The organism is Sulfitobacter sp. PM12, assembly GCF_045586035.1.
GTDB lineage: Bacteria > Pseudomonadota > Alphaproteobacteria > Rhodobacterales > Rhodobacteraceae > Sulfitobacter > Sulfitobacter pontiacus.
In genome coordinates, this window is the sequence record NZ_CP151529.1 from 2,360,563 (window position 1) to 2,475,905 (window position 115,343).

Sequence of the window (115,343 nt, forward strand, 5' to 3'; positions counted from 1 at the left end):
AGCGTCGGTGCCGTAATAGGCGTCATACAGGCTGCCCCACCGCGCATTGGCGGCGTTCAGGGCAAAGCGGGCGTTAGTGATCGGCACCACCAGCTGCGGGCCAGGCACCTGAGCGATTTCAGGGTCGACGCCTTTCGTGTCAATCTCGAACGCGGGGCCTTCGGGCACCAGATACCCGATCTCGCGCAGAAAGCTTGTGTAGGCGTCCGCATCATGAGGCTGGCCGGCCCGTTCCTTGTGCCAGCTGTCGATCTTGGCCTGCATGTCTGCGCGGGTCTGCAACAGCGCGCGGTTCTTGGGGCCAAGGTCATGTACCAGATCGCTGAGCCCCGCCCAGAACGTTCCCGCATCGATGCCGGTGCCGGGCAGTGCTGCACCCTCGATAAAATCAACCAGTTCGGCGGCAACCTGAAGGCCGTTCTTGTCGGTACGCTGTGTCATCTCATAGCTCCTGTCGCTCGCGTGGAATTTGCTTTGCGACAAGACTTAGAAGGTATCCCCCCGTGGAGCAACATGTATTGGTAAAAACATCTTACCAATGCAGCCCCTACTGAGCGCTAGCGGCCCCCCGCGCCCTGCGGCATCGGTCAGAGCAGTATTTCACCGCCTCCCAATCGCGCGCCCACTTGCGCCGCCAGCTAAAGGGCAGCCCGCAGCTTTGGCATATCTTGGTCGGAATATCTGATTTCTTGCGCATTTTCGCCATTGCGCCTTTCCCCCCGGATAATCCCTATCATCATAAAAAACGGCAGACCTTGTCGCCAAGGTCTGCCGTCCAAATCATTAAATCTTCAATCGTTAAAAGCGCTTATAAAACTCAGTTGCTTTCGTTTGTCCCCGGTGCGACGGGATCCACAGGCGCTGCGTTGGTATCACCCGCCTGTGTTGCGCCGCTTGTGTCTTCCTCGGTCACCGCGGGGACGGTGCTGTCAGTGGTAATGGCCTGCGTGCCTTCTTCGGCAGCGGGCTGACGGTCTTCGCGACCGTTGTCGATCAGGATGAAGCCAAGAATGGCCGTAATCACGATGCCGAAGATCATCGCGCCTTTAACGCCAAGCAGCGCGGGTTTGTGCTGTTTCTCTTGTTTGTCGATATTTGTGTCGGGTGCAGACATGATGCCCTCCGATGGGTTCGGTGAAAGTTGATCTTCTCGGGTGGCGACCTTGCAGGTGCCGTGTTGCAAGACTAACTTGAGCGCTGGACATCTGGTTCCAAACAGAAGGAAAAAACATGCGCGACGCTGCCCCCCAGACGATATATCTGGCCGACTACACGCCTTATGGCTTTATCATCGACGATGTCGCGCTGCACTTCGATCTGGACCCGCGCAAGACCCGCGTCAAAAGCCGTATCTCCTTTCGCCCCAACCCCGATGCAAGCGACAAGACGTTCTTTCTGCACGGGGAGAACCTATCGCTCGTCTCGGCCACGATTGATGGCACGCCCGTCTCGCCCGAGGTGACGCCCCTGGGGCTGACCTGCGCTGTGCCAAACGCGCCCTTCGTCTGGGAAGCCGAGGTAGAGATCGACCCGATGGGCAACACCGCTCTTGAGGGGCTTTATATGTCGAACGGCATGTATTGCACCCAATGCGAGGCGGAAGGCTTTCGCAAGATCACCTATTACCCCGACCGCCCCGATGTGATGGCAGTGTTTACCGTGACCATCAACGGACCACATCCGGTATTGCTGTCCAACGGCAACCCCGTCAGCAGCGGCAAGGATACCGCCGAATGGCATGATCCCTGGCCCAAGCCTGCCTACCTGTTTGCTCTGGTCGCGGGCGATCTGGTCGCACACCCCGGCAGCTTCACCACGAAATCCGGCCGCAAGGTTGACCTGAACCTCTATGTGCGCCCCGGTGACGAAGGCAAATGCGCTTTTGGGATGCAGGCGCTGAAAGACAGTATGAAATGGGACGAGGACGTTTATGGTCGTGAATACGATCTTGATCTGTTCAACATCGTCGCCGTGGATGACTTCAACATGGGCGCGATGGAGAATAAGGGGCTGAACATCTTCAACTCCTCCGCCGTTCTCGCGTCGCCCGAAACCTCGACCGATATGAACTTTGAACGGATCGAGGCCATTATCGCGCATGAGTATTTCCACAACTGGACCGGCAACCGCATCACCTGCCGTGATTGGTTTCAGCTGTGCCTGAAGGAAGGGCTGACGGTCTATCGCGACAGCCAGTTTACCTCTGACATGCGCTCTGCCGCGGTGAAGCGGATCGGTGATGTGATCGACCTGCGCGCCCGCCAATTCCCCGAGGACCAAGGCCCGCTGGCGCATCCCGTGCGCCCCGAGAGCTTTCAGGAAATCAACAACTTCTACACCGCCACGGTCTATGAAAAAGGGGCCGAGGTGATTGGCATGCTCAAGCTGCTGGTCGGGGACGCGGCGTATTCAAAAGCGCTTGACCTCTATTTCGATCGCCACGACGGGCAGGCTTGTACCATCGAAGACTGGCTACAGGTGTTCGAGGATACAACAGGCCGCGATCTGGGGCAGTTCAAGCGCTGGTATTCCCAGGCGGGCACGCCGCAGCTGTCGGTCACCGAAAGCTGGGACCACGGCACATTGACGTTGCATTTCAAGCAGCACACCCCCGCCAGAGCGGCCACCGACGACCCGCAGCCCTATGTGCTGCCGATCGCTGTCGGGCTGATCGGTCAGGACGGGGACGAGGTGCACGAGACCACGGTGCTGGAAATGACGCAGGCCGAACAAAGCTTTGTCTTTGACGATCTGGGGACGCGCCCTGTGGCATCCGTGCTGCGCGGCTTTTCCGCGCCGGTGGTGCTGTCCCAAGACCTATCGGACGCAGACCGCGCGCATCTGCTGGCCCATGACACCGATCCGTTCAACCGTTGGGAACAGGGGCGCATGCTGGCTTATGGGTCGCTGCTTGGGATGATCCGCGAGGGCAAGGCCCCGAACAAGGATTGGCTGGCCGGTATCCGCGCGGTGATCGGGGATGAAACCCTTGATCCGGCGTATCGCGCGCTGATGCTGGGGCTGCCGTCGCAATCCGATCTGGCGCGCGCGCTGTCAGAGGCAGGCGACACCCCCGACCCCGACATCATCTATGCCGCGACCGAGGCGACCCGCGCCGCGATGGCCGACGCCTTTGCCGATCTGTTGCCGACGCTTTATCGCCGTCACACCGTCGACGCCCCGTTCGAGCCAAACGCGAAACAGGCGGGCAAGCGCGCCTTGTCCAATGCCGCCCTGTCCCTGCTGACGCGCAATGACGACGGCGTGCTCGCGCAAGAGCAATATGACGCGGCCGACAATATGACCCAGCAGCTTTCCGCGCTGGCCAATCTGGTCCGCGCCGGTCGCGGCAACAAGGCTGTGGAGGCCTTCGAGGCACAGTGGAAAGCGGACCGTCTGGTCATGGACAAGTGGTTCGGCCTGCAGGTGATGGAAGCCGACCCCGAAGACGCCCACGAGGTGGTCGAGACGCTGACCAAACACCCTGACTTCAACTGGAAGAACCCCAACCGCTTCCGCGCTGTGCTGGGGGCCTTTGCTGCGCATCACGCGGGCTTCCACCATGCTTCGGGGGCGGGCTATCGTCTGCTTGCCGATTGGCTGATCCAGCTTGATCCGGTGAACCCGCAGACCACTGCGCGGATGTGTTCGGCCTTCCAGACATGGAAACGCTATGACACTGACCGTCAGGACATGATCAAGGCAGAGCTGGACCGCATCCTGTCGCAACCCGGCCTGTCGCGTGACACGACCGAAATGCTGACACGTATCCGCGGTGCATGATGCCGCCGAAGGTGTCCCGCCGCGGGGCACCTTCCGCTACCGGCGTGCGGGGCGCAGCCTTTGGACGGCTTTGGTGGTCGCGGCTGTCTGGCTGGCGCTGGTCACTGCCTATGTCGTGATTGAGGCGTCCCCGGTGATACTGGCGATCGTCGCCCTCTTCACCCTGCCCGCGCTATGGGAACTTGCGACGAACCCCATCGCCAGCCTGAGCCTCTCCCCGCAGGCGCTGGTCTGGCAGCGGGGCAAGGATAAGGTCACGATCCCGCTCGACACAATCGACCACATCCGCCTTGATACGCGGCTGGACCTCTCTGTCCGCGCGACGGTGGTGCTGCGGTCGGGGCAGCGGTTGCGTGTTCCCCCCGATACCATGCCCCCGCACCGCCCGTTCGAGCACGCGCTGCACGCCGCTGGCGTCCCCACGCAGCGGCACCACTTTAGCCTGCGCGGCTAGGCCGGCCACGGGCGGCGCGTTCAGGGTCGCGGCTTGGGGCGCGTCGCACCCAGTGGTTTGCAATAGGCTTGCTGCTTCAGCCAGCGCGACATGTCCCGACGTTTCGCAGGGCTGCGCAATGGGCCCCAGTCCGCCGCGACACCACGCCCGCCGCGGCCATAGATCACCCCGTCACGGGGCACGGTGACCGCCATGATCCGCACCGCACAGCTCAGGTTCGCGGCCCCGTTCTGCAACCCCGCGCCCGTGCCGACGTTGCAGCCATAGCCGCGCGCGGTGGCAGGCAGGATCTGCAGCAGCCCGTACCACAGACCGCCGCCCCCGACCGCGCGGGCCTTATACGTACTCTCATGTTTCGCCAGCGCCGACATGAACCCGACCCAGAACGCCCTGCGGTCCGCGTCCGAGGCGGTGGGATAGGCCGGGCACCAGTCGTCGATGTCGGCAGGCACCATATCAACCAGGGGCTTACCGTGGGACTTGAGCGCGGACAGCGCCGTGCGCGTCCAGACCGCATGCCCGCGCCGGTGCTGCCACCTTGTGCGCGGGATTACGCCGTTGCGCGCAGGCGGCGAGACCTCGTAAAGATTGATCGGCGCGGCGGTCGCAAGGTCGGGGCCCGCTGTGGCCCCCTCTCCGGGCACGGCGGGCGCGGGTTCAATCGGCGCGGCGGCGGTCGGCGGCGTGGTGTCAGGATCAGGGACCGCGCTGCGGGCCACAGGGCGCAGGACATTCACCGTCTCGGCCGCCAACGGCAGTGCCACGCCACCGGACAGTAGCGCGACCATCACCGGCGCGAGAATCACCCGCCCCAGACCACCGCGCCGCATGCCGCTGCGGCGTGCTGTTATCTTTGCTGACATTCCTACTCCCCCAGTCGTATTCGCGCACAACATAGCGTGTTCCGCGCCATCGTCGCCGGTCTTTGAACAATCAGGCATTATTCAGCCTTAAAGCCGCGTTCAGACGCTTGGCAAATCCCAGACTAACCATCGCGATGCCATCTTGGTGCCTAATTATCCCGCCATTTTCAGTGGCAGAAGACGGGTTCATATAGGACTGGACAAACGATGCGGCACCTCAAGAATTTATTCAAACGCAAAAGCGTTCCGACGCTGCTGTTGGATTCTGACGATCTTGGCCAAACGCCGCGCAAGCAAGAACCCCGCCCGCAGCCTCAGAAAACCGCGCAAACCGCCGTGCCGCGCCCTGATGCTGTGCCGCCTTCGCCCCATGAAATGCTCAGCATCGACTGCCCTGATCCCACCGCCGAGGACCGTCTTTGCGATGAAAACCACCAGTTGGGCCAAGGCTTGGTGCGGCAGGAGAACTGGGCGGCCCTGTCAAAGGTGATCCGCGCGGCAGATGCTGATAGCAGGCTCACCCCCGGGTCCATGCCTGTGGCCGAGCTGATCGCCTATGGTGCCCGTGCCGATGTGGTGATGGCGACAGAGCACGCGATCGAGGACGTGGACAGCGGCTTTGCCAAAGCCTTGCTGAGCGGGATCGAGGATTTCGAACATGTGCTGGAGGAGCACCAAGACGATTACGTCGTCGCCTGCGTCGTGGCACAGGCGCATATCGACATCGGCTGGGCGTGGCGCGGCAAAGGCGAAAGCAACGTGCTGCCGCAACGCAACCGCGACGCCTGCATCGCCCACTTCGAGCGCGCCGGAGAGATCATCGCTCCCTTCATTGCCCAGCATCCCACCAGCGCGCTTGTCGCGGCCACCTGCTGCGCCCATGCGAGTGGGCCGTTCAACCACCAAGGCGGGCTGCGCGAAAGCTATGAAAAGCTGATTATGCTCAACCCGCTCAACCCGCGCCCCATGCGCGCCTTGGGCAACCACCTGCTGCCGCGCCATCACGGCGGCTATTCAGAGCTTGAGCTTGAAGCCAGACGCACCGCCGCGCGGGTGCAGAATGTCTGGGGGGCCGGTGGCTATACCTGGGTGATGTTTGACGCGATCTGCTCTGATGATACGGCCTGTGTCAATCTGGACGTTGACTATTTCATCGACGGCTTGCGCGACATCCTTGCGCATCACTCCACCGCCTATTTCGCGAACCTGCTGGCGGCCTATTGCGCCAATATGACCAGCTTTGGCGGCGGCGGAAACGAACGCGCCGACAGCATTCGCGCCCGTATCGGTGCCTGCACCGAATGGATCATCCGTGCACATCTGACAGAATTGCATCCGATGATTTGGGCCCATGCCGCCCACGGCTTTGACAACAACCTGCGCATCCGGTCGCCGCATAAATTCGCCGCGTCCGGCCGCGAGGATGCGATGCAGGTGATGACCAGCCTGTTCCGGTCCGAGCTCGCCTCGGGGCAGCGGATCGTGTTCACCAGCAAGGGGCCACAGGCCACGCCTGCCTAAGATCGCCTTTGGGCAGCACCTCTTGGCCAGTCCGGCGCGCATTGGCGCGGCCTGCCTCTTGCAGCACCCCGCCCCCTGTCTTATGACCAAGGCGTTCTGTTTCTGACGCCAAAGGTGCCCCCATGCTTGACCTGACCTATGACACCCCCAAAGTGCGCACCATAGCGGGTGCCAAACATGACTGGGAACTGGTCATCGGGATGGAGGTGCACGCGCAGGTTCTGTCGAACGCAAAGCTCTTTTCCGCCGCCTCGACCAAATTCGGGGCCGAGCCGAACAATAACGTCGCTTTCGTTGACGCGGCCATGCCCGGCATGCTGCCCACCATCAACGAATACTGTGTCGAACAGGCCGTGCGCACGGGTCTGGGCCTGAAGGCCGAGATCAACCTGCACAGCGCCTTTGACCGCAAGAACTATTTCTACCCCGACCTGCCACAGGGCTATCAGATCTCGCAGCTTTACCACCCCATTGTGGGCGAAGGTGAAGTGCTGGTGGAACTCGGCGACGGCACCGCGCGGCTGGTGCGCGTTGAACGCATCCACCTTGAACAGGATGCGGGCAAATCGATCCACGACATGGACCCGAACATGTCCTTCGTCGACCTGAACCGCACCGGTGTTGCGCTGATGGAAATCGTGAGCCGCCCCGACATCCGCGGCCCCGAAGAGGCAGCCGCCTATCTGACCAAACTGCGCCAGATCCTGCGCTATCTGGGGACGTGCAACGGCGACATGCAATCCGGTGCCATGCGCGCCGATGTGAACGTGTCGATCTGTCTGCCCGGTCAGTACGAAAAATATCAGGAAACGCAGGATTTCAGCCATCTGGGCACGCGCTGCGAGATCAAGAACATGAACTCCATGCGGTTCATCCAGCAAGCGATCGAGGTCGAGGCGAAGCGCCAGATTGCCATCGTCGAGGCCGGTGGCGAAGTGGTGCAGGAAACCCGCCTGTTCGATCCGGACAAGCAGGAAACCCGCTCCATGCGCTCCAAGGAAGAGGCGCATGACTATCGCTATTTCCCCGACCCCGATCTGTTGCCTTTGGTGATCGAACAGGCGTGGGTGGACGACATCGGTGCCAACCTGCCCGAATTGCCTGACGCCAAGAAAGCGCGTTTCATCAACGACTTCGGCCTAAGCGACTATGACGCTTCGGTGCTGACCTCGGATCTGGACAGCGCAGGCTATTTCGAGGCGACCGCACAGGGTCGCGACGGCAAGATGGCGGCGAACTGGGTGATTAACGAACTGTTTGGCCGTCTCAAGAAAGACGAGAAAGCCATCACCGACAGCCCCGTCAGCCCTGCTCAGCTTGGTGGTGTGATTGATCTGATCGCCTCTGACGCTATTTCGGGCAAGATCGCCAAGGATCTGTTTGAAATCGTCTATACCGAAGGCGGTGATCCTGCGGTGATCGTTGAAGAGCGCGGGATGAAGCAGGTCACAGACACCAGCGCGATCGAGGCCGCCGTGGACGAGATCATCGCCGCGAACCCCGATCAGGTCGCCAAGGCGCGCGAGAACCCAAAGCTCGCCGGCTGGTTCGTCGGTCAGACGATGAAGGCCACGGGCGGCAAGGCGAACCCCAAAGCGGTCAACCAGATCGTCGCGCAAAAACTGAACGGCTAAGACATCGGGCCGGGGTTTACCAAAACCCCGGCCCTTTTCTTGCCACGCTCCCCTCTCCGACATCCTGTGAAAGGTCATTTATGGACACGCCCTTCCGGTCATCGCCGCGCATCGTTCAGCCCGAATGGATCGACTTTAACGGTCACCTGAACATGGCCTATTATTCGGTACTTATGGATAACGCCGTCGATGATGCCTATCACCAGATCGGGTTCGGACCAGAGTATCAGAAGACAGGCCACACCACCTATGTCGCTGAATTCCACATCTGCTATCTGCGCGAGCTGCACGAAGGGGCGTCGACCTATTGCACCTTCCAACTGCTCGACTTTGATGAAAAACGTTTCCATTCCTTCACGCAGCTTTGGCACGAAGACGGATGGCTTGCCGCCACGGGCGAGGCGCTGACGCTGCACATTGACCAGTCCGGCCCCCGTGTGGCCCCCATACCCGCCGACCTCATGGCGCGGCTTGAGGCGATGAAAACGGACCATGCCAGCTTGCCCTATCCTGAACAGGCGGGCCGCAAAATTGGTCTGAAACGCTGAGTGTATCCCGTTGCCCACCCCCGTATTGATTTGAAAGCCAGCCGTCATGCCACGCTATGAATACAAAGTTGTGCCCGCCCCGACCAAAGGGTTGAAAGCCAAGAACGTCAAAGGGGCCGAAGCGCGTTTTTCTCATGCATTGCAAGAGCTTATGAACGGTCTTTCAGGGTATGGATGGGAATATCAACGCGCCGAGACCCTGCCGTCGATCGAACGCGCGGGCCTGACCGGCAGCACGACAGAGTGGCGCAATGTGCTGGTGTTTCGCCGCCTCCGCGAGGCCGAGCCCGAGGACGAAGCCGTCACTACAGAGCTGCTTCCCCCGCCGCAGCCCGACACGCACGACACGCCCGAGCCCGAAGCTGAAACCGCCCAAGCAGAGGTCACAGACGACGCGCCCTATTTCGAGGATGAGCATGGCGAAACGAAAGACGACGGCAAGACCGCCGTGGTGGCCCCATCCCTGCTGAACGCGCTGGCGTCGCGCCGCAAATCAACCACCGTGAAAACGCCTGCCAAGCCAAGCGCCACAGCCGCAGAGACCGCCCCGAAGACCGAGGCAGACACCACGGCCCCCGAAACGAAAACGGCAAAGACGGATAAGACGGCGGACTAGCCGCGAACTGTAACGCAGCGCTTAAACGTCGAGATCCAGCGCAAGCGCGTGAATGCGGCCAATCAGATCGGGGCCAAGCGCGCCATGCACGGCACGATGCCGCGCAACACGGTTTAGCCCCTTGAAATGGGCCGACCGGATTTTCACATTAAAATGACTTTCGCCGCCCTCGCGATAGCCCCCGTGGCCGCGATGGCTTTCACTATCGTCAACGACGCTTAATTCCGACGGGGCAAACGCCTCTTCCAGCCGGTCGGCAATTTCTTGTGTCACTGACATTTTTTAGCTCAGCCCCCCTTCAATCTCACAGCCCAAGGTCTAAACTGACCGGCCTGAGTCGGAAAGGTCCATATCATGCCCAAAAGTGATCCCTTTGGATTCGACATGTCCGTGTCGTCTTCGAAAAAGAAAAATCCCCGTGGCCGTCGCGGGATGTCCGGTGCGTCCGAGACATCGCAACGCGTCTGTTCGCACGAAGGCTGCGAAGAACCGGGCAAGTACCGTGCGCCCAAAGCACCGGACGTGCTGGATGATTATTTCTGGTTCTGCCAGAAACACGTGCGCGAATATAACCTCAAGTGGAACTTCTTTGACGGCACCACAGAAGCCGAATTGAACGCCCAGCAGTCCAAGGACAAAGTCTGGGAGCGTACGACCAAGCCCCTTGGCGACCCCGAAGCACGGGCCTGGGCGCGTTTGGGCATCGAGGACCCGCATCAGGTTCTGGGCAAGAACGCGACGCAGAACCCCGGCAAAGGGCCTGCCGCAGGTCGCCGCCTGCCCCCCACGGAACGCCGCGCGCTCGAAATTCTGGAAGCCAAGGACACCTGGACCAAACCCGAAGTGCGCAAGGCCTATAAGGCGCTCATCAAGGTGCTCCACCCCGATATGAACGGCGGGGACCGCAGCCAAGAAGAGCAGCTGCAGCTCGTCGTCTGGGCCTGGGACCAGCTGAAGGGCAGCCGCAACTTCAAGGACTGACGCCGCGGCATTGCGGCGGGCCGAGGGCATCGGCAACCGCCTGTGATGGGGCAGAAAAGCCATAGGGATGGGGCGGTGCAGACAAATGCGCCGCCCCTTTTCCATGTGTCCCGGGGATTCGCGGTTTTGCCGCAGGTGCGAATTGCCCCTTTCCCTCGCGCTCAGGAAAGATATGTTGCCGTGGACGCCACCCTTGATCCGCAAGCGGTGCGCAAGACAGAAGCATGAAGGACGTACAGAATATGGCCGAGACCTCATTGGACCTCACAACCAAACCCACCAAAGAGATCTCCGTTCGCGAAGTCTTTGGCATCGACACCGACATGGTGGTGCATGGCTTTGAAGAACGTACAAGCCGCGTTCCCGATCTGGACAGCACCTATAAATTCGATCCCGACACCACGATGGCGATCCTTGCGGGGTTCAACCATAACCGCCGCGTGATGGTTCAGGGCTACCACGGGACGGGCAAGTCCACCCACATCGAACAGGTGGCAAGCCTGCTGAACTGGCCCTGTGTCCGCGTCAACCTTGATAGCCACATCAGCCGGATCGACCTGATCGGCAAGGATGCGATCAAGCTGAAAGACGGCAAGCAGGTCACGGATTTTCAGGAAGGCATCCTGCCTTGGGCCCTGCGCAACCCCACAGCGATCGTGTTTGATGAATATGACGCTGGCCGCGCCGATGTGATGTTCGTGATCCAGCGTGTGCTGGAAGTCGACGGCAAGCTGACGCTGCTGGACCAGAACCAGGTGATCGAACCTCACCCCTATTTCCGCATCTTCGCGACCGCGAACACGGTGGGTCTGGGCGACACCACGGGTCTTTACCACGGCACACAGCAGATCAACCAGGGCCAGATGGACCGTTGGTCGCTGGTGGCGACGTTGAACTATCTGAGCATCGACGCCGAAACCCAGATCGTTCTGTCGAAGAACCCGCATTACAACACCGAAAAAGGCCGCAAGACGATCAAACAGATGGTTACCGTCGCCGACCTGACGCGCACCGCCTTCATGAATGGCGAACTCTCGACCGTTATGTCGCCGCGGACCGTGATTGCCTGGGCTCAGAACGCCGAGATTTTCCGCGACGTGGGCTATGCCTTCCGCCTGTCGTTCCTCAACAAATGTGACGAGCTGGAACGCCAGACCGTGGCCGAATTCTATCAGCGTCTGTTCGACGAAGAGCTACCGGAATCCGCCGCCAGCCTGAGCCTTGGCTAAGCTACGATCCACCCCGTGCCCGCGTTGGCAGGGATGAAGAACAAGACGTCCACCGGCAGCTTGATCGGTGGACGACAGTCTGACCGCAGCGCCCCGTTTCGTGTGGCCGCGGTGACCAAAGCCGCAGGTCGGCCGCACTCGGATGGGAGAATGACATGAGCAAACAATCAGATAACCCCGCCGACGCGTTCAAAAAGGCTTTGGCCGAAGCGACCAAGGTCATGTCGAACGATCCTGACCTCACAGTCAGTTATTCCGTTGATCCGTCGGGGCTGAGCGGGGATTCCATGCGCCTGCCTCAGGTCAGCCGTCGCATGACCCGCGAAGAAGTCCTGCTGGCCCGCGGCACCGCCGACGCGCTGGCGCTGAACCGGCGCTATCACAACGGCCAGACCCACGCGAAATACATGCCCGCCGGTGACATGGCCCGCGATCTTTATGAAGCGATGGAAACCGCCCGCTGCGAAGCCGTAGGTGCCCGCGACATGCCCGGCACCGCGGGCAATATCGACGCGAAGATCAAATACGACTCCCTGCGCAAGGGCTATGATCAGGCCAAGCAGCCCTCGGACGTGCCTTTGGCGACGGCGGCAGGCTATCTGGTGCGCCATCTGGCGACGGGGCGTGACATGCCCGCCGGTGCCGCCAACGCAATGGAACTGTGGCGCGGCTATATCGAGGATCAGGCCGGTGGCACGCTCGAGACGTTGAACGACACGCTGGATGATCAGGCCGCATTTGCCCGCTTTGCGCGCAAGATGATCGTTGATCTGGGCTATGGCGATCAGCTGGGCGATGACCCCGACCAAGGCGACGACGACCAAGACAGCGCCGAGGAAGAAGGCACCGAAGAAGAGCAAGAGCCCGATAGCACCGGTCAGGACGATCAAGACGACGACGAGGCAGAAGCCTCGCCCGAGCAATCGCAAGAGCAGCAGCAGGATGAATCTCAGGCGCAGGTGTCGATGGATGACACCGCCGATCAGGAGCTTGGCGAAGAGGCCGAGATGCCCGATGGCGACGCCCCGATGGAGCCGCCCGCCCCGCCGCAAGCCTCGGACGCGGACCCGAATTATCTGGTGTACCAGACCGATCATGACGAGGTGATCGGGGCCGAAGACCTTGCCGAACCGGCAGAGCTTGAACGCCTGCGCGCCTATCTGGACCAACAGCTTGAACCGCTGAAAGGCGCGGTCAGCCGTCTGGCCAACAAGCTGCAACGTCGCTTGCAGGCGCAGCAGAACCGGTCGTGGGAATTCGACCTAGAGGAAGGCACACTGGATGCCGGCCGTCTGGCCCGTGTCGTGGCCAACCCCACAACCCCGCTGTCGTTCAAGGTCGAACAGGACACCGAATTCCGCGACACCTGTGTGACCTTGCTGCTGGATAACTCCGGCTCGATGCGCGGGCGTCCGATTTCCATCGCCGCGATCTGCGCCGATGTTCTGGCCCGCACGCTGGAACGTTGCAACGTCAAGGTCGAGATCCTGGGCTTTACCACCCGCGCCTGGAAAGGCGGCCAAGCCCGCGAGGCCTGGTTGAACGACGGCCGCCCGGTCCAGCCGGGCCGTCTGAATGACCTGCGCCACATCATTTATAAATCCGCCGACGCCCCCTGGCGGCGTACGCGGCCCAATCTGGGTCTGATGATGAAGGAAGGCTTGCTGAAAGAGAACATCGACGGGGAGGCGCTGGAATGGGCGCACCGCCGGATGATCGCCCGCCACGAGGCGCGCAAGATCCTGATGGTGATCAGCGACGGTGCGCCTGTGGATGACAGCACCCTGTCGGTGAACCCAGCGAATTATCTGGAGAAACACCTGCGCGACGTGATCGCCATGGTCGAGAAACGCAAAGCGGTGGAACTGCTGGCCATCGGCATCGGCCACGACGTCACCCGCTATTATGACCGCGCCGTTACGATCACCGATGTCGACCAGCTGGCCGGTGCGATGACCGAACAGCTGGCGGCGCTGTTTGATACCGATCCCCGCGCGCGGGCCCGTGTCATGGGCATGCGCCGCGCAAGCTGAGGGTCAGGGACGCTCCGCGGGGAGTTTTAAGAGCAAAATGAAGAATGGGGTGGGGATATGTTTCAATCGTTCGAGGTAACCTCGCGGCCGGAACAAGGGCCGCCACGGCTGGCGGCGCTGCGCAAAGAGCTGCAGGCAGCGGCGCTTGACGGGTTTCTGGTGCCCCGCGCTGACGCGCATCAGGGCGAATATGTTGCCCCCCGTGACGACCGCTTGAAATGGCTCACAGGGTTCACCGGATCGGCCGGTTTCTGTGCCGCTTTGCGCGATGTGGCGGGCGTGTTCATCGACGGGCGCTACCGCACGCAGGTCAAGGCGCAGGTAGCGGATGTCTATACGCCCGTGGCCTGGCCCGAAGTCTCGTTGGCCGAATGGCTGCGCGCACAGCTGCCTCAGGGTGGCGTGATCGGCTTTGATCCGTGGTTGCATGCCGCCGGGCAGATCGTCCAGCTTGAGGACGCCTTGGACGGCAGCGGCATCACGCTGCGCCGCACCGATAATCTGGTCGACCGCATCTGGGAGGACCAGCCCGCCCCGCCCATGAACCCCGCCAAGGTCCACCCGATCGACTATGCGGGCGAGTCCCATGGCGATAAGATCGCGCGGCTGGCCGAAGGGCTGCGCGACAAGGGCCGTGGGGCGGCGGTGATCACCCTGCCCGACAGCCTGTGTTGGCTGCTGAACATCCGCGGGTCCGATATTGCGCGCAATCCGGTCGTGCATGGCTTTGCCGTGCTGCACAGCGAGGGTCACGTGGACGCGTTCGTCGCCCCATCCAAGCTGGAGGGGCTTGAGGCGCATTTGGGCGCGCATGTGACCCTTCATGCGCCAGAGGCGTTTTTGGAAGCTCTTGGCGACCTGTCCGGCCCCGTGCTGGTCGAGAAGGCCACCGTGCCTGTGGCAGTCTCGGACGCTTTGGGCGACAGGGTCGTCTGGGGCGACGACCCCTGCGCCCTGCCCAAAGCCTGCAAGAACGCGGCGGAGATCGAAGGCTCTGTCGCGGCGCATTTGCGCGACGGGGCGGCCTTGGTCGAGGTGCTGGCCTGGCTGGACGCGCAGCCTGCGGGCAGCGTGACGGAGACGCAAGTGGTGACCCAGCTGGAGACCGCGCGCCGCCGTGATCCGGCCTTGCAAGAGATCAGCTTTGAAACCATTGCCGGCACCGGCCCCAATGGTGCGATCATGCATTACCGCGTGACCGAGGACACCGATAGCATTTTGCAAGACGGGCATCTGCTGGTGCTGGATTCGGGCGGGCAATATCTGGATGGCACCACCGACATCACCCGCACCATCGCCATCGGCACGCCGCCGGTCGAGGCGAAAGAGGCGTTTACCCGTGTGCTGAATGGTTTGATCGCCATGAGCCGTCTGCGCTGGCCCCAAGGGCTGGCCGGGCGCGATATCGAGGCTGTGGGGCGTTTGCCGCTCTGGATGGCGGGGCAGGATTTCGATCACGGGCTTGGCCATGGCGTCGGGGCCTATCTTAGCGTGCACGAAGGGCCGCAACGTCTGAGCAAGCTCAGCACGGTGCCCCTGTCCGAAGGCATGATCCTGAGCATCGAGCCCGGCTATTACCGCGAGGGGGCCTTTGGCATCCGGCTGGAAAACCTTGCCGTGGTGCGGTCTGCGCCTGATCTTCCGGGCGGGGACGCGCATCGCGCCATGCTGTCGTGGGAGACGCTGAGCTTTGCGCCCATCGACACGCGGCTGATTGTGCCGGAGATGCTGACCCAAGATGCGCGAGACTGGCTGAACGCCTATCATCGCGACGTTGCGGAAAAGATCGGGCCGCGGCTATCACCGGTTGCAAAACTGTGGTTGGATGCGGCAACAGCGCCGGTTTGAGCGCGATATATTTCAGTTCATTCAGGGAGGACGGTCAGCAATGGCAGACCATATCAAGATATTGAAGTCGAACGGAACATGGACAGTGCGCGCAGGGGGCGCGGTACTGGCCGAAACACGTAACGCGCTTGAGCTGCGCGAAGGCGACCACGACGCGGTAATCTATATCCCCCGTTCGGATATCGCCATGGCGTTTCTGGACAAGACCGACAAGACCACCCACTGCCCGCACAAAGGCGATGCGCATTATTTCTCGGTCGTGACCAAAAGCCGGACGTTGGAAAACGTGGCATGGTCCTACGAGGACCCCAGCGAGGATGTCGCCGAGATCAAGGGCCATCTGGCCTTCTACCAATTGCCCGAGGTTGCGGTAGAACAAATCTAGGGCCCCGAAAGGGCCCTGGAAATTCACGATTGAAGCAAAGGGGGGCTGCGGCCCCTCTTATGCGTTCAGCAGCCAGCTTGTGTCCGCGCTGAGATCGGCGGCGCTGGTGTTTTGCACGATCACCACGACATTGCCATTGACGACAAGTTCACTGTCGGTGCCATTGGCCGCGGCGCGGATTTCGAACATCCCGTCACCGGGGGCAAATTGCGCGGGTGAGCCTTGGGTCTCCTGCAGGTACAGCCCGTCTTCGGCGAGATTAAAGTCGGTCACGATGACCGGGGCCTTGCCCACTTGATCATAGCCGATGGCATTGATCACATCGGCCCCTTCGCCCCCTGTCACGGTATCGCCGTCGTTGGCGCTGATGGTGTCACTGCCATCGCCCCCCAGCACGACGTCTGCCATCGTATCGGTATCACCCGACACATTGCCGTTGAGGTTGAAGTCGAACGCGCGGATCACATCGTCACCGGCACCGCCGTCAATACTGTCGGTCCCCAGCCCCGAGATCAGGAAGTCATTCCCCGCCCCGCCGTTCAACGTGTCGTCGCCCATGCCGCCGAATAGCGCGTCATTGCCAGCGTCGCCATCAATCAGGTCGTCGCCCCTGTTGCCCGCCAGCTTGTCCGGCCCCTCGCCGCCTGACAGCGTGTCATTGCCGGGGCCCGCGTTGATCGTATCGGCACCTGCGTCGCCAGACAGCGCATCATTGCCACTGCCGCCGTTGATCAGATCGCTTTGGGTGCCGCCGCTGATCACATCGTCGCCGCCATTGCCATTCAGCGTGTCGTTCAACCCGCCTCCCATCAACGTGTCGTTCCCGGTGTTGCCGTTCAGCAGGTCGTTGCCGCCCTGCCCGTCAAGCATATCATCGCCCGCCAACCCGCTCAGCGTATCGTTGCCAACCCCGCCCATCAGGGTGTCATTGCCCTGCCCGCCGCTGAGCCCGTCGTTGCCTTCGTTGCCCATCAGGATGTCGTCGCCGTCGTTCCCTTCGATGTAGTCAAAGCCTTCGCCACCGCTTAGCGTGTCATTGCCGCGCCCTCCCAGCACGGTATCCGCGCCAAAGTTGCCCATGGCGTCGTCATCGCCGGACCCGCCGTTGACCAGATCGTTGTTGGTGCCACCGCGCAGCACGTCGTCGCCGGAACCGCCAAAGAGCGTGTCCATCAGCCCGCCGCCCAGAAGCGTATCATTATCGGCCCCGCCATCCAGATTGTCGGACCCGAGCCCGCCCACGAGGGAATCCGCGCCGCCAAAGCCGCCAAGGCTATCGTCGCCGCTACCGCCGATCAGGGTGTCATTATCGGCACCGCCATCAAGCGTATCGCTGCCGTTGTTCCCCTTGAGCAGATCATCACCCAGACCACCGCGCAGCATATCGCTGCCCTGCCCGCCAGAGAGATCATCGGTGCCCCCGAAGCCTGAAAGACTGTCGGCACCGTTCCCGCCCAGCAGTGTGTCGGCACCCGGCCCGCCGTTGACGGTATCGCGCCCCTCTTCGCCATTGCCAAGATTGTCGCCACCGCCAAGGTTCAGCAGGTCATTGCCCGCGCCGCCCTGCACCGTGTCATCGCCGCCAAAGCCGTTTACCGTGTCGTCACCGCCAAACGCGTCGATGTCGTCATCCGCGCCCGTGCCCGTGACCAGATCAGGGCCGTTGGTGCCCTGCTGCGTGGCGATCTGCGGGTCTGTCACCTCGGGCTCTGCCACGTCTTGCATGTCGTCGTTGGTATCGTCGTCATCGCTGTCGCTGCCAATCAATCCCGCAAATCCCAAAAGCGCGAGCGCTGGTAGTAAAGTCAATCCAAGCATGTTCAAATCCCCCTAAGCTATACCCAGAGTGTAGCTTACGCCGAGGAACGCAAGAAAGACAAATTACCGCCGCATTTCAGACACATTTCAATATTTAGGACAGTTCATCCCTGCCGCACCTACTGTCGCGAATACAGCGACAATCAAGAATGTTCCTCGGCCGCTGTCTCGGCCAGGGCGCGGTTATAGGCCTTAAGCGCATCCACATGGAACAGCGCGCCCAGCAGTTCGGGCGGCGATTCGGGCTTGAGCGTGACCACGGGAATAAACGCCGCACCGGTCTGCTCGAAAATCGGCATCGCGGCCTCTAGCGTGGCGGTGCCGTCGATATAGGTACCCTCGCCGATCAGATCCCAGCAGGTTTCTTCGTTCGCAGCGCGCAGGTCGTCGGGGCGGCGCATGATGCGGCCCACCATGAACATGCCCAGCAGATAGGCCTGAGGACCGGCGGCAAGGTGGATACCACGGCGTTCCATCTGCGTCAGGAAAAAGCTGCGGTGCACCAGACGCGAGGCAAGCGCGGTCGACATGCTAACAGCAACCATCACCGCCAGACCTGTCTGCCAGTCTCCGGTCAGTTCGAATACAATCAAGGTGGTAGAGATCGGCGCCCCCAGAACGGCAGCTGCCACCGCGCCCATGCCCGCCAGCGCATAAAGCGACGTGGCCCCCGACATCGTGGGAAAAACGCCCGTGGCGATCAACCCGAAGGCCAGCCCCGTCAGCGCCCCCAACATCAGCGAGGGCGAAAACACCCCACCGCCCATCCGCCCGCCAAGGGTGATCGACACCGCGATGATCTTGAGCACGGCAAAGACAACGGCTTCGTGCAGGATCATATCACCGCTTAGCGCGCGGGTCGTCGTCTCGTATCCGACGCCGATGATATGCGGGAACCACAGCGCGATCACGCCAAGGATTGCCCCTGCCACGGCAGGGCGCAGGTAGCGCGGCAGCTTGCTGCGGGCCTGTATGAAGTTACCGAAATCCTCGGCCCAGAAAATACCGCGCATCAGAAAGACCGCCACCACACCGCAGGTCAGCCCCAGCAGCAGGAAGGCGGGCAGCTCGGCATAGAAGGACATATCGCCCACGGTGGGCAGGGCAAATTCGGTCAGGCCGCCGAATTCCAACCGGTTGATCACAGTGCCCGCGGCCGACGCGATCACGATGGGCGCAAAGGCGTGCACGGCAAAGTGGCGCAACACGATCTCGAGCGCGAAAAGCGCCCCTGCGATCGGGGCATTAAAGCTGGCAGAGACGGCCGCCGCAACGGCGCAGCCCAACAGGTCACGACCGGTAATACCGCTGGCATTGATCCGGCGGCTCACGAGGGTCGAGATCACGCCCGCAAGGTGGACCACCGGCCCTTCTCGCCCTGACGATCCGCCAGTGCTCAGCGTGATCAGCGAGGCCAGCGCCGACGCAATACCGGCTCGTGTTTCCACCCGACCTTCGTGCAATGCCGCGCCAAGGATCACATCGCCGACGCTGCGCACACGGGCGTCTCGGGTGAAATTATGCAAGATCAGCCCCACGGTCAGCCCGCCGATGGTGGGGATCAGAACGACCCAATACCAATCAAGGCTGCCGATAAAACTATGCAGGTGCTGCACATCTTCGGTGCCGTAAAGAAACGCCTGTAGTGCGTTGATTCCTTTACGAAAAAATAGCGCGGCAAAGCCTGCCGAGATGCCGATTGCAAGCGCGATGAACCAGAAGGTGACCTTGCCCGGCCCTTTTTCACGCAACACATCCCAACCCAAACGCGCATGGTTGCACAACGTGTCATACTGCTGGTTCAGAAAGGGGCGCGGTTTCAAAGGCATGGCGGCTTTGCTGTCAGGGTTTACCCATGTCTAGGACAGAGCCGCCTGCGTTAAAACCCCTGCAATCAAGACTGTGCCGTTAGCTGGCGAATTCTTCGCCCAAAAGCTCGCGCGCGGCGGCGCGTGCGGCCTCGGTAATCGTATCCCCTGCCAGCATCCGCGCGACCTCGTCCACGCGTTCCGGCGCTGACAGTGGCGTGACGGTCGATAGGGTCATGCCCTTGGACACGGCCTTGGACACGCGCCAGTGATGCGCGCCCAAAGCGGCAACCTGGGGGGAGTGGGTGACAACAAGCACCTGCCCGCCCTGCGACAGCGCCGCCAGACGACGCCCCACCGCATCGGCTGTCGCACCGCCGACACCCCGGTCGATTTCGTCAAAGATCATCGTCAGGCCGGTTTGCCCCTTGGCCAGACAGACCTTAAGCGCGAGCAGAAAGCGGCTGAGCTCCCCGCCCGATGCGATCTTGCCCAGTGGGCCCGCAGGCGCGCCGGGGTTGGTGGCCACGGTAAAGGACACCGCATCGCGGCCTTCCGGTCCGGGCGTTTCGTCGGTGATCTGCGTGGCAAAAACCGCGCGCTCCATCTTGAGCGGGGCAAGCTCTGCCGCGACGGCCTTGTCCAGCTTGCCCGCTTTCTTGCGGCGCGCATCGGTCAGGGCGTCGGCTGCGGCATCATAGGCGGCTTGGGCGTCGCGCACGGCTTTCTCCAGCCCCGCCTGTGCGGCCTCGCCAGCGTCCAGCGCGTCCAGCTTGCCGCGCAACGTCTCGGCAAAGCCCGCCAGATCATCGGCCAGCACCTCGTGCTTGCGGGCCATGGCGCGGATCGCAAAGAGGCGCTCTTCGGTTTCTTCCAGCTCGATCGGGTTGAACGACATGGTGTCGATGGCGGCAACCACGCCTTCCATCGCCTCGTCCAATTCGACCATCGCACGCGAAAGCGCGGCCATCGGAGCCTCTAGCGCGCCGTCGGCTTTATGGGCCACCCCGTCGAGCCAGCGCAGGGCGTCGCCCAGCTGTGTCTCTGCCCCGCCCTGCCCCATCATCTCGTAGGCGTTGACCACATCGCTGCGGATCTTTTCGGCGCTTTGCATCAGGCGCCGGCGCGCGTCGAGCTGTTCTTCCTCGCCCGCTTGCGGGCCCAGCTTGTCCAGCTCTGCCACGGCATGGCGCAGGTATTCTTCTTCGGCGGCAATGGCATCGCGTTCGGCGGCGGCCTGTTTGGCAGCCTTGCGCGCCGCAGCCAAGGCAGACCACGCCTGCCGTACCTTGTCGCGCAGCGGGGCGGTGCCCGCAAATTCATCCAGAATGGCGCGGTGGCCCTTGGGGTCAAGCAACCCGCGGTCGTCATGCTGGCCGTGCAATTCGACCAGCGTTTCCGACAGCGCGCGCAGCACCTCGCCCGAGCAGCGGCGGTCATTGACCCAAGCCGTTTTGCGCCCGTCAGACCCGTTGATACGGCGCAAGATCAACTCGCTCCCGCCGGGCAGGCCCGCCTCTTCCAGCACCGCGTGGGCTGCGTGGCCTTCGGGCAGATCGAACCACGCCGTGACCTCGCCCTGTGACGCGCCCTGACGCACCAGATCGGCGCGCCCGCGCCAGCCCAGCACGAACCCGAGACTATCGAGCAAGATCGATTTACCTGCCCCGGTTTCGCCGGTCAGAACGTTCAAACCCGGCTGAAACGCAAGTTCCAGCCGGTCGATGATCAGCATATCCGAAATATCTAGGCCGCGTAGCATGGGTCACTATCCGTGTGGGCCGTCAAAAGGCGCTTGGGTCAGATCCATTCGCCCTTGATCGTTTGGCGGTAGATCGCGGTCAACCAGTTATCGCCGAAGGACTTCATTTCAAGCCCCTGACCGGTCAGCAGCTTATAGCTTGCCTCGTACCATTCGGTGGACTGGTAGTTGTGCCCCAGTATGGCGCCTGCGGTCTGCGCCTCGTCCGTGAGACCCAGCGACAGATACGCCTCTACCAGACGGTGCAGCGCCTCGGCGGTGTGGGTGGTTGTCTGGAAATCCTCGACCACGACGCGGAAGCGGTTGATCGACGCGGTATAGTGTTTGCGGCGCAGATAATAGCGCCCTACTTCCATTTCCTTACCCGCCAGATGGTCAAACGCCAGATCGAATTTCAGCACGGAAGACCGCGCATATTCGCTGTCAGGATAATCCTCGATCACGCGACGCAGCGCTTGCAGCGCCTGAAAGGTCAGCCCTTGGTCGCGGCCAACTTCGTCGATCTGGTCATAGTAGCTTAGCGCGAGAAGGTAGCTTGCATAGGACGCGTCATCATCATCGGGGAAGAAATCAATATAGCGCTGCGCGGCAGAGCGGCTGTTGGGGTAATCCTGATCCTGATGATAGGCGAAAGCCTGCATGATCAGCGCCCGCTTGGCCCATTCGGAATAGGGGTACAGGCGTTCAATCTCGGAGAAATATTCAGCCGCTTCGGCAGGGCGCTTGCGGTTCAGTTCAAATTCGCCACGCTCGTAAATCTGCTCGGCCGAGTATGTTTCAAGCGGAATTTCCTGAGGGTTGAAGAAGCTGTTGGTCGTCCGACCCGTGTCCTGAGCACCACCGCACGCGCCAAGAACGCCCGCCAAAAGCACCGCACCGACCACCCGCTTGCGCGACATCGTACCCGTCATGCGTTTCACCCTCGCTTTAAACTCTGCGTCACGTTTCACGATACGCCTTTGCCCGTGACTAGCACAAGGTTTCGCGCAACAAAACGACCATTCGGCAGTCCCCTGCAAGGGCGGCTGTCGACGGGCCAAATCGTAAACAAAGGATTACCCAAGCCCCACCGGAGTTTCAACCGTCGTTAACGCCCTGCCCTGCGACATCGCGTTACCGTTTTCAGGCAACGGCGGGGATTTCGTCCCACTCAAGACCAAAGCCGGGCAGACGCGACGCCATTTGCGCGTCACATTCAACCATGCGCACGGCACCGGGGGTCGCGAACAGCGCCCGCAGCAGCGTGTTGGTCAGGCTGTGGCCGGCGCGCACGCCGGTGTAATGGCCGATCAGCGGTGCACCGGCCAGCGCCAGATCCCCCAAGGCATCCAGCATCTTGTGGCGTACGGGTTCGTCCGCGTGGCGCAGACCACCGGGGCTCAGCACTTGGTCGCCGTCGAAGACGACAGCATTTTCACCAGCGTGACCGCCCAATGCCAGACCATTCGCCTGCATCGCGTCGACATCCGCCTGACGGCAGAAGGTCCGGCTGTCGCAAAGTTCGCGGGCGAAGCTGCCGTTGTTCATGACCAGCGATTTTTCCTGATGGCCAATGGCGGCATCGGCGAAATCGATGATAAAGTCGATCTTCAGGGTGTCTGCCGGTGCGATGGTGGCCGAGGCTTCGCCATCCGTCACGGTGACCGTTTTCAGTACTTCGAAAGCGCGCACAGGGGCCGCAAGAACGCGAACGCCGCGCTGCATGATACCCCGCACGAAGGGCGCGGCAGAGCCGTCGAGGATCGGCACTTCGGGGCCGTCAATCTCGACCAGCGCGTTGTGGATGCCACAACCGGCCAGTGCGGCCATCAGGTGTTCAACAGTAGAGATTTGCAGGCCCGCCGCATTTTCCAGCTTGGTGCAAAGAGGCGAGCGATTCACCGCATCCCAGCGGGCGGGGATCAGGCGATCGCCAACATCCACGTCACTGCGCGAGAACCAGATACCGTGATGCGCGCCAGCCGGACGGATCGTCACAGTTGCAGGACGGCCGGAATGAAGGCCGGTGCCGCTAAAGCTGATCGCTGTCTTAATGGTTGTCTGCACGGTCAATACTCACTGTCCAAAGATCATCTGTCTAAGTTGAACTCTGTCCTAACGGGGCCGTTCCTAATGCTCAATTCAATCATTGCTACCGTCTGAAACATCACTGTCACAATTGGGCGTTAACGTGCGCATACCCCCAATAAGCCACTGTTATATATATGTTTCAAGTCGCAGATCGCCCCTGAAATGCCGGCGAAGCGTGAACATATAACAGCAATATTTCAACGAATGTTATTGATCCGCACACAGCAATTGCTGCACCGCAGCACGCCTAAAGTTGTGGCGCTAACGAAAAAGACCACCCCTAAGGGTGGCCTTTCGGACGTTTACGAGGACGTCTTAGGTAAGCTTAGTTCGCCTGACGACGCAGGAAGGCGGGGATTTCGATCCGCTCTTGATCTTCGTCCTGAACGTCGCGCGGCTGTGGCGCGGCAGAACTCGCGCGGGTCTGAACCGGCGGCTGCTGACGTGCGGGACGCTGCTGCTGTGCTTCCGCCTCACCGTGACCGGTCATGCGGTTGATCAACGAGTTGATGCCAAAGCGCTTCTCGCCCTGCTCGGCGGCGGGTTGTTGACGCTGCTGCTGCGGCTGCGCTTGTGGCTGACGCTGTTGCTGCTGGCTTGGCGACGCTTTTTGCGCGGCGGCGCGCAGACGGGCCAGTGCTTCGGGCGATGGGGTGCCGGGTGCAGGGGCGCGTGGCGCGACAAACGCCTCTTGCTCTTGCGCGTCGACATTCACCTCTTCGCGGCGCGGCTGGAAGGACGCAACCTCGGGACGGTAGGCGGGGGGTGGCAGATCATCTGCGTCCGACGCTTCGTCTTCGTAGGATGTGTCAGAGAAACCGCTGTGGTTGACCGCGGCTTCTTCTTTGAACAGCTGCTGCTGTGGCTCTTCTTCGTACTCGGCCTGTGCGGCAACGGGTGCAGGTGCTTCGGCGGCTGGGGCTTGTTCAACCTCTGGCGCTTTGGCAGGCAATGGCTGCGACATGGAACGGCGCGGCACGGGCATCTCTGTGTTGACGTCAACCGCATCGATCCCAGTGGCAACAACGCTCACGCGCATCACGCCACCCAGTTCGGTGTCGAGCGTGGAACCAACAATGATGTTCGCGTCTGGGTCGACTTCTTCGCGGATACGGTTCGCCGCTTCGTCCAGTTCGAACAGGGTCAGGTCGTGACCGCCGGTGATGTTGATCAGAACGCCCTTGGCACCGCGCAGGCTGATTTCGTCCAGCAGCGGGTTCGCGATGGCCTTCTCGGCGGCCTGGATGGCGCGATCTTCGCCCTCTGCCTCGCCGGTGCCCATCATCGCTTTGCCCATCTCGTCCATCACGGCGCGCACGTCCGCAAAGTCGAGGTTGATCAGGCCGGGGCGGACCATCAGATCCGTGACGCCTTTGACACCTTGGTACAGCACGTCATCCGCCATGGAGAATGCTTCGGTAAAGGTGGTTTTTTCATTCGCCAGACGGAACAGGTTCTGGTTGGGAATGATGATCAGTGTATCGACGACCTTTTGCAGCGCCTCGATACCGTCTTCAGCCTGACGCATCCGCTTGATGCCCTCAAACTGGAACGGCTTGGTCACGACACCAACGGTCAGAACGCCCAGTTCACGTGCAGCCTGCGCGATGATCGGCGCGGCCCCTGTCCCGGTGCCCCCGCCCATACCGGCGGTGATAAAGCACATGTGCGCGCCGGCCAGGTGGTCCACAATCTGTTCAATGCTTTCTTCGGCAGCGGCAGCACCGACAGAGGCCCGCGCGCCCGCACCCAGACCTTCGGTCACTTTGATGCCCAGCTGAACGCGGCTTTCCGCTTTGGCTTGCTGCAACGCTTGCGCGTCTGTGTTGGCAACCACGAAATCAACACCGTCGAGCTCTTTCTCGATCATGTTGTTCACGGCGTTGCCGCCTGCCCCGCCAACACCAAACACTGTGATGCGGGGTTTCAGGTCGCCCTGTCCGGGCATTGAGAGATTAAGGGTCATGAGCCATCCGCCTGTATTGTTTAGCTCGCTTACGGAGCATTTTTTGTGCAATCCCCCTTATTGTATAGGGAGAACGCCCATGCGTCACCTAGAAAACACGGTTTTGACACATTATATGGGCGTTTTTTTGCCGGTTTTCTCATGATTTCGACGCGCGCACCGCATCTGGGGGTTACCAGTTGTCGCGGAACCACTTGACAGCGCGCTTCAACGACCGGGATGGGTAGCGGTCGGCGGGAATGTCAAAGTCCCACCACTCGTCCTGCGGGTGCGCGGCAAACAGCGCCAACCCTACGGCAGAGGCGAAACCCGGACCGGTTGCGGCTTGTGGCAGGCCATGCACGCGCAGCGGGCGGCCCAAACGGACCTGTTGGCCCAAAATCTTGCTTGCCAGACCATCAAGGCCCGGAATCTGACTGCCGCCGCCGGTCAGCACGATCTGCTGGCTTGGCAGGTGGTCAAAGCCCGCGGCATCCAGACGGGCGCGGACTTCTTCCAGAATTTCTTCGACACGGGGGCGCATGATGCCGATCAGCTCGGCACGGCTCACGGTGCGACGGTCGTGCTCGTAATCCCCGGTATCGCCACCGATATCAATCATCTCGCGGTCGTCCATGCCTGTCGCATGCACCCCGCCATAGAAGGTCTTGATCCGTTCAGCATTGGCCGTCGGCACCTGCAACCCCATAGAGATGTCAGAGGTGATGTGATCACCGCCCATGCGCACGCTGTCGGCATAGATCATGTGTTTGCGAATGAAGATCGAAACAGAGGTCGACCCGCCGCCAAGATCGATACAGGCGGCACCAAGTTCCTGCTCGTCCTCGACCAGCGACGAAATCCCCGAGACATAAGCCGAAGACGCAACGCCCGCCAGTTCGAGGTCACAGCGTTTGATGCAATGGGCAAGGTGTTGAACCGCCGCCGCGTCCACGGTCAGCATATGCATATCGACCGACAGGGTATTACCCAATTGGCCGCGGGGATCGGATAGGCCCGACCGGTTATCCAGCGCAAAGTTCACCGGCTGAGCATGCAGCACTTCGCGGCCCTCGCCGTATTCGGGCACGTCGCAATTGGCCAGAACCTGCGCGACATCCTGCTCGGACACGACCTGCCCTTCCAGATCCAGCGCCGCATCCAGACCGTAGCTGCGCGGTTCAGCCCCCGAGAAACAGGCGATCACGTGATCCACACGGATGTTCGCCATTTTCTGCGCCGCCTGCAGCGCGGTACGCACAGCGCGTTCGGTTTCCTGCATGGCGCAGATCTCGCCAAAGCGGACCCCGCGCGACCGCGTGGTCGCAGCCCCGATCACGCGAAAACCGGATTGCCCCGCGAGTGATCCGATCTCGCCCTCCTCAGAGACGCGGCCCGTGCCGTCAAACCGCAGCACCAGGCAGGCGATCTTTGACGTGCCCACATCCAGAATAGCCACCACGCCGCGTTGCATCGCAAGCTTACGCATGTGGCGCATGGATCGCTGACTATCGTATAGGTCCATCATCTTTTCACTGTCCCGAAATCTGCCTGATGCGCCACAATTCTTGTGTGGCGTCCTTGTTCATTTGCACGGTGGGCCGTTGGGCCAACCGCATGTCTACCCGCGCGACGTCGCGGGCCAGCACATCCTGTGCGCCTTCCAGCGCGATCACCCGCTCCAGCGCCTGAACGGCCTGGGTTTCGGGCAGCAAGATACGCTGTTCACGGTCAAGAACGACGTCCCATCGCCGCTCTCCCATGCGTACCAAACCGCGCAGCCGCTCCCCCAACGGAGCCGCCGTGCGGATCAATTCAAGCGCTTCGCTCACGCGCTGGTTCGCCGCCTCGCCTACCACCAAGGGCAGGTCCGTGCGATCGCCACGCGATGCAAGCTGGCCGATGGGGCTTCCCTCGGCGTCGATCAGCAGCAGCCCGTCCTGGCTGCGCCAAACGGCGACCGGCACCCGTGGCTGTACCGACACCTGCAACACGCCGCCCGGCTTCACCCGCAGCGACGCCTGCTTGACGCCGGGAAGATCGGTGATCGCCTGCCGCAATGCAGGCAGATCAAGATCAAAGGAACTGGTTGGGAATTCGACAGGCACAGCAGCACGCACGTCGGCGGCCAAAACGCCTTCGACACCATCGATCGCCATGAGCTTGACCATGAATTCGGGGCGCTGCTGGATGCTGGTGCGGGCATTGGCATAGACGTCGGCCAACTGGCCGCGCCGTGCTTCGTCCGACAGATAGATTGTCCCCGCTGCCAAGGCCAAGCAGAACGGCACCCCGACGCGCAGCCCGAAACGGAACGTCGGCGTCAGCATCAAGCGCTGCATGCGCCACGCCCAACGTGACGGTGCGGGATCTGCCTTGGCCGGCTTGGCGGGTTTGACGCGTTTGATCAACGATTGCATGACGCGTCCTCGACCATCCAGGCGCAGAGCTCGCCAAAGGAAATGCCAACCGCCTGCGCCTGTTCGGGCGACAGCGACGTGGGGGTCATGCCGGGCTGGGTATTGGTTTCCAGCAGGAACAGCCCCGCTGCCCCCTTGCTTTCATCCCAACGGAAATCCGTGCGGCTGACACCGCGACAGCCAAGCGCGTTATGCGCCCGCAGGGCGTAATCCATGCAGAGTTCAAAAATTTCGTGCGGGATATCGGCAGGGACCACATGGGTCGACCCGCCCGCCTTGTATTTGGCGTCATAGTCATACCAGCCCGTCGTGTGGATGTCGGTCACGGTCAGCGCACGTTCGCCCATCACGGTGGTGGTCAGCTCGCGACCGGGGATGAATTTCTCGACCATGACCTCGGCAGGCATGGCATCATCCAACTGTGGCGGGCCGTTGTTTTCAATCTCGACAAGGTAAACACCGACGGATGACCCTTCGTTGTTCGGCTTGACCACATAGGGCGGGTCCATCACATGGGATCCCCGCACAGTCGCCGCCGACACGATCAAGCTTTCCACAACAGGCAAACCCGCGGCACGAAAAACTTCTTTGCTGCGCTGCTTGTCCATCGCAAGGGCAGAGGCCAGCACGCCGGAGTGTGTGTAAGGCAGGCCCATCCATTCCAGCAAACCCTGCACGCAGCCGTCTTCGCCCCAGCGGCCATGCAGACAGTTCAGAACGACATCGGGTTGGGCAGCGCCCAGATCGGCACAAAGGTCGGGGCCGCAATCGACCTCGATGACTTCGAAACTCCGGTCCCGTAAAGCCGCTGCGCAGGCGCGCCCTGTTGACAGAGACACCTCGCGTTCCGCCGAGGGGCCACCCAACAATACTGCAACTCTCGGGGGTGTCCTGCTCGACAATCCCACTCAATCTGCCTTTTTAAACGGGCCTGTTGCGACCCTTATTCGTTCTGTTCCGGGCCTTTTGGCGGCCCTAAATCATGACGCTCGAACGTTTATTTTTCGCCGATCCGCATAATTTCCCACTCTAGCGTAATCCCGCTGGAATCGTAAACCTTTTTTCGCACCATTTCACCCAATGCTTCAAGGTCTGCTGCCGTCGCGGAACCCGTATTGATCAGGAAGTTGGGGTGTTTCGGGCTCATCTGCGCGCCACCCAAGGTGGCACCGCGCAAACCGGCGTCGTCTATGACCTTCCACGCCTTCAGATCGTGGCGGTCATCCGCTTGCCCCGTGCTGGAAAACCCCGCCGGATTGCGGAACGTCGACCCCGCGCTGCGGTCCTTGGTGGGTTGGGTTTCGTCCCGTTTGCGCAGCTGGTCCTCCATCCGGGCGTGCAGCGCTTGCGCCTCGCCTTTGGGGGGCGCGAAACGGGCAGCGGTGATGACATACCCGTCTGGCAAAGCGGTCTGGCGATAGGCAAATTGCAGATCGTCCGGCCCAAGCGTGACCTCTTCGCCTGTGCGGGTGATCGCGTCTGCGCTGATGAAATAATCAGCAGTATAGGCACCATAGCAGCCCGCGTTCATCCGTACCGCGCCGCCAATGCTACCCGGGATTGTGCGCAGGAAGGTCAGGTCCAGCCCCGCGTCTGCTGCCTTGCGCGCGACATGGGCGTCCAGCGCCGCAGCACCTGCGGTGACGATTCCGTCTTCGCAACTGATGGTGTTGAACCCGCGCCCCAGCCGGATCACCACAGCGCGCAAGCCGCCGTCGCGCACGATCACATTCGACCCGACCCCCATCGGCATGACCACGACATCGGCGGGCAGCGCCGTCATGAAAGCTGCCAGATCATCCGCATCGGCAGGCTGGTAGAAATAGTCAGCAGGGCCGCCCACGCGCAGCCAGGTCAGATCAGCCAAGGGGCGGTTTTGCGTCAGCTTACCGCGCATATCGGGAAAGGAAATATCTGTCATGCCCATCGCCTAGCCCGCTTTGGGAGGGAGGTCAATTTTCCACATGTGCCCGAAGCGCGCCAAAAACCGCCCAATCAATCAGGTCGGTTCGCCCGCAGCTCGCGCGTGATACGGCCGGCCAGCCATCCCGCAAGAAACGCGCAAACCGCATAGCCCGTGGCAGCGGCTTGCGCCATGAACACCGGACGCTCCAGCGGTTTCGCGCCAAGGCCCCAGATCATCCACGCCCAGTTCAGCGCGAGCCCTGCCAGCAGGACCAGCACAAAGCCGCCATACCGGCGCATCAGCCCGCACCAGCCCGCGGCAAGCATCCACACCACGAGGATGCTGATCAGGATCACCAGCGTCAGGTTCACTTTGCGGCATTCCGTACAGCAGCGCCGCGCAGCCAGCGCATCAGATAGATCACCGGCCAGCGCAACACCGAACACCCGCCCGCGAACACCAGCATCCCGACCCAAGGGCCATGCTGCATGGTGACAAACCCCAGGACGGGGATGCCGACGGCAATCAGCACATAGGCGCTGCGCCAATGCTGGTCAGAACTGGGCGTCATCGCCAACACATTGGCAACGACCGCCCAAAAACAGGCAAGAACCAGTGATATACTCATTTTGGAACCTCCGGGTTTTGTCCGCGCAGCTTGGCCAGCAAAAAGCGCAAGGGATTGCGGAACATGGACACAAAGGCAGCAAGAGCAAGCAGGCTATAGAGCCAGCCCACCTGAAGACCGATCAGGATGATCAGCACCGGTGCGGCGATCAGCAGGATCACACCGGGAATATATTGCAGACGCATGGGCAGCGTCGCCACCGTGGCCGAGCAAAAGACCCACAGGATGCAAGCCCAAAGCAAGGTCATGACCGGCCCCCGTATGATGGGGTCCGCGCCATTCAGACGGCTTCCTTCTTCAAGGCTTCAAGCGCAGCAGGCAAGGCGTTGGCCCAGGTGCTGATTGTCCCTGCCCCAAGGCAGACAACCATATCCCCCGGCCCTGCCTGTTCGCGCACCAGTCGCGCGAGATCATCCTCGCTTTGGACGGCGCGGGCGTGGCGGTGACCATGACGGATCAACCCTGCGACCAGATCATCGCGCCCTGCGCCCTCGATCGGGGCCTCGCCCGCGGCATAGACCTCGGCGATGCCAACAACATCGGCATCGTTGAAACAGGCGCAAAATTCCTCGAAATGGTGGTGCAAACGGCTGTAGCGGTGGGGCTGGTGGACCGCGATCACGCGCCCTTCGGTGGCCTGACGTGCGGCTTTCAGCACGGCGGTAATCTCGACCGGGTGGTGACCGTAGTCGTCGATGATCGTGACGCCATCCACCTCGCCCACTTTGGTAAAGCGACGGTTCACGCCGCCGAACCCAGCAAGCGCGGCACGGATTTCTTCGGTTTTCATGCCAAGGTGGCGCGACACGGCAACCGCCGCCATCGCGTTTGACACGTTGTGATCCCCGGGCATCGGCAGGCTGCAATCCTTGATCGTGATGCCTTCGGTCTGGAACATGATATCGAAATGCGCCACGCCCGCCTTGTAGTGCAGGTTGACTGCGCGCACGTCGGCCTGGGTGTTGAAGCCATAGGTCATGACACGGCGGTCGGTGATCTTGCCGACCAAAGCCTGCACCTCGGGGTGGTCGATGCAGCAGACCGCCAGCCCGTAGAAAGGAATGTTCGAGACGAAATCCAGAAACCCTTTGCGCAGGGTATCGAAGTCGCCCCAATGCTCCATATGCTCGGGGTCGATATTGGTCACGATGGCAATGGTCGCGGGCAGACGGTTGAAGGTGCCGTCGGATTCATCCGCCTCGACCACCATCCATTCGCCCTGCCCCATCCGCGCGTTCGACCCGTAAGCATGGATGATCCCGCCGTTCACCACCGTCGGATCGATCCCGCCGTTGACCAGCAGTTCGGCCACCATCGTCGTTGTGGTGGTCTTGCCGTGGGTTCCGGCCACCGCAATGTTGGATTTCAGGCGCATCAGCTCTGCCAGCATCTCGGCGCGGCGCACGATAGGAAGGCCCGCCACCCGTGCGGCATCCAGTTCAGGGTTGCCCGGCTTGATCGCGGAAGAGATCACGACAACCGCGGCCCCTTCGATATTCGCGGCCTCCTGCCCTTCGAACACCGTCGCGCCAAGGTCCACCAGACGGTCGGTGATCTTGGTCGATTTCAGGTCCGACCCCTGCACGCGGTAACCGTGGTTCAACAACACTTCCGCAATGCCGGACATGCCGATACCGCCAATACCCACGAAATGGATCGGGCCCACATCGGTGGGGAGTTTCGTGGCTGCGTTCATCGTTTCTTTCCTTCGGTTGCCAGGGTTTCCACCATCTGGGCGAGTTCTTCTGCGGCGTCCGGCTTGGCGACAGACAGGGCGGCACGCGCCATCTGCTGTGCGCCCTCTGCATGGGTCAGCACCATTTCGATCTGGGCCCGCAGACTGTCGGGATTGGCCATGTTTTCGGGCACCATGATCGCGGCACCGGCGTCCACCAATCCACGGGCATTGGCCGTCTGATGATCGCCCGTCGCCGCCGCAAATGGGATCAGGATCGACGGCCGCCCGATGATAGAGATATCGGCAACGCTGGACGCGCCAGCGCGGCTGATCACCAGCTGGGCTTCGGACATGCGCCGCGGCACGTCATGGAAAAACGGTTGCACATCGGCATTGATCCCGTTTTCGGCGTAAAAGGTAGCGACCCGTTGGCCATCCTCGTCCCGCGCCTGATGGCTGACACGGATATTGCGCAGCAGTTCCATCGGCAGATCGGCGATGGCGGGGGGGATCACCTCGCTCAAGATGCGCGCGCCCTGGCTGCCGCCCATCACCAACAGCTCCATCGGGTAGTCACCCGGCGCGATATAGCCCGCGCCCGCACGCTCCAGCACCGCGGCACGCACCGGATTGCCGGTGTGTTCGGCGCTGACACCATCGGGCAATGTGGTCGGCCATGTGCCGCAAGCCACGGCATCAACATGTTTGGAAAACAGATCATTGACCCGACCGAGCACGCCGTTTTGTTCGTGGATCATCCGGGGCTTGCGCAGCACCCAGGCCGCTGTCAGCGCGGGAATCGACGGATACCCGCCAAAGCCGACAACCACATCAGGCTTGTCGCGCAGCATACCGAAAATGCCGCCAAGCACACCGCCCAGAATACGAAACGGCGCGATGGCCTTGGCCACCAGACCGCCGCGCGCGAAAGTGGCGCTGCTGACCTGCTGAATCTCGACCGCCTCGGGGAAACCGCCGGTATAGCGCGCACCACGCGCGTCGGTGGACAGCTTTACCCGCCAGCCCCGCGCCAGCATGACTTCGGCAAGCGCTTGGGCGGGAAACATATGCCCCCCTGTCCCCCCTGCGGCGATGACCAGCAGCGGCGCCGTCATCGGGCACGGCTCCGGCCCAATAGATCAGAGATCTGGCCCTGTGGTCGTGTACGGGTAAACGCCAGCAACATGCCCACGGCGATGCCGGAGGCGATCACCGACGACCCGCCGTAGCTAACGAAAGGCAACGTCATACCCTTGGCGGGCAGCAGCCGCACAGCCACGCCCATGTTGATCATCGCCTGCACGCCGAACATGCAGGCCAGCCCGGTGCCCGCCAGACGGATAAAGGGATCACGCTCGCGCACCAGACGCAGCAGCGACCGCACCACGATCACGGCGTAAAGCGCGATCACACACATCACGAGGATCAGGCCGTACTCTTCGGCAGCAACGGCGATGATGAAATCGGTATGCGCATCGGGCAGCGACCATTTCACCTGCCCCTCGCCCACGCCGACCCCGAACAGACCGCCTTCGCGGATCGCATCGGTGGCATAGCCAAGCTGCGTGCGCGGATCGATGTCGGGCGACAGGAACCCATCAATCCGCCGGGCAAAGTGTTCAGAGTTGGAATAGGCAAAAGTCCCCGCCAAGACGACCAGCCCGGCCATGCCCACCAGCAGCACCAACGGCGCACCGGCTACGAAATACATGACCCCCCAGCCGAACAGGACCAGACAGGCCTGACCAAAGTCGGGCTGCAACGCCAGCATCAGCACGATGGAAATACACAGCGCAAAGGACCACGTCTTGCCCGGAGGGCCGTTGATCTCGAGCGCGGCCGCCATCATCCACGCCGCCACAACGACAAAACCGGGCTTGAGGAACTCTGACGGCTGGAAGGACGCAAAGCCCATGGAGTACCAGCGCACAGCACCTTTGCCAAAGTCGGTACCAAAGAACGGCAGCAAAGCCAGCGCCACAAAGGACACCAGAAAGCCGACAATCGCCAGACGCCGCACCATCACCGGCGTCATCATCGACGTCAGCACCATGGCAATCACGGCAAGCACACCGAAAACAGCCTGTCGCTGCACATAATGAAAAGAGTCAAAGCCGTTTTTCGCGGCCAAGGGCGGGGAGGCCGCCAGCCCCAGCAACATGCCCACGGCAAACAGCAGGAGGATGCAGGACATCGCCCATTTGTCGATCGTACGCCACCATTTGGGAAGAATCGGTTCGCCATCCCGAACGGGAACCGCGCCATAGACCATTTCTGTCATGGGACCTGCCTTACACTGCCTCGTTCCGCCCCTTTTCGGGGTCTATCTTGCAGTGTAGCGCGAAAGGTCACGCGGGGCTAGTCTGTTTTAACCAGCCCCGCGCAAAGCTGCCTATGCCCCCGCGTGCGTGCCGCGGATCGGATAGTCGTTGTCACGCACAAACTTGATCCCGTTCAGCAGCCCCTCCAGATCAGGCCGCGCGAAGGGCGCGTTCGAGATGTCGAGGATCTGGATATTGCCGTCGCCATTCACCACGAAAACGCCGGGCTCTGCGAAAGGCTGATCGGTTTCTTGCGGGCTGCGCGGGTCAGAGACATAGAGCCCCAGTTCGCGCATCTGTGCGATGCTCATGTCATAGCCGATGGTCAGGGACAGATCCTGCTCTTGCGCCATCTCGCGCGCCTTGTCTTTCGGATCACCCGACACGGCAACAACGTCCACACCTGCCTTGTTGAAATCCGCGACCAACCCGTCCAGCGTCGACAGGTATTTTTTGCAGATCGGGCAATGCAGACCGCGATAGACGACCACCAGTTGCCAGTCATGATCGCCCCGCGGGGTGCCAAGGGTCAGCATGCCGCCTTGCAGCTCTGCCACGGTCAGTTTCGGAAATGCGTTGCCTGCGTCCAATACGTTCATCGGGTCTCTCCTTTAATTGCTTCGTCTCTCACGGAATTAGTCTTCATGCGCCGGGTTACCACCCCGCTCACGGCCACTTGACCGGCTTGCGTGGCGGGGGCTATGGCGGGGCCATGCAATATGACACGGTAATTTTAGGCGCAGGGGCCGCAGGCATGATGTGCGCGGCCCACGCGGGCGGATCGGTGCTGGTCGTGGATCACGCCAAAGCACCGGGCGAGAAAATCCGCATTTCGGGCGGCGGGCGCTGCAATTTCACCAATATGCACTGCACGCCCGATGCCTTCATCTGCGCCAACCCCCATTTCGCCAAATCGGCGCTGGCACGTTATACCCAGTGGGATTTCATCGAACTGGTAGACGCACATGGGATCGCGTGGCACGAAAAGACCCTCGGCCAGCTCTTCTGCGACACTTCCGCCAAAGAGATCGTCGCCATGCTGCGCGGCCTGATGCAAAAAGCCGGTGTTGACCTGCGGCTGCACAGCACGCTGACAGATATCGCCGCGCGTGATGCCGGATATAGCATGACCTTGCACACGCCCGACGGCACCACGCCGATCACCACGCGCAACTTTGTCGTTGCCTCTGGCGGGAAATCCATCCCCAAGATGGGGGCGACGGGGCGCGCCTACGAGATCGCCGCGCAGATGGGTATCCCCGTCACCGACACGCGGGCGGGGCTGGTGCCCTTCACCTTTACCGACGCCCGTTTCGCGCCCATATCCGGCACCGCAACGCCCGCGCGGGTGACTGCCCAAGGCCCCTCCTTTGACGAAGCCTTGCTGTTCACCCACCGTGGCCTCTCCGGCCCCGCCGTGCTGCAAGCTTCAAGCTACTGGACCGAAGGCGCGCCGATCACGGTGAACCTGCTGCCCGACAGTGATCTGCTGACCAAGCTGCGCAGCCAACGCCAGACCTATGGCCGCCGCAACCTGACGACAGAGCTTTCCCACCACCTGCCCGCGCGGCTGGTGGATCATCTGTCGGGGATCATGGACCTTGGCGGCAACCTCGCCGATTGGTCGGATGCAAAACTCGGCACCCTGATCGACACGCTGTCGCATTGGGTGATGACCCCTTCTGGCACCGAAGGCTACCGCACCGCCGAAGTCACCCTCGGCGGGATCGACACCGACGCGCTGTCCTCCAAAACAATGGAGGCCAAGACACGCCCCGGTCTCTACTTCATTGGCGAGGCCGTCGACGTGACCGGATGGCTGGGCGGCTATAACTTCCAATGGGCCTGGTCGTCTGCCATGGCCTGCGCCGCACATATCGCACAGAAGCAATAGCTTCCAAATGGCCCTAAATCCCGGGGGAGCCGCCATAGGCGGCGGGGGCAGCGCCCCCAGCCCGACACCATCGACCCAAAGCTGTCATCGACGCATGGAAGCGACCCCGCAATGCAGCTTCCCCAATGCAGACATGCGCCACACTATCGGTAAATCCAGAAAGGAAGACCATGCGTGACCCAGAAACCGACAAGGCCAACGTCATCGCCTTTTACGAAATGATGTTCAATGATTGCCGCCCCGCCGACGCCATAGCGCGCTACGCCGGAGCGCAGTACATTCAGCACAATCCCCATGTGGCGGACGGCAAGGCGGCCTTCGTTGACTATTTCGAACGGATGGCCCGCGAACATCCGGGTAAACATGTCGAGGTCAAGCGGTCATTCGTGGACGGTGATCATGTGATCCTGCATTGTCATCAGCTATGGCCCAACGGTCCCGATTATGCAGGGATGGACATTTTCCGTCTCGATGATCAAGGCAAGATCGTCGAGCATTGGGACGTGCTTCAGGAAATGCCTGTACAAAGTAACAACGACAACGGGATGTTTTGATGCAATGAATGCCGTGCGAGCACAGCAATGAAAGGCCAAAGCTATGCGTTGGCATTTTTTCCAAGAACCGAGCCGCAAGCCCTTTAACAGCGTCGACAATCAACGTGCCGCCAACCCCAACAAGCGTCGCAGTTATAAGAACTTGTGACGCAGGCATGTTACGTTCTTCCTTGAGGTTGGCGTTACGTTGCAGTTTTTGAGACAATATTGGCACCGCCCTATACGCGCCGCGCCGCTTGCCAGACCAATGGCGCAAGCACAATGGCGATGAAGGGGAACATCATGAGATTGATGAGATGCCATCCCGACGCCTGCATCAACGCGCCGGAAAAGAACGAAAGCGCCGCGACTGTGCCGAAGACGGCGAAATCATTCAGCCCTTGGGCACGCCCGCGCTCGGCCTCTGTATGCGCGGCAGCTACCATCGCAGTCGCTCCGATGAAGCCAAAGTTCCACCCGATCCCAAGAAGGATGAGAGAGATAAAGAAATGCCTCAGATCCAGACCGGTCAGCGCAACAGCACCTGAAATGCCGATGATGATCAGGCCAGCGGCGGTGACCTTTTCCTTGCCGAACCGGGCGATCAGCTTGCCCGTCACAAGGCTTGGCGCGAACATCGCCAGCACATGCCACTGAATACCCCAGGCTGCGTGGTCAATCGAATGCCCGCACCCGACCATCGCCAGCGGTGCGGCCGTCATGACAAATGACATAAGCCCGTAAGACACCACGCCAGCGGCGACCCCAAGCATGTATTTAGGCGACGCCAGAAGTTGGAGCACGGTGCGCCCCCCGTCATCGGAAGACGTTTGGGCTGTCGCTGCGGGTTGGCGGCCCCTTAACCGGGTCAGAACAAAAAACGCGTGAGCGCCAGCGCCGCTTGGCTCAGGAAACTGCCCGCAAAGGGCACGCCCGGCACAGCGTCGCGCGTGGCAATGACCAGTTGCGGGCCGATAATGGCAGCGATCAGCCCGCCGACCATGACCCATGAAATGGCGCGCCCCCTGTCTGCCCCTTCGCGCCCGTCGGCAGCTGCGAAACGGTAAGACTGGACATAAGAGGCATAGAGCCCCGCCAGAAACGTTCCCAAACAGAAGAATATGAACGCCCCAAAGGATATCGCACCAGCGGCGACCAATCCCGACAACACGCCGATCATCGCGCCCAGAAGATAACCGCTGCGCCGCCCGTATTGTCGCATGATCCAAGCGGCAGGCACCGTTCCAAGGGCAAGCCCGAGATTATAGATGCTGACCGGCAGGGTCGCCAAAGCAGGGTCAGTCGCGAGATCCTGACCAACCAATCCCCCCAGCGAGATCACAATCGGTCCGCTGGCAGCCCCTAAAGATTGGGCGAGGATCAGCACCGTAAGGTTGCGCCGGAACCCGGCGGTTTCAGTCCGGTCTATTGTCTGTGTCATCATTTTTCATCCGTATGGCCACCATGCCCGTTGGATTGGCTTGGCGCGGCGTGTTTTCATTTTTCTATTGCATGCCCAAACCCCCTGCGGGCGGGTGGTGATCAGGTCTGCATGGGGTCGTGCAGCGCCAGCGTGCTGGCCGCATGTTCGGCCGCCTCTAATGCGCCCTCAAGAAAGCCTCCGAATTCCGGGGCGGTTTCGGTCGACGCAAATATCATCCCGCGTGCTGACAGGGCACGCAGGTTGGACGGCAAACCATAGCGGGGATGGCTTCGAACCGGTTGTCGGTCCTGTGGGCGCGCGATGTGGGGAATGGTCGCCCAGTCTTGCAAAACAAGGTGCATCGGGTTGGCCATTTCCGGCCCGAACATCGTCGTCAGCTGCGTCACCGCAAGGCGCATCATCTCATCTTTGTGCTGGGCACGCGCATCCGCAGGGACCCCGACAAAACCAAATAGCGCATAGGGACCGCCCTGCCTTGGCGAAGCATCATGGATTTCGACCATCGGCCCCTGCTGGCTCATGGCGTCGCCGGACAGCCCGGCATTTCGCCAATGAGGCTGGTCGTAAACCGCGACGATCTTGGCCTGACCAGCCATCCAGGTCGGCAGGTTTTGCAAAGCCTGCGTTTGGGCCGCATCCAGAGCGGGGTCAAAGGAGACGGTATCGGCAATGACCCGAGGCGGCATGGCCATCACGATCCTGTTGGCCGTGATGATCTGCGCTGTGCCGTTTTGATCAACCTGCGCCGTGATGTTGCCCGCCGAATGGTCGACCGACGTCAGTCGCGTGCTGGTCATGATCTTCGCCGGATCCAACCCTTTGGCCAAAGCATCGACCACAGAGCCGATCCCACCGGCCAAGCGGTAGGCCCCCTCCATAGAGGCATAGCCGCGCCCGCGCTGCACGGTGCCGTTTTGCTCTTGATAGACCAAGTCACCCGTCGAGAACTGCCCAAACACCGGGATCTGAAAGCGTTCCGCGAGGGCCGCCATGCGCGGCTGGCCCGGCCAGAACCACGCAGGCCCAAGGTCGAAGGCACCGCCCGAAAATTCTTTGGTCAGGATACGCCCGCCAAGGCGGTCCTGCGCTTCAACCAGCAAGAAATCGCGGCCTTGGCGGGCCAGATCGTCGGCAAGCGCAAGACCCGACAGGCCGCCGCCCACAATCAGAACATCGGTCTGCATCAGAACGCCCCTCCCATCGGCCTGAGGTCCAGCTCATGAGTCCAGGTGGACCGTGGTTGATCCACCAGCGCCAAATAGATGCGGGCAATATCGGCTGGCTTTTTCATCCGTATAGGGTCCATTCTGTGTAGGGCGCGGTTAGCAAGACCGGCACCCGCCCCGCCAATGATTGCAAGTGGATCTGACATCTTATCCCCCGACATTCGGCGCCGTCGGCGTGTCTGCAAGATGGCCAGATTTGACCCAAAGCCGCGCCCCATCAGGGCCGGAAACAGCGTTCAGCGGCGTGTGGGGCGGTAGGCGCAGCCAGGAATTGACCCCGAAGACCTCATCCCCTTCGATAAAGCTTCCTTCGACCACAAGGGCTTCGAACCCGTTGTGGCCGGCCTGTGTCACTGCCACGTTGGGCTCCCAAAGCTCGATCCGCACCCGTTCCTGCGCATCCTCGAACAGCGGGATTTCTGAAACACCCGCACGCACCGGCCGCGGGGTCTGGGTGGTGGTGTCTATGGTGATCTGCTGACGGTCATTCATGTCGAACTGCCACAGCTTGACGAAAATCACCGCCCCCTCGGCAGAGCTTGGGGTGTGCGAAGACGTCGGCGGGTTGCGCACATATGTGCCGACCGGAAAGTCACCGTGTTCATCCTGAAACACGCCCTCAAGCACCAGAAATTCTTCGCCGCCCGTATGGGTATGTGCCGAAAACGCGCTGCCCGGCGCATAGCGGACGATGGTCGTCGCCCGCGCGACTTCATCCCCGATCCGGTCCAGCATCCGCCGGTCCACGCCCTTCATCGGGGATGCAACCCACGGCTGCCGATCCGAATGTACAACGGCACGTTCATCGAAATTTTCGTTCAGGTTCATGGTACATCCTTCCGGTTCAGCGCGAAGCGGCGCCACATAGCTACCTATCAGTTGATAGGCTTCCAGTTAGATATTGCCCTCCTCGCTGTCAACACCTATCTACCACATGATAGACAGGAGCCCCAAATGCCGCAGACAATGAAAGACAAAATCCTTGATGCCGCTGAAAAGCGTGTCCGTGGTGCCGGTTTCTCGGCGATGAGCTTTCGCGACCTGGCAAGCGATGTCGGCATCAAAAGCGCAAGCGTTCACTATCACTTTCCGACCAAACCCGATCTGGGCGAAGCTTTGGTGGATCGCTACACTAGCCAGTTCAAGGAGCACCTTGAACAGATCGATACGGCCAGCTTGCAAACGGCGTTGGACAGCTACGTCGCGCTTTACTCTCAGGCTCTGGTCTTGGACGAAACCATCTGTCTTTGCGCGATCATGGGCGCAGAAGCGATCGGGCTGCCCAAGAATGTTAACCAGAAAACAAAAGCATTCTTCAAAATGAACAGGATGTGGCTGCTTGACCTGTTCCAACGCAATGGCGTCGAAAACCCTGAAGACACGTCCTGCCTCATCGTCGCGGCGCTGGAAGGCGGCATGATCGTTGCGTCATCCTCCGACGATCGTGCGATGTTCGACCAGATCGCCAAGGCCGCGATCCGAAGTATCGCCAAGATCTGACGTCAATACAGAGCGCTCTCGACTGCCGTGAACTGCGTTTGCACGTCGAGAAACTATATCACCGCCCCGAACAACCGCTTTTTGGCGGCCCGAAGTATCAAGCGCGTCATCTTGACCCCGTAAAGAGAATGCCCGCGCTCGGAAAATTCTAGGGCGCTATATTTCTGTTGAATAAAAACGACGGAAAGTTGGCACGTGTCCGTTTAAGGCCTAGCTTCGGCTTGGCAGCGCCTCGACCCGAAGTTGGAAGTAAAGATACCGACATCTCATGGGAGATCAGAAAATCATGTCCAGGAAAACTCTCTATGGGACAGCCGCCGCATCGGTTGTGCTGGCCGCCGCATCCCTGATCTATTCGCCTTCATCGGCTCAGAATGTGAAACAGTCGAATGACACTGCGGCGGTCGTTCAAGCCGCAAATTGGGCAGATCATGTCAAGATCACGGTCGATGCTGACGCAAAAACCTTCCGCTTCCAATCCAACGGCATCCCGGACCACGGTTTCGCGGAACAATATCTGATTCCAAGCGATCCCAACGATCAACCCTTTGCCGACAAGCCACTGGAATTCTTTGATGTGCAGAACTCTGCCGATTACTTCAAAGAGACCGAGATCGACGCGACAATCACAACGCAGCCGGTCTATTCAGATACATCAACGGACACCTCGCTGGGGAGAATTGGCGTGGCCTTGAGCGGCGCACAGATTTTCAACGACTATGAGAACCCCGACCGCTCCGTCGTTGCGATTGACGATCAGATTGTTCATGATCACGTGGCATTTCTGGACAACTGCAACGGGCACACGCTCGTGGACGGGACGAATTACCACTATCATGGCATCCCTGTTTGTATCGCCGAGGCCGCGGCGCAAGCCGGGCAACATTCGCGGATGATCGGTGTTTTGGCCGACGGCTTTCCGGTCTATGGCAACAATGATTTCGGTGGCATTGTCGTGGTGAATGACGATCTGGATGCGTGCAGCGGCCACTCCGGCCCGACGCCTGAATTCCCGGAAGGGATTTACCACTACCACCTTACGGCAGATGAAGCGCCCTATATGATCGACTGCTACCATGGTGAGGTCGACGTGGCCGCGAACAATGGCCCCGGTGGCGGTGGTGCCGCACCGGATTTTGCCGCAGTTGCCGATCAACTGGGCATCACAGAGGCTGAATTGGTCGGGGCGCTTGGTGACACGCGCCCGCCGGACTTTGCCGCGGCGGCTCAGGCACTTGGCGTCAGCGAAGCCGACCTGCGCGCAGCTATGCCCGCACCCGGCCAGTAAAGACCGGATCTGGTGGAAAAACTCGCCTATGCCATAATCGGGGCGTCGATGGCTGTCGTGGTCATGACGCTTTTACCCATGTCCCGCGCCCCCAATGCCCCCGTGTCACCTGACATCGGCAAGGCAACGATGGATATTGCAAGCGTGCCTGGCGCGATGCAAGCGCACCGGCATCCCCCGCGCGACGTCTCTGCCGAACTGCCACATCCAAGTGTCACGCATCTGGTATTTCCTGACGTGATGGGCGGGTATAATGTTCAAATCCTGCCCGTTCATTTCAAGTTCACACCCGCAGCGATCAATCACGCACCGAAAGACAACGAAGGTCATGCCCATATCTATGTGAATGGCGTGAAAATAGCGCGGGTCTATTCCAACTGGTATCATCTGTCGGGCACTTCACTGGTGCCTGGCGAAAATGAAGTCAGAGTGACGTTGAACGCAAATGATCACAGCGCATGGTCGGTGAACGGCGTCCCGATTTCATCAACCGTCAAGGTTTTCACCCCCGAGACCGACCCATAGATCACGTCTTTGAAACAAGGCCGAACCTCTGGTTGCGTATCCCCGATACGCCGCAAGTAAATCTCGTCGGTTCTCGGCCGCATACGACTAGGATCAAGCCATTTTTCTTCGATAGCCGGCCTCGAAACCTGCATTCCTAAACAAGCCATCAATTATCCGATGGCCCCGATCAAACAATCAGTCACGCGCCACAATCTGGACCGGAGCAGACCGAAACACCGCAATCATTACCCATTCGGCGCTCCTTCCCCATAAACGCAGTTACGTGTCCGTCAGATGCTTCTGGACCTGCGCGACAAAGTCCTCTCCGCGGCGCTCGAAACTGTCGTATTGGTCAAAGCTCGCCGCCGCAGGGGCCAGCAGAACGACGTCCCCCGCCTCTGCATCCTCGACAGCGCGTGCAACCGCGACGTCCATCGTGCCACAGACCTCGGCCTCGACCCCCAGTTTCATGGCAAACTGCGCCGCCTCGCGCCCGATCACATAGGCTTTGCGCACCGTCTCCAGCGGTTCTGACAAACTGCCCAAACCGCCCTCTTTCTCAAGCCCGCCGCAGATCCAGCGGATGTTCCTGAACGCCGCCAGTGCCTTGACCGCACTGTCCACATTGGTCGCCTTGCTGTCATTGACGAAGCGCACGCCGCCCGCCTCGCCCACGGTCTGGCTGCGGTGCGGCAGGCCGCCAAAGGAATGGAACGCCGCTTCGATGATCTTGGGCGCGAACCCCAGCGTGCGACAGGCGGCATACGCGGCACAGGCGTTCTGGTGGTTATGCGCGCCGGGCAAGCCGGTGATGCTGCGCAGATCGATGGACCCGATCTGCTTGCCGCCGCGATATTCCGACAAGAAGCCTTTGCGCGCGAAGACCTGCCAACCAAGACCCGTGAGCTTACGGTCCACCGACACGCGGATCACCCGGTCGTCGGCCGCCCCTTCGCTGAGCTGTCCCGCCAGAAAACGCCCTTCGGGTTCATCCACGCCAATGACGGCACGATCCGGCCCGCCTTCCGCAAAGAGCCGCCGTTTGGCCGCGAAATAGCCGCCCATGCCCGCATGGCGATCCAGATGATCGGGGCTAAGGTTGGTGAAGACGGCGACATCCGGCGTCAGATTGCGCGCCAGATCGGTCTGGTAGCTCGACAGCTCCAGCACCACGACCTCGCCGTCAATGGCAGGCTCTATGTCCAGCACCCCGCGACCGATATTTCCCGCCAGCTGCGTCGGGCGGCCCGCGTGTTTGAGAATGTGATGCACCAACGCCGAGGTGGTGGATTTCCCGTTCGACCCGGTGATCGCGATGATCTTGGGCACCACGTCAAAATTATCCCAGGCCAGCGTCGCGAAGCTTTGAAAGAACAGCCCGATGTCATTGTCCACTGGCACACCTGCGTCCTGCGCGGCGACGATCACCGGGTTCGGTGCCGGATAAAGATGCGGGATGCCGGGCGATACGATCAGCCGCGCGATGTCATCAAAGACGCCGGCTTTGCTCAGATCCACACAATCGAACCCTTCGGCCTGCGCGGCGGCGCGCGCGGCGGGGTTGTCATCCCAACAGATAGGCACAGCGCCCCCGGCGGCCAGCGCACGGGCCGCAGATAGCCCCGACCGCCCGAGCCCCAGAATGGCGACCTTTGCGCCGGTCAAACCTTGAACTGGTATCATGCCTGCTCTCCTGTTAGCGATGACCCTGAAACTTTCGGAGCCCCTTATGCCCCCTCTGCCAGAGATTTTAGCCCAGCTCAACGCCGACATGCGCGCCACGGATGACTGGGGAGACGTGGCAGCCTATATCCCGCAGCTGGCCTCTGTCGATCCTGCACAATTCGGTATCGCGATCACCACCGCGGACGGCGAGGTCTTTACCGCCGGCGATGCCGATACGCCGTTTTCCGTGCAATCCATCACCAAGGTCTTCACCCTTGCCATCGCCCTTGGACGGTCAGGCGACCAGCTGTGGAAGCGCGTGGGCCGCGAGCCATCGGGGCGTGCGTTCAATTCCATCGTGCAGCTTGAGGCCGAACAGGGCCGCCCGCGCAATCCGTTCATCAACGCCGGTGCCATTGTCACCACGGACGAGGTGCTCACGGGCCGCGAACCGCGCGAGACCCTTGCCGAAATCCTGCAATTCGTGCGCGCCGCTGCCAGTGACGACGACATCCACATCAACGAAACCGTCGCGGCCTCTGAAACCGCCCATGGCCACCGCAACTTTGCCTTGGCGCATTTTCTGGCCTCCTGCGGAAACCTGAACAACCCGCCGGAGAAGACGCTCGGCACTTATTTTCACCACTGCGCCATCGACATGTCCGCGCGGCAACTGGCCATGGCCGGACGGTTCCTGATCGAAACCGACAAGCTGCCCCGCATGATCCTGCCGCCCCGCATCCGGCGTCTCAATGCGCTGATGCTCACCTGCGGGCATTATGATGGGTCGGGCGATTTTGCCTACCGCGTAGGGCTTCCGGCGAAATCCGGTGTGGGCGGCGGTATTCTTGCCATCGTCCCCGGCCGCGCCAGCATCGCCGTCTGGTCCCCCGGTCTGAACCGCTATGGCAACTCGAAAAAAGGCACCCAGGCCATGGCCCGCCTCGCGCGCGAAATGGGCTGGTCGATCTTCTGACGCCCCCCGCGTCAAGCCTCGCCCGCCCTTCATTTTGCCAAATAAACTCCGGGGGACGCGGCCCCTTGGCCGCGCGGGGGCTGGCCCCCGTCCGCCATAAAAAAACGCGCCACATCCCTGCAGCGCGCCCTCTTGTTTCTTTCCGCTTTGATAAACGGCTCAGCGGACCTTCAGCGTCGCCAGCCCGATCATCGCGAGGATCAAAGAGATGATCCAGAAGCGGATGACGATCTGCGGCTCGGCCCAGCCTTTCTTTTCATAGTGATGGTGGATCGGCGCCATCAGGAAGACCCGTTTGCCCGTGCGTTTGAAATAGAGCACCTGAATGATCACCGACAGCGCCTCGACCACAAACAGGCCGCCGACGATGGCCAGCACCAATTCGTGCTTGGTGGCAACCGCGATGGCCCCCAATGCCCCGCCAAGGGCTAGCGATCCGGTGTCGCCCATAAAGACCGCGGCGGGGGGCGCGTTATACCACAAAAAGCCCAGACCACCGCCAAAGATACCGGCGGTAAAGACCAGAATCTCGCCCGTCCCCGGCACATAGTGCACGTCCAGATATTCGGTGAAATCGACGCGGCCGACGGCATAGGCGATCACGCCAAGCGCTCCGGCGGCGATCATCACGGGCATGATCGCCAGCCCGTCCAGCCCGTCCGTCAGGTTCACCGCATTCGCCGCCCCCACGATCACGATGATCGAGAAGGGCACGAACAGATATCCAAGGTTGATCAGCGTGTTCTTGAACACGGGCAGTGCCAGTTGGTTCTGCAACTCTGCGGGGTGAAACTGCGCCGCCCAATAGGCCGCGCTGCCCGCGATGATAAAGCCAAGCAACAGACGCATTCTGCTGGAAACACCAGCGGTCGTCTGCTTGCTGACCTTGGCGTAGTCATCGGCAAACCCGATGGCGGCAAATGCCATTGTCACCAGCAGCACCATCCAGACAAACGGGTTGTCCAGCCGCGCCCACAGCAGGGTAGAGGTCAGCAAGGCCCCCACAATCAGCAGCCCGCCCATGGTCGGCGTCCCCGCCTTGACAAAATGCCCCTCGGGACCGTCATCCCGGATCGGTTGGCCCTTGCCCTGCCGCTTGCGCAGCACGGCGATCAGCGGCTTGCCGAACAGAAAGCCAAACACCAGCGCTGTCAGGAAGGCCCCACCGGCGCGGAAGGTGATGTAGCGGAAAAGGTTAAAGAAATCGCCGCCATCTGACAGGAGGGTCAACCAATAGAGCATCGTACGCGTCCTAACTCAAAATCTTGTGGGCTTAGCCCTGTCGTTCATTCGGGACCGGATGGCCCATTTTGCGGATCGCGTCAACGATCAGCCCTAGTTTCATGGACAAGGAGCCTTTGGCGAGCACAACATCGCCACTGTCCAGATGCGACGAAAGCGCGGGCAGCAGATCGGCGGCGGTCTCGGCCCATTCCCCGCGTTGATGCGCGGGCAGCAGGTCATAGAGCGACTTCATCAGCGGGCCCACACAGTGGATCACATCCAGCTTTTTGGTGGCGTCAAGATGCGCGAGCCCTGCGTGCAGGGCGATCTCGTCCGGTCCCAGCTCCTTCATGTCGCCCAGATAGGCGATGCGCCGCCCCTTGCTGACGCGGCCGATATCATGGGTCACCTCGGCGGCGGCCAGCACCTCTAGGGCGGCGGCCATCGACGTGGGATTCGCGTTATAGCTGTCATCAATCAGGTTCAGCGTCAGATGGGTGTCGACCACGTCAAGATGGATGACCTCTCGCACGCCGCGCCCCTTATACGGTGTCCAGCGTCCCAACGAGGCCGCAGCCAGCGCCAGATCAGCCCCCATGGCCTGTGCAGAGGCCAAGGCCCCCAAGGCGTTCATCGCGAAATGCCGTCCCGGCGTTCCGATCTTGAACAGCAGTGGTGTGCCGTCCGCGCCGGCGCGCACGACGGTGGTGTCGCCTTGCACCTGCACATCCAGCAGTTTGAACTGATAGCCATGCTCGCCAAATTCAACCTCGCGCAGGCGGCGATCCACGGCCTTGGCCATCAGGATCGCGGCGTGTTCGATGTCAGCGTTGATCACCGCCACGCCCCCCGGTTGCAGCCCGTCAAAAACGGCGGCTTTCTCGACCGCGATTTCCGCGACATTGGCAAAGGCTTCCAGATGCACCGCGGCGACGGTGGTGACCATCGCGACATCCGGCTTGGCCATCTGCGCCAGCGGAGAGATCTCTCCGGGGTGGTTCATGCCGATCTCGATCACGGCATATTCTGTATCCGCAGGCATCCGCGCCAGTGTCAGCGGCACACCCCAGTGGTTGTTATAGCTGTCGACAGAGGCATGTGCCCGCCCCTGGTCGGCAAAGATCGCAAGCAGCATTTCCTTGGTCGAGGTCTTGCCGACGCTGCCCGTCACCGCGACGACCTTGGCCTGCGTTCGGGCCCGCGCGGCGGCACCAAGCGCCTCCAGGGCCCTCAGCACATCCTCGACGATCAGCAGCGGAGCATCCTCGGCCACGCCCTCGGGCACATGGGTGACCAGCGCGGCCCCTGCCCCTTTTTCCAGCGCCATGGTGACAAAATCATGCCCGTCGCGCACGTCTTTCAGCGCGACAAACAGATCCCCCGGTGCAAGGGTGCGGGTATCAATCGACACGCCGTCACAGGTCCAGTCCCCGATGGCGCGGCCGCCGGTGGCGCTTTCGGCCTCTTTTGCTGTCCACAAGCTCATGCCAATCTCCCATCCAGCGCCGCGACGGCGACGCTGGCCTGTTCCACATCATCAAAGGGTAGCACATCGTCACCGATGGTCTGTCCGGTTTCATGGCCCTTGCCCGCGATCAGCAGCGCGTCGCCCGTGCCGATGGCGTCGATGCCCCGCAGGATCGCCTCGGCACGGTCGCCCACCTCGGTCGCTTCTGGCGCGCCCTCCATGACGGCAGCACGGATGGTCGCCGGATCTTCAGAGCGCGGGTTGTCATCGGTCACGAACACCAGATCCGCATGGGCCGCCGCCGCCTGCCCCATCAGCGGGCGTTTGGCGCGGTCACGGTCGCCGCCTGCGCCCACGATAGCGACCAGCCGGCCCATGACATGGGGGCGCATCGCTTGCAGCGCGGTGGCAATGGCGTCGGGGGTATGGGCGTAATCCACAAACACCGCCCCGCCATTGTCCCGTGTGGCGGCAAGCTGCATGCGGCCGCGCACGGTGGTCAGATGCGGCAGAGTATCGAACACATGGGCGGGGTCCGCCCCGCAGGCAATCACCAGCCCCGCCGCGAGCAACACGTTGTCCGCCTGAAACCCGCCAATGAGGTTCAGACGTTTCTGGTAGGTCTTGCCGCGATAGCTGAACCGCAGGTCCTGCCCCGTCGCATCAAAGCGCTGCCCCGTCAGATGCAGATCGCCGCCGTCGCGCCCCACGGTAATCACCTCGCAGCCGCGAGCGCGTGCGATGGCGACCATATCGACCCCTTTGGGATCATCGATATTGATCACCGCCGTGCCGTCCTCGGGCAGCACCCGCGAGAACAGTCCGGCCTTGGCGTCGAAATAGGCCTCGAAGGTCTCGTGGTAGTCGAGATGGTCTTGGGTAAAATTCGTGAACCCCGCCGCCTTGAGCGTCACGCCATCCAGCCGTCGCTGGTCCAGCCCGTGGCTCGACGCTTCCATCGCGGCGTGGGTGATGCCGTTGGCAGAGGCCTCGGCAAGGGTGCGGTGCAGGGTGATGGGCTCGGGCGTGGTATGCGCCAGCGGTGCGGTCCATGCGCCTTCCACGCCAGTGGTGCCAAGGTTAACAGCCGCCACCCCCATCTCGATCCAGATTTGCCGCACGAAGGTGCTGACAGAGGTTTTGCCATTGGTGCCGGTGACGGCAATCATCGTCTGCGGCTGCGCGCCGTACCACAGGGCTGCCGCGCGCGACAGCGCCTCGCGGGGGGCATCGGTGACGACAAGGGCCACGTCAGCCTGTGCCAGCGAGTCAGCGGCCAGCGTGGCACCCTCGGCGTCGGTCAACACCGCCACCGCGCCCATGCGCAGCGCATATTGGATAAACTCGGCCCCATGGACCTTGCTGCCGGGCATGGCGGCGAAGAGGGTGCCGGGCTGGACCTGACGGCTGTCGACGCTGATACCTGCAATGGGCGGGTTGCCCCCCCCTTTCGCGGTCAGACCAAGGGAGGATAACGGGACGGCCTGTGTGCCCATGGGGACGCTCTTTATATTAGTTGCTGCTGGAGAGCGTTATATCAGCGAGGCTGTCCGGTTCAACAGTCGGTCGCAGACCCAGCAGAGGCGCGACGCGACGGACCATTTCCGCGGCCACGGGCACGGCTGTCCAACCGGCCGTGCGGCGCGGTTTGTCGCCCGAGGTTTCGACAGGTTCGTCCAGTGTGACGATCAGCACGTATTTGGGATCATGCGCCGGGAACATGCTGGCAAAGGTCGCGATGACCGTATCCTCAAGATAGCCACCACGGGGGCCGGGTTTATCCGCCGTACCGGTCTTGCCGCCGATCTGGTAGCCGGGCACTTCGGCAAAGCTGGCCGTGCCTTCGGTCACCACCGCACGCAGCATTGCGCGGGCATCCGCCGCCGCGCGTTCAGACATCACACGGGGGCCGACCACGGGGCCAGATTGCTTGCGCAAAGTCGGGGTGACCTTGTGCCCGCCATTGGCGATGGCAGAATAGCCCGCCGCCAGATGCATCGGGCTGGAGGACAGGCCGTGGCCATAGGAGACGGTTACGGTGCTCAGCTCTTGCCAGCGCTGCGGCAGCAAGGGCTTGCCGCCAGAGGCTTCGACGATCTCGAAGGGGGTTGGTTCAAAGAACCCGAGGTTTTTCAGGAATTCCTGCTGACGCTCCGCGCCGATCTCAAGCGCAAGCCGCCCTGTCCCGCGGTTGGAACTGTGCACGATGATCCCCGTCACCGTCTGCTTGCCGTAGTTCTTGCCGTGGAATTCGCCAATGCGGAAGCCGCCGACCTTCATCGGGCCAGAGGTGTCGATCACCGTATCCGCAGTGGCAATGCCAAGGTCGATCGCCTGTGCCGCGGTGAAAATCTTGAAGACAGAGCCCAGCTCGTAGACGCCTTGCACCGACCGGTTGAACAGCGGGCTGTCGGACGCATCGCCTGTGACGGCGGCATGGGGCCGGTCGTTGGGGTCGAAAGAGGGCAATGATACGGCGCTGATCACCTCGCCCGTGTGGACATCCATCAGGACCGAGGTCGCCCCCTTGGCGTTCATCAGCTTCATGCCGCCATAAAGAATACGCTCGGACGCGGCCTGTACGGTCATGTCGATCGACAGTTCCAGCGGTTTGTTCCCATTGGCCGGATCGCGCAGATAATCGTCAAAGTATTTCTCTGCCCCCGCGACGCCAATCACCTCGGCGGCATGGACACCCTCGCGGCCATAGCTGGCCCCGCCCATGATATGCGCGGCAAGCGACCCATTGGGGTAAAGGCGCATATCACGCGGCGCGAACAGCAAGCCCGGCTCGCCGATATCATGCACGGCCTGCATCTGCTCGGGGCTGATTTTCTTCTTGATCCACAAGAACTTGCGCTTTCCGGTAAAGTCGCGCAGCAGGCGTTCCTCGTTCAGATCGGGGAACACAGCCATCAGCTTTTTCACGGCCCCCTGCGGGTCGATCATGTGGTGCGGCTGCGCATAAAGCGCATGTGTCTCAAAATTGGTCGCCAGCAGATTTCCGTTGCGATCGACAATATCGGCGCGGGTGGCCGAGATCACGGAACCCGGGGCCGCCGCGCGCGGCTCTGTCGGGTCGGTGGTCGCCATGACCCCCATACGCGCGCCCACAACGGTGAAGGCGCAGAAAAAGAAGACCCCCAGAACCAGCAAACGCCCCTCGGCGCGCTGCCGCGAGGCGTCGCGCATCTGCTCGTGGCGGATACGCTTGTTCTCGCGCTCGATCGCATCGGGGTTTTCGCCCTTTTGACGGGCTTCAAGAATACGGGCCAGCGGGCGCAGCGGGGTGCGGATCATTCGGGGGCCTCCATCGAGGATACGTCAACGCCGTCGGTGATCTCGAACAGCGGCAGTTCTGGCAGCGGCGGGTAGCTCACCTGATCGATAGATCCGAACTGGTCGGGATGCAGCGGCAAGAGGTTCAGCCGGTCAAAGTTCAGCTCTGCCAGATCGCGCAGACGGTCGGGGCGGTTCTGATAGGCCCATTCCGCCTTGAGCACGGCCAGACGGCTGTAGGCTTCGCGGATTTCATAGCGCAGGTCATCGGCATCACTCAGGGCTTGCTGGGTCGCGTAATTCTCGCGGTAGGCCCAGAAGGCCAGCCCGATCACCGAAAAGGTGGTTAGGATGTAAAGCACGGTTCTCATACGGTTAATCCCCTGACCATAGGCATGCCGAGTGCCTTGGCATCGATGCTGCCCGCAGGCGCATCAGTGCGAATTGCGACGCGCAGCTTGGCCGAGCGGCTGCGCGGGTTCTCTTCCAGCTCTTGCGCATCCGGCCCGATGGCCTTGCGCTTGAGGATCTTGAATTGCGGCTCGGGTGCTTCGATTTCGGGCGCAAAGCGATTGGCATTGCCCCCTGCCCCCGCACGCGCCGTCAGGAAGCGTTTGACCATACGGTCTTCGACCGAGTGGAAGGCCACAACGGCCAGCTGGCCACCGGGTTTCAACGCGCGTTCCGCCGCCATCAACCCGTTGAACAGCTCGCCATATTCATTGTTCACCGCAATGCGCAGCGCCTGAAAGCTGCGGGTCGCGGGATGCGACTGGCCGGGTTTCGAGCGCGGCAAACAGCTTTCGACCAAGCCTGCAAGCGCCAGCGTTGTGGTGATCGGGGCTTCTTCGCGGGCACGTACGATCGCTTTGGCGATGCGGCGGCTGGCACGTTCTTCACCGTATTGGAACAGGATATTGGCGATGACCTCTTCCTCGGCCTCGTTGACGATATCCGCCGCCGAGGGGCCGTCCTGGCTCATCCGCATATCAAGCGGCCCGTCACGCATGAAAGAGAACCCGCGCTCTGCCAGATCAAGCTGCATGGAGGACACGCCCAGATCGAGCACGATCCCGTCCAGATCCTGCGCATAATCGTCCATCTTGGAAAAGACGCCGCGCTGCATGACGATCCGGTCGCCATAGTCACCGGCCCAGGCCTGCGCCATCTCAAACGCCAATGGATCACGGTCCACGGCCACCACCTGCGCAGCGCCCGCGTCCAGCAGGCCACGGGTATAGCCGCCCGCGCCAAAGGTGCCATCCAGCCAACGCCCCGACACAGGGGCCACCGCCGCCAGCAAGGGGCGCAGCAGAACCGGTGTGTGCGGGGCGGAGGGGGTATCGCTGGGTCCGCTCATATCGATCAAGCCTCCGGCTTGCCGTCCAGGAAGGCCATCGGATCAAAGTCTTCTGGCAGATCGTCCAGCCACTCCTCTTCGCGGGCCTTTTCCTCGGTCTCGTAGGTTTCGGGCTTCCAGATCTGGAAGGTATCACCGGCGGCGATAAAGAATGCTTCGTTTTCCAGGTCGATCTTGTTGCGCAGCTTGGCTGGAAGAACCAGGCGGCCCGTTTCATCGACCGATGTGGGAAAGGACTGACCGTGGAACAGGCGCTGCAGCATCTTGCGTTCCATCGACCCGCGCGGCAGCGCGTCGATCTTGTCGTCCACCTCTTCGATGGCCTGCATGGTATAGCATTCAAGATAGCTGCGGCGGCTGTCGCCATAGACGATCACCAGCTCGGGCGTGCCACCGTTTTGCCAATTCGGATCACCGGCTTCCAACACACGACGAAAAGAGGCTGGGATAGACACCCGCCCCTTCGTATCGACCTTGTGTTGGCTTTCGCCTCTGAACCTGCGGCTCACGTGTTTGTCCCTGCCTGCGACGCTTGTGCGCCCTAAAATCATGCCCCCGGCGGTAGATGTAGAAACGGCGGGCTGATCTGCTGCCACTGATCAACCCGCCGCCCGTCCCGCCTTGGCGGGGAAGTCCGACTGCGCGCGCCACCTGGGGGGATGTCTGCTCGCTCGCGCGCCGGATCTCTTGGTCTGATGAAAGCGAGGTGCCTGTATGAACCTGCTAAAGTTTTATTTGGTCGTTGGGGTCGTTTGGTGCCCCGTGTCTCGTTCTCATCCGATGCACTAGGGATGCCATGGGAATTGATGGGCGTCTATAAGTTTTTTGGGAAATACACACCAAATTTGGTTTTGCACAGGGTTGTAAATCAACATGTGGGAAAGAAATATCAGCAATTTTTAGCTTATCTCGATTAAACGTGAAATTTGACCACAACATATTGATGTTAAAAACGCGTGCTGAAATTTCCCACAATTTCCCAACAATTTTAGACCACAGAGTTATCCACAACCTGTGTTCGCGGCTTGTTCCCCGATCGCAACGCCAATTGCAACTGTTTTATCGCGCAAACTGAGGATTCCGCGCCTCAGACAGCCATTTTCCGCCGAATCACCTTGCCAATCCGGCAGGGTCCGGCCGGCGATCTCCCATGTTTTCCCATGAAGTTTTCCCATGCGATCCCATAGGCACGTCCACACGACGCCGATGAACGCGAAACGCCGCGCAGGGGGCTGCGCGGCGTTGAGTATAGATAGGATGGTGATGGAGATTGCCCCTTAGGCCATCCCACCCTTGATCAAACCTTCGGCGATGCAGGCATAGGCCTGAGCCATCGGCCCATCCCCCGCGGCCACCGGCGTGCCACCATCGCCCGAAAGCCGGGTATCAAGATCGATGGGTAAACTGCCGAGCAAAGGCACCTCCATCTTCGCAGCTTCGGCTGCAACCCCGCCATGGCCAAAGATTTCATGTTCGGACCCACAATCAGGACAGACAAACAGCGACATATTCTCGATCAATCCCAACACGGGCGTCTTCAACGTATTGAACATATCAATCGCCTTGCGCGCATCGATCAGCGCCACGTCCTGCGGCGTTGACACCACGATCGCGCCAGACAATTCGGATTTGGTACATAGTGTCAGCTGCACATCGCCCGTGCCCGGCGGCAGATCGACAAGCAACACGTCCAGCTCGCCCCACTCTACCTGCCCCAGCATCTGCTGCAGCGCGCCCATCAACATCGGGCCACGCCAGACCACAGCCTTCCCCTCCTCCATCATAAAACCGATGGACATCAGGGTCACACCATGGGCGTGCAGCGGGATGATCGTCTTCCCATCCGGCGAGGCGGGCCGCTTGTTCACCCCCATCATACGCGGCTGACTGGGACCATATATATCGGCATCCAGCAAACCGACCTTGCGACCTGCTCGCGCCAGCGCCACGGCGAGGTTCGAGCTCACGGTCGATTTGCCCACGCCCCCCTTGCCCGACCCAATGGCGAGAATGCGCTGCACGCCAGCCGGTTTCATCGGGCCATCCTGCGCCTTCGGGTGCCCGCCAATCTTTAGGCTTGGGGCCGATTGCTTTGGCGCGGGGCCATGGGCCGTCAGGGCGACTGTTACGCTGCCAACACCATCAACCTCGCGCACCACGGCCTCTGCCGCGTCGCGCAGCGGGGCCATCTGCGCGGCGACCTGCGCATTGGGGGCTTCTATTACAAAGCGCACCACATCGTCCTCGACCGTCAAAGCGCGGATCAGATCGTGATCAAGGATAGATTTCCCATCCGGCAGCATCACCCGGGCCAGAGCAGATTCGACGTCGGATTTAGAGAGCGGCATGACATATTCCTTTCGAGACTGCTTTTGACATGGCAGTTTCTGGCCAAATCGCAACCCTACGTTCGCATGCCGCACAGCACCAAGGCAAAACGAACATTTAGCGCCCAAAAATTACGCAAAACCCCTATGTTTTCGCTGCATGGCAGCAATGCACAATTTGAGAATTGTGCAAACGCAGCAAATAGGTCAAAAAGGTTTCAGGAGCGCAGACACTGCGAGCCAAGAATAAGACCAAACTCATCCATCCTCCTCCCGGATGTGTTTGCTTTCGGCGGCGATACCCTCCTCCTCCCTGGTATCGTCGCCATTTTTTTCATACAATTCCTCCTGACTGCTAAAGCGCTTGCGCTAGGGTTATTTTGTTCCCGATCAAGACGTTACGTCACCTTTTGCCCATGCATTTTCTGCATAGCAGCATTGACGATCTGACTATTGTGCAGATGCAGCATTTTACTACATAACCAACACAAGACGAATGATAACGAACACAGACGAAACAAGACGAGGTATCCGATGGCCTACTTGAACGCTACAACCGCACCGACCCTGGCAGACCGCTTTGCCGCGCTGATGTCCGCACTCGAGACTCGCCGCAAGCAACGCCGCGTATACCGCTCGACTTTCAACGAGCTGAGCTCCTTGTCCAACCGCGAGCTGAACGACCTGGGCATGGGCCGCTCGCAAATCCGCGGCATCGCGCTGGAAACAGCACGCAACGCTGCATAAATCATACTGGATCGGGCACACGCACCCTCCCTGTTGTGTGCCTGTAGAAAGCTTCGGGTCTCCTCCTCCTCCCTGAGACCGGCGGCTTTCATAAACGTCCCCTTCCCCCTTTCCTCCCGATTGGATTGGGGACGTAGATAAAGACGGCGGTGCTTTCCTCCCAAAGCACCGCCGTTCTTGCATCTAATTCTTGATATTTCGTAAAACTCATGACGCCCGTTTAGAACGGAACGTCATCCGATGCGCTCAGATAGCGCGACACGACCTTCTTGATCCCGGCCTTGTCAAAGCTGATCTCAAGCTTATCCCCTTCGATTCCAACGACTTCGCCATAGCCAAATTTCTGGTGGAACACCCGTTCTCCCATCGCAAAACTGCTGACGGCGGACATGTCGATCGTCACATTTCGGGCTTCCGAAGGCTGGCTCACGCTGCGCGCTTGGCTGCGCGTCTGCAATCTGCGCCACCCCGGAGAATTATATACATTCGCTTCAGCGGCTTTTTCATGCAGATTCGATTTAGGCATCGCTGCGCCATACCCGCCACCATACAGCCCCGGCGGGGTCAGCACATCCACATGGGCTTCGGGAAGTTCGTCGATAAACCGTGACGGCATGGCGCTTTGCCACTGACCAAACACGCGGCGGTTGGCCGCAAAAGAGATCGTGCAAAGCTGCTCGGCCCGCGTGATTCCGACATAGGCAAGCCGCCGCTCTTCCTCTAGCCCCTTCAGGCCAGATTCGTCCATCGATCGCTGCGACGGAAACAGCCCATCCTCCCAGCCGGGGAGAAACACCGCCGGAAACTCTAGCCCCTTGGCCGCATGCAACGTCATGATCGACACTTTGGCGCCACCATCGTCGCTTTCATTATCCATGATCAAGCTGACGTGTTCCAGAAAACCTTGAAGATTCTCGAACTGCTCCAACGCTTTAACCAGCTCCTTCAGGTTCTCAAGCCGCCCCGGAGCTTCCGGCGTTTTGTCGTTCTGCCAAAAACCAGTATATCCGCTTTCATCCAAAATAATCTGCGCCAATTCCACATGGCTGACTTCGGGCGGGCCATATTCCTCGTGAAACAGCGGCGCACCTTCGTCGATGACGCTATCGTCATCAACCACAGTCTGTAGGCGCGGGCCCCGCGCCAGTTCGGACCAGCGCTGAATCCCGTCGATGAGCAGACGCAACTGCGCCGCCCCACGACCGCCAATCCCGCCATTCGCCAATAGGATCCGCGCCCCCTCCACCAGGTTCACACCGTTTTCCCGCGCGGTTTTCTGTATATTTTGTTGCGCTTTATCGCCCAAACCACGCTTGGGCGTGTTCACGATTCTCTCAAAAGCAAGATCGTCATCAGAGGAGGTAACCACCCTGAAATAGGCCATGGCGTCGCGAATTTCTAACCGTTCATAGAAACGCGGTCCACCGATCACGCGGTACGGTAGGCCAATGGTCAGGAATCGATCCTCGAACGCGCGCATCTGGTGCGATGCCCGTACAAGAATCGCCATATCGTCCAATGTGTATGGATCAAGCTCGCGTGTGCCGCGCTGCAACGCTTCGATTTCGTCGCCGATCCAGCGCGCCTCTTCCTCGCCATCCCAATGGCCGATGAGACGCAGCTTTTCACCCTCACGGGATTCCGTCCACAAGGTCTTGCCCAAACGCCCCTCGTTTCCTGCGATCACGCCCGAAGCGGCCGCCAGGATGTGCGGTGTTGACCGGTAATTCTGTTCCAAGCGCACCACATGAGCGCCGGGAAAATCTTTTTCGAACCGCAGGATATTGCCAACCTCGGCCCCTCGCCATCCGTAGATCGACTGGTCGTCATCCCCGACACAGCAGATATTCTTGTGGCCAGAGGCCAGCAGACGGAGCCACAAATACTGTGCCACGTTGGTATCCTGATACTCATCCACCAGAATATATTTGAACCACCGCTGATATTGCCCCAACACGTCTTCGTGCTGCTGGAAGATGGTGACCATATGCAGCAGCAAATCACCGAAGTCGCAGGCGTTCAGATCTTTAAGCCGCGCTTGATACTGCGCATAAAGCTCTGCTCCACGGTGGTTATAGGCCCCCGCATCGGCCGTAGGAATTTTGTCGGGCGTCAATGCGCGGTTTTTCCAGCCATCAATAACGCCTGACAGCAAACGCGCGGGCCAACGTTTGTCATCAATCCCTTCCGCTTTGATCAACTGCTTGAGCAGGCGCAGCTGGTCATCCGTGTCCAGAATGGTGAAGTTCGACTTTAGCCCGACCAATTCAGCATGGCGGCGCAACAGCTTGACGCAAATCGCGTGAAACGTACCCAGCCAAGGCATCCCTTCAATGCTCTGCCCCAGCATATGCCCCACACGGTTTTTCATCTCGCGCGCGGCCTTATTGGTGAAGGTTACCGCGAGAATCTCGTTCGGGCGGGCGCGCCCGGTGTTCATCAGATGCACGATCCGCGCCGTCAGAGCCTTGGTCTTGCCCGTGCCTGCCCCCGCGAGCATCAAGACAGGGCCGTCCATCTGCTCCACCGCGGCACGCTGGGCCGGATTCAGCCCATCAAGATAGGGTTGCGGACGCGCAGCCATAGCGCGCGATGATAGGGAAGCGCCCTCAAAGGCGGCCATTTCGTCAAAATCATTCATGCGGCCAATCTATCCTGCGCACGCACCAAATAAAAGACACGTTCGCAAAATGTTCCCGCCGCATTTTCTATAATGCAGCGGCGGTTTGCTAGCCGTCTAGCGTCAAAGCCGCAGGAATTATTGCTATCTGTTCCTCCTTATTACTCATGTCATTGCATAGGTACGATCGCGCCCTCGACTCGGCGTAGCACCCCATCTCTTTCCAAATGGTTAAAAATCCCCCGCGGAGCGCAAAAAACTTCTACTTGCACACCGTGTCAAACAGACGCAACAATGCCGCAGCGCAGCGTTAGCGCGTGCTCTAGACGCTTGAAAATTAAGATTTCTCGCCAGCAGGAAGGCCTAGCTATGACCGACTTTAAGAAAATTCTAATCGCAAACCGCGGCGAGATCGCCATTCGAATTATGCGCGCGGCCAACGAGATGGGAAAAAAGACGGTCGCCGTTTTCGCCGAGGAAGATAAGCTGGGCCTACACCGTTTCAAGGCCGATGAAGCCTACCGGATCGGGGCCGGTTTGGGGCCTGTCGCCGCCTATTTGAGCATCGATGAAATCATCCGCGTGGCCAAAGCCTCGGGCGCGGATGCGATCCACCCGGGCTATGGGCTACTGTCAGAAAATCCCGATTTTGTAGATGCTTGCGCGCAGAACGGTATTACTTTTATCGGGCCGCGTGCGGAAACAATGCGCGCCTTGGGCGACAAGGCCAGCGCGCGACGCGTAGCGATGGAGGCCGGCGTGCCGGTAGTCCCCGCGACAGACGTTCTAGGCGATGATATGGAGGTCGTCCGCAAGCAGGCGGCAGAGGTTGGCTACCCGCTGATGCTCAAGGCCTCCTGGGGCGGCGGGGGTCGTGGCATGCGCCCCATCGCGAATGAAGACGAACTTAAAGAAAAAGTGATGGAAGGCCGGCGCGAGGCAGAAGCGGCCTTTGGCAATGGCGAAGGCTATCTGGAAAAGATGATCCTGAAGGCGCGCCATGTCGAGGTGCAGATTTTGGGCGACAGCCACGGCGAAATCTACCATCTATTTGAAAGAGATTGTTCCGTTCAGCGTCGCAACCAAAAGGTCGTCGAACGCGCGCCTGCCCCCTATCTTACCGAAGAACAACGCGCCGAGATTTGCGAATTGGGCCGGAAAATCTGTGCACATGTTAACTATGAATGTGCCGGTACGGTCGAATTCCTGATGGATATGGACGACGGCAAGTTTTATTTTATCGAGGTAAATCCAAGGGTTCAGGTCGAACACACGGTCACCGAAGAGGTCACTGGCATCGATATCGTCCAGGCGCAAATCTTAATTGCCGAAGGCAAGACCATCGCCGAGGCGACGGGCAAGGCCTCGCAGGCAGATGTGCAGCTGAACGGTCATGCGTTGCAGACTCGGATCACCACCGAAGACCCCCAAAACAACTTCATTCCTGATTATGGCCGCATCACCGCCTTTCGTGAGGCCACCGGCATGGGCATCCGCTTGGACGGCGGTACCGCCTATTCGGGCGGGGTGATCACGCGCTATTATGACAGTCTTTTGGTCAAGGTGACGGCGAAAGCTCAAACGCCCGAGCAAGCGATCGCCCGCATGGACCGCGCCCTGCGCGAGTTCCGCATCCGGGGCGTGTCGACAAACATCGCCTTTGTCGAAAATTTGCTGAAACACCCGACCTTCCTCGACAATAGCTACCACACCAAGTTTATCGACCAGACGCCCGAACTTTTCACCTTTGAAAAGCGCCGCGACCGGGCGACCAAAGTATTAACATATATCGCTGATATTACGGTGAACGGGCACCCTGAAACCAAAGGGTTCGACCGCCCTGCGGCGGCCGTCCGCGCGCCGCAGCCGCCCGCCGCCCGAGCCGAGCCGATGATGGGCACCCGGAACCTGCTTGAACAAAAAGGGCCGCAGGCTGTTGCCGATTGGATGGGGCAACAGCGGCAGCTGTTGATCACCGACACCACCATGCGCGACGGCCACCAGTCATTGCTTGCGACGCGGATGCGCAGCCATGACATGATCAAGGTCGCCCCGGCCTATGCCGCTAATCTTCCACAGCTTTTCTCGATGGAGTGCTGGGGCGGTGCGACTTTTGATGTGGCCTATCGGTTCTTGCAAGAATGTCCGTGGCAGCGCCTGCGCGACCTACGCGCTGCCCTGCCAAACGTGATGACGCAAATGCTGCTGCGCGGGTCGAATGGCGTGGGCTATACCAATTATCCGGACAATGTGGTGCAAGAATTCGTCCGCGTGGCCGCGACCGAGGGTGTCGATGTTTTTCGCGTGTTTGACAGCCTGAACTGGGTTGAAAACATGCGTGTCGCCATGGATGCGGTGATTGAAAACGGTAAGATTTGCGAAGGTACCGTTTGCTATACCGGCGACATTTTTGATCCGGACCGATCCAAATACGACCTGAAATACTATATTGCTATGGGCAAGGAACTGAAAGCGGCCGGTGCCCATGTTCTGGGTCTGAAAGACATGGCCGGCGTGCTCAAGCCGAATGCGGCCAAAGTATTGATCAAAGCGCTGAAATCCGAAGTCGGTCTGCCGATCCATTTCCACACGCATGACACCGCAGGCACGGCGACCGCGACGATCATGGCTGCCTCCGAGGCGGGCGTGGACGCGGTAGATTGCGCCATGGACGCGCTTTCGGGCAACACGTCTCAGGCGACGCTCGGGTCCGTAGTCGAAGCGCTGAAACACACGGATCGCGACACGGGCCTGTCGATGGACGCGGTGCGCGAAATCTCTAACTACTGGGAAGAAGTGCGTGGCGAATATGCCGCGTTCGAGACCGGCATGCAGGCCCCTTCCTCCGAAGTCTATCTGCACGAGATGCCCGGCGGGCAGTTCACCAACCTCAAGGCGCAGGCCGCGTCGATGGGGCTGGATGATCGTTGGCCCGAGGTCGCTAAAACCTATGCCGAGGTGAACCAGATGTTTGGTGATATCGTCAAGGTGACGCCGTCGTCCAAAGTGGTCGGCGACATGGCTCTGATGATGGTATCCCAAGGGTTAACCCGCGCGCAGGTCGAAGACCCGAAGGCAGAAATGTCCTTTCCTGACAGCGTGATCGACATGATGCGCGGCAATCTGGGCCAGCCTCCGGGCGGGTTCCCTGACGCGATTGTCGACAAAATCCTGAAAGGCGAAAAACCGAACACGGAACGCCCCGGTGCCCATTTGCCCCCTGCCGATCTTGAAGCGACACGCAAGGAATTGCGCGACCTTCTGGAAGGGGCTCAGGTTGAAGACGATGACCTGTCAGGGTACCTGATGTACCCCAAGGTTTTCCTGGATTACATGGGTCGTCACCGGACCTATGGCCCTGTCCGTGTATTGCCGACCCGCACCTTTTTCTACGGGATGGAACCGGGCGAAGAGATCACCGCGGAAATCGACCCGGGCAAGACGCTGGAAATTCGTCTGCAAGCCTTGAGCGAGACCAATGAAGACGGCGACGTTAAGGTCTTTTTTGAACTGAATGGCCAGCCGCGCGTGGTGCGCGTGCCCAACCGGATGGTCAAAGCGACGACCGCACAACGTCCCAAGGCCGAGATCGGCAACGTCAATCACATCGGAGCGCCGATGCCGGGGGTTGTTGCCTCGGTCGGGGCGACGGTGGGTCAAAAGGTCAAATCCGGCGACCTGCTTCTGACCATCGAGGCGATGAAAATGGAAACCGGTATCCACGCGGACCGCGATGCTGTGGTCAAAGCGGTTCATGTCACGCCGGGTGGCCAGATCGACGCCAAGGATCTGCTGGTCGAGCTGGAGTGATCCTATGCGCCTTTCTGCCCTGACTTTGATCGTTCCCAGCTACGACGAAGGAATATCCTTTTACTGTGGCACGATGGGGTTCGAGCTGACACAGGACGAGGACCAGGGGCATAAACGCTGGGTGCGCGTCACCCCTTCGGGTGGCGGCACCGGCTTTATCCTCGCCGAACCGGGCGACGATACTCAGCGTGCAGCGATTGGGAACCAAGGTGCGGGCCGGGTCTGGTTGTTTCTAGAGACCGAGGATTTTGCCCGCGACCATGCCCGACTTTTGGCTGGGGGCGTGACATTCGAAGAAGCCCCTCGCCATGAACCCTATGGCACTGTCGCGGTGTTCCGCGACGCTTTCGGCCATCGCTGGGATCTGATTGAACCGCGCACGACCCCCTAGAAAAAACATCGGCCCTGACACTTGGGGTCGGATGCATTCTGCCGCATTGATCAGGCCCGTTCTGCTGCTACGTTCAGGGCTTGGCACGACAGATGGACACCCCCCATGCCCTATGAATGGAAAACCCGACCCGACGCCTCGACGCAGGTTCTTCGCCTGCGGCCGCACCAATCCCTGCCGGCAAAGGGATTCGCCAGTTTTATCCTTATCACGTTCGTCCTAATTCTGATCCCCGTTCTGCCACTGTTGGGGACTGTTTTGCTGTGGGGGCTTCTTCCTTTCATGCTGGCCGCCGTCGCGGCGATGTATTGGGCGCTACAGCGCAACCATAAGGCCAGACAGATTGAAGAAGTGTTTACGCTCGACCACAATACAGCACATTTATCCCATCGCACCGCGCGCGGAGAGGTCAAGGAATGGCAGTGCAACCGGCATTGGGCCGTCGTGACGAAATATGAAAATGACGGCCCCGTACCCCATTACGTGACCGTGCGCGGCATGGGCCGCGAGGTCGAAATCGGGACCTTCCTGAGCGAAGAAGAACGGATCGCCCTTTATGACGAGCTGAACCGTTCGCTGATGCGCTGAGCCTTAGCTCAGCCGCTCTTTCACTTTGGGGCCAACCGCGCCAAAATCCATTTGCCCCGTGTACTTACCTTTAAGCAGGCCGATCACCTTGCCCATATCACGGATCGATGTCGCACCCACTTCGGCAATGGCGGCATCGACGGCCTTGGCGGTTTCTTCTTCGGTCAGCTGACGGGGCAGAAACTCTTCGATCACGGCGATCTCTTCACGCTCGCGATCCGCAAGATCAAGCCGCCCGCCCTCTTCATAGGCGCGTACGGATTCCATACGTTGTTTCGCCATTTTACCTAAAATCGCGAGCACTTCGGCATCGCCAACACCCGTGTCGCCTTCATCGGCGCGCGCCGCGATGTCTTTATCCTTGATCGCCGCATTGATCAGCCGCAGGGTCGACAGCCGGTCCGCCGCCTTGTCTTTCATTGCCTGTTTCAGTGCATCCGAGATGCGAGTGCGCAGTACCATTACATCGTCCTTTTGACCCTAGGGGGTATTAAGCCGTGCAACATAGAGATATTGCGCGGCGCAGGCAATGCCACAAGCCTCGCGCAACCCATTGAATAACAACGATATTTCATTTTCAACCTGCTATTGACCCCGACGAACTGCGGCTTTAGGTTGCCACCGTTTAACTCCATATACCTGCCGCTGGAGGCCCCCGACATGACCGCGACCACATCACCTCGTCCGACTGCCTGCCTGGCGCTAGCGGACGGATCGATTTTCTACGGCATGGGCTTTGGCGCAACGGGAGAGACCGTGGCCGAGCTTTGCTTTAATACAGCGATGACGGGCTATCAGGAAATCATGACCGACCCGTCCTACGCGGGGCAGATCGTGACCTTTACCTTCCCCCACATCGGCAACACCGGCACCAACCCCGAAGATGACGAAACCGGCGATCCGGTCGCAGCGGGGATGGTTGTCAAATGGATGCCCACCGACCCGAGCAACTGGCGTTCGGTCCAGCCGTTGTCCGAATGGCTGGCATCGCGCGGGCGCATCGCGATTGGTGGTATTGATACACGCCGCCTGACCCGCGCCATCCGGCAGCAAGGGGCCCCTCACGCGGCATTGGCGCATAATCCTGACGGCGTTTTCGACGTCGAAGCGCTGGTCGCTGCAGCACGCGGTTTCGCGGGGCTGGAAGGCATGGATCTGGCGAAAGATGTCAGCTGCAAACAATCCTACCGCTGGAATGAAATGCGGTGGGCTTGGCCCGACGGCTATACTGCGCAGGAAAACGCGCCTCATAAAGTGGTCGCGATCGACTACGGTGCCAAGCGCAACATCCTGCGCTGCCTTGCCTCGGCCGGCTGCGACGTCACGGTGCTGCCCGCCTCTGCCACGTATGAAGATGTGATGGCGCATAATCCTGACGGGGTTTTCCTGTCAAACGGCCCCGGCGATCCGGCGGCGACCGGCGTGTATGCCGTGCCGATGATCAAGGATGTCATCGAAAAGACAGAGCTTCCGGTTTTCGGCATTTGCCTTGGCCACCAGATGCTTGCGCTGGCTCTTGGGGGGCAGACGGTCAAAATGGGTCACGGTCACCACGGCGCGAACCACCCCGTGAAAGACATTGATACCGGCAAGGTCGAAATCACCTCGATGAACCATGGTTTTGCCGTCGATGCGCAAAGCCTGCCAAGCGGAGTGGTTGAAACGCATCAGTCGCTGTTTGACGGCTCCAACTGCGGCATCCGGATGGAGGGACGGCCCGTCTGGTCCGTTCAGCACCACCCCGAAGCGAGCCCCGGCCCGCAAGACAGTTTCTATCTGTTTGAACGCTTTGCCGCGGCGATGGCAGAGCGGGCCAGCTAAACCTGATAATTGCGGGCGTTCTCTTCATCTGCAATTAATATCCCATTAAGTCATCTCTCCCAAGGTGGTCCTATTCCGACAGGAAGGGATTCGCCCGTTGAGCAACCTTGGATTAGAGCTGAAAGCACCCAGTCCCGCGCGTGTGCGCGGGCGCTATCGTCCCTTGGGGCGCATATTGGTCGACGCAGGGTTGATCGATCAGGCCGATCTGGTGCACGCGCTGGAAGCGCAGCGCGATCTGGATGCACCGCTTGGGGAAATCCTTCTGGCTCAAGGGCTTGTCTCGCGCAGTGAGGTGACCAAAGCACTGGCGCTGCAACATCAGATCCAGCAGGTCGACCTTGACGCAGACCCGCCCAAACCGATGCTTGCGCGCCATCTGTCTGCCGAAGCCAGCTTGCACCATAAGATTGTGCCGTGGCGGCGGATGAGACAAACGCTGTTTGTAGCTACCAGCCGGCCGGATACCCTTCATACCCTTACCAGCGACGCCTTCGGTACTAGCGATCTGGACATCGTACCGGTGCTGGCAGAACCCGCGCAGATCAACCGTCAGATCACCGCACTTTACGGGACCGAACTGGCCAAACGCGCGGCGGAGCGTGTGCCCTCTCATGAAAGCTGCCGAACATGGCGGGTTGCCGGGCCGCGCCGGCGTATTTGGGCCGCCGGTGCCATTTTTGTCGCGGGCATGCTGTTCGCGTTGCTCCCCGCGGTGACGTTTACGGCGTTTGTTCTATGGGCATTGTTCTGCAGTACCATGATCATGACGCTACGATTGTCGGCCTTTCTGGCGCGCTGCCTGTGGGGGAACACACCACTGCCTTCAGACCCGGCCGCACCATCGCCCCCGACACGATGGCCAAAGGTATCGGTTCTCGTCCCGCTTCTTCATGAGGAGGAGATTGCCAGCGCCTTGATCGCACGCCTGTCGCAGCTCAGCTATCCCAAGGCGCTGTTGCAGATCGTACTAGTACTGGAGGAAGGCGATCAAATGACCCGTGACACCATCGCGCGAACCGAACTGCCCTTTTGGTTCGACGTGATCGAAGTACCGCAAGCAGGCAAACTGCGCACCAAACCCCGTGCCCTGAACTATGCGCTGGAATTTTGCAGCGGCAGTATTATCGGCGTGTGGGATGCCGAGGACGCGCCGGAGGCCGACCAGATCAACCGCGTTGTACAACACTTTGATCAGGCGCACAAAAACGTCGCGTGCGTCCAAGGCGTTCTGGATTTTTATAATGCGCGCACCAACTGGATCTCGCGCTGTTTCACACTGGAATATGCGACTTGGTGGCGCGTGATCCTACCCGGTGTCGCGCATCTGGGGCTGATCATTCCCCTCGGCGGCACCACATTATTTTTCCGCCGCGCCGCTTTGGAGAAACTGCGGGGCTGGGACGCCCATAACGTCACCGAAGATGCAGATCTTGGCGTCCGCCTCGCGCGGCATGGCTATAAAACCGACCTACTGCCGACTGTCACTTACGAAGAGGCCAATTTCCGTGCGTGGCCGTGGATCAAACAAAGGTCACGATGGCTGAAAGGCTTCTTGATCACATGGGTCGTGCACAGCCGTGCCCCCCTCCGGCTGATCCGTGATGTCGGGCTCATTCGGTTTTTGGGCGTGCAGGTACTGTTCCTCGCGACCTTCTGCCAGTTCATCTTTGCCCCCCTGCTCTGGTCTTTCTGCCTACCGCTGTTCGGCGCAGCACATCCTGTCCAGACAACACTGGGCGCTGACGTGTTCTACGGGCTTTTCGGATATTTCCTCTTTGCGGAAATCCTCAATATATCTGTCGCGATGACGGCGGTTTCGGGTCCGCTGCATCGCCACCTTATACCCTGGGCGATCACCCTGCCGTTTTACTTTATTCTCGGCTCTTTCGCGGCCTATAAGGCGCTATACGAATTCGTGGTCACGCCGTTTTATTGGGACAAGACCGAACATGGCGTACCACATAAATCCAGCCCCATCGGTTCTACGGCGTCACCACTTCATCCACCCTAGCCTTCGTCTTTGCGCTGCGCCGCTTCTTGCTTGAGCCGCGTCATGAAGGCGACAGAAATATGCGTGCGCAATGCTTCATCCGCACCATCTTCGTCACGCTGTTCGATCATCTGAACAATGCGGTCATGTTCATCCTGCGCGATCGCACCGCGCCCATCCACGGCCAGTGACGATGTCGCCATCAGCGCCATGGACCGGTGCACCAGATCAAGTTGCTGCACCAGATACCGGTTGTGCGACGCGAGATGAATTTGTTTGTGAAAACGGCGGTTCGCACGCGCCAGCGCCGCTGGATTGTCGCGAAAAGCGTCGTCTTCCTCGACCATTTCGCGCAATACACGGACTTCTTCAGCGGTGGCGTGACGGGCGGCAAGCCGCGCGGCCAACCCCTCCAACTCGCCGCGTACGACGTAAAGTTCGGCCACCTGATTATGGTCCAAGGATGCAACGATCAGGCTCCGCCCGTCCCGCGCGAGCAAGGATTGCGTCTCAAGCCGTTGTAATGCTTCACGAACCGGCGTTCTTGAGACACCGAAGCGTTCGGCCAGTTCGCTTTCCACCAACCGATCACCGGGGCGATAGGTGCCCACGTCAATCGCGTCCAGGATCATGGAATAGGCGTCTGTGGGTCCGGAGCGTGGCGTCGTCATTGGTTCTCTTTCAAAAGGCTCCGGCACCTTAGCCCCCGCGTCCAATTGCGCAACCCCGTGATCTTGCGCAGATCATCTGGTCAGCGTAGCAAGTCCCCATGCCACACACCTCTTTTTCTCATGTGAATACTTGGGTCTTCGACCTTGATAACACATTATACCCGCCATCAGCCCGCCTGTTCGACCAGATTGAACAGCGGATGACGCATTGGGTGATGACCGCCTTGAACGTCGATGAGCAGCGCGCGGATTATCTGCGCAGACATTATTGGCACACCTACGGCACCACGCTGGCCGGGCTGATGCGCGAACACGACCTTGATCCCGGCCCCTATCTGCACGAGGTGCACGAGATCTCCTTTGACGCGCTGATCCCGGATCCTCTGCTTGCCGCGCGGATCGCCGCCCTGCCGGGGCGCCGGATCATCTATACCAACGGCACTGCCCCCTACGCCGAAAAAGTCATTGCCGCACGGGGGCTGTCGGGCCTGTTCGATGCCATCTACGGCGTTGAACACGCGTCATTTTTACCCAAACCCGAACGTGCGGCCTACGACCTGATATTTGCCGCCGACGCATTGACCCCAACCACCGCCGTGATGTTCGAGGACGACCCCCGCAACCTGATCGCCCCGCATGACATGGGGATGGGCACCGTCCATGTGGCCGAGCACCCCGCGCCCGCGCCGCATATCCATTTCCACACCGATGATCTTTCGGCTTTTCTTGCACAGATCACGGGCTAACTGACGGGCATGACTATGGCATGTGATATCTTGATTTCGGGCGGCGGCATTGCCGGTTTGACGGCGGCAGCGGCTTTCGGCACCGCGGGTTTCAACGTGGTCTGCGTCGACCCCACGCCCCCCGTCACCGATGGTGCGGCGAAAGGGGCCGACATGCGCTCTACCGCGATGCTGCAACCGGCGCGCCGCGTGCTTGAGGCAGCGGGCATCTGGGCCCATCTGGAAGAACATGCCGCACCGTTGCAGGTGATGCGTATTGTGGATGCGGGCGGTGACGGCGTGACCCCGCTGACCAGCCGCGCTTTTGATGCTGCCGATATCTCGGATCAGCCCTTTGGCTGGAACTTCCCGAACTGGCTGCTAAGGCGCGCGCTTCTGGAGCGGTTAGAGGCTTTGCCGAACGTCGATTTCCTCCCCGGCACCGCAACCACCAGCTTGTTCACCCGCACCACCGGCGCACGCGTAAGCCTCAGCGATGGCACGAAAATTTCGGCAAAGCTCGTGATTGCCGCAGACGGGCGCGACAGCCCCATGCGCGACGCCGCCGGCATTGAGGTTACCCGCCAAAGCTATGGCCAAAAGGCGCTTGCCTTTGCCGTGACACACCCGATCCCGCATGAAAACGTGTCGACCGAAGTGCACCGCAGCGGGGGCCCCTTCACCCTTGTACCCCTGCCCGATCGCGACGGTCTGCCCTGCTCTGCCGTGGTGTGGATGGATGACGGCGCGTCCTGTCTTGCGCGGATGGCGCTTGACGCAGATGCGTTTTCCCAAGCCGCGACCGACCGCAGTGCCCATGTGCTCGGCCCGTTGACGCTGGCCTCCGAACGGGCGATCTGGCCGATCATCAGCCAGCATGCCGCGCGCCTCTCGGCCGAACGCGTCGCCCTGATTGCAGAAGCCGCCCATGTGATGCCCCCCATCGGCGCGCAGGGGTTGAACATGTCGCTGCAAGACATCGCAACGCTGCTGGAACTGGCGCAAAAGCACGGCGCTGATCTGGGCAGCCAGCACATGCTGGACGCCTACCACAAGGCGCGGTTTGGCGACATTCAGCTGCGCTTGCGCGGCATCGACCTTTTGAACCGCGCCAGTCAGGCGACAACGCCGCTGGCCCGCGATGCGCGTGCCAAAGGGCTCAGCGCGCTATACGCCCTGCCCCCCGTACGGCGCATGCTGATGGAGATGGGGTTGGGTATGCGGCAGGGCTGACCTGCCGCTCGCCTTTATTTACAGCACCTTATCGACCACAGCTGCCAACCGCGCCAGCGTGGCATCGACGTCGTAAAGCTTATCCAGACCGAACAGCCCCAGACGGAAGGTCTGGAAATCCTCCGGCTCGTCACACATCAACGGCACGCCAGCGGCGATCTGCATCCCTTCGGCAGCAAAGGCCTTGCCGTTTTGCACGGAGGGATCCGCAGTATAGTTCACCACCACCCCCGGCGCGCCAAAACCTTCCGCCGCGACAGAGGTAACGCCCCTCTCCGCCAGCATCTTGCGCACAGAATCCCCCAGACGCCACTGCGCCTCTTTCAGACGGTCAAACCCGTAGGATTTCGTCTCAAGCATGGTATCGCGGAATTGACGTAGCGCATCGGTCGGCATGGTCGCGTGATAGGCGTGGCCGCCATCTTCATAGGCTTTCATAATGCTATGCCACTTGGCCAGATCGATGGCAAAACTGTCCGATGTTGTCTCTCCCATGCGTGCAACCGCGCGATCCGACATCATGACCAGCCCGGCAGAGGGCGAAGCGCTCCAGCCTTTTTGCGGCGCTGAAAGCAATACGTCGACGCCAAGCGCCTTCATATCCACCCATGCGCAGCCCGACGCGATGCAATCCAGCACCACCAGCGCGCCGACGGCATGGGCCGCTTCTGCCATCTGCTTGATATAGTCATCGGGCAGGATCACCCCCGCACTGGTCTCCACATGAGGTGCGAAAACCACCTGCGGCTTATGCGTCTCGATGGCTTTGACAACGTCATCAATCGGGCTTGGGGCAAAGGGCGCGGGCGTGCTGTTGCCCTGCATCTGCGCCTTCATGACGGTGGCATTGCCGGTCAGATCGCCGCTCTCGATGATCTGGCTCCACCGATAGGAAAACCAGCCGTTGCGCACGACCAGCACCTCGGCCCCCCGTGCGAACTGACGGGCGACTGCCTCCATCCCGTAGGTGCCGCCCCCGGGGACGACAGCCACGGCATCGGCCTTGTATACGTCCTTGAGCAGAGTACTGATGTCGCGCATGACCTCTTGGAACACGGCGCTCATATGGTTCAAGGACCGGTCGGTGAACACGACCGAAAACTCTTCAAGCCCTTCCGGGTCAACTGAATTTAGCAAAGCGGGCATGATATCCTCCTGATGGTTTCGCGCGAACATAGCCGCTCGCGTGGTAAAGTCACAGGCCCAATGGTCCGGTCAGTCGTTCCTCGCTTAGAAGCACATTTGCCTCGACGGCCCCCGCCCCCGGCAGGGTCATGATCCGCCGCCGCAGTACCCGTTCGAAATCCGCCAGATCCCGCGCAACAACCCGTAAACGGTAGTCATATAGCCCCAGAACATGCTCCACCGTTTGGACCTCGGGGATGGCACTGACGGCGCGTTCGAAATCCTCTAGGCTAACCCGCCCTTTGGTCGCAAGCTTGACGCCAAGAAAGACGGTGACACCGAACCCCAATGCCTCCCGGTTCAAGCGCAGCCTCTTGCCGCGCAGGATGCCTGCCTCCTCCAACCGTTTGATCCGACGCCAAGTGGCAGGCTGCGACAGCCCCAGATGACGCCCCAGGGCACCGGCGCTTTGTGTGGCATCCCGGGCAAGCGACCGGATCAGCCGGTGATCCACCTCATCCAGCGTGATCATAGCGGTAACGCCTCCTCTGACTTGATCCGCGCCACATGCATCAGCGCCTCGATATCGGCAATATGCGGCAAGGTCAGAATACCCTCCCGGTAAATCTGCTGATAATGCACCATATCCCGCGCAATTACCGATAGGCGCACATCCACCCGCCCCAGAAAGGTCTGGAGCTCGATCACCTCAGGCAGTTGGCGTGCCTCTTCAAGAAAGCGGTCAAAGGCATTGCCCTGTGTCTTGTCCAAAGTGATCCGCAAGGACACCTCGACCGTGTAGCCCAATGCCGCCCAATCGACGACAGCCGCCACCCCCTGCACGATACCGGCTTCCTGCATGCGCGTGATCCGCCGCGACACCTTACCCGCAGTTAGCCCCGTAAGGTCGGCCAACTCCGCCGGCGACAACCCCGCATCCGCTTGCCAGTGGCGCAGAAGTCGTCGATCCATATCATCAAGCATGATTTTTCCATTTTTACCGCATACCGCGCATTACCATCTTCATTTTGCCAAATAAACTCACAATTCCGCAATGGCATCTCGCAGCAGCTTCGATATGGTCTCCCTAGATTTCAACGAACCCGAAAGGACGCCCCAATGCGCGTTTATTACGACCGTGACTGCGATGTGAACCTGATCAAGGACAAGAAAGTCGCCATCCTCGGCTATGGCTCCCAGGGCCACGCCCACGCGCTGAACCTGCGTGATTCCGGTGCGAAAAACCTCGTCGTTGCGCTGCGCGAAGGCTCCGCTTCGAAAGCGAAAGCCGAAGGCGAAGGCCTGAAAGTCATGGAAATCGCCGAAGCAGCAGCTTGGGCCGATGTGATCATGTTCACCATGCCCGACGAATTGCAGGCTGAAACCTACAAGAAATACGTGCACGATAACATCCGCGAAGGCGCTGCAATCGCATTCGCCCACGGCCTGAACGTCCACTTCGGCCTGATCGAACCCAAACCCGGCGTTGATGTGATCATGATGGCCCCCAAAGGCCCGGGCCACACTGTGCGCGGCGAATACACCAAAGGCGGCGGCGTGCCTTGCCTGGTTGCGGTAGACACCGACGCCACCGGCAAAGCGCTGGAAATCGGCCTGTCCTACTGTTCCGCCATCGGTGGCGGCCGTTCTGGCATCATCGAAACCAACTTCCGCGAAGAATGTGAAACCGATCTGTTCGGCGAACAGGCTGTTCTGTGCGGCGGTATCGTTGAACTGATCCGCTGCGGCTTTGAAACACTGGTCGAAGCCGGCTACGAGCCCGAAATGGCCTATTTCGAATGCCTGCACGAAACCAAGCTGATCGTTGACCTGATCTATGAAGGCGGCATCGCCAACATGGACTACTCGATCTCGAACACAGCGGAATACGGGCAATACGTCTCCGGCCCGCGGATCCTGCCCTACGACGAGACCAAAGCGCGCATGAAAGCCGTTCTCAGCGACATCCAGTCGGGCAAATTCGTGCGTGACTTCATGCTGGAAAACTCCGTCGGTCAGCCCACGCTGAAATCCTCGCGTCGCGCCAATGACGAACATCAGATCGAAGTCGTCGGCGGCAAGCTTCGCGAAATGATGCCCTGGATCTCTGCCGGCAAGATGGTCGACAAATCCAAGAACTGATCGCCATTGCAGCGATGTGGAAAGGCCCGGTTCTGCACCGGGCCTTTTCTTTTGCGCAACCGGCTGTCACATCTGGCGGGCCGAGAGTTCCCACAGGATATGTCATGCCGGACGCGCCCCAGATCACCAAATCCAGCTGGCTGATGATCCTGCTGCTTGCCTTCATCTGGGGAGGCACGTTTCTGGTGACCGAAATCGCTTTGACTGAAATGCCACCCTTCTGGATCGCGGCCACACGTGTCGGGTTCGCGGCCACGGTGATGGTGGTTATCTGGGCTCTGCGCGGGTTTCGGCTCTTTACCCAATCCCCCACCCGCGGCGACATCGCGGCCGTGATCTTTATCGGTGCCGCCAGCTCTGCCGTGCCGTTCAGTCTGCTCGCATGGGGTCAGCAATATGTCACCTCGGGCTTCGCGGGGGTGACCATGGCGGCGACGGCGCTGATCATCCTGCCGCTTGCGCATTTCTTCGTGCCGGGCGAAGCGATGAGCCCGCGCAAGGTGATCGGGTTTGCCTTGGGCTTTGTCGGCGTTGTCATCCTGATCGGCGCGCAAGCCTTTGAAAGCACCGGCACCGCGCTTGAAACCCAGGGGCGTCTGGCCTGCCTGGGTGCGGCGGGGTGCTACGCCACCAGCTCGATCATCATGCGCCGCCTGCCCGCGGTGGACGCGATCGGCCTTGCGACCATCTTGCTGATCATTGCCACCTGCATCACCGTCCCCATGGCGATCATCATCGAAGGTCTACCGCCCCGCCCCTCGCCGTCCATCTTCGCGGCGCTGGCGTTTCTGGGCCTGATCCCCACCGCCGCCGCGAATTTTCTGCGCGTGTTGGTGATCCGCAGCGCAGGCCCGGTGTTTATGTCACTGGTGAACTACCAAGTCCCCGTCTGGTCCGTCTGCCTCGGCGCGCTCTTGCTGAATGAACCGCTGCCGCCATCCCTGCTCTACGCGATGGTGCTGATCCTCTCGGGTGTCGCACTCAGCCAATATGGCGCGTTCCGCCGGCTGTTCACCCGCACGCGCGCCTAGCTTCCAAATGGCTCTAAATCCTCGCCGAAGGCATCCCACAGCCACAGCGCGCGGCGCGTCCCGCGAGGGCAAGGCAGGGCCGCCGCGCAGGACATCCCCGCCAGCAGCCCTGCCATCAGCTTAAGGTGCGACAGCCGCCGTGACCGCATCCACCACAGAATCGACAGCGCGTTCCATCAGCTGCGCGTCTTCATGTTCTGCCATCACACGCACCAGCGGCTCGGTGCCGGATTTGCGGATCAGCAAACGCCCCTGACCAGCCAGATCGGCTTCGGCCTGTGCGATGGCCCCTTGCACCTGCGCGTCTTCCAACGGCACCTGACCGGCAGAAAACCTCACGTTCTTAAGCAGTTGCGGCACGGGTTCAAAGTTGTTCAGCAGCTCGGACGAGGTCTTTTCCGACCGGATCATCTCTGCCAGAAACTGCAGCCCCGCCATCAGACCGTCACCCGTGGTGGCGTGGTCGGTCATGACGATATGGCCCGATTGCTCGCCGCCCAGATTGAACCCGCCTTCGCGCATCCGCTCGACCACATAGCGGTCGCCGACAGAAGTCCGCTCAAGCCGTAGCCCCTTGCCCTGCAAGAAGTTTTCAAGGCCAAGGTTACTCATCACGGTGGCAACTAGGGCGCCATTGGCCAGCCGGTCTTCGGCCGCCCAACGGGACGCCATAAGGGCCATGAATTGATCCCCGTCACCGACCTTGCCGGTTTCGTCAATCAGGATCACGCGGTCCGCGTCGCCATCCAGACAAATGCCCACATGGGCACCGTGCTCTACCACCGCCGCTGCGGCGCGTTCGGGGTGGGTCGAGCCGCAATTCTCGTTGATATTAAAGCCGTTCGGCGACACGCCAATCTCGATCACCTCGGCCCCCAGTTCCCATAGGGTTTCGGGAGCGACGCGGTGTGCGGCCCCATTGGCACAGTCGATCACGACCTTAAGCCCGTCCAGACGCATCTGGCGCGGGAACGATGACTTCACCCGCTCGACATAGCGGAACCGCCCGTCATCGATCCGCTTGGCACGGCCGATTTTGTCGGCGGGGTTCAATTCCACGCCGCCTTCGATCAGCGCCTCGATCTCGGCCTCCACAGCGTCGCTCAGCTTGAACCCGTCGGGGCCGAAGAACTTGATGCCATTGTCCGTCGCCGGATTGTGACTGGCCGAGATCATGACCCCCAGATCAGCCCGCATCGACCGCGTCAGCAGCCCGACCGCAGGCGTGGGCACCGGCCCCAGCAGCAGCACATTCATCCCCGAGGACGTCAGCCCCGCCGTCAGCGCGTTTTCGAACATATAGCCCGACAACCGCGTGTCCTTACCAATCACCACACGGTGCACACCGTCACGACCCGCGCTAAAATAGCGCCCCACAGCGGCCCCGATTTTCAGGGCGACCTCGGCTGTCATCGGATGCACATTGGCCTTTCCGCGAATACCGTCTGTTCCAAATAATTTTGTCATAAAATGCTCCCAAAATATGCGGCATGCCACAGAGCGACCGCTTGGCGGGTGTCGTCCACGTCATGCACACGGATCATTTGCACACCCTGCCCCAATCCTGCAAGCGCCACGGCGATCGACCCCGGCGCGCGGTCCTGTGCCTGCGGTGCGTTGCCGATCGTTCCGATAAACCGTTTGCGCGACACGCCTAACAGGATAGGTGTCCCCAAAGCGTGAAACAGGCTAAGCCGCGCCAGCAGAGCCAGATTGTGATCCTGCGTCTTGCCAAACCCGATGCCCGGGTCCGCCAGAATGGCCCCCCGCGGGATGCCTGATGCCTCCAGCATGCTGATCTGCCGCTCCAGCGCGTCAAAAACATCAAGCAGCACGTTATCATACTGTGGGTCCAGATGCATGGTCGCGGGATCGCCTTGGGCATGCATAACGCAAACCGGCAGCGCCAGTTTTTGACACAGGGGCCCAAGGGCGGGATCAAAGGTGAAGCCCGAAACGTCGTTTACCAGATTGGCACCAGCGCTGACCGCGGCCTCGGCCACGGCGGCCTTGCGGGTATCGATAGATATCGGCGTGTGCAGCCCCGCACCCCGCAGTGCGGCGATGACGGGAGCGGTGCGCGTGATCTCTTCGGAGACAGGCACAAAATCCGCGCCGGGGCGTGTGGACTCGCCGCCAATGTCCAGAATATCCGCGCCGGCGGCCACCATCTCTTGTGCGACGCGCAGCGCATCGGGCACGGCATTATGCTGCCCCCCGTCCGAGAAACTATCGGGCGTCGTGTTCAGAATGCCCATGATGCGCGGGCGGTCCAGCGTCAGCCCTGCCATCGCGGGTCTGGGCGCGGTCAGCCGTGCCATCACGCTTGCCGGGATATCGGCCGCGGGTACAACACGGGGCGGCGTGCTGCGCGACAAGACCTCGGCATGGGTGAACCAGCCCCACCCCCCCGCGAGAGACACCGCGGTGTCAGGCCGCGCGGGGCCGATCTGGACGAGAGGTCGAAAGTAATCGGTCATGTCTCACAGCCTGCCCTGGTCCACCGCTACGGCGCGCAGCGGAACAGAGGCGTCAGCCGGCAGGTCCGCCCCGATCACCAACATCTCTGTCGCGTCGAAGCTGGCGGCGAACCACGCGGCCAAGGCCACGGCATCGCGCGGCTGCGCCGAGGGCGTATCCACGCTATCAAGCACGATCTTCGACGGGGCCCAAACGCTCGTCTGGCCGTTCTTCATGGCCCAATCCAGCTCTGTCCGCGTCGCCACCACAACGCAGCGATCATCTTTTGCGGCCAGCACCCAGGCGTTCTGTTCAATCGCCAGCAGATCAATGCGGCGCTGCGCCATTTTATGCCCGACCTGCGGCGCGGCGGTGTCCGATGCGCCGACACAGAGGATCAGGGGCCGCCCCATCTGGTGCAACTGGTCCAGCCACCCCGCCAGATGCGGCGAGGCGATGGCATCATTGCTCAGATAGACCAGCTCGGGGTGTGGCACCTCGCGCGCCTCGGCCTGACTGTCGGGGGTATCATCACGGGCGCGCACGATCTCGACGCCCAAAGCACCGGGGCCACGGTCCAGCTTTTCGATGCGCACAAACACCCGCATCGCCTGCCGTTCCAGCAGGATACGATCCGCGACCCGTTCGGCCAGCGTCTCGAGCAGGTTCAGCCGTTCGTCCGACAGCTCATAGGCGATGGCCTCGGTCACGCGGTCGTAGGACAGGATACGGTCCACATCGTCGTCGACGGGGCCGGTCAGCGGCTGCACCTCGACGACGACATTGAAACAGATGCGCTGCGTTACGCCACGTTCGGCCTGAAAGGCGCCGATCTCGACCTCAACGATATGATCGCGCAGGGAAATCCGGTCTAGAGGTTCAGGCCCCGCCGTCGCAGCAGCGCGTTCGGACGGGTGCGCAAAGGCAAGCCGCGTGTCACTTGTCATGGGGTTGGGCCTTTGCTTGTCTCACTTGCAAACGATCCTAGACCGTTTGCGCGGATGTACCAAAGCCAGACACGGCTGGCCAGCCGTCAAAGACGACAGAAACGCCGCTTAGTTCGACGCGGTCTGAACGCCGTCACGATAGAACATGTGCACGCCGATCTTGGTGGTGCGGGTAAAGACGCGCGACCAGCGGGGGCTTACGGCGGTGGTATGATAATACGTCGCCCCCCCTGTCAGCGATGGTGCCTTGCCGTCCAGCACCGCGCGCGCGACCTTGCCGACCTGCGCATAGGCGCGCGGTTCGGCGATCACTTCGGCATTGCCGTCGCAGGTGTAGGTGAACTGGCACTGGTACTTGCGGCCTGTCCCCTGATTGATCACGCTGCACAAAGACCCGGGAAACTGCGCGGATTTCACACGGTTCATGATCACTTCGGCCACAGCGAACTGGCCCTTGACCGTCTCGCCGCGCGCTTCAAAGTACAGCGCCTCTGCCAGACAGCGCCATTGTTCGCCACCCGATGCTTTCGGCTGTTCGGCCAGCCATGCGCGGGTGAACTCCACCTCGCTTGCGTTGTTCGATGCGATCATGCTTTCCAGACGTTCCGACCCGACAGAGCGTAGCCCTTTGGCTTCGATGTCAGCCAGTGCTTTGGCCTGTTGCGGGCTGGCGGACGCCACGGCAGGAGCAAGCAAAGACAGCGCCAGCAGGGCGCAGGACGAGAATTTCTGAAAAGAACGCATTGAGCGCCTCGCAAGTAGTTTCGGACAGCGCCCCCTACCCAAACTGGCACCAAGCGTAAACCCTGCCGAAACCGCCTGCGCGGGAACCCGCACAGGAAAACAACATCTAGGCGATCAGCCGCGCAAAACTACCCGATCTTGTCCGCGATTGCGAGTTGAGCCGCCGCCAATCTGGCGACCGGAACACGGAAAGGCGAGCAAGAAACGTAGTCAAATCCCGCGTCACGGCAAAAAGCAATCGATTCGGGGTTGCCGCCGTGCTCTCCGCAGATCGACAAGGTAATCCCAGGTTGTGCTTCCCGCCCCCGCGCGGCACCAAGCTGAAGCAGCTCTCCGACGCCGTCACGGTCCAGCATATGGAACGGATCTTCGGGAAAAACGCCCTGCTGCACGTAGGTCGACATGAACCGTCCCGCGTCATCACGGCTCAACCCATAGGTCATCTGCGTCAGGTCGTTTGTCCCGAAGCTGAGGAAGGAACAATGGGGCGAAATCTCTCCGGCGCGCAGGGCGGCACGGGGCGTTTCCACCATCACGCCCAAACGGTAGGTAAAGCTCGCGCCGCGTTCGGATTTCACCGCCGTTGCGATCTTGTCGACGCTGGCCTTGATCAGCTCAACCTCGCGTTTGGCCGAAACAAGCGGGATCATGATCTCGGGCACCACGGGGTCGCCATCGCGGCTGGCTTCGATTGTAGCCTCGAAGATCGCACGGGCCTGCATCTCGTAGATTTCGGGCACCGTCACGCCAAGACGCACGCCGCGCAGGCCTAGCATCGGGTTATATTCGGTCATCGCCTCGATCCGGCGGGTCACGTTGGACAGCGGCAAATCCAGCGCCTCGGCCAGATCGCGTTGACCGGTGCGGGTCGAGGGCAGGAATTCGTGCAAGGGCGGATCGAACAGACGGATGCACACCGGCTGACCCTGCATGATGCGGAAAAGCTGAATGAAATCATCGCGTTGCATGGGCAGCAAGCGTTCTAGCACGGCGCGGCGGCCTTCGCTGGTATCGGCAAAGATCATCTCGCGCATCACGGTCAGGCGGCTGGGGTCAAAGAACATATGCTCTGTCCGGCACAGCCCGATCCCCTGCGCGTCGAAATTGCGCGCGGTTTGTGCGTCGGCGGGAGTGTCGGCATTGGCACGTATCCCGATGTCGGCAGCGTCTTCGGCCCAGGACATGAGCTTTTGGAAGGTCGCGTCCAGCAGCGGCTCAAGCATATCCGCGGCCCCGCACAGCACCTCTCCCGAGGTGCCGTCGAGCGTGATTTCATCACCCGCCTTGAACATCCGCCCGTCAGGGGCCGTGATCACCCCCTTGACGAGATCGAAACGCATCGACGAGGCACCGACGACGCAGGGCAAGCCCATGCCCCGCCCGATCACCGCGGCGTGGCTGGTGATGCCACCGCGTTCGGTCAGCACGGCTTGGGCGGCATGCATCCCGCGAATATCCTCGGGCGAGGTTTCACGGCGCACCAGAATACACTTCTCGCCCCGTGCGGCACTGGCTTGCGCATCATTCGCGTTGAACACGATCCGGCCGGTGGCGGCACCGGGGCTGGCGGCAATGCCGCGCCCGATCACATCGCGTTTCACCCGTGGGTCAACCTGCCGGTGCAACAGCTCTGTCAGGGTGCGGGGCTGGACACGCATCAGCGCCTCTTCGCGGGGGATGATCCCTTCGTCCGCCAGCGCCACCGCGATCCGCACCGCCGCCCGCGAGGACCGCGACACGCGCACGCCATCAAGGATAAACAACTCTCCGTCAGAGATGACGAATTCCACCTGCATCTCGGCGCGCAGCCGCACCCGCATCAGCGCTGCGTGCTGTTTGAGCATCTCGAAGGCTTCGGGGGCGTGTTCCTCAAGCGACGGTCCGCGCGGATCGCGCGTCAGGTAAAGCGCATCGGCCGTGTCCTGCAAGGCGTCGCGCCCCTGCGACTGGCTGAGGTACCGCCCGGTGATCTGTGGCAGGCCGGTGGTGCTGTCCACCAGTTGCAACACGCCCGAGCCGCAAATCCCCGTGCCCACACCGAACACCATCTGCTGCACGATCAGGCCCAGCCCCGCATCTGCAGGCGCCCCCTTGGCCTGGCGCAACAGCCGCGCCGAGGTGCCCTCCCACGCCCGCGCCATGGAACTGAGCACGGCGGTCAATTGGGTCACACGGTCCTGGGGGAAGCTTTCTTCGGTCTCAAGCTCGTAGGCCCGCAGGGATTGCAGCAGCGCCTCGCGCCCGTCGCCTTCGACGTCGTCGAACATATCGGGGTCCAGCCGCGCCACATTGACGGCGTAGGATTGCACGAAACGGGTATAAAGCGCCGATGCGGGCCCCTCGCCCATGCGTTCGCAATAATCGGCATAGCGGTCATCGTTCATGCCGATGTTCATCACCGCCCCCGGCCCGCCCCAATCCGGATCCTGGCTAGAGGGGCGCACGCACAGCAGCGCGTCGTGGGGGAATTCATCAGCGACCGCTTGCAGATCGGGGATCTGCCCCTGCGCGATCTCGAGCACGACATCAAAGGGCAGCGCCACGGTGCGCGGCACCGGCAGATCAAGACGGACCAGACGTTGCAGACATTTCGCACGCCCCCCATGCGTATCATTCGCGATGGGGGCGGTTTGGGTCACAAGGGTTGTCATGGCGGTTTTCTGCACTGCGGCACCTTTTGGTTCCTGCGCAGCATAGGCTTTCGCCGTGGTGTGGCAAGGCGTGATCGCCTTGCCCACGTGTCGGGTCTGCTGCGTTACCCGTCGATTTTCGTCAGATCCGCGACCGAGCTACAGATCGTGCGGATACGGCTGAGCAGGTTCAACCGGTTGCGCCGGACCGTCGCATTGTCCGCGTTCACCTGCACCGCATCAAAGAACGCATCAATCGGCCCGCGCAAGGACGCCATCGCGGACATGGCTGTGCCGAAATCCTGTGCCTCCATCGCCGGTTTGATCTGCGCCTCTGCGGTATCAAGGGCGGCAAACAGCGCGCGCTCTTCTTCCGTCTCGGCAAATTTGATATCCGCCCCGAAAGAGTATTCCACCCCATCCGCATCCTCGGCCTGACTGAGAATATTGTTGGCGCGCTTGAACCCCTGGATCAGGTTTTCCCCGTCATCGGTTTTCAGCGTCTCGCTCAGCGCCTTGGCGCGTTTGACAAGCAGGGTCAGGTCGTCGTTGCCGTCCGTCGCACCAGCAGGTGCGCCATCAGAAGAACTGATGCAAGCGTCGATGATGTCATGACGGACGCCTTGGTCTTTGAGGTAGACCTTAAGGCGGTCATGGAGGAAGGAGAGGAGGTTTTCTGCCGTCTCTTCGGCGCTTCCAGCAGCCGGTGCAGGGGCTTGAGACAAATGCTCAAGGATGGTGTCACGCAGTTTCAGCGACACATCATTCTCAACCAAAATCCGAATAACGCCCAAGGCCGCGCGACGCAGCGCAAACGGGTCTTTGCTACCCGTCGGCTTTTCGTCAATCGTCCAGAAGCCGGTCAGCTTGTCGATTTTCTCTGCCAGCGCCACGGCGATGGACACGGGCGCGGTTGGCACGTCGTCGGATGGCCCCAGCGGCGCATAGTGGTCTTGGGCGGCGGCGGCGATGGCGTCGGATTTGCCGGCGGCTTTGGCATAGTAGCTGCCCATAAGGCCCTGAAGTTCGGGGAATTCATAGACCATTTCGGACGAAAGATCGGCCTTGGCGAAACGGGCGGCGGCGCGGGCCTCTTCTGCGTCGGCCCCGACCATCGGGGCGAGTTCCCCAGCCAGTGCCTCCATGCGCGAGATCAGCTCTGCCTGTGTGCCCAGCTTGTTGTGGAAGGTCACGTTGGACAGGCGGTCCACCCAGGTCTGCATCCCGGCCTCCGATTGCGCGATGCGCAGATCGTTTTCCCAGAAGAATTTAGCATCCGACAGGCGCGCAGAAAGCACTTTTTCATTGCCCGCCAGAATGGTCGCGCCATCGTCGGCGGTGGTGCGGTTGGCGACGGTGACAAAGCGTTCGATGCGGCCCGACTTGGGGTTGCGCACGGAAAAGAACTTCTGATGCTCTTTCATCGAGGTTTGCAGCACCTCGGGCGGCAGACCAAGGAAATCATCGCCAATCTGCCCCATCAGCACGACGGGATATTCCACCAGCCCTGCGACCTCGGCCAGCAGCCCCGCATCCTCGACCACCTCAAGCCCGTTGGCAAAGGCCATATTGGTCGCGTCGTTCCAGATCGTATCGCGCCGCTCTGCCGGGTCGAGCACGACAAAGGCGCGTTTCAGCTTGGCGCTGTAATCGTCAAAGCTGCTGACGGTGATTGTATCGGGGGCCAGAAAGCGGTGCCCGCGCGTGGTGTCGCCTGCGGTGATCCCGTCGATGGTCAAGGGCACGGTCTGCGCGCCATCCTCGGCCGACAGGATACACAGGATCGAATGCAGCGGGCGCACCCACCGCAAGCTGCCACTGCCCCACCGCATGGATTTGGGCCAGGGGAAATTACGAATGGTGGTTTCCAGCACTTCTGCCACGATCTCGGCTGCGGGGCGGCCCGGCTTGTTGATCATGGCAAACAGGATCTTGCCCTTGGGCATGTCGCGTTCTTCCAGCTGGTCGCGGGTCAGCCCTGCGCCGCGCAGAAACCCTTCGATGGCTTTTTCCGGCGCGTCGGCCTTGGGGCCTTTGCGTTCCTCGACCAGCGACGGGCTGGCGTCCAGCATCCCCTCGATCGTCAGGGTCAGACGACGCGGCGTCGAAAAGGCCGCGGCAGAGGCATAGGTCAGCCCCGCATCCACCAGACCGTTCGTCACCAGTTTCTTTAGATCATCCGCCGCGCGCGCCTGCATGCGGGCGGGAATTTCTTCCGAGAAAAGCTCTATCAGGAGGTCGGGCATGGGTTCGTACCTTTCGGGGCCGCGTGTCGCTTGGGTGCGGTTAAATATGTGTCGCGCAAACAGCGCTTATGTCAAAGGGCCGGTCGATCCGGGGCGGATCAGTCGGCGGGGCGTTCCGGGCAGGCTTCGCCCACCACGGTGCCATCATAGGCTTTGTCGCCACAATCGTTCAGCTCGTGCCAGACATAGCCGCGCCCGTCCGAAGTGATCGCAACGATACGGTCAACGCCGAAATGCACGTTCTTCTGCCCCAGAAAGGTCAGCGCCGTGCCTGCCTCGATCTCTTCTGCGATGGCTTTGGCGTCGAAACAGTCGAACCAGCCCGGTGCATTGCGCGGCGTGACCTCGTCGCTGACGACATAGGTTTCGGACAGCATGGCGAGGCTGAGCGAGGTGTCGAAACATGCGCGGTAGCGGATGGGCGAGCTGTCGGCGTCGATGGCGCGGAAATTGTCGGTCAGGATCGGCTCGGACGCATTGCTGGAGATCGACACCAGCGAGACGCCCTCATCCGGTGCCGGTGCCTCGTGATAATAGCCGTAGACCTGTAGATAATAAAGCGCGAGACCCGCAATGGCTGCTGCAACCAAGATGACGCCTCCTACAATTTTACCGTTCATGCCGCGTTTTCCGACCAACCGCCGGCCCGTGTCTGAACAAAGGCGTCAGCGCAGGCTTTGGCAAGGGTGCGCACCCGCCCGATATAGGCCTGACGCTCTGTCACCGAGATGACACCGCGTGCGTCCAGCAGGTTGAAAATGTGGCTCGCCTTGATGCATTGGTCATAGGCGGGGTGCGCCATCACGATGCGCTTACCGGTCTTGGGGTCCACGGCGTCTTGCGCAAGGATCGCCTTGCACTCGTTCTCGGCCTCGACAAAGTGGTCCAGCAGCACGTCGGTATTGGCGACATCAAAGTTCCAGCGGGCGTATTCTTCCTCGGTCTGTTTGAACACATCACCATAGGTCAGCGGGATCGGCGCGTCGGGGCTGTTAAAGGGCATGTCCATCACGTGATCGACGCCCAGAACATACATCGCCAAACGCTCGAGCCCGTAGGTCAACTCTCCCGAGACAGGGTGGCAATCATGGCCGCCGACCTGCTGGAAATAGGTGAACTGCGACACTTCCATGCCGTCACACCAGACTTCCCAGCCCAGTCCCCATGCGCCCAAAGTGGGGCTTTCCCAGTCATCCTCGACAAAGCGGATGTCATGCAGCGCCATATCGATCCCGATCGCCTCAAGCGATCCGAGGTAGAGCTCTTGCAGGTTGGGCGGGCTGGGTTTGATCAGTGCCTGAAACTGGTAGTAATGCTGCAGACGGTTGGGGTTTTCCCCATAGCGCCCGTCGGTCGGGCGGCGCGAGGGCTGCACATAGGCGGCGGCCCAAGGGTTGGTGCCAAGCGCGCGCAGGGTCGTGGCCGGGTGGAACGTACCCGCACCGACTTCCATGTCGTAGGGCTGCAGGACCGCACAGCCCTGACGTGCCCAATAGGACTGTAGGGCGAGGATGATTTCCTGAAATGAACGGGGGCGCTGGACCGGGTCGGACATAAGATTTTGCCTTTGCTGCTGCGCGCCTTTCCTAAGGTGCTGTCGCGGTAGGGTCAATTGGCAGCTTTGTGATGATTTGCGCTGTCTCAAGCATGGTATTTTGCACAGGTTCCTGCTTATCTACTGCAAGTTTAAATCCTTGAGAGCACCCATACCTATGACGCGACTGTTTGCGGCCCTGATCGCCGCCTTGTTTATTGCCCCGTTTGCCTTTGCACAGTCTGCCGATGATGTGGTTTGGATACAGGTCGAAGCCCAGCCCAATCTGGCCGCGGCGACAGATCGCGCACGTGCCTATAGCGCCAATCTTGAGGATGTGAACGGCTTTGCCTTGGGCGGCAGCTGGTATGGAATCGCGGTCGGCCCCTATCGCCGTGATGACGCAGAGCTGTTGTTGCGCCGCTACCGCCGGGACGGGGTGATTCCGCGCGACAGCTTTATCCAGCTTTCTGAACGGTTCCAGCAGCAGTTCTGGCCCGTGGGCGCGAACGTCCTGAACATTCCGCTGATCGCACCGGTTGACCCCGCATCCCCCACCGATACGCAGACAGACAGTGAGATCACGCAAACCACCCTGCCCCCCGCCAGCGAAGCGCTGGAGCAAGAGAACACCGCCACCGCAGAGGCAGAAACCACGCAAGTCCCCGTCCTGCCCGAACCACCACGTGACGAAACCCTGGCCGAAGCGCGCGCCAGCGAACGGGAGCTTGACCGCGAGGCGCGCGAACAGCTGCAGGTCGCGCTGAAGTGGGCCGGGTTTTACAATGCCTCTATCGACGGTGCCTTCGGGCGGGGTACGCGGGGGTCCATGGCCGATTGGCAAGGGGCCAACGGCTATGACGCCACCGGCGTGCTGACAACGCTGCAACGCGCCGCCCTTCTGAAACAATATAACGCCGTGCTCGAAGGTCTGGGCCTGCAGGTCGTGCGCAACGCCGACGCCGGGATCGAGATGGTGATGCCGACCAAGATCGTGGGGTTTGACCGGTTCGAGCCCCCCTTCGCCCATTACAATGGCACCGGCGACATCGACGCGCGGGTTCTGCTGATCAGTCAGGCGGGCGATCAGGATACGCTCTTTGGTTTGTATGACATCATGCAGACTCTTGAAATCGTCCCCGAAGAAGGCCCGCGCGAGCGGAAGTCCGACAGTTTCGAGCTGATCGGCGAGAACGGCCGCATCGTCAGCCAGACGCAGGTGTCGCTGCAGAATGGCGAGATCAAGGGCTTCACCCTCATCTGGCCCGCCGGGGACGAAGACCGCCGCCGCCGCGTGATTGCCGAGATGACGAAATCCTTCACCCGCCTGCCCGGTACGCTGGATGCCGCAGCGGGGGGTGGCGACCGTCAGGCTGTCGATCTGGTGTCGGGTCTGCAAATCCGGTCGCCGAAAATCTCGCGCTCGGGCTTCTTCATTGATGGGCGCGGTACTGTCGCGACCACATCAGAGGCGGTGCAAAGCTGTGGTCGTCTGACGCTGGACGACGAGACAGAGCTTGATGTGGTTGTTGATGATGCGGCCAGCGGGATCAGCCTGCTGAAACCCCGCGCAGCGCTTTCGCCCCTGGATGTGGCGGCGTTCAACACCGTGCCCCCCCGTTTACAGTCAGAAATCGCGGTTGCGGGTTTCCCCTATGAAGGCGTGCTTGGATCAGCGACGGTGACCTATGGCACGCTGGCCGATGTGCGTGGGCTGCAAGGCGAAGAGAACATCGCCCGCCTCGCGCTAGAAGCCCGCAGCGGTGACGCGGGTGGCCCGATTCTGGATCGTGACGGGCGGGTCTTGGGCATGTTGCTGCCCCGTGCCAATGGCGCACGCGAATTGCCCGAAGATGTCGCCTTTGCGGTTGAATCCAAGGTCATCGCAGAGCTTGCGCAAAAGGCCGGTGTCACCGTTGATACCACGGCCAGCAACACCACGATCAAGCCGCAGGACCTACGTGAAAAGGCCAAGGGCATGACCGTACTGGTCAGCTGTTGGGAATAAAGAAAACCCCGATCCCCCGTTTAACGGGGGATCGGGGTCAGTCGTTTGAACCGCCTCGGGCAGCGCCCTTGATCAGACTGCGGTCTGGGGCGTCAGATAGATCAACGTCGGGCGGTCGGCCTTGAAGGCTTGCGCCAAGACCTCTGGCAGCTCCTCCAGCGATTTCGGTGCCGCGGCATAGGCTCCATAGGCTTCGGCCAGTTTGCAAAAATCGGGATTGTGAGCGATGACCGCATTTGGCGCGATCTGCGCGCGGGTCATGCTGTCTTCGATTTCGCCCAGTTTGCCATTGTCCCACAGGATGATCGGCAGGGGCAGCCCCAGCTCTACAGCAGCCCCCAGTTCCTGCACTGTGTACTGAAAGCCATAATCCCCGATGATCGCCATGGTCGGCAGTCCGGGCCGGCCAATGGCCCCACCAATCGCAGCAGGTGTTGCGTAGCCAAGCGTGCCGAACCCGTAAGGATGATGCCAATATCCGGGGCGCTCCATCTCCCAGACCTCTGTCGCGGCATAGGCGAATTGGGTCATGTCCGAGTAGATCATCGTGCCTTCGGGCGTCGCAGCCTTGACCGCCTCCACCACGGCAAGGATGCCCGGACGTTCCATATCCACTTCTGACCGCCAGCGTTTGCGCCAGCCTGCCACCTCGGCCGCATTCCAACCCGCTGCTGTGCGTTCGTCCGGCAAGGCAGCGTCAAGCGCGGCCATTACCTGTACCGCATCACCAAGGATGGCAAAGGGTGCCGCTTGCGGGTCCGCCAGAACCGACGGATCAATATCAACCCGCACCAGCTCGCCGGAATGGCCCAGATGATCGCGCCAGAGGTCCACCTCTGCCAGCTCGGTCCCGACGGCGATCACAAGATCCGCCTGCGCGATCACATCGACGCTGCTTTCCCGCGCGAGATAGGCCCCGAAATGCAGCGGCGCTCCGGGCGAGACGATGCCACGTCCGGCATAGGTCGTCAGGCTCGCCGCCTGCCAGCGGGCCAGCAGGGCGTCAACGTTCTGAACGCCAACGGCACCACCGCCAAAAATGAACAGAGGTTTTTGCGCTGCGGCCAGTTTTTGCGCCAGAAGGTCGATCTGCGCAGAGGGCACCGCCGGCAAGGTCGCGCTGACGGCAAGGGCATGCGCGGGGGCGGCCTCTGCCTCCAGCAGGTGAATGGGAACAGAAATATGCTTGGACCGCGGGCGGCTGGTGGCAAATTCGGTCAGGGCGCGGTCAATCAGCTGGTAGGCCGCCGGTGCCGTCAGCGCCATTTCGGACCAATCGCACACGGTTTCCGCCGCCGCGCGCTGATCGTTCATCTGGTGCAGCTGCCCCTTCCGCGCCGCCGTTTCATCCAGACAGGAGGACAACACCAGCACCGGCACGGAATCGCTGTAGGCCTGTCCCATCGGCGTCATCACATTGCACAGCCCCGGGCCGGTGATCACATAGGCGACCCCCGGCTTGCCTGTGGCCCGGGCATAGCCATCTGCCATAAAGCCCGCCCCCTGTTCGTGCCGCGCCAGCACATGGGTCAGCCCTGCTTCCTCGATCCCGCGGTACATCTCTTGGTTATGCACGCCGGGGATGCCAAAGATCACCTCTACCCCGCGAGACTTGAGCATATGAGAAATCTGTGCCCCCAAAGGACGGGTTTGTACTGCGCTCATTATGCTCTCCAGAATTTGAATGTCAGAATGACGTATACCGCCATAAGCTCCAGCCGCCCGACCAGCATTGCGGCGGTCAGGATCCATTTGGCTGTGTCGTTAAGGGTGCTGAAATTGCCCGCCGGCCCGATGATCTTGCCCAGACCCGGCCCGATGTTCCCCAAGGCCGCCCCCGCCCCCGAGATCGAGGTCACGAAATCCAGCCCCGTCATGCTGAGCGCCACGGCCACCAGCCCTAATGTCAGCGTGAAGAACATAAAAAACGACATGACCGAGATCATGACATCGCCGCTGATCGGGCGTCCGTCATAGCGCGGGGTAAAGATGCCGTGGGGTGACCGGATTCGCTGCAACTGCGCACGGATGGATGCGAACAACAGCTGATAGCGGAAGATCTTGATCGAACAGGCGGTGGACCCCGCGCAGCCGCCAATCAGCCCCGTAAAGAAAAACAGCGCCACGGGAAACGGCCCCCAGGTCATATAATCGACCGAGGCAAAGCCCGTGCCCGAAATGATTGAAGTGATGTTGAACAGCGCCTCGCGCAAGGATTGCTCCCAATGATGCGGAAAGACCGACTGGATAGAGATAAAGATCAGCCCCACCAGCACCGCAATCGTCAGCAAGAAACCCTTTACCTGCGGATCACGATGCAGGGCCAAGGGGTTACCGTTCAGCAGTTGCACGTAGCGCACGAAAGGCAGCGCCGCGAGCACCATGAAGATCGACGCCGCATATTCCGCATTGCCGCTAAAGGTCCCGAAAGAGGCGTCATAGTTTGAAAACCCGCCCGTAGACACGGTGGTCAGCGCGTGGACCGTCGCGTCAAAGACGTTCATTCCCAAGGTCAGATAGGTCAGCGCGCAGGCAAAGGTCAGCCAGACATATATGACCGAGATCTGGCTGGCGATCTGCCCGGCCCGCGGCAGGATTTTACCAAAGGTATCAAAAGCTTCCGACTTGAAAATCTGCATACCACCGACGCGCAGCTCGGGCAGGAACACCATCGCCACAACAATGATACCGATGCCGCCCAGCCACTGCAGGATCGCACGCCACAACAATAGCCCCTTGGGCAGATCATCAAGCCCGGAAAACACCGTTGATCCGGTGGTGGTCATGCCCGACATGGCCTCGAACACCGCATCGACGAAACGCGCCTCTGTCGCGCCCAGCATGAACGGCAAAGCGCCGAAGAGCGGCAGCATCAGCCACACGGCCGTCGTCAACAAAAAGGTCTGCTGGATCGTCAGCCCTTCCCTGACCCCGTTGGCACAGGCCAGCGCGATCATGCTGCCCCCCAGCATGGTGATCAGCCCGGCCTCGACGAAGACGGGCCAATGGCCGCGCCCTTCGGCAATATCGACCAACATTGGCACGATCATCGCGATGCCAAGCACCGACACCAAAAGGCCGATGACATATCCAACTGGGCGCAAATCCAACATCTGCGCAGCGTTGGCGCGGCGGCGCGCCGGTGTCAAGGACGCGCCCTGCGGTAAAACGCAAAACGGCCCGGGCAAGACACACCCGGGCCGTCAATACTCAACCTGTAAACCGATCAGACGTAATATGTGTCGCGGAAAACATGGTGCACGATGTCATCACGCTTGATACCCATCGCGGCCAGCTCTTCGTCGGTCTTGGACTGCAGGAATGTCACCTGACGCATCCGGCCCGAATTCGCACCCGCTGCGATCAAACCGTTCCAGATGGCAGCAAAAAACCCGCCGATGACGGCGAAGGGGGCTTTGATAGTGGGGACGTTGCTTTGCGAAATTGTGCTGTTGTAAGCCATAATAAACTCTCGATTTATCTTGGCATTTCTGCCGGTTACCTTGTTCTGCCTCTTAATATAACGAAGCAATCCCCAATGAGAACCGACGTTTCTGCATAGCAGCATCCCGAAGATGCCGCATCGCAGCATGGCTTTGTGCATGTTTCAAGCAAGCACCACAAACCTCCGCGCAATAAATGCGCAGAATGAAAACATGTCAGAGTAACTGCCCTAAAACCGTGCAAACATCAGCCGACGTGAAACAGCGTGCTGAACAGTCTGGGGTCAATGCTTTGAGCCGCAAAGGTATCGCCCTGCGTCAGAACAGAGATCGCATCATGACTGTGCAGGCTTTCTTGGTGGCTGGCTACAACGCGAAAATCACGCACCCGCGGTTCGGCTTGCAACTGCTCGCAGAACAACCGCGCCGCGTCTTCGACAAAGATCGGGTTAGCGGCGTTCAACTCGGCAAACGCCTGTTCGTCCTCGCGTTTGACCATCACCTGGGTCTCTGTCGGCACCGCGCGCCGCGCCGCGTCGATCAGGTCTTCGAACCACAGGCAGCTTTCCTCGCAGTTCACCTCGACCGAGATCCGCGCGACAGAGCGTTGCGAATGCGGCGTGGCAAGCTGCCCCCGTGTCGCACGGGCATGCTCGGACAGCTCCAGCGAACAGGGACAGGTAGAGGAATAGACGTAATCAAGGTGGATGATCTTCTTGCGCGCGCCTGCGGCCTCGACCAGCTCAAGCGCAATGTCGTAATACTGGTATCCCGACAGGCCCGACCGCAGGCTATCAATCTGCACCGGAAAGGAAAACCGCATCTGGATGCGGGCATCATAGCTTTCGAGGTCGGACTTATAATCATCCAGCGCAGCTTCCATCACCTCGAAGCTGAACACCTCATCCGCATGTTTATAGAAACTGCGCATGATGCGGGACATGTTGATGCCCTTCTTATCCGCCTCAAGGCTGACCGATCCGGTGACCGATGTCTCGAGCGTCAGATCGCTGCCCTCGCGGGTGTGAAACCGCATGGGCAAACGAAAGTTCGATATCCCCACATGCTGGATCTGCTGTTTCGCACCACGGATCAGGCTCGACGGGCCGTTTTGCAGATCGGGTAGCGTGGCCTTGTAATTGTCACCCACGGCGAAATCACTGGGGTAATCGCGGCTGAACTGCGGGTAGCTTTCGGCGCTTTGCAGCAGACGGGCCAGCGACGGGTCCAGCGTCTCAATCTCGGCGGCGCTGGCCTTGCGCGCCCAGGCCCGCAACGTATCAAGTGCCGCAACCGCGTCATCACGGTCCGGTATCACTGTCGCGGCGATATTCATAGCAAGGCCCTTTCGCAAGTTGCCCCCTATATAGGCGATATCGGGGGCTTTACCAATGCTCCGTCCAGCCAAGCAGGCAAAGCCCCCGAGTGATCACTTCAATGTGTCCAGCGCCTGACGGATGTCGGCAATCAGATCATCCACGTCTTCAAGCCCCGCAGACAAGCGCACAAGGCCGGGGCTGATCCCCAGCGTGGCCTTCTGGTCATCCGGCAAACGCTGGTGCGTGGTGGTCGCCGGATGGGTCGCGATGGATTTCGCATCGGCGAAGTTGTTCGAGATGGTGATAATCTCGAGCGCATTAAGGAATGCAAAACACGCGTCCTTACCGCCCTTGACCTCTACCGCCAAGACAGTCCCCGCCGACGGCGCATGAGACGTGGCGAGCGCGTGCTGCGGATGGCTGGGATGTGTCGGATAGCGCACAGCGCTCAGGTTGGGGTGCCCGTTCAGCGCATCAGCGATCTTATAGGCGGCATCCGCCTGGGCACGCACACGCAGGTCGATGGTTTCAAGCGCCTTGAGGTGGGTCCAGGCGGTAAACGGGTTCATCGCGCCGCCGGTGTGTTTCATATAGGCTTCGACGGGTCCGCGGATCAGCTCTTTGGGGCCGCAAATTGCACCGCCCAGCATACGCCCCTGCCCGTCCACATGTTTCGTGGTCGAGATAATGGCGATATCCGCACCACATTCCTTGGCATAGGAGAATACCGGCGTCGCCATCGCGTCATCCGCCAGCACCAGCGCGCCGACGGCATGGGCCGCTTTCACCACATGGCGCATGTCAACGACTTCCAGGGTGGGGTTCGAAATGCTCTCGAAGAAGACCATGGTCGTGTCAGGGCGAATGGCAGCATCCCAGGCCGCATTATCCGTGCCGTCGATCAAGGTCACCTCGACCCCGAAACGCGCCAGGATATCCTCCAGCACATAGAGGCACGACCCGAAAAGCGCGCGCGCGGCGACCACGTGATCGCCTGCTTTCAGCAGCGATGTCAGCGCGCCGCTGACCGCCGCCATACCAGAGGTACAGGCGAAACAATCCTCATACCCCAAAAGGCCCGAGATCCGGTCCTCGAACATGCGCACCGTGGGGTTGCCATAGCGGGCATAGATAAACTCGTCATCCCCCAGCGACTGGAACCGCGCCTCGGCCTGTTCGGCGCTGTCATAGACAAAACCCTGTGTCAGGAACACGGCCTCGGACACTTCGTTATACTGGCTGCGGCGGGTGCCACTGTGAACAGCCTTGGTCCGTGGTTTCCAATCAACGCTCATTCTCTCATCCTTCCTGTCCCGCCGTGCAGCGGGCGTAAAAAAACCCCAGACGCGGTCAAGCGAAAGGGGGCTTTCATCCTGACCTTTTAGCGGAATTTGGCAGGTTACTCTGCCCGTGGCCCGCAATCCGGTATCAAATCGCCACGTGTCATCTGCTACGCCCCTCGCCCGCTCGCGTCAACTATAACAGCAAGCCGCCTTCCAAATGGCCGTAAATCCCGGGGGTGCTGCCCCATACGGGGCAGCGGGGGCTGGCCCCCGTCCTAGCTTTCGTCTTTTTCCAAACCATAGGTCTGGAACAGCCGCCCTTGCGTCATGAAAAACACAAACACCGCCGCCGTCAGCCCGAATGTCTTGAAATACACCCAAGTCTCGGTGCTGGCAAAGCGCCAGATCAGCTCGTTCGCGAGCGCCAGACCGAAAAAGCACAGCATCAGCCGTTTGGTCAGGATCATCCAGCCGGCGTCATTCAGAGGCATCATCTCTTCCATCACGAACTTGAGATAGGATTGCCCCCGCGCCAGACCGATCGCCAGCAGCACTGCAAACAAAAGGTAGATGGCGGTCGGCTTCATTTTAAAGAACCTCTCGTCATTCAGCCAAACCGACAGGCCCCCGAACAGCGTCACCAGAATGACTGTGGCAACCTGCATGCGGCTGATCTTGCCCGTCAGCGCCCACAGCGCGCCCGTCGACAGGATCAACAGCGGCACGAAGGCCGCCGTCACCACGATAAAGCCGCTGTAGTCGGTGCCCCACAGGGTGAAGGTCTCGTCCTTGAAGCGCAGATAGGCGACAAAGAATATCAGCACCGGCCCGTATTCCAGCGCCGATTTGACGAAAGGGTTTATCTCGCGTGTCGTGCTCATCTTGCTCTCCAGTTATCCGCCCATTTCGACGATCACCGCGCCAAGCGCGATCAGCGCCATCAGGGCAATACGGCGCGGGCCTACGGTTTCTTTCAGCACCAACCATCCGATCAGCGCCGCAAACACGGTCGAGGTTTCACGCAGCACGGCGGCCTCGCCCACTTTGTCCAGACGGGTCGCCAGCATGATCGAACCAAAGCTGAAAAAGGCGACAAAGCCACCCGCCACGCCGCGGGTCATCAACGGGCCAAGGTCGGGGCGATCCTCCATCCGCAGCCAGCGGCGCGCGGCGATCACGGGCATGACCAGCCCGTCGATCATGAAAAACCACGCCAGAAAGGTAAACGGGTTGTCCGTCGCGCGGATGCCATAGGCGTCGAATGTCGTATAAAGAGCCACGAAAAGCCCCGTCAGCACCGCCAGCCCAAGGGCGGCGTTCAGCGTATCGCGTTCGGACACGAGGTAGACAAAGTTATACAGCGCCAGCCCGAATATGCCGGCCACCAGCACCGCAACGCCCAACCATTGCACGCCCGAAAAGCTCTCTCCAAAAATGAGGTAGGCGCCGATCACGGTGAACAAGGGCCCCGTGCCGCGCACGACAGGGTAGACGACCGTATAGGCCCCCTTGGTGTAGGCCCAGGCCTGTAACAGCTTGTACACAATATGGATCGCCCAAGCCCCGGCAAAAATGACCCACATATGGGGCTCGGGCCACGGCACGACAAACAGCGCAAAGGGCGCTGCCATCAGGCAATAGGAAAAGTCGATCGCCCCGCGGGTCAACCACGGATCATGCCGCCCTTTCTGAAGCGCGCCAAAAACGGCGTGCAGAAAAGCCGCGGCCAGCGCAAGCCAAAGCGCCGCTTGGTGCCCCGCTGCGGTGCCTTCAATTTGGCTGATCCATTCGGTCATGTCGCCGAACCTTTATGCTGCGTCACTGCGGGTCCAGCCCCATCAAGGCATCCGCAAACTCCTGCGGGTCAAAAGGCTGCAGATCATCAATCTGTTCGCCCACGCCGATGGCGTGGATCGGCAGCCCGAACTTATCTGCAAGCGCCACCAGCACACCGCCCTTGGCCGTGCCATCCAGCTTGGTCATGACCAGACCGGAAACATCTGAAATTTCCTGAAAAACCTTCACTTGGTTGAGCGCATTCTGCCCTGTCGTCGCATCCAGCACCAACAGCGTGTTATGCGGCGCGCTTGGGTCTTTCTTGCGAATGACCCGCACGATCTTGGCCAGTTCTTCCATCAGGTCGCCGCGGTTCTGCAACCGTCCGGCCGTGTCAATCAGCAGCAGATCAGCGCCGTCACGCTCCGCCTGTGTCATCGCGTCAAACGCAAGGCTCGCCGGGTCAGACCCCTGCCCTGCGGTCAATACCGGCACGTCGGCACGGTCGCCCCAGACCTGCAATTGTTCGACGGCGGCCGCGCGAAATGTGTCACCGGCGGCGATTACGACGTTCTTGCCTGCGGCTTTGAACTGGCTGGCCAGCTTGCCGATTGTGGTCGTCTTGCCCGACCCGTTTACCCCCACCACAAGCACCACCTGCGGTGTCTTGGCATAGATCGGCAAGGGCTTGGCAATCGGGTCCATGATCCGCGCGACCTCTGTCGCCATGAGGCGCTTGATCTCGTCCACAGACAGACGCTTGCCAAAGCGCCCCTCGGCCATATTCGCGGTGACGCGCAGGGCCGTATCCACGCCCATATCGGTCGAGATCAGCAGCTCTTCGAGCTGTTCGAGCATCTCGTCATCCAGCACACGCCGCACAACAGGGGCCGCGGCGCTGCGTCCCATCAAGCGGCCCATCAGACCGGGTTTGGCCGGTGCTGCCTCGGGGGGTGCGGGCACCAGATCGGGGGCCACGGGGGTCATCGTCTCGCGCAGCGGCAAGGGCGCGGGCGTATGCTCTTCATCCGCGGGCCTCGGTGCGGGTTCATCATCCACCGCTTCGGGCAATGCTTGGGCCGCGGCCTGCGGCGCATCCATCACCTGATCGACAGGAACTTCATCCACCGTTTCAGGGGTATCCGTCGCCCCGCCATCTTCGACAATCGCCTCAAGCCCCTCGTCGATCTTGGACGAGGATTTGAACATTTTGGATTTCAGCTTTTGAAAAAAGGCCAAGCGCGCTCTCCGAATTGTCAGGCGTTTTCTATGATCTATAGGCTCGACCGGCGGGATGGAAGGGCGACAAGAGCAATTGACAGCAAGGGGCCCGTCGCGCACCAAGTCTGCATGCGGTTTTTTTGGGTGCTCTGGGTGATACTGATGGCAGGGGCGGCGCAGGCCGAGCCGGACCGGCGCTACTGTTCCAGCACCAAATGGGGCCATGCCCACTGCATCCGCCCTGTGCATTTCGTGTATGACACGTGCAACGCGATCAAGGTCTTTTCCGAGCGGCACGGGCTGGACAGCGGATTTTTCGCGCGACTGATCTGGCAAGAAAGCCGGTTTGACCAAAACGCGTTGAGCCATGCCAATGCGCGCGGCATTGCGCAGTTTATCCCCTCCACCGCCGCGCTGCGCGGGCTGAAAGACCCGTATAATCCAGCTGATGCACTGGAACACTCTGCCCAGTATCTGGCTGAAATGACGCAGAAATACGGGAACGAAGGACTGGCTGCGATCGGCTACAATGGCGGCGAACGACGTGCGGAGGGGTTTCTGGACGGCAAGGGGCTCGCCCCCGAGACGGTCGCCTATGTCCCCATCATCACCGGTCTGGACGCAGAGCAATGGCGCGATGCGCCGCCCAAAACGCCCGATTTCCGGCTCTCAAAAACGCAAGCTTTCCTGCCCGCCTGCTACGAGATGGCGCGCAATCGTCGGGTGACCGCCCTAAAAGTGACACCCCCTGCCCCGGTGATCAAACCCTGGGGGGTTCAGGTATCCTTCGGGACCAGCAAGGACCGCGCGCGGGATAAAGCCAATGCCCAGACAGCAAGCTGTCGCAGCGCGGTAAAAGGGCGGCGTCTGGATTTCCTGTTAAAGAAAAACCGCGTGTCGCGCCGCAAGGGATTCTACTTTGGGCAATACGGCAGCAACACCCGCACCGACGCCCAGCGCCTGTGCGATAGGATGCGCGCGACGGGGTGCACCTGTTTGGTGGTGCAGAACTAATTCCCCCTCTGGCGCGGTGGCTATCCCGTTCTAAACCTCGTCCGCGAAGTGTTTGATCACTAGGCGGATCGGGTTCGGCGCTGCCTGCCCCAACCCGCAGATAGAGGCATCGACCATAGCGGTCGAGAGCTCTTCCAGCAGGGGTTTATCCCATCGATCCGCCTGCATCAGCTTGACGGCTTTTTCGCAGCCCACGCGACAGGGGGTGCATTGCCCGCAGCTTTCATCCTCAAAAAAACGTAGCATATTCAACGCTGCGGCCTTGGCGCTGTCTTGGTCCGACAGAACCACCACAGCTGCAGAGCCGATGAAAGACCCGTGCGGCTGCAATGTATCAAAGTCGAGTGGTATATCATCCATCGCAGCGGGCAGCAGCCCCGAAGATGGCCCACCCGGTTGATAGGCTTTGAACCGGTGCCCGTCGGCCATGCCACCCGCAGCCTCGATGACATCGGTGATCGTGGATCCCGCAGGCAGTTCATACATCCCCGGTTTGGCAACGCGCCCGGATACCGAATAGCTGCGCAGGCCCTTACGCCCGTTCTTTTCCGTGCTGCTCAGCACCTCGGCCCCTTCGCGGCAGATGCGCGCCACCCAATGCAGGGTTTCAACGTTATGCACCAAGGTGGGCCGACCAAAGACACCCACCTGCGCCACATAGGGGGGACGGTGCCGCGGCAGCCCACGCTTGCCCTCGATGCTTTCAATCATCGCGGATTCTTCTCCGCAAATATAAGCCCCCGCACCGCGCCGCAGATCGATGTATCCTGCGGGAACAATGCCTGCAGCCTCGAGCGCCGCAATCTCTGTCCGAAGGAGCGCGAGCACCTGCGGGTATTCGTCCCGCATGTACAAGAACACTTTCTCTGCCTCTACGGCCCATGCGGCGATCAGCATCCCCTCTAGGAAAAGATGTGGTACGCGTTCCAGGTACCAGCGATCCTTGAAGGTGCCGGGCTCCCCCTCATCGCCGTTGACCGCCATATAGCGCGGGCCCGCATTATCCCGCACGAACCCCCATTTCTTGCCCGACGGGAAACCGGCGCCGCCAAGACCGCGCAAACCAGCGTCGAGCAGGTTTTGCTGCACGTCCTCCCAATCGCCATCACGGCGCAGTTTCGTGAGCGCCTCATACCCCCCGTCAGCGACATAGGCGTCGAACGCTTCGTAGTCGGGCATATGAACATGGGTATCGCCTGCCGCGATGACCTGCTTCACCTGTTCCAAGGTTGCGTGGTCGACAAAGTTATGCCCGATCTCAAGCGCCGGTGCCGTATCACAACGCCCCATACAAGGCGCACGCACGACACGCACCTCTGACGCGTCCAACCCATCTTCCAGTGCGGCTTTCAACGCCTGCGCACCGGCCAATTCGCAGGACAGAGAATCGCAAATCCGTATGGTCAGCGCGGGCGGTGGTGTTTCCCCCTCTTTCACCACATCAAAATGGGCATAGAACGTTGCGACTTCGTAAACTTCCGCCATGCTCATGCGCATTTCTTCGGCCAAAGCGCGCAGGTGCGCCGCAGAAAGATGCCCGAATTTATCTTGAATAAGATGCAAATGCTCAATCAGCAGATCGGCACGTCGCGGTTTATCCGCCAATAGGGCGCGCACCTCATCCCACGCGTCCTCTTGCAGCTGACGACCCTTGGTGTGGCTGCGCCCCTTACCCTTGCCGGATTTCCACACACCTTTGCGCGGTGCGTTTGCATCTGAGGTATCATGATTATCCAACGCCATCGGGCTGCCCTTTTGTATCGCTTTCGCATCACGCTATCAAAGCCGCATCAGCTTGCGCAGAGTAAAAGCGACCAATCCGCAGCACTTTACGCGGTACCTGCGGCGACCTAGGCCCTTTTTCACGCGCCGTTTCGCGTATAAGAAACACGGGTCCCCAGCGGAGCCGCCCTATGTTCTGGTACAGCATCGCCAGCCTGACCCCAGCGATATTTCTGTTTCTCGCCTGTCTACGCGGCGGCCCCTGGCCCCTGATCGCGCTGCTGTCGATCACTGTGGTCGTGTTTTGCCTTGATAGGCTATCTCGCCGACTGCCAGTGCGAAACTCTTCGGGTCGTGTTCTAAGCCTGACACTGGGCGCTGTGCATTTCACGCTTTTACCCCTTGGGGTCTGGGCGCTGGGCGCAAGCGACGCGTTGAAGGTGACCGACAAGCTGTTGATTTATATCGGGCTTGGTCTGTTTCTTGGCCAGATCTCGAACTCCAACGCGCATGAGCTGATCCACGCCGCATCGAAATGGCCCCGACGGATCGGCACCGCAATTTATTGCAGCCTTTTGCACGGCCATCACGTGTCGGCCCACCTGCGCGTGCATCACATCTACGTCGCAACGGAGCATGATCCGAATTCGGCCAGATTGGGCGAAGGCTTCTATACCTATGCCCTGCGCGCCCTAAAAGGCGAGTTTATGGCCGGGCTACGGGCTGATACGCGGCAGCGGCGTGGAAAACGGCACCTGCTGTCACACCCTTATGTCACCTATGTCGCCGGTGCGTTGATCACCCTCGCCGCCAGCTTTGCAGTGGCCGGAGCACGCGGGGTCGTTGCGATGCTGGCGCTGGCGGTCTATGCGCAAATGCAGCTGTTGCTTTCCGACTATGTGCAACACTATGGCCTGCGCCGCAAAATATCCGAAAATGGCAAGCCCGAGCCCGTGGGCCCGCAGCATAGTTGGAATGCGCCTGCGTGGTATTCCTCGGCGATGATGCTGAATGCGCCGCGCCATTCGGACCATCACATGCGCCCCTCGCGCGCCTTTCCGGCGCTAAAGCTGACACCTGGCACCATGCCGATGCTGCCGCGGTCCCTGCCGGTGATGGCTGTGCTGGCGCTGGTCCCACCACTGTGGCACCGGGTGATGGACCGCCGTGTCGCGCGTTGGCAGCCGGTCCGCGATCAAGACTAGATCACGCCCCGGGTTTCTGGCACGCTGCGGCTATGAAAAAGCTTGCCCTGATCCTCGCCCTGACACAGGCCGCCCCTTTGGCCGCGCAATCCATGATGTCGGCGGCAGAATTTGACGCCTATACACGGGGCAAAACCCTGTTCTACGCCCAAAACGGAGAGACCTACGGTGCCGAGCGGTATCTGAGCAACCGGCGCGTCGAGTGGTCTTTTCTGGACGGTGAATGCAAGTCAGGCAGCTGGTACGAAGATGCGGGAAAGATCTGCTTTACCTATGACGAGAATCCGGCACCCCAGTGTTGGCGCTTTCGCGAAGGGGCGTCCGGGTTGATCGCGCAGTTCGAAAACGACCCGACCACCACCGAGCTTTACGAGGCGCAAGACAGCGGTCAGGATTTCACCTGCCTCGGCCCGAAAGTAGGGGTCTAAGACCTAGAAGAGACTGCCTTGTTCGGGCGCTTTCTTGGGGGTCTTTTTGGGGGCCGCCCCGCCGCCGATCTTCATCTTGCCGTCGATAAATTCAATCTCGAGCGCCGAAGCATCCTGCGCCGCCTGCTTGGTTGTCACCACGCCCCCGTCGCCGCGCACCACGGCGTAGCCCCGTGCCAACGTCGATTTATAGCTCAGCATTTCATGCAGACGGTCAAGCCCTGCAATCTGTTTGTGCCAGCCTTGGGTCTGCCGTTGCCCGGCATCTGAAAGCCGCCGCGCAAGCGATTGAAAGGCTTCCTCTTTCCGCTTGCGGTCCTGCTCTAACGCGTCTGGGCGGAAACGGGCGATCAAACCCTCAAGACGGCGCTTTTGCTCGCGGCCCAATGCCTCGGGGCGGAAGCGATCGGCCAGGGCGGCCAGCCTGCGTTGCTCTGCCTGAAGGCTGCGGCGCAGGCTGGCAGGGCGCAACGCGCCAGAGATGTCAGAGAGATGCACCTTGCGTTTCTGCACACCCGCGGTCAGCGCCGGACCCAGACGGGCGCCGCGCATATCGAGCCGTTGGCGCGGACCATCAAGCAGGCTGTCGGGCCGAGGCAACGCGCGCGCCATGTCGCGCAACCGCTGGTCGCGGCGCGCAAGGCCCTGGCTGAGCGCTTGGGTCATCCGTGCCTCCTGCCCATCAAGCAGGGCGACAAGTTCATGGCGCACAGGCACCGCAAGCTCGGCTGCCGCCGTCGGTGTGGGCGCGCGCTTGTCAGAGACATAGTCGATCAGCGTGGTATCGGTTTCATGCCCCACCGCCGAAATCAGCGGAATGTCGGAGGCTGCGGCTGCCCGAGCGACGATCTCTTCGTTGAACCCCCATAGATCCTCGACCGAACCGCCGCCCCGCGCCACAATCAACAGATCAGGCCGCGGCAAGGCACCCCCCGGGGTCAGCGCGTTGAACCCCGCAATGGCGCGCGCGACTTCTGGTGCGCATTTCGCACCCTGCACGGCGACGGGCCAGATCAACACCTTGCGCGGAAACCGGTCGCGCAGACGGTGCAGGATATCGCGGATCACCGCCCCCGAGGGCGAGGTCACGACGCCGATCACCTCTGGCAGGTAGGGCAGCGGGCGTTTGCGTTCAGGGGCGAACAGCCCCTCGGCCGCCAGCGCCGCCTTGCGCTTTTCCAGCAACGCCATCAGCGCGCCCATGCCCGCGGGTTTGATATCTTCGATCACGATCTGGTATTTCGACTGCCCGCCAAAGGTGGTGATGCGCCCCGTGGCAATCACCTCCATCCCCTCTTCGGGTTGGGTTTCAAGCCGTGCTGACACGCCTTTCCAGATCACACCGGAAATAACCGAACTGTCGTCCTTGAGATCCAGATAGATATGCCCCGAACGTGGCCGGCTGACACGCCCCACCTCGCCGCGAATCCGGACGTGGCCAAATTCGCCCTCGATCACCCGTTTGATCGCGCCCGAAAGCTCGGTCACGGTGAATTCGGGGCTGTTCTGCCCCTCGCGCGGGTCGTCGATCAGATCCATCAGCGGTGTCTTTCCGTGTTTATCTTGTGTCGGGCTCAGTCCCAGCTTAGAACGCGCAGCAACCAAGGCCAAGGGAGTGCAACCATGAACATCCTCATTCTGGGCAGCGGCGGGCGCGAACACAGCCTGGCCTGGGCCGTATTGCAAAATCCTAAATGCGACAAGCTGATCGTGGCACCGGGCAATGCCGGAATCGCCGCCATCGCGGATTGCGCCAGTTTCGACATCAACGACGGGGCGGCGGTGGTCGGTTTTGTCGATGAAAACAACATCGATTTCGTCATCATCGGGCCAGAAGCCCCGCTTGCTGCAGGCGTTGGCGATGATCTGCGCGCTGCCGGCGTATTGGTGTTTGGCCCGTCAAAAGCGGCCGCGGCGCTGGAAGCCTCCAAAGCCTTTACGAAAGAGATCTGCGACGCCGCAAACGCCCCCACTGCCGCCTATGGGCATTTCACCGACGCAGACGCGGCGCGGGCCTATCTGGCCGACCACCCTGCCCCGATCGTGATCAAGGCCGACGGCCTTGCAGCGGGCAAAGGCGTGATCATCGCCGAAACCGATGCCGAGGCGCTGGCCGCCGTCGATACGATGTTCGACGGTGCCTTCGGCGACGCGGGCGCAGAGGTGGTGATCGAAGAGTTTATGGACGGCGAAGAAGCGTCCTTCTTTGTTTTGTGTGACGGCGACACCGTGCTGCCGATCGGCACTGCCCAAGACCACAAACGCGTCGGCGACGGCGATACCGGCCCCAACACCGGCGGCATGGGGGCCTATTCGCCCGCGCCGGTGCTGACCGACGAGATCGCCGAACGTGCGTTGGCAGAAATCATCCGCCCGACCATGGCCGAAATGGCCAAGCGCGGCACGCCTTACCAAGGGGTGCTTTATGCTGGTTTGATGATCAAGGACGGTGCCCCCCGTCTGGTCGAATACAACGCCCGTTTTGGCGACCCTGAGTGTCAGGTCCTGATGATGCGCCTTGGCGCGCAGGCTTTTGACCTGATGCATGCCGCCGCCGAAGGGCGCCTGAACGAGGCCCGCGTGAACTGGGCCGACGATCACGCTGTCACCGTCGTTATGGCTGCGCAAGGCTATCCCGGAAGCTATGACAAGGGCAGCGTTATCAAGGGATTGGATGCCCTCCCCGAAGACAGCCGCAACATGGTGTTCCATGCGGGCACCGCCAAGAAAGACGGGGCGATAACGGCCAGTGGCGGACGGGTACTGAACGTCACAGCGCGCGGCGACACCCTGGCCGAGGCACAGGCACGCGCCTATGAGATGGTCGAGGCGATTGACTGGCCGGGCGGGTTCTACCGCCGCGATATCGGCTGGCGTGCGCTGTCCTGAGGGCGCGGCCTGCTGGTCTGACGAGATGAATCGGGGGCTTGCCCCCGGACCCCCAGGATTTTTAACCATTTGGAAGCAGGTCTGTGTTCAGCTTGGGTTGAGCGTACAGGCCTGGGCGGCGGCGATATTGCTGGCCGTGAAGGGCACGTCGAAGCTTCGCGGGCTTAGTGTTTTGCCGTCAAGCTGAAGGGCCACCATTTGCGATGGCGCACTGCGCTGCCACGGCATCTGCGCAAGGATCAATTCGGGGTGTGGGCCGCATGTGCGGATACCCCCCGCGATGTCCGGATCGCCGATGCGGTGGTTGGTGAACCCCTCTGCCGTAGCAATGACGGTGAGGCCGCTGTTATCGTAAGCGAGCAGCTGCACCGAACCGGACAGATGCGGAGTGACGACGATCGCGATCTCGAGCCGCCCATTGCTGGTGAAGTCCGCAGCACCAATCGGGGCAAGCCAGCGGTTTTTCCGCCCGATAAAGGGCGTCTGCGCGATGCGCCCGGACGCGCCATAGACCGCAAGCCGCGCACCTTTGGACTGATGGCTTTCAACCACGATCACTTCGGGTTGGCCATCACCATCCAGATCCGCAATCCGGGGCGATGTGTCTTCGAATACAAGGACTTGGGGCAAGATTATGCGGCGGCTGGTGCCGTCAGCCAAGCCCAGCGTCAGGCTGCCCCATTCGACCGCATCGCCCAATACGCCGTGATCATAGCGTGTGGTCGGATCACCAAAGCTGGCGCGGGCGATGTCTTGCGCAGATGCGGGCAGCGCATTGATCACGCATGCCGCAACGATCGGCAAAAGGCGCGACGACATATGTCGCGCCAGCCGTCGCATCAGATTTGCTTTTCGGGCATTTTCACGCGCAGGCCGTCCAGCGCGTCTGTGACCTTGATCTGGCAGGTCAGGCGGGACGTGGCGGGATCGGGCTCGAACGCGAAGTCGAGCATATCTTCTTCCATGTCGTCCTTGGCGGGCACTTTTTCGACCCAGTCGGGATCCACATAGACGTGGCAGGTGGAGCAGGCGCAGGCACCGCCGCAGTCGGCCTCGATCCCGGGGATGTTATTGTCACGGGCCCCTTCCATGACGGTCAGGCCATTGGCCACATCGACGACATGTTCGGTGCCATTGTGTTCTACATAAGTGATCTTGGCCATCTGAATGCCCCTTCGAATTTAGAATTTCGACATATGTAAACAGCAGCCCGCAGCTTCGCCAGCCCCTTTTCACGGCTCAGGCAAGGGGATGGCATTATTCACATCCCTATGGGCCTATCATCTAGGCATTGCTGCGAAAAGCCGCTAGCCTGCGACGGACCCTTTGACCCGCAAGGCCCGGCTGTGCAGTATTTATCCCGATCACATTTAGTTCAATTTGCCTGCGCATTTACGGTTCTCGTCTCGCTCGGAGCGTGTAATGCCCCCTCCCAAGACGCAGAGGCACCCGAGCCTGGCGTTCGCGAGGCGACAACCAAGGGCCCGGCAGGGGCTGCACCGGGCAGCTGTTGGGGGCGGACCGTATCACCTGCAGTGATCGAAACGGTGACGGAGCAGGTACAGGTGCAGCCGGCGCAGATCAGCTCTACCGGCGAGATCCAGTCGCTGCCGATCTACCGCACGGAAACACGGCAAAAGATCGTCTCTCCCCGTGTGGACAACTGGTTCGAGACGCCCTGCACCAGCGCGCTTACGCCCGACGTGATCGCAACGCTGCAACGCGCGTTAGAGGCGCGAGGGTTCTATGGCGGGGCCATTAATTCTGAGCTCGACGACGCGACACGGCGGGCAATGCGGGCGTATCAGATCAGCACTGGCGGGCCCGATAGCCCCGTTCTTGCACTGGCCACCGCGCGATCATTGGGTGTCATCGCTGTAGACATCCCCGGTGTTTCTCGGGACAGCAGCGGTTAAGAAACGACCTCAAGCGGCTGGAAAACAAAACCTTTGTCGGTGACTTCACTGAACGCAGTGATGCCGAAGACGGCTTTGACAATCTCTGTCGTCAGCGCCACCTGTGGCAAGTCGTCTGCGACAACTGCGCCGTTGTGTAACACGATCAACCTTGTGCAATGCCGCGCTGCCAATCCCAGATCATGAAGCGAGACGAGCACCCCACGTCCTTGGCCCGCTGCTTTGGAAAAGCTTTCCATCGCGGCGATTTGATGGGCGGGGTCTAGCCCGGCGGTGGGCTCGTCTGCGATCAGCAAGGGTGCCTCTTGCGCGAGGCTACGGGCGATCAGCACGCGCGCCTGCTCCCCACCCGATAGCTGTGTGGCGGGACGATTGCGGAAGGTGTCCAAACCCATCTGCGCAATGGCACGATCTACGGCAGTCTGATCTTCTGCCTGTATTTTCTCCCCGCCCCGTAGATGGGGTGTGCGGCCCAGTCGAATGATCGTTTCAACCGTGACCGGCCATGCAATCTCGCGCGATTGGGGCATCCACGCGGCGGCACGCCCGCGCATGCGCGGGGCAAGTGCGGCGATTGAACTTTGGCCATCAGCGGGGATCAGGCCCAGTGCCGCGCGCATCAAGGTGGTCTTACCGGCACCATTCGGCCCGACCAGGCCTACGACCTCTCCTTCACGTAAGGTCAGGTTGATGTCGGATAAAACGGTTTTCCGCCCCCGATGAACGGAGAGGTTTTGCAGTGATAGCAGGGTCATAGCCCTTCCCTCCGCGTGCGATAGATCAGGTGGAGAAACAGCGGCGCGCCCACCAATGCCGTCACAACCCCAAGCTTGAGATCACGGTCGGGCACCACAAGGCGCACAAGGATATCCGATGCGAGGATCATCGCCGCGCCGCCAAGTGTCGCGGCCCATAGCAGCGCCCCCGGTCGCGCGCCAACAAAGCCACGTAGCAGGTGCGGCATGACCAGCCCCACAAACCCGATCGCCCCCGCCACGGCGGTAGAGGCACCAACGACCGCCGCCGTACCGATAATGACCGTGAGGCGAAGCCGGAATAGGTTGATCCCCATCGCCTCTGCCGCGTCTTCGCCCAAGGTCAGCGCGTCAAGCCCGCGCCCGAGGGTCGCCAACAGGACACCGCCCCCAAGCAGAAAGGGCATCGCGATCCAGACATGGGTCATGGACCGGTCCGCCAGGGAGCCCATCATCCAGAATACGATCTCATTCGCCGCATAGGGGTTCGGCGACAGGTTCAGCACCAGCGAGGTCAATGCCGCAGCAAAGGCCGATATTGCGATACCAGCGAGGATCAGCGCCAGTGACGTGCCCCGAGGACCTGCCAACAGCAACACCAACAACACCCCCAGCAGGGCACCGCCAAGCGCCATCGCGGGGAGCGCGAGCGTTGCCAGCGCGGCCAATCCGGTCTGTATCGCCAGCACAGCCCCCAACGCTGCAGAGCCCGAGACCCCGATCAACCCCGGATCCGCCAAGGGGTTGCGCAGATAGCCCTGCATCGCAGCCCCGGAAAGCCCCAAGGCACCGCCGATCATCACGCCCAATAGCGCACGCGGGAGCCGTATCTCGCGCATGACGGTGGCCAGCGGGCCGCCCTGCCCGGTGACCAACGCGTTCAAACTGTCGCCCACGGAAGCGCTGGACGGGCCAATCAGCAGCGACCCAACAAATAGCACGCACACAAGGCTGCCGAGACCAAGCGCCAGGACCGCTGACCGCCCCATCAGTAACCGACCCGAGCATATTGGCACTTCATTTGCCCCACTGCATAGGGCGCAACACTTAACATTGGGTGAATGGATATGCTCATCGTTCCGCTCATAATTTCTCCCCGACCCTCCTAGTCTCATCACAGTTGCGCGCAACCTTCGAGGGGCGTTTGGATACTGCCGCAATATAAGCTCACACACCCGTGAACTTTTCCACGCGCTACGGCGTTGAGGTTTAAATCCTTCAACTGCTGGAGCCATATTTGGAACATCTGCCCTCAATCCGGCGCTCGCTTCAGTTGCTGGTCCTGATTTCCCTTTTCGTCACCGCGTATTTCGCCAAGGACTTGATATTGCCCATTGTTCTGGGTTTTTTGCTTGCCCTGACCCTGTCGCCCGTGGGCCGTGCGCTTTATCGCATCGGCGTGCCGCATCCTGTGTCGGCCTTTTTGCTGGTGACGGCGACGAGCTTGGTGATTGCTGCCGTGGTTTTACTGTCCGCGGGCACCGTGGCGATCTGGAGCGACGAGATCCCGGAAATGGGCCGCGAGATCCAGATAAAGCTGAGCGGCGTGAGCAATGCGGTCGAAACGATGCGATCTGCCTCGGAAGAGGTAGAGAAACTGGGCACCGAAACCGGCGGCAAACCGCAAGAGGTTGTCGTGCGCCAACCTGGCTTGCTTGATACCGCGATGGATACGGTGAGCAAAACTGGGGCGTCGCTGGCGGTGATCCTGATTCTGGCGCTGTTCTTACTTGGCTCTGGCGAGCTGTTTTACTTAAAACTTGTGCAATCCATGCCGACGTTAACGGAAAAGAAACGTGCGCTGCATACGGTCTATGACGTGGAGAAGCGGGTGTCGCGCTACCTGCTGACGATTGCCACGATCAATGCCGTGCTCGGCATATTAGTCGGGACCTATCTGACAGTGCTGGGCTTGCCGTCGGCCTATATCTGGGGGATCGCGGCGTTCATGCTGAACTTCCTGCCTTATATCGGCGGGTTTGCGGGGGTGCTCTTGGTCGCGGGATTCTCTCTCGTGACGTTTGATACCATCGGTTATGCGATGTTGGCCCCGATCGGTTACCTGACGCTGACCCTCTTAGAGGGGCAGATTATTACCCCGTGGCTGGTCGGGCGCCGGTTGGAGATGAATACCGTCGCGGTATTTCTGACTGTGGTGTTTTGGGGGTGGCTATGGGGCATCCCCGGCGCATTGGTCGCGGTGCCCTTTCTTGTGGTGTTCAAAGTCGTGTGCGAGAACTTTGAACCGCTTCATACCATCGGGAATTTCCTGTCCGCAGAGCAGGTTAAACCCGATGATATGAAGGATCAGGAAGTCATGTCAGCCAGCGAGTGAGGGCAGCCACAACACGATGGACGGGAAGGCCACCAACAATGCGATTGTCACGGCATCCGCGATAAAGAACGGTGTCACGCCCTTGAACACGTCCTGAACGCTCAGGTCAGGTCGTACCCCTGCAACCACAAAGCAGTTGAGGCCAATGGGAGGCGTGATCAGACAGAACTCTGCCATCTTCACCACCAAGATTCCGAACCAGATCGCACACATCGGCCCCGACATGCCAAAGGCGCTATCCGCGGCAGAGACGAACTCGCCCCCGTTCAACGCCATGACGGCAGGATAGACCACCGGAAGTGTCAGAAGCAGCATGCCAATCGCATCCATGAACATCCCCAGCACCGCATAGGCCAGCAGGATGCACACGAGGATCAGGATCGGCGAGGCCTCAAGCCCCGAAATCCAGTCGGCGAACGCGCCCGGCAGATCGGCAAAGCCCAGGAACCGAACATAAATCAGCACGCCCCAGATGATGGTAAAGATCATCACCGTCAGCTTCGCGGTTTCAAGCAGCGCGTCCTTGAGCTCGGCCCACCGCATGCCGCGATAAAGCGCCATCAGGAACACGATAAACGCGCCCACGGCCCCGCCCTCGGTCGGGGTGCCCCATGCGTCGCCGAAGGGATTGTAAACAAAGAAAATAATGATGATCACAACCGCAAAGATCGGCATGGCGGCAGGGAGAGACGCGAACCGTTGCTTCCAGGTAAAGCCGCTTACAGGGGGGCCGACGCTTTTCCAGATGGTCGCAATGCCCACGATCAGGACGGCATAGACGATGGCCGAAAACGCACCGGGGATAAAGCCCGCCAGAAGCAGCTTGCCCACGTCTTGTTCAACGATGATCGCATAGATGACAAGAATCGCTGACGGCGGGATCAACGAGGCCAAAGTGCCCCCGGCCGCCACGACGCCCGCCGCGAATTTCTTGTTGTACCCAATCGCCAGCATCTCGGGGATGGCGATACGGGCAAAAACCGCTGCCGTCGCGACCGAAGCACCGGAAACCGCCGCAAAGCCCGCGGTTGCAAAGACAGTCGACACAGCAAGACCACCGGGCAGCCAAGCAATCCAGCGTTTTGCGGCCTCGAACAAGGCGCGGGTCAGACCGGCGTAATAGGCAAGAAAGCCGATCAGAATGAAGGTGGGAATCAAGCTTAGCGTCTGGCTCGACACTTTGGAGTGTGGCACCTGCCCCGCGGTCTTGATCGCGACCGTCAGCGCCCAGTCCAGTTCGGACCACTGCATGCCTTTCTTGGACCAAAAGATCCAGATCAGGCCGACCAGACCCGCCATTGCCGCGGCGAAAGCCACGCGCATACCGAGCACCACCATAAGCAGCAGCCCGCCCGAGACCCATAGGCCAATTTCAATAGGATCCATAATCAGTCCCGCCCGTCTAGATGTTCAGCTTCCGCCATCGCCTGTTCGGCCGCGGATTGTACCAAGGGTACAGCAACGGGGTTTTCCAACCCCAATACAAAGGCCCGCCCATAGCCCCAGATCTGCAGCAGCAACCGCAGAGCCAGCACCGTAAAGGCCATTGGCACGATCAGTTTCGCAGGCCAAATCGGCAGACCGATATCGATGGAGCTGTCACGGCTCCACATCGGGGCGGCGAAGTCAAAGCTGCGCTGGAAATGTGCCCAAGAGCCCCAGATCAGCGCCAGCATAAGGATAAAGATCAGCACGACCGAGAATGTCTCGGCGGCCCATAGCGCGCGGCCTTTAAGCTGGCCGATCAGGATGTCCATGCGCACATGGCCGCCGTTCCGCTGGGTATAGGAAATGCCCATGATCGCGATCAACGGCATGGCGAATTCAATCCAGTCCACATACCCCGCCAGCGGCGTGCCAAAGAACTTGCGGCCGCCAACGGACCAAACGGCAAGCACCATCAGCATGAAAACGGCAATACCAGAGACCAGAGCAAACACGGTTTCAAGGCGTAAAAGCCCTTTGTCGATACGGCTAAGCAGACTGCCGTCTTCGAGCACGGCGGAGGAACCGGCCATGATGCTTTCCTTTCAAATGAGTGGGAGGGAGATCGTACAAACAAAGGGGGCCTGCAACGGCAAGCCCCCTCCTCGCGCCAATTAGTTGGACGCGCGTTTTTCTTCAAGCGTTTTGACGACCAGGTCATAAAGCTCTTGGCCAGGGATGCCTTGGGCTTCCATGTCCTTGATCCAGGCTTCACGCGCAGGGTCAGCTGCCTTGGATTTGAACTCGGCCAGAACTTCGGGCGTGAACATCACTTTTTCAACGCCCTTTTCTTCCAGCACGGCGTCCCAGCGGTTCAGCAGCTCGCCATAGTTCGCCAGATAGTGATCCAGCGCCTCATCGACAGAACCGTCCAGCGCTTCTTTTTCCGCGTCCGACAGGGCCTCATAGGCGTCGATGTTCACCACGACAGGGCAGTTCACCGTGCCGGGGTTGAGGTTGGCGGTCCACCAATCGGCCTTGTTGATCGTACCAAAGCTCAGGTGTGCGTGCTGCGCGAACGCCACGGTATCCACAACACCGGATTCCATTGCGTTATATGCCTCGGAGGAGGTCACGGAGGTCGGGACAGCGCCCACGGTTTCGAAGGCTTTGCCCAGACCACCTGTCGCACGCACGCGCATGCCGTCAAAGGATTCCAGCGTATCGCGAGGCTCGCCCGTGCCAACAAGATTGTACTGCGGCATTGGCGAGGTCATCAGCATCTTGGCGTTCCACTGTGCCATCTCTTTGGCCACGGCGGGGTGTGCATACACAGCGCGGGATACGGCAACTTCTTCTTCAAGGTTCTGAACCCCAAGGAAGGGCAGTTCTAGCACGGTGATCGCGCGGTTCTTATCGGCGTGGTAACCAGCACAGAATTGCGCCATCTCGAAGGCACCGATGGAAATACCATCAAGGTTGTCTGAGTTCTTGGACAGACCGCCATAGCTGACATTGATGGTGAATTCGCCATTGGTCTTTTCGGACACAAGCTCGGCAATCTTTTCGACATGCTCGGTGAAGGCACGACGTTTACCCCAGACAGAGGCGTTCCATTCCGTCGCGGCCGCTTGCGAGGCAAAAGCGAAAGTCAAAGCGCAGACAGCTGCGCCGTTCAGTAGATTGTTCATTGATATCTCCCTTATGCGGGCTGTTTGGGGCCCGCTTGGGCGAAATACTATCCTTAGGGAAACTTGCTGCCAACCCCTGAACATATCTCTTGATTGCCCCTGTGGGAGCCTTCGGCGAGGATTTTTTACCATTTGGAACCATGCCCCGCGCGCGATCGGCCCCGTTAACAGGCAATCGGTGCTGTTTCCTAGGGTTTTGGCAGGGTTGTCAGCGAAATTTACTAGTCCGCGCAGAAGACGGAAAAATATTTACAGACAAACCGCGTGTTTCCATATGCTTATTTCCTTCTTTTCACTTCCCGTTATGATCTGCCAAGGGAGAGCCGCCACGACTATGCGTCCGAGCGGCAGAAAACGAACAGAGTTCTGAGGGAGGAACCATGTCCAACGTCGCCACACAGACCTATCCGCCATCCGACGACATGGCGGCCAATGCCCATGTGAACGCCGCGAAATATGACGCGATGTATCATGCCTCTATCGCGGACCCCGAAGGGTTCTGGCTGGAGCAGGCGCAGCGCATCGACTGGATGAAGCCATTTACCAAGGTCAAGGACGTCGATTTCACTTTCGGTCAGGTCAAGATCAACTGGTTTGCCGACGGTGCGCTGAACGTCAGCGCCAATTGCATCGACCGTCATCTTGAAACGCGCGGCGACCAGACCGCGATCATCTGGGAGCCGGACCGCCCGGACGAAGAGGCGCAGCACATCAGCTATCGCGCCCTGCATGCCCAGACGTGTAAAATGGCCAATATCCTGCGCGATATCGGCGTCGGCAAAGGCGACCGGGTTATCATTTACATGCCGATGATCCCCGAAGCTGCCTATGCCATGCTGGCCTGCGCGCGCATCGGCGCGATCCATTCGATCGTCTTCGCCGGGTTCTCTCCGGATGCGCTGGCGGCACGGGTACAGGGGTCGGACGCCAAGGTTGTGATTACCGCAGATTATGCGCCCCGCGGGGGCAAAGCGACACCGTTGAAGACCAACGCGGACAAGGCTTTGGCAGGCTGCGACCCATCGGTCAAATGTCTGGTTGTGCGGCGCACTGGCGGTGATGTGGCATGGAATGATGCGCGCGACGTGGATTATACCGCGCTTGAAAAAGAGGCTTCTGACACTTGCGCGCCGGAAGAGATGAACGCCGAGGATCCGCTTTTCATCCTTTATACCTCTGGCTCGACCGGTCAGCCCAAAGGGGTCGTGCATACGTCGGGTGGCTATCTGGTCTATGCCGCGCTGACCCACGAGGTCACCTTTGATTACCACGATGGCGATGTCTATTGGTGCACGGCCGATGTGGGCTGGGTGACGGGCCACAGCTATATCGTCTACGGTCCGCTTGCAAACGGGGCGACAACGCTCATGTTCGAAGGCGTGCCCACCTACCCCGACGCCAGCCGCTTTTGGCAGATCTGTGAAAAACACAAGGTAAATCAATTCTACACCGCCCCGACCGCCATTCGCGCGCTGATGGGCAAGGGGCGCGCCTTTGTTGACGGTTGCGATCTGAGCAGCCTGAAACTGCTTGGCACCGTGGGCGAGCCGATCAACCCCGAAGCCTGGAACTGGTACAATGACGTTGTGGGCAAAGGGAACTGCCCCATCGTTGACACGTGGTGGCAGACGGAAACCGGCGGTCACCTGATGACGCCGTTGCCCGGTGCCCACGCCACCAAACCCGGTGCCGCGATGAAGCCGTTCTTTGGGATCAAACCGGTCGTACTTGAACCCACCACCGGTGCCGAGATCGAGGGCAATGACGTCGAGGGGGTTCTATGTATCGCGGACAGCTGGCCAGGCCAGATGCGCACGGTCTGGGGCGATCACGAGCGGTTTGAGCAGACCTATTTCAGCGACTACAAGGGCTATTACTTCACCGGTGACGGGTGCCGCCGGGACGCGGATGGCGATTACTGGATCACGGGCCGCGTGGATGACGTGATCAACGTCTCCGGTCACCGGATGGGCACGGCCGAAGTCGAAAGCGCTTTGGTCGCGCACCCTAAGGTGGCAGAGGCCGCGGTCGTCGGGTTCCCCCATGATATCAAGGGACAGGGCATCTATTGCTATGTCTCTTTGATGAGCGGCGAAAACCCGAGCGAGGACCTGCGGGCCGAGCTGCGCAACTGGGTCCGCTCTGAGATTGGCCCGATCGCCTCGCCCGATATGATCCAATGGGCCCCCGGCTTGCCCAAAACCCGTTCAGGCAAGATCATGCGCCGCATCCTGCGCAAGATCGCAGAGAACGACTATGGCACGCTTGGCGATACATCTACCCTGGCAGAGCCCGAGGTTGTCGACGATCTGATCGCGAACCGGATGAACCGCTAGGACCACATAACGCGAAAGGGGCACCAAATGGTGCCCCTTCTGCAAGTCGACCTATTGGCCTGAATTAACCTTCGACGCGTTGCAGCGTAATTTCACCCACGCCAATGGCAAAGTTTACGCCGTTCTGCGTGTTGACGCTCACCGGTTGCAGCGCCAGCGTGTCTTCCGAACCGCCGACCATGACATTGGCACCTAGGCCAACACCAACAGTGGCTTCAGCAGAAACACCCTGATAGTCGCCGTTCAACCCGCCTTCGTAATATTCAGATTCAGTTGGTGCCAGCACCAACCAGGACATCTGACCATTCTGGGTCTTACCGATATCAATGCCGTAGCGTTTGATGTCGCCGATGTATGTCTCGTCAGCCAGACCCTCTTGCACGGGATTGAAGGTGCAGGTTAGCTCACGGGTAGACCCGAAGATGAAGCCTGTGCCATCACCAACATCACAGCTCAGCGAGCCGACCTCGGTGTGGTCCACAGTCTCGCCGTCGTCGGCCAGTGCAGGTGTGGACAAAGCAGCGCCGGTGACAAGGGCTGCGACAGTCAGCTTGATGGGGGCAAAACGATTCAGTGTCATAGTTAATCCTTCCGGCGGGAAACCCGCCAATAACAGTCGTGAGCGTCGGCATTCGGGTGCCTGTTGGCGGTAGCTGGAACCTCATATCCCAACACCCCTTCTCCGACAGGCAGTCCGAAATCTCGAAGTCATGCCTCTCAGTGGGGGAACAACACGGCAGGCGCTATTCGGTTCCAAACAGCGGTATTTATCGACCACCATCGCCACTCGCAGAGGGCGTGCCGCAACGGGCCGGGGTTTGCTGTCTGGACAAATCCGGCTCCCCGTGGCACCGCTGCGGCATGGCTGATCCTTTGCACCACTTCATCCCCCTGCCCGATGCCACAGTCGAGCTTCGCCGCGCCTTTGGCCGTTTTGGCACAGGGGTCACGATTGTGACGGTGCAGACCACGAATGGCCCATTGGGGATGACCGCGAACTCCTTTTCCTCGGTTTCGCTGGACCCGCCCTTGGTGCAGTGGTCCCCCGCGCTCAGTTCCAAACGTCATGACGCATTTACCAACGCGGCGCAGTTCGCTGTGCATATTCTGGGTAGCGGTCAGCGGGCACTGGCAGATGCCTTTGCTGTCTCTGGCGACGCGTTTGACCAATTCGACTGGACGATTGGCCCCAATGGCGCACCGACACTGGCAGGCTGCCTCGCCAGCTTCCACTGTGACACCTTCGGCGTGTATCCGGCGGGTGACCACTCCATTATCCTCGGGCAGGTCACGCACGCCGCATATGACCCAGATGACAGCGTTGCGGGCCTGATGTATGACCAAGGCCGCTATGGCCGTTTCACACCGCTGACGGAATAGCCCGTAAGCCGCTCCAAATGGTCAAAATCCCGGGGGTGTCCCGGCATCGCCGGGACGGGGGCTGGCCCCCATCCTAGCTGAACCGCAGAACAAAGCGCTTAATGGCGGATCAATAATCCTTCTCAAAGAAGATACCGATCCCGGTGTTCCCATCGGACCCGACCGTCCCCTTCGCCGTCAGGTTCTTGGTCAGATCAAGGTTGATAGACACATCCGCTGTCCCGTCAGAGGCGGCGGTCACATCGGTGTAGACATTCTCGGAAATGTACTTACCCGCGCGGACAGCCGTGGCACCGCTGTCGGTGGTGGTCACATCCAGATCGTCCAGCCCGAACCCCGTGCGCAGATTAGAGATCACCCCCGCACCACCGCGTCCGGCAAGTGTCGCCACCGCGCTGGCGAGTTGCAGCGCCTGAAACGCCGAGATTTCAGAGATGTTTCGCCCAAACAGAAGCTGTGCCAGCACCTCGTCCTGCGGTGCATCGGGTGTCGATTCAAAGGAAACCTCGGGCGATGTGGCTTTGCCCTCGATCACGATACGAACCTCGCCTGTGTTGGTGGTCGTCGAAGTTACAAACCTCAGGTAGGGTACCAGATCGCCTTGGAAGCGCACGGCCCCTTCGTCCAGCTCGAACCGTTTGCCAAGAATATCCAGACGACCACGGATCAGGTCGAAGCGACCGGCAGAGATGATGCGATTGGTCGATCCCGTCAGCAACAGGCTACCGCCCAGTTCCGCATCCAGACCACGGCCGCGCACGAAAATCCGCCGTGGCGCATTGATGCGGACGTTCAGG

The 115,343-nt window shown here is 60.8% G+C and carries 104 protein-coding genes (2 of these 104 only partly in view); 36 read left to right on the plus strand and 68 right to left on the minus strand.

Going from position 1 to position 115,343, the window contains the following annotated elements:
* The 3 genes from AADW22_RS11555 to AADW22_RS11565 all read right to left on the minus strand — a co-directional run.
* Window positions 1-441, minus strand: the beginning of a protein-coding gene (locus AADW22_RS11555) for a malate synthase G (RefSeq protein ID WP_407473757.1). The gene continues 1,701 nt to the left of window position 1, outside the view; 441 of the gene's 2,142 nt are visible here — the first part of the coding sequence; its start codon is at window positions 439-441; its stop codon lies off the left edge, out of view.
* A gap of 106 nt (window positions 442-547) precedes the next feature.
* Window positions 548-706: a DUF2256 domain-containing protein gene (locus AADW22_RS11560; RefSeq protein ID WP_180827861.1), complete on the minus strand. Its 159-nt coding sequence runs from the start codon at window positions 704-706 to the stop codon at window positions 548-550.
* A 111-nt stretch (window positions 707-817) separates the two neighbouring features.
* Window positions 818-1,114 carry a hypothetical protein gene (locus AADW22_RS11565; protein ID WP_407473758.1) on the minus strand — a complete coding sequence of 99 codons (297 nt, stop codon included), beginning with the start codon at window positions 1,112-1,114 and terminating at the stop codon, window positions 818-820.
* A 116-nt stretch (window positions 1,115-1,230) separates the two neighbouring features.
* Between AADW22_RS11565 and pepN the strand changes: the two genes are divergently transcribed.
* Together pepN and AADW22_RS11575 are read left to right on the plus strand one after the other, a co-directional pair.
* Complete coding sequence (pepN, locus tag AADW22_RS11570) at window positions 1,231-3,783, plus strand: aminopeptidase N (protein WP_407473759.1); 2,553 nt, start codon at window positions 1,231-1,233, stop codon at window positions 3,781-3,783.
* Window positions 3,776-4,237, plus strand: coding sequence for a hypothetical protein (locus tag AADW22_RS11575; protein ID WP_407473760.1), 462 nt, complete (start codon window positions 3,776-3,778; stop codon window positions 4,235-4,237). The genes pepN and AADW22_RS11575 overlap by 8 nt, the downstream gene beginning before the upstream one ends.
* Window positions 4,238-4,257: 20 nt before the next feature.
* Here the strand turns inward: AADW22_RS11575 and AADW22_RS11580 are convergent, their stop codons facing one another.
* On the minus strand, window positions 4,258-5,100 hold the full coding sequence (locus AADW22_RS11580; RefSeq protein ID WP_407473761.1) for a transglycosylase SLT domain-containing protein: 843 nt from the start codon (window positions 5,098-5,100) through the stop codon (window positions 4,258-4,260).
* Between the two features lie 207 nt (window positions 5,101-5,307).
* On the opposite strand from AADW22_RS11580, the gene AADW22_RS11585 reads away from it, so the two are divergent.
* From AADW22_RS11585 to AADW22_RS11600, 4 genes are all read left to right on the plus strand, one after another.
* Window positions 5,308-6,621, plus strand: a complete 1,314-nt coding sequence (locus AADW22_RS11585) for a hypothetical protein (RefSeq protein ID WP_407473762.1) — start codon at window positions 5,308-5,310, stop codon at window positions 6,619-6,621.
* Window positions 6,622-6,743: 122 nt separating this feature from the next.
* Complete coding sequence (gatB, locus tag AADW22_RS11590) at window positions 6,744-8,255, plus strand: Asp-tRNA(Asn)/Glu-tRNA(Gln) amidotransferase subunit GatB (protein ID WP_005854083.1); 1,512 nt, start codon at window positions 6,744-6,746, stop codon at window positions 8,253-8,255.
* A gap of 80 nt (window positions 8,256-8,335) precedes the next feature.
* The gene (locus tag AADW22_RS11595) at window positions 8,336-8,803 is read left to right on the plus strand and encodes a thioesterase family protein (RefSeq protein ID WP_407473763.1); all 468 of its coding nucleotides are present in this window, start codon (window positions 8,336-8,338) and stop codon (window positions 8,801-8,803) included.
* 46 nt (window positions 8,804-8,849) lie between these two features.
* Window positions 8,850-9,419 (plus strand): hypothetical protein, encoded by a 570-nt coding sequence (locus tag AADW22_RS11600; RefSeq protein ID WP_407473764.1) that lies wholly within the window; start codon window positions 8,850-8,852, stop codon window positions 9,417-9,419.
* A gap of 21 nt (window positions 9,420-9,440) precedes the next feature.
* Here AADW22_RS11600 and AADW22_RS11605 read toward each other — a convergent pair whose 3' ends face one another.
* Entirely contained in the window at window positions 9,441-9,698 is a 258-nt protein-coding gene (locus tag AADW22_RS11605) for a BolA family transcriptional regulator (protein WP_005854089.1), read from the minus strand.
* 75 nt (window positions 9,699-9,773) lie between these two features.
* On the opposite strand from AADW22_RS11605, the gene AADW22_RS11610 reads away from it, so the two are divergent.
* From AADW22_RS11610 to AADW22_RS11630, 5 genes are all read left to right on the plus strand, one after another.
* Entirely contained in the window at window positions 9,774-10,400 is a 627-nt protein-coding gene (locus AADW22_RS11610) for a J domain-containing protein (protein ID WP_005854091.1), read from the plus strand.
* Between the two features lie 224 nt (window positions 10,401-10,624).
* Window positions 10,625-11,629 (plus strand): cobaltochelatase subunit CobS, encoded by a 1,005-nt coding sequence (gene cobS, locus AADW22_RS11615; RefSeq protein ID WP_009824910.1) that lies wholly within the window; start codon window positions 10,625-10,627, stop codon window positions 11,627-11,629.
* 155 nt (window positions 11,630-11,784) lie between these two features.
* Entirely contained in the window at window positions 11,785-13,662 is a 1,878-nt protein-coding gene (gene cobT, locus AADW22_RS11620; RefSeq protein ID WP_037944506.1) for a cobaltochelatase subunit CobT, read from the plus strand.
* Window positions 13,663-13,719: 57 nt separating this feature from the next.
* On the plus strand, window positions 13,720-15,510 hold the full coding sequence (locus AADW22_RS11625) for an aminopeptidase P family protein (RefSeq protein ID WP_407473765.1): 1,791 nt from the start codon (window positions 13,720-13,722) through the stop codon (window positions 15,508-15,510).
* A gap of 40 nt (window positions 15,511-15,550) precedes the next feature.
* Window positions 15,551-15,895 (plus strand): DUF427 domain-containing protein, encoded by a 345-nt coding sequence (locus AADW22_RS11630; RefSeq protein WP_005854099.1) that lies wholly within the window; start codon window positions 15,551-15,553, stop codon window positions 15,893-15,895.
* A 57-nt stretch (window positions 15,896-15,952) separates the two neighbouring features.
* Here the strand turns inward: AADW22_RS11630 and AADW22_RS11635 are convergent, their stop codons facing one another.
* The 17 genes from AADW22_RS11635 to AADW22_RS11715 all read right to left on the minus strand — a co-directional run bounded on the left by AADW22_RS11635 (window position 15,953) and on the right by AADW22_RS11715 (window position 34,850).
* A complete protein-coding gene (locus AADW22_RS11635; protein ID WP_407473766.1) occupies window positions 15,953-17,713 on the minus strand; it encodes a calcium-binding protein in 1,761 nt (586 codons plus the stop codon).
* Between the two features lie 143 nt (window positions 17,714-17,856).
* The gene (locus tag AADW22_RS11640) at window positions 17,857-19,542 is read right to left on the minus strand and encodes a chloride channel protein (protein WP_005854103.1); all 1,686 of its coding nucleotides are present in this window, start codon (window positions 19,540-19,542) and stop codon (window positions 17,857-17,859) included.
* A 79-nt stretch (window positions 19,543-19,621) separates the two neighbouring features.
* Window positions 19,622-21,283: a DNA repair protein RecN gene (gene recN / locus AADW22_RS11645; RefSeq protein WP_407473767.1), complete on the minus strand. Its 1,662-nt coding sequence runs from the start codon at window positions 21,281-21,283 to the stop codon at window positions 19,622-19,624.
* Between the two features lie 38 nt (window positions 21,284-21,321).
* Window positions 21,322-22,194 carry an outer membrane protein assembly factor BamD gene (locus tag AADW22_RS11650; protein WP_005854107.1) on the minus strand — a complete coding sequence of 291 codons (873 nt, stop codon included), beginning with the start codon at window positions 22,192-22,194 and terminating at the stop codon, window positions 21,322-21,324.
* 211 nt (window positions 22,195-22,405) lie between these two features.
* A complete protein-coding gene (gene lpxC / locus AADW22_RS11655) occupies window positions 22,406-23,329 on the minus strand; it encodes a UDP-3-O-acyl-N-acetylglucosamine deacetylase (RefSeq protein WP_074634781.1) in 924 nt (307 codons plus the stop codon).
* Between the two features lie 349 nt (window positions 23,330-23,678).
* Window positions 23,679-25,319, minus strand: coding sequence for a cell division protein FtsZ (ftsZ, locus tag AADW22_RS11660; RefSeq protein WP_407473768.1), 1,641 nt, complete (start codon window positions 25,317-25,319; stop codon window positions 23,679-23,681).
* A 172-nt stretch (window positions 25,320-25,491) separates the two neighbouring features.
* Complete coding sequence (gene ftsA, locus AADW22_RS11665) at window positions 25,492-26,826, minus strand: cell division protein FtsA (protein ID WP_037944512.1); 1,335 nt, start codon at window positions 26,824-26,826, stop codon at window positions 25,492-25,494.
* Window positions 26,827-26,830: 4 nt separating this feature from the next.
* Window positions 26,831-27,718: a cell division protein FtsQ/DivIB gene (locus tag AADW22_RS11670; protein WP_005854115.1), complete on the minus strand. Its 888-nt coding sequence runs from the start codon at window positions 27,716-27,718 to the stop codon at window positions 26,831-26,833.
* Window positions 27,706-28,626, minus strand: a complete 921-nt coding sequence (locus AADW22_RS11675) for a D-alanine--D-alanine ligase (RefSeq protein WP_074634488.1) — start codon at window positions 28,624-28,626, stop codon at window positions 27,706-27,708. The genes AADW22_RS11670 and AADW22_RS11675 overlap by 13 nt, the downstream gene beginning before the upstream one ends.
* An 89-nt stretch (window positions 28,627-28,715) precedes the next feature.
* Window positions 28,716-29,645, minus strand: coding sequence for a UDP-N-acetylmuramate dehydrogenase (gene murB, locus AADW22_RS11680; protein WP_407473769.1), 930 nt, complete (start codon window positions 29,643-29,645; stop codon window positions 28,716-28,718).
* 68 nt (window positions 29,646-29,713) lie between these two features.
* Window positions 29,714-29,995: a hypothetical protein gene (locus AADW22_RS11685; RefSeq protein ID WP_009824920.1), complete on the minus strand. Its 282-nt coding sequence runs from the start codon at window positions 29,993-29,995 to the stop codon at window positions 29,714-29,716.
* Window positions 29,992-30,252, minus strand: coding sequence for a DUF2484 family protein (locus tag AADW22_RS11690; protein WP_037944515.1), 261 nt, complete (start codon window positions 30,250-30,252; stop codon window positions 29,992-29,994). The genes AADW22_RS11685 and AADW22_RS11690 overlap by 4 nt, the downstream gene beginning before the upstream one ends.
* Window positions 30,249-30,500 carry a DUF2484 family protein gene (locus AADW22_RS11695; RefSeq protein ID WP_005854125.1) on the minus strand — a complete coding sequence of 84 codons (252 nt, stop codon included), beginning with the start codon at window positions 30,498-30,500 and terminating at the stop codon, window positions 30,249-30,251. The genes AADW22_RS11690 and AADW22_RS11695 overlap by 4 nt, the downstream gene beginning before the upstream one ends.
* Before the next feature lie 32 nt (window positions 30,501-30,532).
* Window positions 30,533-31,948 (minus strand): UDP-N-acetylmuramate--L-alanine ligase, encoded by a 1,416-nt coding sequence (gene murC / locus AADW22_RS11700; RefSeq protein WP_005854127.1) that lies wholly within the window; start codon window positions 31,946-31,948, stop codon window positions 30,533-30,535.
* Window positions 31,945-33,045, minus strand: coding sequence for a glycosyltransferase (locus AADW22_RS11705; protein ID WP_132997314.1), 1,101 nt, complete (start codon window positions 33,043-33,045; stop codon window positions 31,945-31,947). Before AADW22_RS11705 ends, murC begins: the two co-directional genes overlap by 4 nt.
* A complete protein-coding gene (ftsW, locus tag AADW22_RS11710; RefSeq protein ID WP_005854131.1) occupies window positions 33,042-34,211 on the minus strand; it encodes a putative lipid II flippase FtsW in 1,170 nt (389 codons plus the stop codon). Before ftsW ends, AADW22_RS11705 begins: the two co-directional genes overlap by 4 nt.
* 111 nt (window positions 34,212-34,322) lie before the next feature.
* Complete coding sequence (locus AADW22_RS11715; RefSeq protein WP_005854133.1) at window positions 34,323-34,850, minus strand: redoxin domain-containing protein; 528 nt, start codon at window positions 34,848-34,850, stop codon at window positions 34,323-34,325.
* Between the two features lie 113 nt (window positions 34,851-34,963).
* Between AADW22_RS11715 and AADW22_RS11720 the strand changes: the two genes are divergently transcribed.
* Window positions 34,964-36,145 carry an NAD(P)/FAD-dependent oxidoreductase gene (locus tag AADW22_RS11720; protein WP_407473770.1) on the plus strand — a complete coding sequence of 394 codons (1,182 nt, stop codon included), beginning with the start codon at window positions 34,964-34,966 and terminating at the stop codon, window positions 36,143-36,145.
* A gap of 170 nt (window positions 36,146-36,315) precedes the next feature.
* Complete coding sequence (locus AADW22_RS11725) at window positions 36,316-36,699, plus strand: nuclear transport factor 2 family protein (RefSeq protein ID WP_037944519.1); 384 nt, start codon at window positions 36,316-36,318, stop codon at window positions 36,697-36,699.
* A gap of 218 nt (window positions 36,700-36,917) precedes the next feature.
* Here AADW22_RS11725 and AADW22_RS11730 read toward each other — a convergent pair whose 3' ends face one another.
* From AADW22_RS11730 to AADW22_RS11745, 4 genes are all read right to left on the minus strand, one after another.
* Window positions 36,918-37,481 (minus strand): MFS transporter, encoded by a 564-nt coding sequence (locus AADW22_RS11730; RefSeq protein ID WP_407473771.1) that lies wholly within the window; start codon window positions 37,479-37,481, stop codon window positions 36,918-36,920.
* 65 nt (window positions 37,482-37,546) lie between these two features.
* Window positions 37,547-38,119, minus strand: coding sequence for an MFS transporter (locus AADW22_RS11735; RefSeq protein ID WP_407473772.1), 573 nt, complete (start codon window positions 38,117-38,119; stop codon window positions 37,547-37,549).
* Window positions 38,120-38,220: 101 nt separating this feature from the next.
* Window positions 38,221-39,306, minus strand: coding sequence for a flavin monoamine oxidase family protein (locus AADW22_RS11740; RefSeq protein ID WP_407473773.1), 1,086 nt, complete (start codon window positions 39,304-39,306; stop codon window positions 38,221-38,223).
* Window positions 39,307-39,495: 189 nt separating this feature from the next.
* Window positions 39,496-40,176 (minus strand): cupin domain-containing protein, encoded by a 681-nt coding sequence (locus tag AADW22_RS11745; protein WP_260003163.1) that lies wholly within the window; start codon window positions 40,174-40,176, stop codon window positions 39,496-39,498.
* Window positions 40,177-40,302: 126 nt separating this feature from the next.
* On the opposite strand from AADW22_RS11745, the gene AADW22_RS11750 reads away from it, so the two are divergent.
* The 3 genes from AADW22_RS11750 (at window position 40,303) to AADW22_RS11760 (ending at window position 42,661) form a co-directional block, all read left to right on the plus strand.
* Window positions 40,303-40,848: a TetR/AcrR family transcriptional regulator gene (locus AADW22_RS11750; protein WP_132997321.1), complete on the plus strand. Its 546-nt coding sequence runs from the start codon at window positions 40,303-40,305 to the stop codon at window positions 40,846-40,848.
* 286 nt (window positions 40,849-41,134) lie between these two features.
* Window positions 41,135-42,136 (plus strand): YHYH protein, encoded by a 1,002-nt coding sequence (locus tag AADW22_RS11755; RefSeq protein ID WP_407473774.1) that lies wholly within the window; start codon window positions 41,135-41,137, stop codon window positions 42,134-42,136.
* A 12-nt stretch (window positions 42,137-42,148) separates the two neighbouring features.
* Entirely contained in the window at window positions 42,149-42,661 is a 513-nt protein-coding gene (locus tag AADW22_RS11760) for a hypothetical protein (RefSeq protein WP_407473775.1), read from the plus strand.
* A 261-nt stretch (window positions 42,662-42,922) separates the two neighbouring features.
* Here the strand turns inward: AADW22_RS11760 and murD are convergent, their stop codons facing one another.
* Window positions 42,923-44,326, minus strand: a complete 1,404-nt coding sequence (gene murD / locus AADW22_RS11765; protein ID WP_407473776.1) for a UDP-N-acetylmuramoyl-L-alanine--D-glutamate ligase — start codon at window positions 44,324-44,326, stop codon at window positions 42,923-42,925.
* 46 nt (window positions 44,327-44,372) lie between these two features.
* Here murD and AADW22_RS11770 point away from each other — a divergent pair, with 46 nt between their 5' ends.
* Window positions 44,373-45,284 carry a glutaminase gene (locus AADW22_RS11770; protein ID WP_235183792.1) on the plus strand — a complete coding sequence of 304 codons (912 nt, stop codon included), beginning with the start codon at window positions 44,373-44,375 and terminating at the stop codon, window positions 45,282-45,284.
* A 159-nt stretch (window positions 45,285-45,443) separates the two neighbouring features.
* On the opposite strand, the gene mraY is transcribed toward AADW22_RS11770, so the two are convergent.
* From mraY to AADW22_RS11810, 8 genes are all read right to left on the minus strand, one after another.
* Window positions 45,444-46,526 (minus strand): phospho-N-acetylmuramoyl-pentapeptide-transferase, encoded by a 1,083-nt coding sequence (gene mraY / locus AADW22_RS11775; RefSeq protein WP_005854153.1) that lies wholly within the window; start codon window positions 46,524-46,526, stop codon window positions 45,444-45,446.
* Between the two features lie 31 nt (window positions 46,527-46,557).
* Window positions 46,558-47,994: a UDP-N-acetylmuramoyl-tripeptide--D-alanyl-D-alanine ligase gene (murF, locus tag AADW22_RS11780; protein WP_407473777.1), complete on the minus strand. Its 1,437-nt coding sequence runs from the start codon at window positions 47,992-47,994 to the stop codon at window positions 46,558-46,560.
* Entirely contained in the window at window positions 47,991-49,472 is a 1,482-nt protein-coding gene (locus tag AADW22_RS11785) for a UDP-N-acetylmuramoyl-L-alanyl-D-glutamate--2,6-diaminopimelate ligase (protein WP_407473778.1), read from the minus strand. Before AADW22_RS11785 ends, murF begins: the two co-directional genes overlap by 4 nt.
* Window positions 49,473-49,488: 16 nt before the next feature.
* On the minus strand, window positions 49,489-51,276 hold the full coding sequence (locus tag AADW22_RS11790; RefSeq protein ID WP_005854159.1) for a penicillin-binding protein 2: 1,788 nt from the start codon (window positions 51,274-51,276) through the stop codon (window positions 49,489-49,491).
* Window positions 51,273-51,626 (minus strand): hypothetical protein, encoded by a 354-nt coding sequence (locus tag AADW22_RS11795; protein WP_005854161.1) that lies wholly within the window; start codon window positions 51,624-51,626, stop codon window positions 51,273-51,275. Before AADW22_RS11795 ends, AADW22_RS11790 begins: the two co-directional genes overlap by 4 nt.
* Complete coding sequence (gene rsmH, locus AADW22_RS11800) at window positions 51,623-52,615, minus strand: 16S rRNA (cytosine(1402)-N(4))-methyltransferase RsmH (protein WP_407473779.1); 993 nt, start codon at window positions 52,613-52,615, stop codon at window positions 51,623-51,625. The genes AADW22_RS11795 and rsmH overlap by 4 nt, the downstream gene beginning before the upstream one ends.
* 5 nt (window positions 52,616-52,620) lie before the next feature.
* Complete coding sequence (gene mraZ / locus AADW22_RS11805; protein WP_081781250.1) at window positions 52,621-53,124, minus strand: division/cell wall cluster transcriptional repressor MraZ; 504 nt, start codon at window positions 53,122-53,124, stop codon at window positions 52,621-52,623.
* 768 nt (window positions 53,125-53,892) lie between these two features.
* Entirely contained in the window at window positions 53,893-54,963 is a 1,071-nt protein-coding gene (locus AADW22_RS11810) for an Mrp/NBP35 family ATP-binding protein (protein WP_407473780.1), read from the minus strand.
* 513 nt (window positions 54,964-55,476) lie between these two features.
* Here AADW22_RS11810 and AADW22_RS11815 point away from each other — a divergent pair.
* Window positions 55,477-55,689, plus strand: a complete 213-nt coding sequence (locus tag AADW22_RS11815) for a DUF1127 domain-containing protein (protein WP_009824940.1) — start codon at window positions 55,477-55,479, stop codon at window positions 55,687-55,689.
* 220 nt (window positions 55,690-55,909) lie between these two features.
* Here AADW22_RS11815 and AADW22_RS11820 read toward each other — a convergent pair whose 3' ends face one another.
* Window positions 55,910-58,330: an ATP-dependent helicase gene (locus AADW22_RS11820; protein ID WP_407473781.1), complete on the minus strand. Its 2,421-nt coding sequence runs from the start codon at window positions 58,328-58,330 to the stop codon at window positions 55,910-55,912.
* A 348-nt stretch (window positions 58,331-58,678) separates the two neighbouring features.
* Between AADW22_RS11820 and AADW22_RS11825 the strand changes: the two genes are divergently transcribed.
* From AADW22_RS11825 to AADW22_RS11835, 3 genes are all read left to right on the plus strand, one after another.
* Window positions 58,679-62,119, plus strand: coding sequence for a pyruvate carboxylase (locus AADW22_RS11825; RefSeq protein WP_407473782.1), 3,441 nt, complete (start codon window positions 58,679-58,681; stop codon window positions 62,117-62,119).
* 4 nt (window positions 62,120-62,123) lie between these two features.
* Window positions 62,124-62,510, plus strand: a complete 387-nt coding sequence (locus AADW22_RS11830; RefSeq protein ID WP_039912114.1) for a VOC family protein — start codon at window positions 62,124-62,126, stop codon at window positions 62,508-62,510.
* Window positions 62,511-62,615: 105 nt separating this feature from the next.
* Window positions 62,616-63,098 (plus strand): DUF2244 domain-containing protein, encoded by a 483-nt coding sequence (locus AADW22_RS11835; protein ID WP_407473783.1) that lies wholly within the window; start codon window positions 62,616-62,618, stop codon window positions 63,096-63,098.
* Between the two features lie 3 nt (window positions 63,099-63,101).
* Here the strand turns inward: AADW22_RS11835 and AADW22_RS11840 are convergent, their stop codons facing one another.
* Window positions 63,102-63,560: a GatB/YqeY domain-containing protein gene (locus AADW22_RS11840; protein WP_005854179.1), complete on the minus strand. Its 459-nt coding sequence runs from the start codon at window positions 63,558-63,560 to the stop codon at window positions 63,102-63,104.
* Between the two features lie 198 nt (window positions 63,561-63,758).
* Here AADW22_RS11840 and carA point away from each other — a divergent pair, with 198 nt between their 5' ends.
* Both carA and AADW22_RS11850 read left to right on the plus strand, forming a co-directional pair.
* Window positions 63,759-64,919 (plus strand): glutamine-hydrolyzing carbamoyl-phosphate synthase small subunit, encoded by a 1,161-nt coding sequence (gene carA, locus AADW22_RS11845; protein WP_005854180.1) that lies wholly within the window; start codon window positions 63,759-63,761, stop codon window positions 64,917-64,919.
* A 97-nt stretch (window positions 64,920-65,016) separates the two neighbouring features.
* Window positions 65,017-66,933, plus strand: a complete 1,917-nt coding sequence (locus AADW22_RS11850) for a glycosyltransferase (RefSeq protein WP_407473784.1) — start codon at window positions 65,017-65,019, stop codon at window positions 66,931-66,933.
* Here AADW22_RS11850 and AADW22_RS11855 read toward each other — a convergent pair.
* The gene (locus AADW22_RS11855) at window positions 66,930-67,583 is read right to left on the minus strand and encodes a GntR family transcriptional regulator (RefSeq protein ID WP_005854182.1); all 654 of its coding nucleotides are present in this window, start codon (window positions 67,581-67,583) and stop codon (window positions 66,930-66,932) included. The genes AADW22_RS11850 and AADW22_RS11855 overlap by 4 nt on opposite strands.
* A 98-nt stretch (window positions 67,584-67,681) precedes the next feature.
* On the opposite strand from AADW22_RS11855, the gene AADW22_RS11860 reads away from it, so the two are divergent.
* A complete protein-coding gene (locus AADW22_RS11860) occupies window positions 67,682-68,329 on the plus strand; it encodes a pyrimidine 5'-nucleotidase (protein ID WP_037963998.1) in 648 nt (215 codons plus the stop codon).
* 9 nt (window positions 68,330-68,338) lie between these two features.
* Window positions 68,339-69,541 carry a UbiH/UbiF family hydroxylase gene (locus tag AADW22_RS11865; RefSeq protein WP_407473785.1) on the plus strand — a complete coding sequence of 401 codons (1,203 nt, stop codon included), beginning with the start codon at window positions 68,339-68,341 and terminating at the stop codon, window positions 69,539-69,541.
* Between the two features lie 18 nt (window positions 69,542-69,559).
* Here AADW22_RS11865 and AADW22_RS11870 read toward each other — a convergent pair whose 3' ends face one another.
* From AADW22_RS11870 to AADW22_RS11880, 3 genes are read right to left on the minus strand one after another with little or no spacing between them, the layout of a single operon-like run.
* Complete coding sequence (locus tag AADW22_RS11870) at window positions 69,560-70,687, minus strand: aminotransferase class V-fold PLP-dependent enzyme (RefSeq protein WP_407473786.1); 1,128 nt, start codon at window positions 70,685-70,687, stop codon at window positions 69,560-69,562.
* Between the two features lie 49 nt (window positions 70,688-70,736).
* Complete coding sequence (locus AADW22_RS11875; RefSeq protein WP_005854186.1) at window positions 70,737-71,198, minus strand: Lrp/AsnC family transcriptional regulator; 462 nt, start codon at window positions 71,196-71,198, stop codon at window positions 70,737-70,739.
* The gene (locus AADW22_RS11880; protein WP_407473787.1) at window positions 71,195-71,650 is read right to left on the minus strand and encodes an Lrp/AsnC family transcriptional regulator; all 456 of its coding nucleotides are present in this window, start codon (window positions 71,648-71,650) and stop codon (window positions 71,195-71,197) included. Before AADW22_RS11880 ends, AADW22_RS11875 begins: the two co-directional genes overlap by 4 nt.
* Window positions 71,651-71,785: 135 nt before the next feature.
* On the opposite strand from AADW22_RS11880, the gene ilvC reads away from it, so the two are divergent.
* Complete coding sequence (gene ilvC, locus AADW22_RS11885; RefSeq protein ID WP_009824953.1) at window positions 71,786-72,808, plus strand: ketol-acid reductoisomerase; 1,023 nt, start codon at window positions 71,786-71,788, stop codon at window positions 72,806-72,808.
* Between the two features lie 104 nt (window positions 72,809-72,912).
* Window positions 72,913-73,839 carry a DMT family transporter gene (locus AADW22_RS11890; protein ID WP_037944540.1) on the plus strand — a complete coding sequence of 309 codons (927 nt, stop codon included), beginning with the start codon at window positions 72,913-72,915 and terminating at the stop codon, window positions 73,837-73,839.
* A gap of 120 nt (window positions 73,840-73,959) precedes the next feature.
* Here the strand turns inward: AADW22_RS11890 and glmM are convergent, their stop codons facing one another.
* The 8 genes from glmM to AADW22_RS11930 form a co-directional block, all read right to left on the minus strand.
* Window positions 73,960-75,306 carry a phosphoglucosamine mutase gene (glmM, locus tag AADW22_RS11895; protein WP_278375426.1) on the minus strand — a complete coding sequence of 449 codons (1,347 nt, stop codon included), beginning with the start codon at window positions 75,304-75,306 and terminating at the stop codon, window positions 73,960-73,962.
* A complete protein-coding gene (folP, locus tag AADW22_RS11900; protein WP_037944542.1) occupies window positions 75,303-76,319 on the minus strand; it encodes a dihydropteroate synthase in 1,017 nt (338 codons plus the stop codon). Before folP ends, glmM begins: the two co-directional genes overlap by 4 nt.
* A 3-nt stretch (window positions 76,320-76,322) precedes the next feature.
* On the minus strand, window positions 76,323-77,246 hold the full coding sequence (locus AADW22_RS11905; protein WP_037944543.1) for a dihydroneopterin aldolase: 924 nt from the start codon (window positions 77,244-77,246) through the stop codon (window positions 76,323-76,325).
* 108 nt (window positions 77,247-77,354) lie between these two features.
* Window positions 77,355-77,990 (minus strand): cell wall hydrolase, encoded by a 636-nt coding sequence (locus tag AADW22_RS11910; RefSeq protein ID WP_037944544.1) that lies wholly within the window; start codon window positions 77,988-77,990, stop codon window positions 77,355-77,357.
* Window positions 77,991-78,118: 128 nt separating this feature from the next.
* The gene (locus tag AADW22_RS11915) at window positions 78,119-80,641 is read right to left on the minus strand and encodes a putative PEP-binding protein (RefSeq protein WP_243251824.1); all 2,523 of its coding nucleotides are present in this window, start codon (window positions 80,639-80,641) and stop codon (window positions 78,119-78,121) included.
* A gap of 104 nt (window positions 80,642-80,745) precedes the next feature.
* The gene (glyS, locus tag AADW22_RS11920; protein WP_407473788.1) at window positions 80,746-82,866 is read right to left on the minus strand and encodes a glycine--tRNA ligase subunit beta; all 2,121 of its coding nucleotides are present in this window, start codon (window positions 82,864-82,866) and stop codon (window positions 80,746-80,748) included.
* A gap of 98 nt (window positions 82,867-82,964) precedes the next feature.
* Window positions 82,965-83,486: a DUF6446 family protein gene (locus AADW22_RS11925; protein ID WP_064215613.1), complete on the minus strand. Its 522-nt coding sequence runs from the start codon at window positions 83,484-83,486 to the stop codon at window positions 82,965-82,967.
* A complete protein-coding gene (locus AADW22_RS11930; protein ID WP_005854198.1) occupies window positions 83,483-84,421 on the minus strand; it encodes a glycine--tRNA ligase subunit alpha in 939 nt (312 codons plus the stop codon). Before AADW22_RS11930 ends, AADW22_RS11925 begins: the two co-directional genes overlap by 4 nt.
* Before the next feature lie 157 nt (window positions 84,422-84,578).
* On the opposite strand from AADW22_RS11930, the gene AADW22_RS11935 reads away from it, so the two are divergent.
* On the plus strand, window positions 84,579-86,408 hold the full coding sequence (locus AADW22_RS11935) for a serine protease (protein ID WP_407473789.1): 1,830 nt from the start codon (window positions 84,579-84,581) through the stop codon (window positions 86,406-86,408).
* 72 nt (window positions 86,409-86,480) lie between these two features.
* On the opposite strand, the gene AADW22_RS11940 is transcribed toward AADW22_RS11935, so the two are convergent.
* The 8 genes from AADW22_RS11940 to ftsY form a co-directional block, all read right to left on the minus strand.
* On the minus strand, window positions 86,481-88,073 hold the full coding sequence (locus AADW22_RS11940) for a 5-guanidino-2-oxopentanoate decarboxylase (protein WP_407473790.1): 1,593 nt from the start codon (window positions 88,071-88,073) through the stop codon (window positions 86,481-86,483).
* Window positions 88,073-89,521 carry a TrkH family potassium uptake protein gene (locus AADW22_RS11945; protein ID WP_037945061.1) on the minus strand — a complete coding sequence of 483 codons (1,449 nt, stop codon included), beginning with the start codon at window positions 89,519-89,521 and terminating at the stop codon, window positions 88,073-88,075. The genes AADW22_RS11940 and AADW22_RS11945 overlap by 1 nt, the downstream gene beginning before the upstream one ends.
* Before the next feature lie 113 nt (window positions 89,522-89,634).
* Window positions 89,635-89,871 carry a hypothetical protein gene (locus AADW22_RS11950; RefSeq protein ID WP_005854202.1) on the minus strand — a complete coding sequence of 79 codons (237 nt, stop codon included), beginning with the start codon at window positions 89,869-89,871 and terminating at the stop codon, window positions 89,635-89,637.
* A gap of 227 nt (window positions 89,872-90,098) precedes the next feature.
* On the minus strand, window positions 90,099-91,187 hold the full coding sequence (folE2, locus tag AADW22_RS11955; RefSeq protein ID WP_407473791.1) for a GTP cyclohydrolase FolE2: 1,089 nt from the start codon (window positions 91,185-91,187) through the stop codon (window positions 90,099-90,101).
* A gap of 93 nt (window positions 91,188-91,280) precedes the next feature.
* The gene (locus tag AADW22_RS11960) at window positions 91,281-92,465 is read right to left on the minus strand and encodes an aminotransferase class V-fold PLP-dependent enzyme (RefSeq protein WP_407473792.1); all 1,185 of its coding nucleotides are present in this window, start codon (window positions 92,463-92,465) and stop codon (window positions 91,281-91,283) included.
* A 263-nt stretch (window positions 92,466-92,728) separates the two neighbouring features.
* Window positions 92,729-93,334: an inner membrane-spanning protein YciB gene (locus tag AADW22_RS11965; RefSeq protein WP_005854205.1), complete on the minus strand. Its 606-nt coding sequence runs from the start codon at window positions 93,332-93,334 to the stop codon at window positions 92,729-92,731.
* 12 nt (window positions 93,335-93,346) lie between these two features.
* A complete protein-coding gene (locus AADW22_RS11970; RefSeq protein WP_037963973.1) occupies window positions 93,347-94,249 on the minus strand; it encodes a DMT family transporter in 903 nt (300 codons plus the stop codon).
* 22 nt (window positions 94,250-94,271) lie between these two features.
* Window positions 94,272-95,468 (minus strand): signal recognition particle-docking protein FtsY, encoded by a 1,197-nt coding sequence (gene ftsY, locus AADW22_RS11975; RefSeq protein WP_407473793.1) that lies wholly within the window; start codon window positions 95,466-95,468, stop codon window positions 94,272-94,274.
* A gap of 111 nt (window positions 95,469-95,579) precedes the next feature.
* Between ftsY and AADW22_RS11980 the strand changes: the two genes are divergently transcribed.
* Window positions 95,580-96,464, plus strand: coding sequence for a lytic transglycosylase domain-containing protein (locus AADW22_RS11980; RefSeq protein WP_407473794.1), 885 nt, complete (start codon window positions 95,580-95,582; stop codon window positions 96,462-96,464).
* Between the two features lie 30 nt (window positions 96,465-96,494).
* Here the strand turns inward: AADW22_RS11980 and AADW22_RS11985 are convergent, their stop codons facing one another.
* Window positions 96,495-98,207 carry an NAD(P)H-dependent oxidoreductase subunit E gene (locus AADW22_RS11985; protein ID WP_407473795.1) on the minus strand — a complete coding sequence of 571 codons (1,713 nt, stop codon included), beginning with the start codon at window positions 98,205-98,207 and terminating at the stop codon, window positions 96,495-96,497.
* A gap of 170 nt (window positions 98,208-98,377) precedes the next feature.
* Between AADW22_RS11985 and AADW22_RS11990 the strand changes: the two genes are divergently transcribed.
* Both AADW22_RS11990 and AADW22_RS11995 read left to right on the plus strand, forming a co-directional pair.
* Window positions 98,378-99,391 carry an alkane 1-monooxygenase gene (locus AADW22_RS11990; protein ID WP_407473796.1) on the plus strand — a complete coding sequence of 338 codons (1,014 nt, stop codon included), beginning with the start codon at window positions 98,378-98,380 and terminating at the stop codon, window positions 99,389-99,391.
* 32 nt (window positions 99,392-99,423) lie between these two features.
* A complete protein-coding gene (locus AADW22_RS11995; RefSeq protein WP_132997349.1) occupies window positions 99,424-99,819 on the plus strand; it encodes a hypothetical protein in 396 nt (131 codons plus the stop codon).
* Window positions 99,820-99,822: 3 nt separating this feature from the next.
* On the opposite strand, the gene xseA is transcribed toward AADW22_RS11995, so the two are convergent.
* Complete coding sequence (gene xseA, locus AADW22_RS12000) at window positions 99,823-101,358, minus strand: exodeoxyribonuclease VII large subunit (protein WP_132997350.1); 1,536 nt, start codon at window positions 101,356-101,358, stop codon at window positions 99,823-99,825.
* 84 nt (window positions 101,359-101,442) lie between these two features.
* Here xseA and purD point away from each other — a divergent pair, with 84 nt between their 5' ends.
* Complete coding sequence (purD, locus tag AADW22_RS12005; protein WP_407473797.1) at window positions 101,443-102,708, plus strand: phosphoribosylamine--glycine ligase; 1,266 nt, start codon at window positions 101,443-101,445, stop codon at window positions 102,706-102,708.
* 87 nt (window positions 102,709-102,795) lie between these two features.
* On the opposite strand, the gene AADW22_RS12010 is transcribed toward purD, so the two are convergent.
* Window positions 102,796-103,527, minus strand: a complete 732-nt coding sequence (locus AADW22_RS12010; protein ID WP_407473798.1) for an FG-GAP repeat domain-containing protein — start codon at window positions 103,525-103,527, stop codon at window positions 102,796-102,798.
* Window positions 103,528-103,547: 20 nt separating this feature from the next.
* Window positions 103,548-103,871 (minus strand): 2Fe-2S iron-sulfur cluster-binding protein, encoded by a 324-nt coding sequence (locus AADW22_RS12015; protein ID WP_005854231.1) that lies wholly within the window; start codon window positions 103,869-103,871, stop codon window positions 103,548-103,550.
* 384 nt (window positions 103,872-104,255) lie between these two features.
* Here AADW22_RS12015 and AADW22_RS12020 point away from each other — a divergent pair, with 384 nt between their 5' ends.
* Entirely contained in the window at window positions 104,256-104,624 is a 369-nt protein-coding gene (locus tag AADW22_RS12020) for a peptidoglycan-binding domain-containing protein (RefSeq protein ID WP_244268797.1), read from the plus strand.
* Here the strand turns inward: AADW22_RS12020 and AADW22_RS12025 are convergent.
* Together AADW22_RS12025 and AADW22_RS12030 are read right to left on the minus strand one after the other, a co-directional pair.
* Window positions 104,621-105,379 carry an ABC transporter ATP-binding protein gene (locus AADW22_RS12025; protein WP_407473799.1) on the minus strand — a complete coding sequence of 253 codons (759 nt, stop codon included), beginning with the start codon at window positions 105,377-105,379 and terminating at the stop codon, window positions 104,621-104,623. The genes AADW22_RS12020 and AADW22_RS12025 overlap by 4 nt on opposite strands.
* On the minus strand, window positions 105,376-106,368 hold the full coding sequence (locus AADW22_RS12030) for an iron ABC transporter permease (protein ID WP_260003247.1): 993 nt from the start codon (window positions 106,366-106,368) through the stop codon (window positions 105,376-105,378). Before AADW22_RS12030 ends, AADW22_RS12025 begins: the two co-directional genes overlap by 4 nt.
* 284 nt (window positions 106,369-106,652) lie before the next feature.
* Between AADW22_RS12030 and AADW22_RS12035 the strand changes: the two genes are divergently transcribed.
* Window positions 106,653-107,714 carry an AI-2E family transporter gene (locus tag AADW22_RS12035; RefSeq protein ID WP_139283770.1) on the plus strand — a complete coding sequence of 354 codons (1,062 nt, stop codon included), beginning with the start codon at window positions 106,653-106,655 and terminating at the stop codon, window positions 107,712-107,714.
* On the opposite strand, the gene AADW22_RS12040 is transcribed toward AADW22_RS12035, so the two are convergent.
* The 3 genes from AADW22_RS12040 to dctP all read right to left on the minus strand — a co-directional run bounded on the left by AADW22_RS12040 (window position 107,700) and on the right by dctP (window position 110,830).
* Window positions 107,700-109,100: a TRAP transporter large permease gene (locus AADW22_RS12040; protein WP_005854245.1), complete on the minus strand. Its 1,401-nt coding sequence runs from the start codon at window positions 109,098-109,100 to the stop codon at window positions 107,700-107,702. The two genes, AADW22_RS12035 and AADW22_RS12040, sit on opposite strands and share 15 nt — an antisense overlap.
* A 2-nt stretch (window positions 109,101-109,102) precedes the next feature.
* Entirely contained in the window at window positions 109,103-109,732 is a 630-nt protein-coding gene (locus AADW22_RS12045; RefSeq protein ID WP_005854247.1) for a TRAP transporter small permease subunit, read from the minus strand.
* An 81-nt stretch (window positions 109,733-109,813) separates the two neighbouring features.
* Complete coding sequence (gene dctP / locus AADW22_RS12050; protein WP_005854249.1) at window positions 109,814-110,830, minus strand: TRAP transporter substrate-binding protein DctP; 1,017 nt, start codon at window positions 110,828-110,830, stop codon at window positions 109,814-109,816.
* Between the two features lie 380 nt (window positions 110,831-111,210).
* On the opposite strand from dctP, the gene acs reads away from it, so the two are divergent.
* Window positions 111,211-113,166 carry an acetate--CoA ligase gene (gene acs, locus AADW22_RS12055; protein WP_407473800.1) on the plus strand — a complete coding sequence of 652 codons (1,956 nt, stop codon included), beginning with the start codon at window positions 111,211-111,213 and terminating at the stop codon, window positions 113,164-113,166.
* Window positions 113,167-113,230: 64 nt separating this feature from the next.
* On the opposite strand, the gene AADW22_RS12060 is transcribed toward acs, so the two are convergent.
* Complete coding sequence (locus AADW22_RS12060) at window positions 113,231-113,746, minus strand: DUF992 domain-containing protein (protein WP_037944573.1); 516 nt, start codon at window positions 113,744-113,746, stop codon at window positions 113,231-113,233.
* Between the two features lie 281 nt (window positions 113,747-114,027).
* Between AADW22_RS12060 and AADW22_RS12065 the strand changes: the two genes are divergently transcribed.
* Complete coding sequence (locus AADW22_RS12065; protein WP_407473801.1) at window positions 114,028-114,546, plus strand: flavin reductase family protein; 519 nt, start codon at window positions 114,028-114,030, stop codon at window positions 114,544-114,546.
* Between the two features lie 109 nt (window positions 114,547-114,655).
* Here the strand turns inward: AADW22_RS12065 and AADW22_RS12070 are convergent, their stop codons facing one another.
* A protein-coding gene (locus AADW22_RS12070; RefSeq protein WP_407473802.1) for a translocation/assembly module TamB domain-containing protein crosses the window boundary here: on the minus strand, window positions 114,656-115,343 show its 3' portion. 3,470 nt of this gene lie beyond the right edge of the window; only the last 688 of its 4,158 coding nucleotides appear in the window; the start codon falls outside the window, past its right edge; it ends in the stop codon at window positions 114,656-114,658.

Excerpts from the sequence above, each read along its gene's own strand:
- AADW22_RS12040 (WP_005854245.1), bottom strand. The coding sequence starts at position 109,100 with ATGGATCCTATTGAAATTGGCCTATGGGTCTCGGGCGGGCTGCTGCTT.
- AADW22_RS11790 (WP_005854159.1), bottom strand. The coding sequence starts at position 51,276 with ATGATCCGCACCCCGCTGCGCCCGCTGGCCCGTATTCTTGAAGCCCGT.
- AADW22_RS11840 (WP_005854179.1), bottom strand. The coding sequence starts at position 63,560 with ATGGTACTGCGCACTCGCATCTCGGATGCACTGAAACAGGCAATGAAA.
- cobS (WP_009824910.1), top strand. The coding sequence starts at position 10,625 with ATGAAGGACGTACAGAATATGGCCGAGACCTCATTGGACCTCACAACC.
- murF (WP_407473777.1), bottom strand. The coding sequence starts at position 47,994 with ATGAGCTTGTGGACAGCAAAAGAGGCCGAAAGCGCCACCGGCGGCCGC.
- AADW22_RS11600 (WP_407473764.1), top strand. The coding sequence starts at position 8,850 with ATGCCACGCTATGAATACAAAGTTGTGCCCGCCCCGACCAAAGGGTTG.
- AADW22_RS11740 (WP_407473773.1), bottom strand. The coding sequence starts at position 39,306 with ATGCAGACCGATGTTCTGATTGTGGGCGGCGGCCTGTCGGGTCTTGCG.
- ilvC (WP_009824953.1), top strand. The coding sequence starts at position 71,786 with ATGCGCGTTTATTACGACCGTGACTGCGATGTGAACCTGATCAAGGAC.
- AADW22_RS11940 (WP_407473790.1), bottom strand. The coding sequence starts at position 88,073 with ATGAGCGCAGTACAAACCCGTCCTTTGGGGGCACAGATTTCTCATATG.
- AADW22_RS12060 (WP_037944573.1), bottom strand. The coding sequence starts at position 113,746 with ATGACACTGAATCGTTTTGCCCCCATCAAGCTGACTGTCGCAGCCCTT.
- AADW22_RS11880 (WP_407473787.1), bottom strand. The coding sequence starts at position 71,650 with ATGCTTGATGATATGGATCGACGACTTCTGCGCCACTGGCAAGCGGAT.
- murB (WP_407473769.1), bottom strand. The coding sequence starts at position 29,645 with ATGGGCATGACAGATATTTCCTTTCCCGATATGCGCGGTAAGCTGACG.
- AADW22_RS11630 (WP_005854099.1), top strand. The coding sequence starts at position 15,551 with ATGGCAGACCATATCAAGATATTGAAGTCGAACGGAACATGGACAGTG.
- AADW22_RS11870 (WP_407473786.1), bottom strand. The coding sequence starts at position 70,687 with ATGCCCGCTTTGCTAAATTCAGTTGACCCGGAAGGGCTTGAAGAGTTT.
- AADW22_RS11905 (WP_037944543.1), bottom strand. The coding sequence starts at position 77,246 with ATGACAAGTGACACGCGGCTTGCCTTTGCGCACCCGTCCGAACGCGCT.
- AADW22_RS11650 (WP_005854107.1), bottom strand. The coding sequence starts at position 22,194 with ATGACGGGTACGATGTCGCGCAAGCGGGTGGTCGGTGCGGTGCTTTTG.
- AADW22_RS11915 (WP_243251824.1), bottom strand. The coding sequence starts at position 80,641 with ATGACAACCCTTGTGACCCAAACCGCCCCCATCGCGAATGATACGCAT.
- AADW22_RS11925 (WP_064215613.1), bottom strand. The coding sequence starts at position 83,486 with ATGAACGGTAAAATTGTAGGAGGCGTCATCTTGGTTGCAGCAGCCATT.
- AADW22_RS11595 (WP_407473763.1), top strand. The coding sequence starts at position 8,336 with ATGGACACGCCCTTCCGGTCATCGCCGCGCATCGTTCAGCCCGAATGG.
- AADW22_RS11835 (WP_407473783.1), top strand. The coding sequence starts at position 62,616 with ATGCCCTATGAATGGAAAACCCGACCCGACGCCTCGACGCAGGTTCTT.
- AADW22_RS11640 (WP_005854103.1), bottom strand. The coding sequence starts at position 19,542 with ATGCCTTTGAAACCGCGCCCCTTTCTGAACCAGCAGTATGACACGTTG.
- AADW22_RS11820 (WP_407473781.1), bottom strand. The coding sequence starts at position 58,330 with ATGAATGATTTTGACGAAATGGCCGCCTTTGAGGGCGCTTCCCTATCA.
- AADW22_RS12010 (WP_407473798.1), bottom strand. The coding sequence starts at position 103,527 with ATGTCGTCGCGCCTTTTGCCGATCGTTGCGGCATGCGTGATCAATGCG.
- AADW22_RS11935 (WP_407473789.1), top strand. The coding sequence starts at position 84,579 with ATGACGCGACTGTTTGCGGCCCTGATCGCCGCCTTGTTTATTGCCCCG.
- AADW22_RS11945 (WP_037945061.1), bottom strand. The coding sequence starts at position 89,521 with ATGTTGGATTTGCGCCCAGTTGGATATGTCATCGGCCTTTTGGTGTCG.
- AADW22_RS11890 (WP_037944540.1), top strand. The coding sequence starts at position 72,913 with ATGCCGGACGCGCCCCAGATCACCAAATCCAGCTGGCTGATGATCCTG.
- AADW22_RS11950 (WP_005854202.1), bottom strand. The coding sequence starts at position 89,871 with ATGGCTTACAACAGCACAATTTCGCAAAGCAACGTCCCCACTATCAAA.
- AADW22_RS11565 (WP_407473758.1), bottom strand. The coding sequence starts at position 1,114 with ATGTCTGCACCCGACACAAATATCGACAAACAAGAGAAACAGCACAAA.
- AADW22_RS11810 (WP_407473780.1), bottom strand. The coding sequence starts at position 54,963 with ATGCCGCTCTCTAAATCCGACGTCGAATCTGCTCTGGCCCGGGTGATG.
- carA (WP_005854180.1), top strand. The coding sequence starts at position 63,759 with ATGACCGCGACCACATCACCTCGTCCGACTGCCTGCCTGGCGCTAGCG.
- dctP (WP_005854249.1), bottom strand. The coding sequence starts at position 110,830 with ATGAACAATCTACTGAACGGCGCAGCTGTCTGCGCTTTGACTTTCGCT.
- AADW22_RS11770 (WP_235183792.1), top strand. The coding sequence starts at position 44,373 with ATGCCCCCTCTGCCAGAGATTTTAGCCCAGCTCAACGCCGACATGCGC.
- AADW22_RS11735 (WP_407473772.1), bottom strand. The coding sequence starts at position 38,119 with ATGACACAGACAATAGACCGGACTGAAACCGCCGGGTTCCGGCGCAAC.
- cobT (WP_037944506.1), top strand. The coding sequence starts at position 11,785 with ATGAGCAAACAATCAGATAACCCCGCCGACGCGTTCAAAAAGGCTTTG.
- purD (WP_407473797.1), top strand. The coding sequence starts at position 101,443 with ATGAACATCCTCATTCTGGGCAGCGGCGGGCGCGAACACAGCCTGGCC.
- AADW22_RS11985 (WP_407473795.1), bottom strand. The coding sequence starts at position 98,207 with ATGGCGTTGGATAATCATGATACCTCAGATGCAAACGCACCGCGCAAA.
- AADW22_RS11970 (WP_037963973.1), bottom strand. The coding sequence starts at position 94,249 with ATGACCGAATGGATCAGCCAAATTGAAGGCACCGCAGCGGGGCACCAA.
- gatB (WP_005854083.1), top strand. The coding sequence starts at position 6,744 with ATGCTTGACCTGACCTATGACACCCCCAAAGTGCGCACCATAGCGGGT.
- ftsW (WP_005854131.1), bottom strand. The coding sequence starts at position 34,211 with ATGACAGAAATGGTCTATGGCGCGGTTCCCGTTCGGGATGGCGAACCG.
- folP (WP_037944542.1), bottom strand. The coding sequence starts at position 76,319 with ATGACCGATTACTTTCGACCTCTCGTCCAGATCGGCCCCGCGCGGCCT.
- AADW22_RS11670 (WP_005854115.1), bottom strand. The coding sequence starts at position 27,718 with ATGCAATCGTTGATCAAACGCGTCAAACCCGCCAAGCCGGCCAAGGCA.
- AADW22_RS11855 (WP_005854182.1), bottom strand. The coding sequence starts at position 67,583 with ATGACGACGCCACGCTCCGGACCCACAGACGCCTATTCCATGATCCTG.
- AADW22_RS11705 (WP_132997314.1), bottom strand. The coding sequence starts at position 33,045 with ATGACGGCGCCGCTGCTGGTCATCGCCGCAGGGGGGACAGGGGGGCAT.
- AADW22_RS11990 (WP_407473796.1), top strand. The coding sequence starts at position 98,378 with ATGTTCTGGTACAGCATCGCCAGCCTGACCCCAGCGATATTTCTGTTT.
- AADW22_RS11720 (WP_407473770.1), top strand. The coding sequence starts at position 34,964 with ATGCAATATGACACGGTAATTTTAGGCGCAGGGGCCGCAGGCATGATG.
- AADW22_RS12030 (WP_260003247.1), bottom strand. The coding sequence starts at position 106,368 with ATGGGGCGGTCAGCGGTCCTGGCGCTTGGTCTCGGCAGCCTTGTGTGC.
- AADW22_RS11980 (WP_407473794.1), top strand. The coding sequence starts at position 95,580 with ATGCGGTTTTTTTGGGTGCTCTGGGTGATACTGATGGCAGGGGCGGCG.
- AADW22_RS11610 (WP_005854091.1), top strand. The coding sequence starts at position 9,774 with ATGCCCAAAAGTGATCCCTTTGGATTCGACATGTCCGTGTCGTCTTCG.
- AADW22_RS11825 (WP_407473782.1), top strand. The coding sequence starts at position 58,679 with ATGACCGACTTTAAGAAAATTCTAATCGCAAACCGCGGCGAGATCGCC.
- xseA (WP_132997350.1), bottom strand. The coding sequence starts at position 101,358 with ATGGATCTGATCGACGACCCGCGCGAGGGGCAGAACAGCCCCGAATTC.
- AADW22_RS11695 (WP_005854125.1), bottom strand. The coding sequence starts at position 30,500 with ATGACCTTGCTTTGGGCTTGCATCCTGTGGGTCTTTTGCTCGGCCACG.
- AADW22_RS12065 (WP_407473801.1), top strand. The coding sequence starts at position 114,028 with ATGGCTGATCCTTTGCACCACTTCATCCCCCTGCCCGATGCCACAGTC.
- AADW22_RS12015 (WP_005854231.1), bottom strand. The coding sequence starts at position 103,871 with ATGGCCAAGATCACTTATGTAGAACACAATGGCACCGAACATGTCGTC.
- folE2 (WP_407473791.1), bottom strand. The coding sequence starts at position 91,187 with ATGAATATCGCCGCGACAGTGATACCGGACCGTGATGACGCGGTTGCG.
- murD (WP_407473776.1), bottom strand. The coding sequence starts at position 44,326 with ATGATACCAGTTCAAGGTTTGACCGGCGCAAAGGTCGCCATTCTGGGG.
- AADW22_RS11960 (WP_407473792.1), bottom strand. The coding sequence starts at position 92,465 with ATGAGCGTTGATTGGAAACCACGGACCAAGGCTGTTCACAGTGGCACC.
- AADW22_RS11715 (WP_005854133.1), bottom strand. The coding sequence starts at position 34,850 with ATGAACGTATTGGACGCAGGCAACGCATTTCCGAAACTGACCGTGGCA.
- AADW22_RS11860 (WP_037963998.1), top strand. The coding sequence starts at position 67,682 with ATGCCACACACCTCTTTTTCTCATGTGAATACTTGGGTCTTCGACCTT.
- AADW22_RS11585 (WP_407473762.1), top strand. The coding sequence starts at position 5,308 with ATGCGGCACCTCAAGAATTTATTCAAACGCAAAAGCGTTCCGACGCTG.
- AADW22_RS11560 (WP_180827861.1), bottom strand. The coding sequence starts at position 706 with ATGGCGAAAATGCGCAAGAAATCAGATATTCCGACCAAGATATGCCAA.
- AADW22_RS11965 (WP_005854205.1), bottom strand. The coding sequence starts at position 93,334 with ATGAGCACGACACGCGAGATAAACCCTTTCGTCAAATCGGCGCTGGAA.
- AADW22_RS11750 (WP_132997321.1), top strand. The coding sequence starts at position 40,303 with ATGCCGCAGACAATGAAAGACAAAATCCTTGATGCCGCTGAAAAGCGT.
- AADW22_RS11815 (WP_009824940.1), top strand. The coding sequence starts at position 55,477 with ATGGCCTACTTGAACGCTACAACCGCACCGACCCTGGCAGACCGCTTT.
- AADW22_RS11875 (WP_005854186.1), bottom strand. The coding sequence starts at position 71,198 with ATGATCACGCTGGATGAGGTGGATCACCGGCTGATCCGGTCGCTTGCC.
- AADW22_RS11745 (WP_260003163.1), bottom strand. The coding sequence starts at position 40,176 with ATGAACCTGAACGAAAATTTCGATGAACGTGCCGTTGTACATTCGGAT.
- AADW22_RS11635 (WP_407473766.1), bottom strand. The coding sequence starts at position 17,713 with ATGCTTGGATTGACTTTACTACCAGCGCTCGCGCTTTTGGGATTTGCG.
- AADW22_RS11725 (WP_037944519.1), top strand. The coding sequence starts at position 36,316 with ATGCGTGACCCAGAAACCGACAAGGCCAACGTCATCGCCTTTTACGAA.
- AADW22_RS11795 (WP_005854161.1), bottom strand. The coding sequence starts at position 51,626 with ATGAGAACCGTGCTTTACATCCTAACCACCTTTTCGGTGATCGGGCTG.
- ftsA (WP_037944512.1), bottom strand. The coding sequence starts at position 26,826 with ATGATGGACCTATACGATAGTCAGCGATCCATGCGCCACATGCGTAAG.
- AADW22_RS11830 (WP_039912114.1), top strand. The coding sequence starts at position 62,124 with ATGCGCCTTTCTGCCCTGACTTTGATCGTTCCCAGCTACGACGAAGGA.
- AADW22_RS11865 (WP_407473785.1), top strand. The coding sequence starts at position 68,339 with ATGACTATGGCATGTGATATCTTGATTTCGGGCGGCGGCATTGCCGGT.
- murC (WP_005854127.1), bottom strand. The coding sequence starts at position 31,948 with ATGAACGCAGCCACGAAACTCCCCACCGATGTGGGCCCGATCCATTTC.
- AADW22_RS11605 (WP_005854089.1), bottom strand. The coding sequence starts at position 9,698 with ATGTCAGTGACACAAGAAATTGCCGACCGGCTGGAAGAGGCGTTTGCC.
- AADW22_RS11910 (WP_037944544.1), bottom strand. The coding sequence starts at position 77,990 with ATGCGTTCTTTTCAGAAATTCTCGTCCTGCGCCCTGCTGGCGCTGTCT.
- recN (WP_407473767.1), bottom strand. The coding sequence starts at position 21,283 with ATGCTACGCGGCCTAGATATTTCGGATATGCTGATCATCGACCGGCTG.
- AADW22_RS11625 (WP_407473765.1), top strand. The coding sequence starts at position 13,720 with ATGTTTCAATCGTTCGAGGTAACCTCGCGGCCGGAACAAGGGCCGCCA.
- pepN (WP_407473759.1), top strand. The coding sequence starts at position 1,231 with ATGCGCGACGCTGCCCCCCAGACGATATATCTGGCCGACTACACGCCT.
- AADW22_RS11930 (WP_005854198.1), bottom strand. The coding sequence starts at position 84,421 with ATGTCCGACCCGGTCCAGCGCCCCCGTTCATTTCAGGAAATCATCCTC.
- ftsZ (WP_407473768.1), bottom strand. The coding sequence starts at position 25,319 with ATGACCCTTAATCTCTCAATGCCCGGACAGGGCGACCTGAAACCCCGC.
- glmM (WP_278375426.1), bottom strand. The coding sequence starts at position 75,306 with ATGACAAAATTATTTGGAACAGACGGTATTCGCGGAAAGGCCAATGTG.
- AADW22_RS11755 (WP_407473774.1), top strand. The coding sequence starts at position 41,135 with ATGTCCAGGAAAACTCTCTATGGGACAGCCGCCGCATCGGTTGTGCTG.
- AADW22_RS12025 (WP_407473799.1), bottom strand. The coding sequence starts at position 105,379 with ATGACCCTGCTATCACTGCAAAACCTCTCCGTTCATCGGGGGCGGAAA.
- glyS (WP_407473788.1), bottom strand. The coding sequence starts at position 82,866 with ATGCCCGACCTCCTGATAGAGCTTTTCTCGGAAGAAATTCCCGCCCGC.
- AADW22_RS11785 (WP_407473778.1), bottom strand. The coding sequence starts at position 49,472 with ATGGGCACACAGGCCGTCCCGTTATCCTCCCTTGGTCTGACCGCGAAA.
- acs (WP_407473800.1), top strand. The coding sequence starts at position 111,211 with ATGTCCAACGTCGCCACACAGACCTATCCGCCATCCGACGACATGGCG.
- rsmH (WP_407473779.1), bottom strand. The coding sequence starts at position 52,615 with ATGAGCGGACCCAGCGATACCCCCTCCGCCCCGCACACACCGGTTCTG.
- AADW22_RS11580 (WP_407473761.1), bottom strand. The coding sequence starts at position 5,100 with ATGTCAGCAAAGATAACAGCACGCCGCAGCGGCATGCGGCGCGGTGGT.
- AADW22_RS11690 (WP_037944515.1), bottom strand. The coding sequence starts at position 30,252 with ATGAGTATATCACTGGTTCTTGCCTGTTTTTGGGCGGTCGTTGCCAAT.
- AADW22_RS11995 (WP_132997349.1), top strand. The coding sequence starts at position 99,424 with ATGAAAAAGCTTGCCCTGATCCTCGCCCTGACACAGGCCGCCCCTTTG.
- AADW22_RS12045 (WP_005854247.1), bottom strand. The coding sequence starts at position 109,732 with ATGGCCGGTTCCTCCGCCGTGCTCGAAGACGGCAGTCTGCTTAGCCGT.
- mraY (WP_005854153.1), bottom strand. The coding sequence starts at position 46,526 with ATGCTCTATTGGTTGACCCTCCTGTCAGATGGCGGCGATTTCTTTAAC.